Source organism: Mycolicibacterium insubricum (genome assembly GCF_010731615.1).
In the GTDB taxonomy this organism is placed as follows: domain Bacteria; phylum Actinomycetota; class Actinomycetes; order Mycobacteriales; family Mycobacteriaceae; genus Mycobacterium; species Mycobacterium insubricum.
In genome coordinates, this window is sequence record NZ_AP022618.1 from 2,967,920 (window position 1) to 3,083,262 (window position 115,343).

Genomic DNA, 115,343 nt, shown 5'->3' on the forward strand with positions numbered 1-115,343 from the left:
CGCGTGGTCGAAGTCCCGCACGGGCCGCCGGGCCGGGAAACCGGTCGGATTCCCGCGGTTCAAAACCGCGCGTGCTCGGCGGTCGGTGCGGTTCACCACCGGTGTGATTCGGGTTGAGGCTGATCGTCGCCATGTCAGCCTGCCGCGCCTGGGTGCGATCCGTACCCATGAGTCGACCCGCAAGCTCGCCCGCCGGATCGAGTTGGGCACAGCCCGGATCTTGTCGGCGACCGTGGGTCAAGACAGTGCCGGGCGCTGGTACTGCGCGTTGCAGGCCATCGTGGCCGCCAAGACCCGACCCGCGCATGCACGCCGGTCGATGCACCCGGTGGTCGGTGTCGATGTCGGGGTGAAAGCCGATGCCCTGCTGGTCGTGGCGAGTCCCGACGGGATCGAGGTCGACCGGATCCGGGCACCGAAGTCCTTGAGTGCCGCGCAGTCCCGGTTGCGGGTGTTGGGGCGCCGCGCCGCCCGCCAGCACGGCCCCTACGATCCGGTCACCAAGACCCGACAGACTCCGTCGAAGCGGTGGCGCAAAACTGCGGCCCGCATCGGGCGCACCCATGCCCGCGCGGCGGCGGTGCGCCGTGATGTCCTGCACAAGGCCACCACTCGGCTGGCCCAGCAGCACCAGATTGTGGTCGTCGAAACGCTGAACGCGGCCGGGATGCGCGCCACAGGTGGGGCCCGTAAGCGGGGTCTCAACCGCGCCCTGGCTGATGCTGCCCTGGCCGAGATCCGGCGGATGCTGGGCTACAAGTCTCGCTGGTACGGTTCCACGTTGGTGGAGGCGGACCGGTTTTTCCCGTCGTCGAAGACCTGTGTGGCGTGTGGGAGGCGAAAGCCAAACCTCACCCTCGCCGACCGGACCTTCATCTGTGACGACTGCGACGCACCCCCGATTGATCGTGATCTGGGTGCTGCGATCAACCTCGCCCGACTCGGCGAACCCCGTACCCGGGGTGAACAGAGTCCCGCCGGGAGTGGCCCGGCGGCAGGACGTGGAGCCACGCGTGAGACCGAAACCGCGCCAGCGGGTGCGGCAGCAGGCTGCGAAGCGTCAACCCCGCACCACCAGCTGGTGGATCAGACGGGGACCGCCTCACCACAAGGCGAGGCTGCCTAATGAACAAGCGGACTCACATTCGCTCACCAAAAGGCAACGGATTCTGGGTGGACGGGACACCGTTCGGGCGTTACCGGCTGATCGAGCTGCTCGGCCGCGGCGGTATGGGCGAAGTGTGGCGGGCCCATGACACCAACACCGACCGCATCGTCGCCGTCAAGGTCCTGCCCGCCCAGCTGGCCACCGACCCCAACTTCGAGCAACGCTTCCGCCGCGAAGCGCACGCCGCCGCGCGGCTGCACCACCCGCACATCGTCCCGATCCACGACTACGGCGAAATCGACGGCCGCCTCTACGTCGACATGGCGCTGATCGACGGCCACGACCTGGCCGGTGAAATCGCCGCAGGCCCCCTCGATCCCGCCCGCGCGGTCACGATCATCGAACACATCGCCGGAGCACTACAAGCCGCCCACCGCGCCGGACTCGTGCACCGCGACGTCAAACCGTCCAACATCCTGCTCGACGTCGACGACAACGCCTACCTCATCGACTTCGGCATCGCCCGCGCCGCCACCGACTCGGCGTTAACCGGCACCGGCAACACCCTGGGCACCGTCAACTACATGGCACCCGAACGCTTCACCAGCGACGACATCGACCACCGCTCCGACATCTACGCCCTGACCTGCGTCCTCTACGAAGCACTCACCGGAACCCGCACCTTCCCCGGCGACACCCTGCAACGCCAGATCGCCGGCCACATCAATACCCCGCCCCCGCAACCATCCGCCGTCGGCCTGTCCCCCGCCTTCGACACCGTCATCGCCACCGGCCTGGCCAAAGAACCGGAACAGCGATACCAAAACGCCAAAGACCTCGCCACCGCGGCCCGCAACGCGCTGGCCGCACCCGCCCAACCATCAACCCAGGCCGTGGAACAACCGGCCCCCTTGCCCGAGCAAGCCATTGCCGCAGCACCGACGACCGTGATCGCCGAACCCCCGGTCTCCGCCTGGCAAGGCCCACCCACCCAACACATCGCCAAGCCCGTGGGCGAGCCAGCACCGAGCCCGGCCGCCGCCGAGCCACCCGCACCGGCCGGACCGCAACCGCCGAAGAAATCCCGCCGAAAACTCCCGCTCCTCGGCGCAGCAGCAGCGGTAGTGCTGCTCGTCGTCGGCATCGCCACCGCCGTGAATGAGACTTCACACAAGCCGGGGTCCTACGGCGAACAAGTGGCCCTGCCCTTCACCGGCCTCCGACGTCCTTCGGGAGTGGTCGTCGACGCCGGCGGCAATGTCTTCGTCACCGATTTCGCCAACCGCCGGGTGCTCGAACTCGACGCCGTCACCAACTCCCAGATCGAAATCCCCCTCAACGAACGGTTCAGTTCCCCATTCGGAATTGCCCTCGACGCGACACGCAGCACCGCCATCATCGTCACCGACCCCGGAAACAATCGAGTTGTCGAGATCGAAGCCGACACTCACCGCCAAAGTGACCTGCCCTTCACCGGATTCGCTGATCCGGAGGGCGTCGCCGTCGACGGCAGCGGCAATATTTACGTCGTCAACGCAGGCACCAGCAAGGCAGTCAGGCTCGACCGCGGCGCGTCCATCCCCACGGAATTGGATTTCACCGGGTTGAGCGTGCCCGGCGGCGTAGCCGTCGACACCAACGGCAATGTCTAACTCAGTGAAGTACGCGGAGGCCGGGTTCTCAAACTGGCCAACCGTGGTACCGCCCCGACCGAGCTGCCGTTGACCGGCCTCCGTCACCCCTTCGGTCTGGCCGTCGACACCAACGGAAATCTCTATGTCACGGACAACTCCGACACTGGCGACGGCCGAGTCCTCAGGCTCGACCTCGGTACCGGCGCGCAAAGCGAGCTTCCCTTCACCGGCATCGGCACTGCGTTCGGCGTCGCCGTCGATGCGTCCGGGAACGTCTATGTTGCCGATTCCGACAACAACCAAGTCCTCAAGCTGCCCGTCGAATAGCAGGCTGCTCGCCGACGTCACCGCCGACGAGCAGCCCCGCCGTCAGCGGCCGAAACCGGCGTCCCGCAGGGCCTGGGCCATCGAACCGCCGGGCGCGGCCTCACTCCGGCGGCCGTCACGACCACCACCTTGCTTGCCCCGCTGGCCACCGCCGCGCTGACCACCCTGGCCGTTCTGCCCGCGCTGGCCCGGCTGACCACCCCGCTCGCCCGGCTTCTGGTCCCGGCCGGCCGGCTTGCGACCAGCCCCCGCCTCGTCTTTGAGCCGCAGGCTCAGGCTGATCCGCTGGCGGTCCACGTCGACGTCGAGCACCTTGACCCGCACCACCTGCCCGGAACGCACCACCTCGTGCGGATCGGACACGAAGCGATCGGACATCGCCGACACGTGCACCAGCCCGTCCTGGTGCACACCGACGTCGACAAACGCCCCGAACGCCGCCACGTTGGTGACCACGCCCTCGAGCACCATGCCGGGTTTGAGGTCGCCGACCTTGTGCACCCCGGCCGCGAAAGTCGCGGTGGTAAACGCCGGGCGCGGATCCCGGCCGGGTTTGGCCAGCTCGGTAAGAATGTCGACGACGGTCGGGATGCCGAACCGGTCGTCGGCGAAATCGGCGGGCTTGAGCGCACCGAGCTTGCGCTCGTCGCCGATGATCTCGGCGAGGCTGACCCCGGAGCGGTCCAGGATCCGGCGCACCACCGGGTAGGCCTCGGGATGCACACCGGAAGCGTCCAGCGGATCGTCGCCGCCGCGGATCCGCAGGAACCCCGCGCACTGCTCGAAAGCCTTGGGGCCCAGGCGCGGAACCTGCAGCAGCGCCGATCGGTTCGGGAACGCCCCGGCCGAATCCCGATGCGCGACAATCGACTCGGCCAGGCTCTCGGTGATCCCGGAAACCCGCGACAGCAGCGGCACCGAGGCGGTGTTCAGGTCCACCCCGACGGCGTTGACGGCATCCTCGACGACGGCGTCGAGGCTGCGCGCCAGGTTCGCCGGGGTGACATCGTGCTGATACTGACCCACACCAATGGATTTCGGCTCGATCTTCACCAGTTCGGCCAGCGGATCCTGAAGGCGCCGGGCGATCGACACCGCGCCGCGCAGGGTGACGTCGAGCTCGGGCAGCTCGTGGGCGGCGTACGCCGAGGCCGAGTACACCGACGCACCGGCCTCACTGACCATGGCCTTGGCCGGAACCTTCCCGCCCGCCGATGCGATGTCGGCGAGCAACTCGGTGGCCAGCGCGTCGGTCTCCCGGGAGGCGGTGCCGTTGCCGATAGCGACCAGTTCCACCCCGTGGCGCGCGATCAGCGCCGCCAGGGTCGCCTTGGCCTGATCCCACTGCTTCTGCGGCTGGTGCGGGAAGATCGCGCAGGTGTCGACGACCTTGCCGGTGCCGTCGACGACCGCCACCTTGACCCCGGTGCGGAATCCCGGGTCCAGGCCGAGGGTGGCGCGTTGCCCGGCCGGGGCGGCCAGCAGCAGGTCCTTGAGGTTGGTGGCGAACACCCCGACGGCGTCGTGCTCGGCGCGCTGGCGCAACCGGACCCGGGCGTCGACGGCCGCGGAGAACATCAGTCGGGTCCGCCAGGCGAACCCGACGGTGGCCGCCAGCCAGGCGCCCGCGGGCCCCGTCGCCGAGAGGTCCACGCCGAGGGTGGCGGCGATCATCGCCTGGTAGACCGCGTCGTCGCCGGGGTCGAAGGTGACCGTCAGGATCTTCTCCTTCTCGGCACGCAACACCGCCAAAACCCGGTGCGACGGCAGCGTCCCCAGTTCCTCGGAGAAGTCGAAGTAGTCCCGAAATTTCTGCGCCTCAGCGCTCTTGGCGACCTCTTCGGACCACGGCGCGGTGCGCAGGCGCGACTCGGCGAAGAACTTCTCCCGGATCGCGCCGACCAGCTCGGCGTCCTCGGCGGCCCGTTCGACCAGGATGTGTCGGGCTCCGTCCAGCGCCGCTGAGGCGTCGGGAATCTCGGAACCCAGATAGCCGCCCGCCTCGACACTCAGATCCACCGACGGGTCGGCCAGCAACGCATCGGCCAGGGGTTCCAGGCCGGCTTCCCGGGCGATCTGGGCCTTGGTGCGCCGCTTGGGTTTGTACGGCAGGTAGATGTCTTCGAGCCGGGCCTTGGTGTCGGCGGCCAGCAGCGCACCGCGCAGGGTGTCGGTCAGCTTGCCCTGTTCGTCGATGGACGACCAGATGGCCTGACGGCGGTCGTCGAGCTCACGCAGGTAGCGCAGCCGTTCTTCCAGGGTGCGCAATTGCCCGTCGTCGAGGCTGCCGGTGGCCTCCTTGCGGTACCGGGCGATGAACGGGACGGTCGCGCCCTCGTCGAGCAGCGCGACGGCGGCACGCGCCTGGTTTTCGGTGATCGCCAGTTCCTCGGCGATGCGGGAAGTTACGGGTTTGACGGTGGCGCTCGGATTCACGGTCAGCGACCCTACCGAACCGCACCGACGCCGACCGCTGCCACACGCGGCCGCCGCGGGAAATCCGCCGTCACATCACACCCATCTGTCACAGTAAAGACTGCCGACACGTTGATCGACGCTGGGAGTCCACATGACACACGCTGGATCGATGACCCGCACCGCACTGACCTGCGCTCTGCTGGCGACTGCGGCCCTCACCGCACCCGGAGCCCACGCCGACGACCCGTCCTGGAACGGCTGGTACAAGATCACCTTCCACACCGATCAGAAGACCGGCACCAGCATGGCCGCCGGCCAACCCGAGACGCCGTACACCGCGTCCTACCAATTCACTACCGACTGCTCCTCAGGCACCTGCGAAGCCAAATCGGTGGACGGACCGGCCCCCAAGGACAACGTCGCCCCGACGGTGTCGCTGCAGTGGACCGGCACCCAGTGGGAGAAGGCTCGGGACTGGCGTTGGGACTGCCTGATGCCGGACCGGACCATCATCTACGACCAAGCGCACACCGTGACCACCTACGTTCCCCAGCCCGACGGCTCACTGACCGGGTCCATCGCGACGACCATCGACGCCGGCGCGTGTAAGGGCACCGTCATCATCCCGGTGACCGCTCGCCCGGCCTAGCGCTCGCAGGCCGGGGGTTGCTTTCAGTCGTTCTGGACCTCGCTGGCGCGCCGTGCAACTCGGATTCCGGATCGCCGATCCGGTGGAATAGCCGCGGAGTCCGGCGGCGCTGTGCCGGGTGGCGTCCTGATGCCACCCGGCTCAGCCGCACCTACGCCTGAACGTCCGCCAGCAGCCGGTTGAACGTCTTGCTCGGCCGCATCACGGCCTCGGTCTTCCCCGGATCGGACTTGTAGTAGCCGCCGATGTCCACCGGCTTGCCCTGCACGGCCGCCAGTTCCTTGACGATCGCGTCCTCGTTCTCGGCCAGGGAGGCGGCCAGCGGCGCGAACTGCGCGGCCAGCTCGGCGTCCTCGGTCTGGGCGGCCAGCTCCTGGGCCCAGTACATCGCCAGGTAGAACTGGCTGCCGCGGTTGTCGAGCTCACCGGTCTTGCGCGACGGGCTCTTGTCGTCGTCGAGCAGCCGCCCGGTCGCCGCGTCCAGGGTTTGCGCCAGCACCTTGGCCCGGGGGTTGCCGGTTTTGATCCCGAGGTCCTCCAGGCTGACCGCCAGCGCCAGGAACTCGCCGAGGGAGTCCCACCGCAGGTGGTTCTCCTCCACCAGCTGCTTGACGTGCTTGGGAGCCGAGCCGCCGGCACCGGTCTCGTACATACCGCCGCCTGCCATTAGCGGCACGATCGACAGCATCTTGGCGCTGGTGCCCAGTTCCAGGATCGGGAACAGGTCGGTGAGGTAGTCGCGCAGGATGTTGCCGGTGGCCGAGATGGTGTCCAGGCCACGAACCAGGCGCTCCAGGGTCCAGCGCATGGCCCACACCTGCGACATGATCTTGATGTCGAGGCCCTCCGTGTCGTAATCCTTGAGGTAGGTGGTGACCTTCTTGCGCAGCTCGTTCTCGTGCGGGCGCTCGTCGTCGAGCCAGAACACCACCGGCATGCCGGATTGGCGGGCCCGGGTGACGGCCAGCTTGACCCAGTCCCGGATCGGGGCGTCCTTGACGATGCACAGGCGCCAGATGTCGCCGGCCTCGACGTTCTCCGAGAGCAGCACCTCACCGGTCTCGATGTCGACGATGTTGGCCACACCGTCCTCGGAGATCTCGAAGGTCTTGTCGTGGGAGCCGTACTCCTCGGCCTTCTGCGCCATCAGACCGACGTTGGGCACGGTGCCCATGGTGGTCGGGTCGAACTGGCCGTTGGTCTTACAGAAGTTGATCATCTCCTGGTAGATCCGGGAGAACGTCGACTCGGGGTTAACGGCCTTGGTGTCCTTGAGCTTGCCGTCGGCGCCGTACATCTTGCCGCCGGCGCGGATCATCGCCGGCATCGACGCGTCGACGATGACGTCGCTGGGCGAGTGGAAGTTGGAGATGCCGCGGGCGGAGTCGACCATGGCCAGCTCGGGGCGGTGCTCGTGGCAGGCGTGCAGGTCCTCGATGATCTCCTCGTGCAGCGACGCGGGCAGCGACTCGATCTTGCTGTACAGGTCGGACAGACCGTTGTTGACGTTGACGCCCAACTCGTCGAACAGCTTCTGGTGCTTGGCGAACGCGTCCTTGTAGAACACCTTGACCGCGTGACCGAAGACGATGGGGTGGCTCACCCGCATCATGGTCGCCTTGACGTGCAGGGAGAACATCACGCCGGTCTTGTAGGCGTCCTCCATCTGCTCCTCGTAGAACTCGCACAATGCCTTCTTGGACATGTACATGCTGTCGATGACGTCGCCCTCGTCCAGGTGCACCTTGGGCTTGAGCACGATGGTCTCGCCGCTCTTGGTGACCAGCTCCATCTTCGCGTCGACGTCGCGGTCCAGGGTCATCGACTTCTCACCGTGGTAGAAGTCGCCGTCGGTCATGTGCGCGACGTGGGTGCGCGACGCAGGAGACCACTTGCCCATGCTGTGCGGGTGCTTGCGGGCGTACTCCTTCACCGCGCGCGGCGCGCGACGATCCGAGTTGCCTTCCCGCAGAACGGGGTTCACCGCACTGCCGAGGCACTTGGTGTAGCGGCTGCGGACTTCCTTTTCCGCGTCAGTCTTGGGATCGTCGGGGAATTCCGGCAGCGCGTAGCCCTTGTCCTGCAGCTCCTTGATGGCCGCCTTGAGCTGGGGCACCGAGGCGCTGATGTTGGGCAGCTTGATGATGTTTGTGTCCGACAGCTGGGTCAGCCGGCCCAGTTCGGCGAGGTTGTCCGGGACCCGCTGCTCGTCGGTCAGGTAGTCGGGGAACTCGGCCAGGATGCGCGCGGCAACCGAAATATCGCTGGACCGCACATCGATACCGGCAGCCCCGGCGAAGGTGCGGATAACCGGCAGGAAGGCATAGGTCGCCAGCAGCGGCGCCTCGTCGGTCAGCGTGTAGATGATGGTCGGTTGCTCAGCGCTCATAGGTGTCTCCCGGCGTCTTGGTGGTCACATGCTTGTGGCATAGGTAACGGCGGCTATCAGTATTGTCCCGATCTCACAGCCGTGCGCGGCCGGGTCCGCAACACCGGGACGACGGCACCGACTCGCCGAGCAGTCCACCCCGCGCGACCACGTCGCCCCGGGTGCACCGGGCGCCGAAATTGCCGCAGGTGAGCAACTTCGGCGGGATTTAAGCTCGGATGCGTGGAACCCGATCGCCGCCCGTGGCTCGCCGTACGCAGTGGTGCCGAGTGGCATCACCTCGATCCCGACGGGCCCCTGGTCGCCGTCGGCCGCGACCCGGCCAGCCAGATCTGGCTCGGCTACGACTTCGTGTCCCGCACCCACCTGGAACTGTCCTTCGACGACGGCGACTGGGTCGCCACCGACCGAAGCAGCAAGGGCATCTTCGTCAACGGGGCCCGACGCGGTGTCGTCATCATCAACGACGGCACGGTGATCGCACTGGCACACCCGGACGGGCCGACGCTGCAGTTCGAGCTGGTCGGCGGTCCGCCGCAGGTGGTCGCTCCGGCATCACTGCCCGCCGCGCAGCCACCGCGCGAGCTGACCGAACCGGTGGCCATGCCGATCTCCGAACTCGGCCAGCTGCTGCGGCTGGCACTCAGCTCCATCGACGGACGCATCGCCACCCTGCCCGCACCGCAGAACCCGGAGTTCGCCGCGGCTGCGGCCCCGGTGCTCGCTGACCTGCGGGCGCTGCTGTCGGTGGCCGCGTCGGCGACCAAGACGACCACCGATGCCCCCGATCTGCTGGTGGCGGTCGCCGAGGCCTGGCGTCGTTACGACAAGCTGCTCGCCGGCAGCGGATAGAGGTAAGCGAAGCCGCAGCAGCGACGGCTGCGCGCTGTCGGCCAGGGATATCCCGGCGAACACAGCGCCGGGTGCAATTCACCCGAATGTCGGCGTCGGCCCGTACCCTCGGCAGCACCGCGGTCGCCAGGCCGTCGTGTGCTCCCGAGAAAGCGAGAAACACCGATGATCGATATCGACCTCGACGCCACCACCTCCGTCGTCGTCGTGCGCCCTTCCGGCCACTTCGAAAAATCGGACTTCGGGCAGCTCGCCGAGGTGGTCGACCCGCAGATCGAAGCGACCGGGGACCTGGCCGGCGTGATTATCGATGCCCCGACGTTCCCGGGCTGGGACGGGCTGGGTGCGCTGGTGAGCCATATCCGCTTCGTCCGCGACCACCAGAAGCACGTGAAGAAGATCGCCCTGGTGACCGGCTCGCCGCTCGGTGACGTCGCCGAGCACCTCGGCGCGCACTTCGTCTCCGCCGAGATCCGGCACTTCCCCGCCGGTGAGGTCGACGCCGCCCAGGCCTGGATCGCCGAAGGCACCTCCTAAGCCGTTCGGAGGCCGCGCGCTGCCGGGAATCGGGCGAACTCGGCGCGCGGGAACCGGAAAACACTGCATCAAGCACCCGGCTGCATGTGTTTGACTTTGCTGGTGCGTTATTCGATAGCCCTTCCCGCTCCCCTGGTTCCCTTCGCCGCTAGCGCCGCGGAGGTGCTGCGATGACACTGCAACCCGGATCCGTCGTCGCCGGCTACACCATCGAGCGCCAGATCGGCAGCGGTGGCATGGGCTCGGTGTTCCTGGCCCGGCATCCAACCCTGCCGCGCAGCGACGCCCTCAAGGTGCTCTCGGCGGAGTTCTCCCGCGACGAGCAGTTCCGCACCCGATTCATCCGCGAGGCGGATGTCGCGGCCACCCTGGACCACCCGAACATCGTGCGGGTCTACACGCGCGGGCAGACCGATGACGGCCAGTTGTGGATCGCCATGCAGTACGTCGAGGGCACCGACGCCGACGCCGCCCTGCGCGCCGGCACGATGACCCCGGCCCGGGCGATCCACGTCGTCACCGGGGTCGCCAAGGCGCTGGATTACGCGCACAGCCGCAATGTGCTGCACCGCGACGTCAAGCCGGCGAACTTCCTGCTGGCCGGTGAGCCCGGACCGCGCGAACGCGTGTTGCTGGCCGATTTCGGCATCGCCCGCGCGCTCGACGAGGCCAACCGCCTCACCGCCACCGGTTCGGTGATGGTGACCATCGCCTACGCCTCACCGGAGTCGATCGAGGGACGCGCCGTCGACTACCGCTCCGATCTGTACTCGCTGGGCTGCTCGCTGTACCGGCTGCTGACCGGACGTGCACCGTTCGCCACCGCGGGCTCGACCACCGAGGTGATGCTGGCCCACGTCAACACGCCTCCCCCGCGGGTCACCGAGGTGATGCCGAACCTGCCGCCGGCCATCGACGCCGTCGTCGCCCGCGCCATGGCCAAGGACCCGGCGCAGCGCTACGGCAGCGCCAGGGAACTGGCCGAGGCCGCCGCCGCCGCCTTCGGAATGACCGCCCCGACCGGGCCGACGGTATCGAGCCCGTACACCTCGGGACCCGCGCCCACCGCCGGCGCCCCGATGTCCACCCCCGTCCCGGCGTACGCCTCCAACAGCGGCCCCACCCCGGCGCCCCCCACCTCGCACAGCGCCGTGAAGAAGGCCGATCCGAAATCCGGCAAGCGCAAGTGGCTGATCGGTGCCGCACTGCTGGCGGTGATCGCACTGGTGGCCGGCGGGACCTGGTTCTGGACGGGTCGGAGGCCCGCACCGGCGCCGTATCCGTCGCAGACGTTCACCCACGCGTTCGGCAAGACGAAGGTGGCCGCGCGCCCGGACGCGGTGGCCGCCATGACTTTGCAGGACGCCGACACGGTGCTGTCCCTGGGTGTGCAGCCGGTGGCGCTGGTGGCCCCGGGCGGCACGGTGCCGAGCTGGCTCAACCCGCTGATCAAGGGATCCCCGACCGTGCTGGCCAACGCCGAGGTCAAGGGTCTGGAACCGGTGAAACCGGATCTGATCATCGACACCTCCGCCGACGAGTCCGCGTTCAAGGCGCTCTCGGAGAAGGCGCCGACGATCGCGGCGCCGAAGTCCCGCGCCCTGCAGTGGACCTCGACCGACGAGATCAGCTGGCTGGCAAAGGTTCTCGGCCAGCAGGCCGCCGGTGAAGCGCTGATCTCGAAGCTGGCGGTCAGCACGGCCAAGGCGCGCCGCGACCACGAGTTCGTCGGCAAGTCCATCTCCGTGGTGAATTTCTCTGCCGCCGGGTTGACCCTGCAACTGCCCAATTCACCGGCTGCCGGCTACCTGTCCCAACTGGGTTTCCGGTACAAGCTCGGCGGCTACCAGTTCGACAAGATTGAGGACGGCACCGACGCCAAGGTTGGCGTCACCGAGATGCCGATCCAATCCGCGGATGCCTACGGGCTCAAGAGCGACGTCGTACTCATCCTGCGTACGGACCCTGCCGCCAAGAACGGTGGCTTCGGCGGTCTGCCCAGTTCGTTCAGCTCACTGACCGGCACCTCGGTGATCGTCGATCAGCCGGACACGGTTTGGGCCTTGACGTCGGGCGGCCCAGCGGCCATCGGCTACCTGAACACCGCGCTCGTCGATCAATTGGCCAAGCAGATCAAATAAGGACAGGAATCGACGTGACGATTTCACGCACCCGCAGACTGGCAGGCTCGGTAGTCCTGCTCGGCATGCTGACCGGCTGCTCCCAGGTGTATCCGGGGTCGGCGCAGCGCGACCCCGGTCATGACGCGGATACCGTCAACCTCGCACTCTTGGACACCGGCAACTATCCGACGAAGCCGCGCGACCCGCTCGGCAACGCCGAGGACGCTGCGGCGGGTGCCGTACTTGAGGGGCACCGCCTAGCCGAGAACGTCGTCTTTCCCTTCGATGTCGACAAGACCCTGCTGAAGGTCGGGCGAATGGGCACCGGGGTGATGAGACGTCCGAAGGCCGTCGGCGCCTATCTGGAGAGCAGTGGGCTCGCCGCTGCCGTCGAACCCCACAACTACATCACCGGCTACGCGGCATCGGCCAACGACGCCCACGCGCCCGACTTCAACCAGAACCTGTACTTGCAGAACGCGGTGCTGGTATTCAAAACGGAGGCGGACGCCGCCGCCGCTGCGGCCGCAATGGCCGATGCATCCAACACCCGCACCTCGGCGATCGACAACAATGCACTGACCGTGACTGCGCTGACGATCCCGAACCACCCGGAAACGGTCGCACGTACCTGGTCACAGCACTTTGACCTGCTGAACAAGACCACCTACTCCGTCATCGCATTCACACCGCGCGGCCGGAACGTCCTTGTCCAGCGGGCCATCAGTCAGCAGGACACAGCAACCGCGACGGACCTGGCCACCAGGGCGCTCGATCAACAGCTGCCGCTGATCGACCGATTCACCCCCACCGCCCCAGATCAGCTCGTCAACCTGCCCAAGGATCCCAGCGGGCTCATCGCCCGGATGCTGCTGCCCGACGAGGACAACCGGACGGTCGAGAACGGCACTTACGGGCCGCACGGTGCGCTGGTGTTCCAGCCGGATCTCCTGGCCGCACCGGCGCTCTTCAACGAGCTCGGCATCGACCTGCTGATCGAGGAGGACGGGTTCCTTACCCGGGCCAAGGACGCCGCCAGCGCCGAGCGGTTTCTGGATTCGCTGGCCGGAACTCAAGCCAAATCCGGATGGGAAGACACCGATGGTGTCGCCGGCCTGCCTGCGGCGCGTTGCATGAGTAAGAAGCCCGATAGCGCCGATGGGGCCAGCCAGTATTGGTGTGCCATCCCTCAGGATCGTTTTGTCCTCGAAATGAACGCTGGTCAAGCGCTCGTGGCTCGACAGAAGCTGGCCGCCGGATATCTCATGCTGACTACGTCGTGAGAACCGCGCGTAGACTACGGGCCGCAGCAGTGTTGAGCGTGGTCGGGCTGGTGCTAATCGGCTGCGCCCGGGTACATTCCGGCTCTGCCGTACGCGCTGAGGGATACGATGTCGGCACCGTCTATCCGGCACTGTTGGACACCGGCAATTACCCGACGAAACCACGGGATCCGCTCGGGATCGCCGGAAACGCCGCTGCGGGCGCGCTCCTGGAGGCGCACCGCCTCGCCGACTACGTGGTCGTTCCCTTCCAAGTCGATTCGACACTGGTCCATGCGTCTGCCCCACAGGCCATCAACGACGAAAGGGCCCTGGCTCAAAACCTGGACAACCAGCACGCGCTTGAGCCGGTTCTCAATGGACATAGTTTCGTCGCCGGGTTCAATGCCCGCGCGGTCAATGGAGACGATCGCGATTGGGACCCGGAAAGCTGGAGCAATGACTGGGACGAGTCGCTCAGCAATGTCGTCGCGATCTTCGCCAGGCCCGCAGATGCCGCCGCGGCTGGCTCGGCGATCGCCGCGGCCGCCAACCCAGCCGTCAGTTTGATGAATGAACCCTACCCCACCAGTGCCATCGACATTCCGCGCTATCCCGGCACCCGCGCCTGGGTCCATGAGGAGCCGCGAGCCACCGAAGCTCCTTGGCAGGTCGTCCAAGCCTTCACCGCGCACGGGCCCTACGTGCTGGTACAACGAGCCCAGACTCCGAGCGCTGGTGCCGCGGCCGACCTGATCGCAGCCACTCTCGATCAGCAGATACCGCTCGTCGACGGCTTCACCCCCACCGCCCAGGATCAACTGGCGAACCTGCCGGTGGATCCCAGCGGACTGCAGGCACGCATGATCGCACCCAAAAAGGATGAGAGCACCACCACCAACGGGCAATACGGCAGGCACGGGGCACTGATATTCCAGACGCAACCCGTCGCCGCTCAGAAGGCCTTCGATGAACTAGGCATCGATCTCATGGTGTACCAGAACGGATTTCTGATCCGAGCCAAAGACGCCCCAAGTGCACGGGGCTATTTCGACATGGAGGTTGCCGATCAGGCTAAGCAGGGGTGGACGGCCATCGACGGCGTCCCCGGCCTACCGTCGGCCCGGTGCATGCGCAAAGACCCTCGGGGCCCGTACCAGACCGCCCAGTTCTGGTGCGCCGTCACCGTTGACCGTGTCGTGTTCGAGAATTCTTCCTCGAACGAAAACGACGTCAAACAGAAACTCGCTGCGGGCTACCTGATGCTGACCGCCCCATGACATCCGCAATCAGACTTCTACGCGTTACGTCCGAGGTGGCCGCGGTCGCCTCTTTGCTGACCGGATGTGCCCAGGTGTACTCCGGCGAGGCACAGCGCGCCGAGAACTACGACCCGGGCGTCGTGAATCCGGCACTGCTGGACACCGGCAACTACCCGACGCAGCCGCGTGGCCCGTTGGGGAAGGCCGGCAGCGCCGCCGCGGGCGCAATTCTCGAAGGACACCGGATGGCGGATCACGTCGTGATCCCCTTCCAGGTCGACCCCACTCGGATGAGTCAGGTGATTGTTAACTGCGCCGTTTTGAACACGCCCGAATCCGTCGGGCAAAGCCTGTTCACAAAGGGGCTGACGCCCGTCGTGGCCGCCCACAATTTTGTCACCGGGTTTGTGGCCGCCAACACCGGCACGCTGCAGAACGCGGTCCTGATGTTCGGGTCCGACAAGGATGCCGCGGGCGCGGCGGCCGCAATGACGACCGTGGTGAGTACCCAGACGTCATCGACCGACCATACGTCGATTGCCTTGGCTCCCACCGCTATTCCCGGCTACGCCGACACAGCCGCAGTCCGGTGGACGGTCCACTACGAATCCCTGAATTCGTCGGACACCTTGATGGTTGCCGTCACTGGACACGACCGTTACGTTCTCCTGCAGAGGCTGATCGTCGAGCAGGGCTCCGTGATCGACCCCGTGACGCTCGTCAGTAGGACATTGGACCAGCAACTCCCGCTGATCGACGGCTTCACGCCCACCTCGCCGGATCAGCTGGTGAACCTGCCGATGGACCCGAGCGGGCTGCAGACACGGATGATCACGCCCAAAAGGGATGAGCGTACGGCGTTCAACGGCAGCTTCGGGCCACACGCGGCCCTGCTGTTCCAACCGACCCGACCGGTTCCCGCACAGAAGATGTTCGACGAGGTGGGCGTCGATCTGCTGATCAACGAAGACGGCATCGCAACGCGAACGAAAGACGCGGCAAGCGCACAGAAATACCTCGACTGGGAAGCAGCCAGTCAAACGACCCATGGTTGGCAAGCCATCGACGGGGTCACGGCTCTGCCTGCGGCACGGTGCCAGCGCAAGGAACCCGAGTATTCGTCCGACACCGTCACCTTCTGGTGTGGCGTCGCCGTCGACCGCGTCGTCTTGGAAATCACTTCGTCGTATGAGAACGACGCCAAGCAGAAACTCGCAGCCGGCTATCTGATGTTGACGGCTCCATGAAACGCGCCCACCGGCTCTCCGCCATCCTGGTTTTGACGACGGTTGGGTCATTTCTGACCGGCTGCGCCCAGGTACATTCAGGCTCGGTGCAACGCGCCGACGGCTACGACGCAAACACCGTGAACCCGGCGCTGTTCGACACGGGCAACTACCCGACCAAGCCGAGGGCACCCATCGGCACGGCCGGCAGCGTCAACGTGGGACGGCTGGTCGAGGCCCACCGAGTTGCCGAAAACACCTTGCTGCCGTTCCAGGCCGATCCCACGCTCAACCACGCGGACCTCCCCTGGGTGATCGCGACCAATCGCGCACTGGCGGACTATCTCGGCAACGACGCCATTGCGACAGCGGTCGACAGCCACAATCTGATCGCGGGCTTTCAGACACGAGCGAAAGACAATGACGACAACACACAGACGACGAAGGAGTTGAGCAATACCGTCGTGATCTTCGGCTCCGCCACCGACGCAGCCGCCGCGCCCACGGCAATCACAGCCTCAGATCCCCCGATCGACAGCTACACGAAAAGCCCCTACCCCACCACCGCAATCACCATTCCCCGCCATCCCGAGAGCCGGGCGTGGGCTTACCAGGCGCGCCGCACCGATACCTCCTCGTGGCAGATCGTCGAGGCGTTCACCGCTCGGGGACCGTATCTCCTTGCGCAACAGGCGAAAGCGCAGAGCCCGGCGGCCGCTGCGGACCTGATCGCCGCCACGCTCGATCAGCAGGGCCCGTTGATCGATGGCTTCACGCCGACACCTCCGGATCAGTTGGCGAGTATCCCGCTGGATCCCAGTGGGTTGGAGGCCCGGATCCTGCTGCCTGCCAACAGGGACCGGACCGTCGAGAACGGGGTCTACGGACCGCATGGCGCGCTGGCGTTCTACTCCCGTCCCGACGAAATGCAGCGACGATTCACCGAAGCCGGGGTTGACCTCTATGGCCACGAACAGTCCAGCGTTCTGCGGACCCGTGACGCAAAGGCAGCCGGCACTTTACTCAACTTCACTGCAATGAACTATCAGCGTGCCGGCTATGAGGTGACAGCTGTCGTCAACGGGCTTCCCGGCGCACGCTGTTTGCGCCAACGGGAGGCATACCCGGGGGCATCGCGGACGATTCACTGTCTGGCACAGGCTGACCGATACGTCATCGACGTCCACGCACCCCAGGAAACCAATGCCAAGCAGATGGTCGCGGCCCAGTACCTGTTGCTGATGTCCACTTGACCTGCTGGAAACAATCGGGCCACCCAATCCAGACACTGGAATATGTTAGGGACGCCATGATACCCACCCGCGGACTTCTCACCGCCGCCATGACTTTGACTGCAACGGGTCTGCTGCTGAGCGGCTGCACCAAGGTGTACACCGGCTCGGCACAGCGCGACCCCGGGTTCGACCCGAACGCCGTCGTGCTGAACCTCCTGGACCCCGGCGACTTTTCGACCACACCGCGGGCTGCGCTAGGCGCGGCCGGCAGTTTTCAGGCGGGCCGCGAGGCGGAGGCCCGCCGCGTCGCCGACTACACCGTGCTGCCGTTTCAGGTGGACCCCACGCTGAACCACCCGAAGACCCCGTCCTCACTCAGGAACGAGAAGTCACTGGCCTTAGCGCTGGGCAACGAGGCCGTTACCACCGCCGCCGACGGCCACCGGTTCGTCTCCGGTTTCGAGGTCACCGCCACCGACAAAGACTTCGACTACACCGACGACCGCACGGAAACCTATGTCACCAACATCGTCGCCGTCTTCGCCGGCGCCGATGACGCGGCCGCGGCGGCACCCGGGATCATCGCCACCGCGCCGCTGCCGCCCATCGACGATTTCAGCCGGAAAACCTCCGCCGCCACCGCGACCACCATTCCGCGCTATCCGAACACCCGCGCCTGGGTCTACCAGGAGACTCCGACCGACAGAACGAGCACCCAGGTCGTGCAGGCGTTCACCGTGCGCGGCCCGTACCTGCTGGCCCAGATCGCCAAAACGCCGACGCCCGCGGCCTCGGCCGAGTTGGTCGCGGCCATCCTGGACCGGCAGGGCCCGCTGATCGACACCTTCGCACCCACCCCCTTCGACCAGTTGGCCGCGCTGCCCGTCGACCCGACCGGGCTGTGGGCACGCCTGCAGCTGCCCCAGGACAGCGAAAGCACGGGAATGGAGGGCGTCTACGGCGGACACGCCGCGGTGACGTTCTACGACCCGCCCGACGACTACCAGCGGATATTCACCGAGACCGGCCTGGACCTACTGGGGATCGGCGCGCCGTCAGTCCTGCGCACCAGAGACCCGGCTGCGGCCGCCGCGCTGCGCGACTTCCTGGTCGCGGACTACACGAAAAACGGGTACCAGCCGATCGAGAAGGTACCCGGGCTCCCCGGATCCCAGTGCCTGCAGGAGACCGCACCCTCGTCGTTCGGGCGGACGCACTGCCTGACGACCGTCGATCGGTACGTAATCGACGCCTGGGGTATGCAGGAGAACCGCACGAGGCAGCGGCTCGCCGCGCAGTACCTGATGCTCACCGCCCCGTGAGCCGCGGCACGCTCGGCCCAATATCCGGTCCGGCCCCCCTCGCGCAACCGCTAGGCTCAGCTCAACGCTGTTCTTGCCGACCAGGCATGTACCGATGTGCGAGGGAGTTGTGATGACCGAAAATCCGGGATTCGATCCGGCCGCGGGCCCCGTGCCTCCCGGCGCGCCGGCGGAGCCGACCGGTGACGAGCACAAGACCCAGGTCATTCCACCCCTGGCCAGCCTTGGTATCAATCCGAATCAGCTCGGTCACGCTGATCCCACCCAGGTGGCTCCGGCCGGCGCAGTTCTCCCGGAGGCGGGACATTTGACGCCGACGACGGACTACCCCGCCGCCCCGGGTGGCTATGTTCCCGGCTATCCGCCGCCCGGAACTCCGACCGGAGCCTACGTACCGAGCGTTCCGGTCCCCGGCGGTGTTCAGCTGCCGCCACCCCCGGCCCACCCTGGCCCCGCCGAGGATCCCGGTGCGGCAACGCCCAAGCGTGGGAAGGCCAAGGTTCTCGCTGTGGTGGGCACCGTTCTCGTCGTCGCCGCGGCCGCCATCGCGATCACTGGCTTCTGGAAGCCGGGCTTCTTCTGGGTCAAACAGCTCGACGTCGCCGCGGTGCAGACCGGCGTCGAGCAGGTTCTCACTGCCTCCGCCTCCGACAATGGCTACGACGCCAAGAACGTCACCGATGTGGTCTGCAACGACGGCAAGAACCCGACGTTCAAGCAACACAGCTTCGACTGCAAGGTCAAGATCAGCGGCACCGAACGCACCGTTGCCGTCACCATCCTCGACGACAACGGCAAGTTCGGCGTGGGCGCGCCGAAGTAGTGAATCCCGTCGGGTCTGTCATCGCCGGTTACCGCGTGCAGCGGGTGGTCGGCTCGGGTGGGATGGGCACCGTCTACGCGGTGCGCGATCCGCAGCTGCCCCGGACCGACGCCCTGAAGGTACTGTCCGCGGAGCTGTCGGCCGATCCGCAGTTCCGCGGGCGGTTCATGCGCGAGGCCGACATCGCGGCCATGCTGGACCACCCGAACATCGTCTCGGTCTACGACCGGGGCGAGACCGACGGCAAACTGTGGATCGCCATGCAGTTCGTCGACGGCACCGACGCCGACGCCGCGCTGCAGGCCGGCACGATGACCGCGCACCGTGCGCTGCACATCGTCTCCGCGGTGGCCGACGCCCTCGATTACGCGCACGGGCGTAATATGATTCACCGCGACGTCAAGCCGGCCAACTTCATGCTGACCGGCCCTATCGGTCCCGACGAGCGCGTGTTGCTCGGTGACTTCGGTATCGCCCGGGCCCTCGACGACGCGATGCACCACACCGCCACCGGGTCGATCGTGGCGACCATGCCGTATGCCAGCCCGGAGGCCATCAACGGCACCGCCGTCGACGGCCGGGCCGACCAGTATTCACTGGCCTGCTCGCTGGTGCGGCTGCTCACCGGCAAGCTCCCGTTCGGTGCGGCGACCGGTGTGGCCGCGGTGATGATGGCGCACCTGACCCAGCCGCCGCCGCGGGTCAGCGAGCTGGCCCCGTGGCTACCGCCGGCCCTCGACGACGTCATCGCCAAGGCGATGGCCAAGGAACCCGGGGACCGCTGGCCGAGTTGCCGGGCATTCGTCGACGCGGCGATGGCGGCGTTCACTGGCGCGGTCGATATCGGTTCGGCGCCAACCACTCTGCTGTCGCGTGCCGGTTTGGGCGCAACATCGAACAAGAGCCACCGAGTCAAGTTGTTGGCTGCACTCGGTGGCGTGGTCATCATCGTCGGTGCTACCGCGACCGTGCTGCTCAGCGGATCCGACGACCACCCCCCGGGGTCCGTGCCCCACACTGCAACGCCACAGTCATCGGCGGTGCCACTGGCAGTCGAAGCCGACCTGCCGAAGCTGCTGCTGCAAACCGACCAGTTGAACGCGATCATGGCGGATCAGTTGGTAGGCAAGGAACCGAGCACTGACGCCTACAACGACGACTCCATAACATACTTAAAATGCCCAGTCGGGGCCGTATTTCCGTTGCAGCGTAAGCAGTACGCGGACACCGGCTACAAGGCCATGTACTCGAGGGTGCTGTCCGGTCCCAACGCAGAGGTGGCGGAAGGCGTCGTCGCGTTCGACTCTGCCGACCTCGCGCAGACCTTCGTCGCCCGGCAGAGCCAGCTGTGGCAGCAGTGCAACGGAGACATCACGATCTACCCGACTGCTGACGACGCCGGCGGCAAGCGGACTTGGACACCGGGCAGAGTGCAGAGCAATGACGGCATCCTGTCGCTCAAGCGCTCGCTCAGCGAGGGAAATCGGGGGTGCGAGCATGCGCTCACTGTCAGCAACAACATTGTCATCGATGTGCTGGCGTGCCGAACGGACCTGTCCGGGACGCCGGCCAGCACCATCGCCACGCAGATCAGAACCAAGATTCCGCACGCATGAGGGGGCGCACATGTCAATCAGTTTCCGGTCTGCGCTGGCGCTGACCGCGTCGGCTGCACTGCTGCTCACCGGTTGCGCACAGATATCGGCCGGGGAGGCGCAGCGCGATCCCGGCTACAACCCGGACGAGGTCAACATTGCACTGCTCGATACGGGTAACTACCCGACCACGCCGGCTGCACCGCTGGGCAATGCCGACAATCCCCAACGGGGCCGCGTCATCGAGGCCCGCCGGATGTATGAGAACGCCATCTTCCCGTTTCAGGTCGACCCGGCGCTGGCCAACCTCCAGCCGCGGTACACCCGCCCCTTTACGAACGCCAAAAACGCCGCATTGGCTCTGGAGAACAAAGCTCTCGAAGGGCCTATAAACGACCACAACTGGGTTGCGGGTCTGTCGATCACCGGCAACGACGACAAGAAGCCGGTCTACGACCGCTACCTGCAGAACGCCGTCCTACTTTTCAACACACCCGCCGATGCCACCGCCGCGGCAACCCAGATGGCCGAAGCTTCCAACAACAAGGAAGATCCATTCAGTCGCACACCGTATTCGGTTTCCCCGCAGTCAATTCCGCGATATTCGGACGCATCCGCACGCACCTACACGGTAGCCATCACCGGGGACAACCCGACGACGAGCTATCACGTGGTCTCCTACCTAGCCCACGGACCCTATGTGCTCTCCCAGGACGTTGTCACCAAAACCAGCGTGGACGCCTCCGCCGAACTGGTTGCCAAGACGCTCGATCAGCAGATCCCTCTGATCGACGCGTACAAGCCAACTTTCGCCGACGGCCTGGCGGCTCTGCCTCGCGATCCCACCGGGCTTCTGGCCCGGATGCGATTTCCCGACGACAAGAATGCCGTCGTACAGAACGGCGCGTACGGTCCGCACGGCGCACTGATCTTCCAGACCGACCAGGCTTGGGCGCAACAGCTGTTTACCGAGACGGGCGTCGACTTCTACGCCGATCTGGATGATTCGCTGATCCGCGCACGCGACAACGCGGGCGCCACAAAGGTGCTGGACACGTACTTCTCACGGATGGGCGGAGCCGGCTGGAACGAGGTCGACGGAGTGCACGGTTTACCTCCCGCTCGCTGCATGCAGCAGACAGCCGGCGACGCCGACCAGAGAGTCAATACCTGGTGCATGCTGGTGCACGACAACATCGTGCTGCAGGCGATGTCCAACCAGGACCTCGATGCCCGCCAACGCCTATCGGCCGACTACCTGATGCTCACCGCCGAGTAGCGGCGCCGGTGTGACTACACCGGGGTGAACGTCAGGTAGAGGTCCGAGAGCCCGCGCATGATGAACGTCGGGTCGTAGGTGTAGTGCCGGTCCTCGGCGGAGCCGTGCCGGGTCTCGTCGATGCGGATATCGGCCATCCGGTCCAGGATCCGGTTCATCGAGATCCGGCCCTCGGCCCGCGCCAGCGGCGCACCGGGGCAGGAGTGTGCGCCGCGTCCGAACGCGATGTGCTCACGCACATTCGGCCGATCCATCCGGAACTCCCCGGGCTCCTCGAACTTCTCGGGGTCGCGGTTGCTGGCACCGGGCAGCAGCATGATCGTCGTTCCGGCGGCGATCGGGCATTCGCCGACGCTGGTCGTCTCGGCGGCGAACCGGAAGTGGCTCTTGACCGGGCTTTCCAGCCGCAGCGTCTCCTCCAGGAACACCGGGATCCGGCTGCGGTCGGCGCGGATGGCGGCCTGCACGTCGGGTCGCTCACCGAGCACCCGCATCGCCGCGCTGAGCAGCTTGGTGGTGGTTTCCTGGCCGGCGGCGAACAGGAACGTCGCGAGCTTGACCACCTCGTCGACCGCCGGTTCGGAGCCGTCGGGATAGCGCGCCTCAGCCAGCTCGGTCAGCACGTCACCGCGGGGCTGTTCGCGGCGCTCGGTGATGTACTCGGTGAACTTGTCGTCCAGCCACACCAGCGGGTTGTGCGCGAGCTCGGAGTCCAGCTCCCCCACCAGCTGATCGGCGAGCACCGCGCGGAACTCCTGGTGGTCGGATTCGGGAACCCCGAGCAGATCGGCGATCACCAGCATGGAGAACGGTTTTGCGTAGTCCGCCATGAACTCGCAACTGCCCTTGGCGACGAACGAGTCGAGCTGCTGATCGGCGAGGCGCCACATGAACTCCTCGTTCTCCGAAAGCCGCTTCGGGGTGATCAGCCGGGACAGCAGTCCGCGAGTGCGGGTGTGGTCGTCGCCGTCCATGGTGACGACGTGCTCGGCCATCGGAATCTGGTCGCGGTGCGCGGCGATCAGGTCGCGGACGTCGTCGCCGGTCGCGGTGAACGGCATCGGCGCGAACGGGCCGACTACGGCGTTGCACGACGAGAATGCGGAATCCTTATACGCCGACAACGCTTCCGGATACCCGGTGATCACGACGCTGCCGCCGGGCCCGTCGGGCAGCACCGGGCAACGCCGGCGCAGGGAGTCGAAATACGGGTACGGGTCCGGGATCAGGCTCGGGTCGGTGAAAAAGTCCACATCGGCGAACTCGTCCGATTTGGTTGCCTCGGTGATATCCGTCATTGCGTCTCCCGTCATACCGGCACCGCGAGCGCCACCTGCGCTCCGGTGAGATCCATTACTGCGTCGATGTTTTCGGCGATGTCCTCGGCGCTCAGATCGGGCTTGTCCAGACCGGTCGAGTGCACGATGGCGATCCGGGCCACTCCGCCCAGACCGATCCGCAGCATCTCGCCGCTGATCGAGCAGCTCGGGTGGGCCAGGTACACCGCGGCCGGTGCGCACAGCTGCGGCGGCATGCTCGCGTTGATCTGGTCCATCACCTCCTGCGGCACCCCCATGTCCGCGGCGAGCTTGTCCGAGTGCGACCCGGACATCCGGGTGTGGGCCCGTGGCACCACGGCGTTCACCGCGATCCCGTGCGGGTACCCTTCGGTGGCGAGATTGCGGGTCAGGCCCAGCACCGCGCCCTTGGCCGAGCCGTAGCTCGACAACTCCGCGATGCCGCCGAACATGGCCTCGGAGACGGTGTTGACCACCCGGCCGTAGCCGAGGTCGACGAAATGCGGCCAGACCGCGCGGGTCAGGTACAGGGTGCCGAAGTAGTGCACGTCCAGCATCGTTCGGTACTGGTCGATGGACAGTTCGGTGAACGGCCCCGGGTCGTGGATCCCGGCGTTGTTGATCACCGCGTCGATCCGGCCGAATCGGGTGAGCGCGGTCTCGATGATCCCGCCGGCCGCCGCCTCGTCGGTCACCGATGCCACGCAGGCCACCGCCGAACCGCCGGCCTCGGTGATCTCGTCGACGACCTGGCGCGCCGGGTCCGCGGACCCGCCGGAGCCATCGATACCGCTGCCGTTGTCGGCGACCACCACCGACGCCCCGCGGGCGGCCAGTTCCAGTGCGTAGCAACGGCCGATCCCCCGGCCGGCACCGGTCACCACCACGACCCGTTCGTTGAACAGGAGGGGCTCACTCATACGTCGAACCGCACCGGCAGCGTGGTCGGTGAGCGGAACACCTGGCCGCGGATGTGCGGGTCGGAGTCGCCGGGATCCAGGCGCAGGTTCGGCAGCCGGTCGAACAGCAGGTTGGCGGCGGTGCGCATCTCCAGCCGGGCCAGGTGCATGCCGAGACAGACGTGCGCGCCGTAGCCCCAGGACACCAACGCGCCCTTGGCTTCCCGGAAGATGTCGAACCGGTCCGGATCGGGATAGCGGTCCTCCTGCCGGTTGGCCGCCCCCAGCATCGGCATCACCGAGGAGCCGGCCGGGATGGGCACCCCGCCGAGTTCGGTGTCGCAGGTGGCCACCCGGGTGATGGTCAGCAGCGGCGCGTCCCACCGCACGGCCTCCTCGATGGCCTGCGCGAGCAGGGTGCGGTCGTTGCGCACCGCGTCGAGCTGCTCGGGGTTGCTCAGCAGGGCGAACATCAGGTTGCCGAAGGCCCGGTAGGTGGTTTCGATGCCGGCCGGCAGCAGCAGCCGCAGGAACGAGTAGATCTCGTCGTCGGAGAGCTTTTCGCCGTCGATCTCGGCCTCGGCCAGGCTGCTGATCAGGTCCTCGCGCGGCTCGGCGCGCCGCGCCGCCAGGATCGGGGCGAAGTACTGCTCCAGCGCCACGGACGCGGCCTTGCCCCGCTCGGGGTTCATGGTGAAGCTCAGCAGCGAGATGGACCAGCGCTGGAACTGGGGGAAGTCCTCTTCGGGCAGGCCGAGAATGCCGGAGATGATCCGGGTCGGGTACGGGAAGTTGAACTCCTTGACCAGGTCGGCAGTGCCGCGGCCGGCGAACGCGTCGATGAGGTCGTTGCCGACCCGGGCGACCAGCCCGGTTTCCCAGCGCGCCAGGGTCTTCTGACTGAATGCCTTGGCCACCAGGGCGCGGTGACGGCCGTGTTCGGGTTCGTCCATGCCGAGCATGACGTGCTGGCCCAGTACGTCACCGAAGGCGCTGATCACGATGGCCGAGGAGAACGTCTCGTTGTCCCGGAGCATGGTGGTGATGTCCTCGTGCCGGTACACGATGAAGACGGGCTTGCCTTCCTCGCCGGGCATTCCGGACATGTCGATCCGCTGGATCGGGTTCTCCCGGCGCATCCGGGCCAGTTCGGTGTACGGGTCCCGGACATTGCCCGAGACCACGTCGTCGAAGGCGCCGAAGTCCTCCAGGTCGTCGAAGAGCTGCACGAAAGTTTCCTCTCTCAATTCGCCGGGTAGGCAACCGATTTGATCTCGGTGTACTGGTCGAACCCGGCGGTTCCGTTCTGTCGGCCGACGCCGCTGGCCTTGTAGCCGCCGAACGGGGTGTCGGCGCCGTAGCCGGCGGTACCGTTGATGCCGATGAAGCCGGCGCGCAGCCGCGATGCCACCGCCAGCGCGTGTTCGACGCTGCCGGCCATCACGTTGCCCGCCAGCCCGTAGCGGCTGTCGTTGGCGATGCGGACGGCGTCGTCCTCGTCGTCGAATCCGATGACCACCAGCACCGGTCCGAAGATCTCGTCCTGGGCGATCGTCATCGAGTTGTCGACGTCGGTGAAAAGCGTGGGGCGCACATAGAATCCGGTCTCCAGGCCGTCGGGCACCTCGGGGCCCCCGACGCTCAGCGTGGCGCCCTCGGCGATGCCGGCGTTGATGTAGCCGCGGATCCGGTCGCGCTGGCGGGCGTTGATCACCGGGCCGCAGAGGGTGCCGGCGTCCTGCGGGTCGCCCGGGGCGACGCCGGAGTAGATCCCGGTCAGGATCTCCACGCCTTCGGCGTAGCGGGACCGGGGCAGCAGCAGCCGGGTGGGGTTGGCGCAGCCCTGTCCGGCGTGCATGCACGGTGCGATGCCCATCATGCAGCCGAGTGCGAAGTCGGCGTCCTCCAGAACGATGGTGGCCGATTTGCCGCCCAGTTCCAGGAACAGCCGCTTCATGGTGGCGGCGCCCTTCTCCATGATCCGCTGGCCCACCGCCGTCGAGCCGGTGAACGAGATCATGTCGACCTTGGGCGAGATCACCAGCTCCTCGCCGACCAGGTGGTCGGACGCGGTCACCACGTTGACCACACCGGCAGGGATGTCGGTCTTCTCGGCGATCAGCCGGCCGATTCGGGTGGCGTTGAACGGGGTGTCCGGGGCGGGTTTGAGCACCACGGTGTTGCCGGTCGCCAGGGCCTGGCCGAGCTTGTGGATGGTCACCTCGAACGGGAAGTTCCACGGCACGATGGCGCCCACCACGCCGACCGGCTCGCGCCAGACGCGGCGGCGGGTGTTCATCCCGGTCACCGACACCAGCGCATCGCCCAGGTCGGTGTCCCAGGCGTAGCCGTCGATGAGTTCGGCCGGATAGGTCAGGCCGTCCGACAGCGGGGCGTCGAGCTGGGGGCCGTGGGTGATCGCGCGCGGGCAGCCGGCCTCGGCGATCAGTTCCTCGCGCAGGTCCTCCTTCTCGGCTTCCAGGGCCTCCTGCAGCTGGAGCAGGCAACGCTGCCGGAACTTGCGGTCGACCGACCACCCGGTCTCGTCGAAGGCCCGTCGCGCGGCATCGATGGCCCGCTGCATATCGGCGGCCGAGGCGTCGGAAACCTCGCCGATGACGGTCTCGGTGGCCGGGTTGATGTTGGCGAACATCCCGGCCTGGCCCTCGATGAGCTTGCCGTCGATCAGCATTCGGGATTCGTGCATGGTTCAGGCCTCCGCGGGGGTACGAGGTGTGGAGCTAGTGGGAGTGGTAGGTCTCAGGGCACCCCGCCGCGGGATGCCGAGCATGGTGCGGATCATCTGGTGCATGGCGGCCGACGGCAGTACGCGGTTGATCACCAACAGCATTCGGGCGTCGGGCCCGACGGGTCGCCGTGCATACGGCGCGTCGTCGTCGAGGGCCTTGGCCAGTCCGGCTGCGAACTTCGACGCCGGACGGGCCATCTTCATGGCGAGCCGGCCGCGGCGGTCCATCCCGGAGTGCAGCCGGGCGTACGGCCCGTCGAAGTCGCGCTGGTCCTGGGTTCCGGCGTCGGTGATGATGTCGGTGTCGTAGGTGCCGGTGATCAGCACCGTCACCCCGATGCCGAACGGCGCGACCTCGGCGGCCAGGGATTCACCCCAGCGTTCCAGTGCGCCCTTGGCCGACGAATAGGCCGCCGTCGCGGGCATCCCGCGCACTCCCCCGGCGCTGGAGACCAGCACGATCCGTCCGCTGCCCGCCTCCCGCATGGCGGGCAGCAGGGCGGTGGTCAGTCGCAGCGGGCCGAACAGTGTGGTCGCAAACATCTGCTCCCACAGCTCCGGCGGGGTCTCCTCCACCATGCCGGCGGCCGAGATTCCGGCGTTGTGCACCAGGGCATCCGGGGCGCCGACGGTCTCCAGGATCTGCGCGGCGGCCGCGTCGATGGATGCCGGCTCGGTCAGGTCGAGGCTCACCGCCAGCAGCCGGGGATCCTCCGGGCCGGCGCCGGTGACCTCGCGCAACCGGGCCAGTCCGGCCTCGGTGGACCGCATGGCGGCCACCACTCGCCAGCCCTGCCGGTACAGCTCGATCGCCGACGCCAGGCCGAGACCCCGCGACGCGCCGGTGATGACGGCGGTGCGCGGTGCGCTCACTGGCCGGGTCCGCATCGCCCGGGGCCGGTCGGCAACTCGGTGCGGTCCAGGCCGCCCGGCTCGGCACTGGCCCAGGTCGACCACTTACCCACCGAGAACGGTCCCGGTTGCCCGTTGACCTGGTAGAAGCCCTGCGGGTCATAGACTTTCGCCTCGGGATAGGGCCACGGGCAGGCCACCGAGGTGGAGACCCGGCTGACCTTCAGCAGCCAGAACCCACCGCCGTAGGCGAAGTAGGCGACGTTGATGAACACGAACATCACGATGAACATGCCCAAGAACGGACGCTTCGGGAAGATGCGCGCCTTCTGGGCGAGTTTCTCCGCGACGGTCTTGCCGGTGTCGTCGCGGTAGACCAGGATGCCGGCCGGGATCATCACCCAGGTGACCATGATCGATTCCCAGATCAGCGGGAACTGGAAGGTGTCACCGGCGAAGATCGACCCCCACGGCGGCACCTGAGAGTAGATGTACATCCCGGTGCGGACCAGGGTGATCTCCAGCATGGCGTCGAAGATGAAGCCGATGACCAGGATCAGGCCGGCCATGCTCCACAGCGGGTGCCGCCAGACGAAGGAGTCGACGGGCTTGCGGGCCTGGATCTTTCGCAGAATCCAGACGGCCGGGAAGTACGGACCGAAGTAGAACAGCACGTAGCCGAAGACCAGGAACGGCTCGACCGTCGGCGATATGGACACCAGCGGCCAGTCCTCGGGCCAGTGCCACAGGTCCGGGTTGTACACCGCGAACGGTGACCAGTTCATGATCGGGTCCTGCCACACGATGAACGTCGTGATCAGGGCCATCATCAGCAGCGGGCTGCGCGGGTTTCGCCGCCAGGCGATCAGCAGCACGATGATGATGATGGTGCAGGCGATGATGGTGAAGATCTCCAGCACCGTCACCCAGTGGTCGAAGCCGAAGATCGGCTTCACCGGTCGCGGGTTGCCCTCCACGTTGGGGTTGCGGATGCGGTCGGATTGCGGGCCGGTACGGGCGTTGTGGGCGACCAGGGAGACGATCACCACCGCGAAGATCAGCCAGAAGAACGGCCACAGTGATCGTTTGGGTGCAGATTGTTTGGCGACCTCGTCGCCGGACCCGGTGGCCGGCTCGTGTTCCTGAATCGTCATCGGGCGTCCTCTCCGAAGCGGTCGACGAGATGGGAGTTGACGCCGTCGGGGTCCAGCCGCCGGGCGACCAGGTACCCGGCGCCCATCCAGGCCCGCCGGGTCCAGTTGCCGAACGAGACCCGGGTGCCGGGCGCACCGGCGGCCGCCGGGACCATCTTGACCCGCTCGAGGGCCTCCTTGAGCCCGCGGGGGCTCAGCGGGCGGGCGTCGGTGATGGCCCGCAGCAGGGTGTTGGCGACGTCGTGGTTGACCATCGGGACGCAGTACTGCGGCCGGCGGCCGAAGCGCTGCTCGAACCGGTCCAGGTAGCGCTGCCCGACGGCGTTGGCCTCGTCGTACTGGTCCACTCCGGTCCAGCCCAGGAACGCGTTCCACATGATCGGGTTGATCCAGGCGTTCTGGAATGCGGTGGAGGTGAACCGGGGCGGATCCCAGCCCAGCTCGGCCAGCACCGGGTTGACGAAGACGATGCCGAACCCGAAACCGCAGTGCACCAGCGCATCCGGAGCCGCCGCGTGCAACCGGTGCACGGCCGCGCCGACGTCCTGGGCGGTCTGGGCCACCTCGGCCTCGGCGACGATGGTGATCCCGGACCGAGCCGCGGCCGCCCGGAAGTGCTGCAGATAACTGCGGCCCACCAAGGACTGCTCGACGATCACCCCGACGGTGCGGTGCCCGCCCTTGACCAGCAGGTCGGCCCAGAAGATCGGCTCATCGGTCAGCGATCCCTGGGGGAAGGAGAAAGTCCATTCGCCCAGCCAGTCGTCGCTGCCGGTGACGCTCAGCGCCGGGACCTTGAACCGTTCCTCGATGGCCTCGCGGGTCGGCACGCAGTTGTCGGTGATGTGCGGTCCGAAGACGGCCAGGCAGCCCTCGTCGACCAGGTCGCCGTACGCATCGATCACGGCCTTCACCGACCCCTTGGGCAGTCCCTCGACCTCGCGGTAGACGATCTCCACCGGGCGGTCGATGAGCCCCTGCTCGCGGGCTTCGCCGAAGATCAGCTCGAACGGCAGGGAGAGATCGTCGCGCATGTGCTGCGGATAGGAATCCGGCAGCCGGAAGTCCATCAGGTAGCCGATTTTGATTGGTTCAGCGGCGCTTTCGTAGGACATTGAACCTTCCGTGCGGTGTCGGGCGGCGGTGCGACGCTCCGCCGAGGGTACAACCTAATATTTGTTCCATACGGTAAACCGCGGGCCGGCCGCGGTCAATCACCTGCGGGCAAATAGGTGTCGATGATTTCGACGAGACCCCGGGTGACCACGGGGTCGTCGGTCAGCGGACCGGCGACGGCGGCCCGGGCGGCCTCGCGTGGGCTCAGCCCCTCGCGGATCAGCCGGCCCGCGGTGATCAGCACCCGGGTCGAGGCCACCTCGCGCAGTCCCCCGGTCTCCAGCCGTCGGATCGCCTGACCCAGACGCACCAGGTCCGCGGCCGCGGCGCGATCCAGCCCGGTCTCCGCCACGACGATGGACTCCTCGACCTCCGGTGCCGGATAGCCGAACTCGATCGCGACCATCCGCTGGCGGGTGGAGTCCTTGAGGTCCTTGAGCACGCTCTGGTAGCCGGGGTTGTACGAGGTCACCAACCCGAATCCGGGCGCGGCGTCCAGCACGATGCCCAGCCGCTCCACCGGCAGCTGGCGGCGGTGGTCGGCCAGCGGGTGCAGCACCACGGTGGTGTCCTGGCGGGCCTCCACCACCTCGTCGAGGTAGCAGATCGCGCCCTCGCGCACCGCGCGGGTCAGCGGGCCGTCGACCCATTCGGTCTGCCCGCCGCGCAGCAGGAAGCGGCCGACCAGGTCGGCGGTGGTCAGATCGTCGTGGCAGGACACCGTGATCAGCGGCCGGCCCAGATCGTGGGCCATGGCCTCGATGAAGCGCGTCTTGCCGCACCCGGTCGGGCCCTTCAACACGATCGACAGTCCCTGGTGGTAGGCGGCCTTGAAGACCTGTTCCTCATTGCCCACCGATTGGTAGAACGGTCGTGCGGGGCTCAGCGTCGCGGTCATGGTGATCCTTTCATCGAAGGCTGAGTCGGTTGTTCGGTCGGCGCCGCGGTGGCGCCGGGAAGTCTCAGGAGACCTTGCGCCGGGTGTCCGCCGAGCGCAGCGCGGCCTTGAACAGCGGCCCGACGACGCCGGCCAGTTCTGCCGGCTTGGCGATCGCGGAGTGCGCGGCACTGCCGAACACCCGTTGCAGATCCTCGTGCTCGGTGTCGGCGCCGACGGTCAGGCACAGGCAGCCGATGCCCTGGCGGCGGGCTTCGCCGAGGGCCCGGCGCGCATCGGCGGCCCCGTAGCCCCGCTCGTAGCCGTGGTCGTAGGCCAGTCCGTCGGAGATGACGACCAGCAGCCGGTGCGAGGTGGCGCCCCGATCGGCGATGATGGCCGCGCCGTGCCGGATGGCGGCGCCAAGCCGGGAGTAGGCGCCCGGCTGCAGCGCGGCCAGCCGGCGCAGGGACAGGGTGTCCATCCGCTCGTCGAACCGCTTGACCGGGATCATGTTCACCGCCGTGCGGCCCTGCGAGTTGTAGCCGTACAGCGCCACCCGGTCGCCGAGTTCGCCGAGTGCGACGGTCAGCGTCGCCGCGGTCAAGACCTGCTGTTCGTGCACGGTCTGGCCGAGCGTGCCGGCCTCCCCGGCCGAGCCGGACACGTCCAGCAGCACCAGCACCGCGAGGTCGCGCCGACGCGGCAGGTTGTCGAGGTAGACGCGTTCGTCGGGCACCGATCCGGCGGCCAGGTCGACGCGGGCGTCGACCACGGCGTCGATGTCGATATCGTCGCCGACCGGTTGCCGGTGGCAGCGGTCGCGGGTGATGCCGAGCCTGGTCAACGGGCGGCGCAGTGCGTGCCGCTCCGGGACCACCAGGTCCTGGTCGCCGTCGGGTGGGTCGGATTCGGTGACGGTGCACCAGTCCGGCCGGTAGCGGTGTGCCTTGGCGTCCCACTCCGGGTAGACCCAGCCCTCGGCGGCCGCCTCCTGGGCGGAGTCCTCGGGCAGCGCGCCGGCGGTGGAAAACACCCCGGTGCCGGCCCGGGAGTTGCGCGACGACCGGTGGGTGGCACTGTCGGCCCCCGGGCTGCCGCCGCTGCCGAGCTGGCGGGCCGCCCCGAGCAGCTTCTGCAGCAGTTTCCCGATCGGGCCGCCGCCGCCGACCGGGCTGGAGAACGGGTCGGTGATATCGGACGGTTCCTCGTCCTCGGCGTCGAGTTCGTGCAGCTCGGAGGGTTTGTTGTGCCGCGGCCGGTGCCCGGCCGCACCGGGCTCGGCGGCCTCGGCGATGCCGCCGGCCAGCAGCTTCTTGGCCCGCAGCACACCAAAGTGCGACGGCGGGTCGGGGACGTCGGCGGAGCTTCGGGCCAGCTCGAGGGAATGCGCGGCATCGGTGGCGACCAGCCCGGAGTCGGTGCGCAGCAGCGGGTGCAGCGCGGGCGGCAGCACCTCGTTGACCCGCAGCGCCCGGTCCCCCTCGATGCTGAGGTACCGGCGGGCCAGGCCGTTGCGCCGGCCGATCCGGCGCAGCAGCTCGGGCTCCAGGCTGCCGGCGGCGATCAGGCTGGCCTGTGTAGCCACCGTGCGCAGCCGCTCCTCGGCGTCGGCGCTCGGGTCGAGGTGGATGCGGACGCCGTCGGTCCACGCCGGTTCCCCGGGTGCCAGATCGGCGATCTTGACCTCACGGCCGGCAATCGCGCACGCCAACAGCTCGAACTGATGTCCGTCGTCGGGGTCGCTCTCCGCGGTGTGCACCGGTCGGTGCCTCCTCACTCGGTCGCCGTTGACCAAATATCTGTTCCACCGTAGAGTCTGCCTTGCGGGCCGTCAATTGTTTCGCCGAACATTCGTGAAACACCAAGGGAGGAAGCATGATCGACCTCTCGGGGCAAGTCGTGGCGGTGACCGGCGCGGGCCGCGGCCTGGGCCGGCTCTACGCGCTGGATCTCGCCGGCCGGGGTGCGTCGGTGGTGGTCAACGACCTCGGCTCGGCGATGAGCGGCGACGGCGTCGACTCCGGTGTCGCGGGCGCGGTGGTCGCCGAAATCCGGGCCGCCGGCGGCGTCGCGGTGGTCTCCACCGACTCCGTGGCCTCATCCGAGGGTGCGGCCGCCATCGTGGCCACCGCGGTCGACAACTTCGGCCGGCTCGACGCGGTGATCAGCAACGCCGGCATCTTCGGCAGCGTCGCGTTCGACGAGCTGACCCCGCAGCAATGGCGGCGCATGTTGGAGGTGCACCTCGACGGTGGGTTCTACCTCAGTCAGGCCGCCTACCGGGTGATGAAGCCCCAGGGGTACGGCCGGATCGTGTTCGTCTCGTCGTCGGCCGGCCTGTTCGGGCAGCCGATGGAGGCGCACTACGCCGCCGCCAAGAGCGGGCTGGTGGGGTTGAGCAATGTCATCGCCATCGAGGGCGCCATGCACGGCATCACCGCCAACACGGTCCTGCCGTTCGGCTTCTCCCGGATGGTCACCGAGACGGTCGGCGACCCGAAGTTCCTCGAGGACAGCGGCTTCCTCAACGTGATCGCGCCGGAGCTGGTGGTGCCCATGGTGACCTACCTGGCCAGCCGGGAATGCACGGTGACCCGGCAGAACTTCTCCGCGTGCGCGGGGCGTTTCGCCCGGGTCTTCACCGGGCTGGGGTCCGGCTGGGCCGCCGAGACCGGCGTCGTTCCGACCGCCGAACAGGTGGCCGAACACTTCGGCGATATCGAGGCGACCCAGCCGTTCACCGTGCCCGGATCCATCTTCGACGAGGTGCTGGCCGTCTGCGAGCTCCGCGGCGTCGACGCGTTCGGCGCAAGCCCCCAATCCTGAGGCAGGACGGAACCCGCAAATGACCTCCTCTGGTAGCGTTCACCGAACATTGGGTCCAGTTTCCGGTGTTCGGACAAGTCGTGGAGGTGCAGTGGCGCGTCGCCAGGCCACCACCTCGCGACCGGGTGAGGGGGATCAGTCCAGCGCCGACGACAGCACCCGGCGCACCGAGATCCTGCGGACCGCCGAGCTGCTCATCGCCTCGTCGGGCCTGCGCACCTCGCTACAGGAAATCGCCGACGCCGCAGGGATTTTGCCGGGCAGCCTGTACCACCACTTCGAATCCAAGGAAGCCCTGCTCGTCGAGCTGGTGCTGCGCTACCACGCCGACCTGGACCGCATCGCGGCCGAGGGCATGCAGCGCCTCGACGAGCGGGAGCCCACCGTCGGTTTCACCGAGATCGCCGAGCTGGGTTCGGCCATCGCGGTGTGCGCGGTGACGCACCGCTCCGCGCTGCAGATGTCGTTCTACGAAAGCGCCAGTCCCAACTCCGAACTCGCCGAGGTGCTGGCCCGACGGCCCACCGCAATCCTGGAGGCGATGCTGCAGACGTTGCGCGCGGCTCGGTGGAGCGGCTATCTGCGGCCCGACGTGGACCTCCCGCACCTGGCCGACCGCACCTGCCAGACCATGCTGCAGGTCGGCCTCGACGTCATGCGCGGCGATGCCGACCCGGTTCAGGTCGCCACCCTGCTGTGCCGGATCCTGCTCGAAGGCATCGCCACCGGTGACCTGTCGGACCGGCGCCTGGATGCCTCCCCCACCTTCCAGGCCGCCGACGCGGTGGTCAAAAGTTGGGGCAACGACCGCGACGGCCTCGACGACCGGCAGGCGCACATCCGGGCGGTGGCCCGGGCGGAGTTCGGCCGGCGCGGCTACGAGGGCACCACGATCCGCGATATCGCCGCCGCGGCGGGCATGGGCACCGGCACCGTCTACCGGATGATCGGCTCCAAGGACCAGCTGCTGGCCTCGATCATGCAGGAGTTCGGCGAGAAGGTCGGCATGGGCTGGACCGAGGTGATGCGCTCCGGCGGGTCCCCGGTGGAGAAGCTGGACGCGCTGAGCTGGGTGAACACCAATGCGCTGGCCCGGTTCGGCGACGAGTTCCGCATCCAGCTGGCCTGGATGCGCCAGTCTCCCCCGGATACGCCCAACCCGGGCTGGCTGTTCGCCACCCGGCTGCGCCAGATGAAATCGCTGCTCACCACGGGAATCCGGTCCGGCCAGATCGTGATCAGTACCCCGTCGCGGGAGATGTTGGCGCGCTGCGTGATTGCCGTCGGCTGGATCCCGGAGAACATGCTGGCCGAGATGGGCCCGCGCGAATCGCTGCTGCACGTCCGCGACACCCTGCTGCGCGGTGTGGTGGCCCGGCGCTGATCAACGCCGGGTAGGTTGCATAGGCGATGACTGCTGAAGCAAATCCGGGCTGGTCCGGTCAACTCTGGGCCGGCATCGAAGCGATCTACGACGCGATCCTGGCGCACCCGTTCCTCACCGGTCTGACCGACGGGACCCTGGCGCCCGAGGCCTTCGCCCACTACGTGGCCCAGGATGTGCACTACCTGCGTGACTACGCCAAGGCGCTGTCCCTGGTGTCGGCCAAGGCCCCGTCGCTGGCGGCCACCGCGATGTTCGCCCGGCACTCGGCCGAGGTGTACGACGTGGAACTGGCCCTGCACCGCGAGCTGCTGCCCGCACTGGGGCTGGATCCGGCCGGCCTGGACGCGGTCCCTGTGGCACCCACCACCCGCGCCTACACCAGTTACCTGATCGCCACGGCCTATCAGGGGTCGTTTGCCGAGGGGCTGGCCGCCGTGCTGCCGTGTTACTGGATCTACGCGCGCGTCGGCGCGCAGCTGCTGGACCGCGGCTCCCCCGACCCGCGGTATGCGCTGTGGATCGGCAGCTACGGCGGTGACGAGTTCGCCGCGACCGTCGCCGAGGTGCTCGAACTCACCGACCGGGTCGGCGGCGGACTGTCCCCACGTGAACGCGACACGGCCGCAGAACATTTCGTCACCACGTCACGGTACGAGTGGATGTTCTGGGACGCCTCCTACCGGCTGGAGAGCTGGCCGGTAGGCTGATCGCGCCGGGTCACACCAGCGGGATGCCCCGCCGGATGCGCCGGTCCACATCGGCCAGCAGCGCGTTGAACGGGAACTCGCGGATCAGCCGCGGAGTGGCTCGCACGGTGAGGCCGACGCCGGCCATCAGGGTGTGGAACACCGCCTGCCGAACCGGGCCCCAGGACAGCTGCATCTCGTCGCGGAAGCGTTGCGGCAGGAAGCCCGTGGTGACGAGCAGGGCGATCGGCTCCAGCAGCGGGCGCAACAGCTTCGGGAATGCGGCGCGGGCGGTGGCGATCGGATAGAGGTAGTCGCGGACGGCGTCGTCGATGTTCACCTTCTCCAGCTGCGCGTTCCAGTACTCGTCGAACGCCGCGCGGTCCTCGGGCCACATCTCCAACGGCACCTGAAGGGTGGTGCCCAGCACCGCGCTCTCCCGGTAGTGCTTCTCGGCGGCCTCGTCGTCGAGGTGGCCGATGAACATGTTGTACACATCGACGTTGCCGCGGTACAGGCAGGCCGCCACCCACAGCTGCAGGTCCCGGCTGAACGCGCTGTATTGCACCGGGCTGGATTCGGTGGAGCGCACCTGCACGTGGGAGCGGTTCACCGCCGCACGGTAGGCGGCCTTCTGCCGCTCGTCGCCCCACACCGCCACCGCCAGGTAGCTGAAGGTGGTGCGCGCCCGTTTGTAGGGGTGCTTGTCGACGCGTCCGCTCTGGACCGGGCTCTCCAGCACGCCGTAGCCCACACCGGGGCGGGCCAGCTGCATGATGACGTTCGCCGGTCCGGCCAGCAGCGCCGGGCCCATCAGGTTGTCGGCGAACCGCGCGCTGCGCCGCCAGGTCAGCGGGCCGAGCCGCGGCGGCGTGGCGTCCTCCGGTGTCCGGCCGCGCTCGGCAGCTCGTTTTGTCTGGGAAACCGCGACCATGGCCCGCTCCAATCTGAATGCAACTGAACTCAGATTACCGTGCGGCGCCGGGCACCACAATGGAATCGCGAGGTGTGTCGCAAGTCGGGCGGTCTACCATCGCTGCATGTCGCCGCAGTGCCACCAGGTTCCCGGGCCGCCGTGACCGGGCAGTCCGGGCGTTCCTACAGCGGGCTGGCGGCGGCCGAGCGTGCCGAGCAGCGTCGCCGACGGCTGCTGGAAGTCGGCCTGGACCTGCTCGGTGATCCCAACGGACCGCAGGATCTGACGCTGCGCACCGTGTGCACACGCGCCGGTCTGGCGCAGCGGTACTTCTACGAAAGCTTCACCGACAAGGACGAGTTCGCCGCGGCGGTCTACGACTGGGGGTTGGCGGCACTGGTGTCCGGCACGCAGGCGGCGGTCACCGCAGCGGCCGGGGCGGGTCCGCGCGCGCGGGCCCGCGCCGGCATGGCCGGCCTGGTGCACGGCATCGCCGCCGATCAGCGGATCGGGCGGCTGCTGTTCAGCCCGAAGCAGACCAGCCCGGTGCTGGTCGGCAAACGCTTCGAGTCCACCGCGATGTTCGTCGCGCTGTTCTCCCGCCAACTGGAGTCCCGCGAGCCCGACGAGCGCGCGGACCCGGGCGCGGGGCCGTCGCTCTTGGCGCACTTCCTGGTCGGGGGCGTCGGCCAGGCCCTGGCGGCCTGGCTGAACGAGCAGCTGACGATCGGTGAGGACGAGCTGATCGACCAGCTGGTCGCCGCGCTGCTGAATCAGCCGCCGAATTCCGGTTTCAAGGACCCGGCCAGCGACGACAGCGGCACCGCCACCTGAACCGCACCGCCATCCATCGACCACACCAGCCGGTCCCGCGGACTGGGATCTCCGCGCGGCATCGGTTGATCCGGCATGTACAGCAGCAGTGAGTCCTGGGTCAGCGCGAACGCCTTGTAGTCCCCGGAGTAGCCGGCGCTGCCGGAGTCGGGCTGAAACTCCGCGACGGTGAACGGATAGGTGCCCGGCGCATGCGGCGGGGCGGCGGCGTCCAGGGCCGCCGGCAGCACCGGCGCCGCCGCGGCGGCGACCGCCTGGAACGGGTCGACGCCCGGCCGGAACAGGTCGCGCAGCAGCAGCCGGCGCCCGCCCGCGGTGTCGAAGACGAAGGCCCGAAATGCGTTGTTGGCCTGCAGACCGAAGGGCTCGTAGGTCTCGTGCACGATGACCGACTGCACCCCGCCCGGTCCGGTGAAGACGTCGTAGCCGGCGTAGGCGCTGCTGTCGCGGACGTTGGTGTTCCCCGTCGCCCGCCAACCGTTGAACAGCCGCTGGTAGTAGTCGCGCAGCACCGGACCCATCACCAGGGAGTCCAGCAGTTCGGCCGGAATCCGCAGCGACAGGAGCATTTCGGCTTCCCGGTCCGATTTGATCACCGCGGTGCAGCTGCCGCCGTCCCAGGACCCGCCCAGGTCCGCGCAGAACCCGTCGGCCGAGGCGGACGCGACGGGACCGCCCGTCAGCGCGAGGACGGCGGCGGCCGACACGGCCGCGAGACTACGACGCAGGTTTGTCATCGGCCCCTGCCAGCAGTACGTCGGCGGCCAGCCACCGGCCGTCGACCTTGCGCATCGTCATGGACACGCTGACGATGTCGGTGCGCGGCTGCGGCGCGGCCGCGCTGGTGATCACCTGTTTGACAGTCAGCAGCACGTCGACCTCGTCGCCGCGGACCGACTTGACCGCCGAGTCCACCACCGTTCCGGTGGTGTTGACCTTGTTGTCGATCAACATCTTTCGCAGCCGGGACGCGGTCTTGCCGTAGGTGTCCTTGAAGTTTCCGGTGGCGCCGTCGAGCAGGTCCTTGATGTTCTGATCGATGCTGTTCTGGTCGGTGCTGGTCAGTGCGACGGCGTAGCTGCGTGCGGCGTCCAGCGCCGCGGCCGCGGCGACGTCGCGGTCGTGCTGCCGGTAGAGCAGCCAGCCGCCGGTACCGGCCAGCCCGGTCAGGGCCACCAGCAGCGTGGCCGCCACGACGCACACCCAGAGGCGCACCCCGACGACCCGCGTGCCGAATGCGCGGGGACGCCACGGCCACCGCTGCCGCCGTTTCCCGGCAGCGGTATTGGCCTCGGCTTCGACGTCCGCGCCGGCTTCGGCGTCCGTGCCGGCTTCGACGTCGGTTTCGGGTTCGGTGTCGATCACAGGATCTCCACGTTGCTGGCCAGCCAGCGGCCGCCCACCAGGTCCATCGTCATGTCGATGCGGTTGCGGTCGATGCGCGGGCTCGGGTTGGCCGCGTTGGTGATCGACTGGTCGACGAAGAGCAGCACCTCGACCCGCGTCGGTGTGGCCGATTTGACCGCGGCGTCGACGACGATCCCGGTGCCCGAGGCGTGGTTGTCGATCAGGATCTGGCGCATCTGGCTGGACCCCTGGCTGTAGTCGTCCTTGAACTTGCCGGTGGCACCGGCCAGGGTGTCGCGGTAGTTGGCGTCGATGTTGGTGACGTCCAGCGTCGTCAGGACGACGGCATAGTCCTTGGCCGCCTGCAGCGCCTGCTCGCGGGCCGCGTCGAGCTGGTGACGGGTGTGGGCCTGCCAGACGAAGACCACCGAGGTCGCCAACGACAGCGCCAGCAGCAATCCGGTGACGACGGTGCGCAGACCGACGCGCCGGCCCCGGGCGCCCGTCGCCTGGGGAGTCGTGACGTCGGGCTCGGAAGCACTGTCGTCGGCGGCGGTGGCGCTGTTCTCGTCGTCGGCTTGCCAGTGCGACACCGGCGGCGCCGGGCGCTGCTCGTCGTCGGTATCGCACACCTGGTCGAACACGTCGGCGGTGGCCGTTCGTCTGCTCATCACTTCTCCACGCGGAACATCAGTTGGGCATCGGCACCGGCATGACCGGGCCGCCGTAGGGGGTCGGAATGGTGTAGGGCGGGATGTCGGGCGACTTGTCGGTCACCGCCAGCGGGTCCTGGCCGGGCGGCGGGCCGGCGGTGTCGTCGCCGGGCGGGCGCGGCGCGTTGCGCGCACCGCGGACCAGCAGCGCCGGATCGTCGTCGAGGCAGTAGGTGTTGCGGAACGGCTCGGGGAAATTCGCCTCGGTGGGCGCCTTGCGCGGCAGGTTGTAGTCGCACCGATAGCGCGGATAGATGTCGCCGATGCCCCAGATGGCGCCATCGCGCACGATCGAGGACACCCGGTCGATGACGGAGTCACGGTCGGGCCGCCACAGATGCTCCAGCGCCGGCAGCCGCTGGTACACCAGCTGCGAGACGGTGGTCAGATTGCCCAGCAGCGCCACCACGTTCTGCCGGTTGTCGGCGATGAGGTTGTCGACGGTCGCCAGTTGCGAGTTCCCGTTCTCCACCAGGGTGCGGAAACCGCCGTCCATCCTGCCGACGCCGCTGAGGACCTGGTCGACGTTGACCGCGGTGCGCTTGAGGCCCGGCCCGACGTCGGCCACCGTGCCGAACACCACCTTCGTGTTGCGGATCATGCTGACCGTCTCGGGCAGTACCGAATCCACTGTGCTGGCAAGCAGACTCGCGCCGTCGAAAACGGCGGCGAGTTTGCGCGGCCCGTCCTTGGTGACCCGCAGTTCGGCGAACATCGTCTGCAGCCGGTCCGGGTCGAGCTGGGCCAGCGCACCGCGGCTGTTGTCGATGATCTGCGGCAGCGTCACCGGCATGGTGACCTGCTCGGCACTGATGACCGCGCCGTCGCCCAGGAACGGACCGTCGGCGTGCTCGGGCCGGAAATCCAGGTACTGCTCGCCGGCGGCGGACAGTCCGGACACCCGCACCGGGCTGTCTGTCGGGATGTGCGCGGTCGAGTCGATGGAGATCACCGCCTCGACCCCGGTGTCCCCGAGGTTGACGGCCTCCACCCGGCCCACCGGGATACCGCGGACAGTGACGTCCTGGCGGGCCAGCAGGCCACCGGATTCGGGCATCAGGACACGCACCGAGATGCGGCTGTGCAGCGGGTTGAACCGCAGCCCGCCGACCGCGATGTAGGCCAGGGCGATCACCGCGGTGAGCACCAGACCGACGTAGGACAGCAGCACCTTGCGACTGGCGACCGCCTTGACCAGCCGGATCACCTGCGCCAGCACCGCGTTGACGAAATTCATCATGGCCGGTCCGGTCCGTAGATGCGGCCCAGCAGCATGTTCCACTCGTAGCGCAGGCCGCCGATCATCAGGTGCCAATCGGTGCCGTCGGGACCGTGGAACCCGGGGTCGCCGGGGTAGTTCTTGTCCGGCAGCACGCCGAGTGCGATCTGCGGGATGTTGGCCAGCACGCTGAACGCCGTGGAATTCGTTGCCTTGATCAGGATGCCCAGCAGTCGGTTGAACGCCGTCAGGGACAGGTTGGGGTCCACCGAGATGTCGTTGAACACCGCCGAGAGCCGGTTCAGATCGGCGACCAGGCTGCGGGTGTCGGTGCGCCGCATGGACGGGAACTTCGACAGCGCGTCGGTGCTCCGCGCCACGGTGTCGGCGAGGTCGGCGATTTTGCCGGTGTTGTCGGCGATCACCGCCAGCGCCGGGGCCCCCGCGTCCAGCGCGTGGTCCAGCGACGTGCGCCGCGCGGCCATGTCGACGGCCAGTTTCGACGTACTGCGCAGGGCGCCGTCCAGTTGCGTCGAGCGCGCCGTGGTCTTGGCCAGGAAGGCGTTGGTCTCCGAGATCAGGTCGGCGACCTTGGTGCCGCGGCCGCCCACGGCCCGTCCGGCGCCGTTGATGTCGGTGGTCAGGGCGCGGATGGTGCCGCCGTTGACCAGCATCGCCATCGAGTTCAGCAGTTCCTCGACGGTGGGCGCCGCCGCGGTCGCGGTCTTCGGGATCGTGTCGCCGTCTCGCAGCAGTGGACCCTCACCGTTACCGGGAGGCCGGATCTGGACGAAGACGTCACCGAGCGGGGTGGCGGCGCGCAGTTCCGCGGTGCTGGCCGCGGGCAGCGGCACATCCGAGCGGATGCGCATCTGCACCGCCGCGGTGAAGTCCTCGGCGTCGATCGATTCCACCTCGCCGATGTCGGCGCCGTAGAGGCGCACCTTGGCCTTCGCCGGCAGGTTCAGCGCGTTGGAGAACATCGCGGTGAGCCGGTACGTCGGGCCGCCGGCGCCGGGCGAGGGCAACGGCACCGCGTCCAGTCCGGTCGCGCAGCCGCTCAGTAGTACCACCGCACCGACCGCGGCGGCGGTCTTGATCATCCGCAACGGCCGCACCATCACCGTCCTCCCGGTACGGTCGGCCCGATGCCGTTGGCCATCAGGTCCAGCACCCCGGTCAACCCGAAGTCCGGTCCGTAGTCGGCCATCGTCCCGGTTGCGCACCCCAGCTGTTTGAGGCCCATCAGGTTGCAGATCTCCTTGGAGAACTGGCTGGCGAACACGATCTTGTCGGTGAGCAGGTGCACCCGCAGGGTGCCCGCGCCGGGGTCGATCATGTCGTAGACGTTGTCCACGGTCAGCGGCACGACGTCGATCACCTCGGCCAATCCGCGCTGGTTGTCGCTGAGTGAGGTGGTGATGGTGTTGGCGCTGGTGAACGTCCCACGCAGCTCGTCGCGGTGCCGGGTGAGCAGGCCGTTGACCTGACTGAGGATCTGGTTGAGCTTCGCGCCGGTGCTGCCGGTTCCGAGGTTCTGTTCGGCCAGCAGGTCGCTGATCTGGCGCACGTTGGAGCCGAAGCGGCGGATCTGGGCGTCGTTGGTGGCGGCGGCCTGGCTCAGATCGGCCACGCCGCGCACGATCTCCTGGATGTTCTTGCTGGTGCGGTCGCCACCGTCGGGTCCGACCCGCAGCGCATCGGAGAGCTTGTCCAGGGTGGACTTGATCTTCTCGCCGTTGCCGGAGCTGATCTGCGAACCCAGGTTGACCAGGTCCCCCAGCGGCCCGCTGCCGCGGTCATCCCCGCGCAGCGCGCTGCCCAGCTTGTTCATCATGGACAGCGTCTTGTCGAACTCGACCGGGGTGCGGGTGTGGCCGATCGGCACCAGGTCGCCGTCGAGCAACCGCGGCCCGTCCGTGTAGGGCGGGGTCAGCTCGATGTGACGGTCGGTCAGCAGCGACGCGGACACCGTGACCGCGGTGACGTCCGCCGGGATGGGGATGTCGCGGTCGAGTTTCATGGTGACCTCCACGTGGTCACCCCTGGATTCGATGCTCGAGACGCTGCCCACCTGCATGCCCAGCACCGACACCGCGTTGCCGGAGTACAGCCCGACGGCATCCTTGAAATGCGCATGCACGGTGATCTGCCGGTGTAGGTAACGGGGTACCAGCACGACCAGGGCCGCCGCGACGGCGATCACCGTCGTCACCGCCGCGGCGGTGACGAGTTGCTTTGTCCGCCGGCTCATTTGCAGTCCTTGAAGTATTCGACGAGATTGAACTGCCGGGCGCGACCGCTGATCGCGCACATCCAGGAGTCGACCAGGATCCCGGCGGGCAGGTTCAGGTCGACCGAGTTGCCGTTGCCGGTGGCGTTGGTCAGGTTGCGGATGGTAATCGGCGCGGTCTGCAGCAGGTCGCGCAGCAGCGAATCGTGGTCGGCGATCATGGTGGCGAATTCGCTCATGTTCTTCAGCAGCGCATCCAGTTCCGGTTCGTCGGCCAGGATCGTCTGCGCGCGGTCGACCAGCAGCGAGATCCCGGCGAACAGTCGGCGCACCGAGTCCTGGCGAGAGGTGGCCTCGCCGAGGATCTGGTTGCCTTGCAGCACCAGCGCCCCCAGGTCGGCCTGCTGACCGTGCAGCACCGACACCACGGTGTTGACGTTGGTGAGCAGGGTGCCGAGTTGGTCGCGGCGGGACTGGACCAGCCCGGCCAGCGAGTCGAGGTTCTCCAGCGACTTCGGCAGCGCGTCCGGCAGTCCCTGCATGGAGCCGCTGAGCACCCGGACGGACTCGGCGATCCGGTCGGCATCGACGGGGCCGAGCGTGTCGGTGGCCCCGGCCAGCGTGTTCTGCAGGTCGTACGGAACCTGGGTGTGCGTCAATTCGATGGTGTCGCCGGCGATCTCACCGGCGCCGGCCGGGGAGAGTTCCAGGTAGCGGGCGCCGAGGATGGTGGTGAGTTTGATCGCGGCGCGGGTGTCGACGCCGAGTGTGAGGTTCTTGTCGACGCTGAACCGGACGATGACGTGATCACCGGCGAGCTTGACGCCGGTGACCTCGCCGACCTGGATACCGGCGACGGTGACCTTGTTGCCGGACGCGATCTGGGCGGCCTGCGCGAAATGCGCACTGTATGCCCGTTTTCCGATGTCCAGGGCGCTGGTCAACACCACGGCGGCGACCAGCACCCCGATGATGGCCAGTCCGATGGCACCCAGCCACACCTTGTTGTAGCTCTCCAGCGGGGTTCGGCGTTTGGTGGACGCACGCTTGGTGAACATCCCGGCTACCTGCACTTCGCCGTGTGCCAGACTTCGTTGCCGTTGCCGGGTGTGGCGGCGATGACGAAGGCGCGGAACCAGTGGAACAGACCGCGCCACAGGGCGAGGTCGAGGTCGCAGGCGTACAGGTTGATGTAGGTGCCGTCCTGGGTGGTGCGGGCCAGGCCCTTGAGCACCAGCGGCAGGTTGGCGGCCATGAACGCGAAGCGTGCCCGGCCGTCGGTCAGCCCGTGCTGCAGGAATCCCGGCTCCCGGCGGACGAACTGCTGCAGATCCGGGGTGATGGCGTCGACGATCTCCGAAAGCCGGGTGACGTTGCGGGTGATCGAGCCGACCGAGGTGACCAGGCCCTCGCGGCGGGCGGCGAGTTCGGAGAGCACCGACTGCGACTGGTGCAGCATGGTCTGCAGGTTGGCGCTCTGCTCGGCCAGGCTGACCATCAGGGTGTCCAGGTCGCCGATCATCTGGCCGAGCACCTCGTCGGGGCCGGCCAGCGTCCGCGAGAGTTCGGCCGCCTGCGTGGTGAGAGTCAGCACCGATCCCTGGTCCCCCTGGAACGCCGCGATGATGGCGTTGGTCAGGTTGTCCACCTGCTGCGGGTCGAGTTCGCTGAACAGCGGTTCGAAACCGTTGAGCATGTAGGAGATGTCGAACGACGGGTTGGTGTGGGATTCGGGGATCTCGGCTCCCGGCGCGAGCTTCTCGCGTTCGCCTTCGCCCTGCGACAGCCCGAGATAACGCTGCCCGATGATGTTCTGGTAGGTCACCGAGGCCAGCGTGTTGGTGTAGAGCGTCTGGTTGCTGCGGACCCGGAAACTGACCCGTGCGCGGTCCACCCCGCGCAGTTCGATCGAGTCGACCCGGCCGACGCGGACCCCGGCGACCCGCACGTCGTCGCCCTCCACCAGCCCGGAGACGTCGGTGAAGATCGCCGAGTAGGCGGTGGTGGGCCCGGCGACGTCGCGGCGCAGCGTGGCGAACACCAGCCAGGTCACCGCCACCGAGAAGACGACGAACAGGACCAGCGGGATCCGGGCCCGGCGCACCCATTTCATCGTGGGCCTCCCGCGACCGGGGTGATCTCGACGTGGGTGCCGCGGGTCAGCGGACCCAGCAGCAAGGTGGTGGTGGAGGTGGCCGGGCCGCCGACGATCCGGCTGAGCTGATCGGATTCATAGCGGCTGCCGACCGGGCCGACGGTGCCACCGTAGGTGACCGCCGACTGCGGCCGCACATCCGCGGGATACGGCCCGGGCGCGGGAGCCTGGGCGGGCTGGGCCGGGGCCGGGTCGGGAGCCGGTGCGGGTTCTGCGGCCGGGGCCGGGTCGGCCGCCGGTGGATTCACCGAGTACCGCGGCGGCGCCAGATTGGGCCGGTTCTCGGTCACCCACGGCGGGAGCTGCATGCCCTTGGAGGCCAGGCCGGGGCGCAGATCCGGTGCGACGGGCATCTCCGGCGCGGTGGCGCAACTGGGCCCGGCCATCGCGCCGTAGCGCGGGCAGTCGGCCCGCACGTAGGTGCGAGTCGGGTTGATCGCGACGATCGCCTTGATGGTGATCATGTACGTCTCCGGGTTCCACGCCTCGTCGTACAGCTTGTTGGCGAAGGTCTGCAGTTTGGTGCTGACCGTGCCGAAGGTGCCGGAGTTGTCGGTGATGATGCCGATCGCCGGGGTCAGGCCGGTGCTGATCTCGATCATCTGGTCGCTGCGGTTGGTCAGTGCGTCGCCGACCGTGCCGGCGGTGCCGAGGCCGCCGGTGAGGAATTCGGTGAGCTGCGAACGCTTCTCGGCGAACGTGCGCATGGGCTGCACGGAACTGTCCAGGGCGTCGAAGAGATCCGGGGACGCGGTACGCAGGCTTTCGGTGGCGGCCTTGATCGCCGACAGCGTGCTGGGTCCCGACGCATCGGGTGCCATGACCGAATTCAGTTCCCGGATAACCGAATTGAGGTCACGCCCCGCATCGGTCAGCTTCTGTCCGCGACCGTGGGTGGCCTCGGCCAGCGCGGCGATGACGCCGATGTTGTTGGGGTCCGGGGCCCGGCCGACCGAGGCCAGCAGCTGGCGAAGCTTTGCCAGGACGTTCTGGAACAGCACGGTCGGCAGGGTCTGGTCCTCCTCGATGACGTCACCGCTGTGCAGGGGCCGCTGTCCCCCGGCGTTTTCCACCAGTTGGACGGCCGAGACGGCGAAGATGTTGGCGGGTACCACCCGGGCGGTCACGTTGTTGGGGATCCGTGCGGCGTAGTCGGGCTGCAGATCCACGCGTACCACGTTGGGCTGACCGTTGCGTGACGGCGTCACCCCCGACACCATTCCGACGATGACGCCGCGGAACTTGGTGTCCGACCGTTCCGGCAGACCGTCGCCGATGTTGACCAGTTTGATCTCCACGCGCACCAGATCGTCGAGTTTGCCCTGGGATTTGGCGACCATCGTCGCGGCCACGACCACGGCCACCATGGTGAAGCAGACACCGATGATGGACAGGCTTCGGTTGCTGGAGCCGCGCGGATTGCTGTCAAAGGAGTTCGACATCAGCCACCGAACCTCGCGCCGCTGATGACTCCCCACAGCGCCATGGTCAGCAGCATGTTGACGATCATCACCACGGTCACGCTGGCCCGCATGGCCCGGCCCGCGGCCACCCCGACCCCCGCCGGGCCGCCGCTGGCGAAGTAGCCGTAGTAGCACTGCAGCGTCGACGAGATGAACACGAAGACGACGGCCTTGATGGTGGCGAAGGCGATGTCGCGGGTCTCCAGGAACATCCCGAAGTAGTGCAAGTAGGAGCCTGCCGACTGGCCGGCGAACACGCTGATGATCTGGCTCGACAGGTACGACAGTGCCAGTGCCACCAGGAACAGCGGGACGACGGCGATGACCGAGGCGAGCACCCGGCTGGATACCAGATAGGCGACGGACCGGATGCCGAGGGTGTCCAGCGCGTCGATCTCCTCGTTGATCCGCATCGCGCCGAGCTGGGCGGTGAATCGGCACCCGGCCTGCGCGATGAACGCCATGGCGATCATCACCGGTGCGAGTTCCCGGGTGGTGGCAAACGACGAGACCATGCCGGTCGCCGGTCCCAGCCCGAGCAGGTTCAGCGCGTTGTAGCCCTCGATGGCGACCAGTGCGCCGGCGGTGACACCGAGGACGGCGGCCACGTTGAGGGTGCCGCCGCCGACGACGATCGATCCGTTGCCCCAGGTGATGTCCGACAGCAGCCGCGACATCTCCCGGCGGTACTTGACCCACATGACCGGCATCGCCGCCAGCACGTGCCAGAAGAACTGCACGATGTGCCCGACGCGGGCGGCACTGCGCATCAGCGCATCGCCGGTGTCCGCCAGGGCCCGGACCGGCAGCGGACTGTGCGTTGTCGGGGTGGCCATCTACAGCACCTGCTGGGGGAAGAGGACCACGTAGAGCTTGCTCATCACGACGTTGACGATCATCATCAGCAGCACCGCCTCGACGACCGCGGCGTTGACCGAGTTGGCGACGCCCGCCGGCCCGCCGCGGGTGGCAAGTCCCTTGTGGCAGCTGATCACCGCCACCAGCACCGCGAAGACGATCGCCTTGACCATCGCCAGCGTGAGATCACCCACGGTGGAGAACGACGAGAACGTGGCGATGAACGAGCCCGGGGTCCCGTTTTGGATGTAGACGTTGAACAGGTAGCTCGCCACATAGCCGACGAAGCTGGTGACTCCGGTGAGCAGCATGCCGATCAGCACCAGGGCGGCGAGCCGGGGGACGACGAGGCGTTCGATGGACGAGACCCCCATCACCTCCATCGCCTGGATCTCCTCGCGCATGGTGCGGGAGCCCAGATCGGCGCAGACCGCCGAGCCGACGGCGGTGGCCAGCAGCAGCGACGCCACCAGGGGTGCGCCCTGCCGGATCACCACCATGCCGGTCGCCGCACCCGCCAGCGAGGAGGCACCCACCTGCCCGGCCAGCAGGGCGAACTGGATCGACAGCGTGACACTGATCGGGATGGTGACCAGAATCGTTGGGGTGAAGGCGGTTCCGGACATGAACGCCATCTGGTCGAGGAATTCCTTGACGTTGAACCGGCCGCGGAAAATGCCGACGAAAAGGTACTGAATGGCACGCAGGCCCAGCACGATCTGACCGCCCACGGTCTCCAGCGAAGCGATCGGGTGGTTGTGCAGGTAGCCGCGGACCCAGCCCTGGACTTCGCCGGCCGGTGTTGGCCCGGCCGCGACACCGGTGTCGTCGATCACCGCCGCGCCCGTCCGCACGGACACGCACCCGCCGCCGCGCCGGCGCCCACCGACGGCTCCTCCAGAAGCCTCGGCGGTACCTCCATCGCCAGGCGGGCAGGTTTGCTCACGACTGGCACGCTAGTGCGAGGAATCACCGCGCGGGCCGCGAATCACAAAAGCAGAGCGCCATAAGTGCAGTGATGCAACTGCGGCACCGACCGAGGGGTCGGGCCGGCTCGGCTCGTCGGACCAGCGCCGCGCCGAACCAGTGCTCGTGCTCGGGCTGTTACGAGAAGCGGACGTTCATCGTCGCCATGCCGAAGATCTTCTTGTCGACGGACTTGGCGCCGATGATGACGACGCCACTTCGGGTGTCGGGGTCCAACGACTTGATGCGGCCGGTGTATTCGATGTCCCCGCGTCCGTCGGCCGGAACAATGGCCGGCGCCGACAGCCGCACCGTGTACTTGGTGACCGCGCCCGGGTCTCCCGTCCACGACGAGACATACCCGGCGCCCAGGCCGAGGGTGAGCATGCCGTGTGCGATGACGTCCGGGAGCCCGGCCAGCTTGGCGATGCTCTCGTCCCAGTGGATCGGGTTCACGTCGCCGGCCACACCGGCGTAGTTGACCAGGTCGCCCCGGGTCAGCCCGGTGTGGTGCACCGGCAGCTGGTCACCGACGGCGAGCTCGTCGAAACTCAGCGACCCCGGAACGCGGGTCGCACCGGCGGTGGCGATGCGTTGCGGCCCGTCCGGGCGGACCGTCTTGACGTAGTCGGCGGAGGCGGCCTCGAACGAGTCGAAGTCGACGTCGTGCATCATCACCTTCTTGACGGCGTCGTTGATGCCCGGGTCGACATCCTCGGCCGTGACGCCGACGACGGTGGTGTGCATGGTGTGCACGTTCTCGCCGTGCTGGTCGACGAAGGTGTTGGTGATGGTGATCATGTCGCGGCCGGCGACGCGGCGCACGGCGGACAGTTCGACGTCGGTCTGCAGGATGTCACCGACGACGATCGGGCGGTGCTGCTCGAAGACCTCCTCGGTCTGCACGTAGGTCTCGTACCCGACGACAACCCCTTCGAGCAGCTTGCGGTTGGCGGCCATCGCGGGGATCGCGGTGAACGTCAACGGCGCCACCAGTCCGGAATAGCCCAGCGCCGCTGCGGCGTCGTCGTCCCAGTGCGCGGGGTGGTAGTCCTGCACCGCCCGGGCGTACTCGAGGACCTTGGTGCGGTCCACCGAGTAGAGGTGATCGGCCTTGTAGTAGTGGCCGACCCGCTCCATGAGAGCGTGGGGTTCCGGTGCCGTTGTCATCGATTCTCCGCCTGTCGTTTGACGTGATCGTAGACGCCGCGGTGGCCGGTACCGTGCACCGGCCGATGCGATACCGCCGTGTGCGCCACGTCACCGCCCGGCGGGTTTGCCCGACCGGGGCAACGGGAACCCCCTCTGCCACGGGGCGAATCCGACCAGCGGGTCGCCCGCCCATGACGGCAAGGACGGAGACTCATGACGAACTTCTCTGGCAGCGCTGTGCGCAAAAATCTGACCCGGACCGCGTTCGGGACGCTGATCGCAGGTGCGGCGTTGGCGCTGGTGCCGGTGGCACATGCGGCACCCGCCGCCGGTTGCAGCGCGAGCGAGATCTCGGGCACCGTCGGGTCCGTCACGACGGCCGCGCAGGTGTACCTCGACGGCCACCCCGGGGCGAATCAGGCGGTCAGCGCCGCAATGAATCAGCCGCGGCCCGAGGCGGAGACGAACCTGCGCAACTACTTCACCGCGAACCCGGCGGAGTACCACGACCTGCGGGGCATCCTGTCACCGCTGGGTGACGTGCAGCGCAAATGCAACGTCAGCGTGCTGCCGGGTGAGTTGGCCTCGGCGTACAACACCTTCATGGCGGGCTGAGCGCCCGCACCCGGATCGACGGGGTGCGGGTCAGCGGCCGCCGGGGCGTTTGCCCACCACGCCGTCGTCGATCATCTGCTGGAAGTGTTCGGTGACGGTTTCGGACGTCGGCCGGTAGGTCAGTCCCAACTCGTCGCGGCTGCGGCTGTTGTCGAACTCCAGCGGGTAGCCGATGTTGAGGTCGACGTACTTGCGGGTGAGCCCGGCCAACGGGGCGATCGCCTTGATCACCGCCTTGGGCGCGGTCGTCCACGGGAACGGGTAGAGCGGACCGAACTTGGCGCGCAACGTCTTTCCGATTTCCAGCAGGGTCATCGAGCCGGCGTTGACGATGTAGCGGCCGTGCGCCTCGGGGGTGTATCCGGCCCGCAGGTGGGCCTCGGCGACGTCGCGCACGTCCACCACGCCGACGGTCAGCGCCGGCGCCCCGGCCAGCAGGGTGCCGTCGGTGAACTGCTTCATGGTGGACAGGCTGGCCGACTCACTGGCGGTGGTCAGCGACGGGCCCAGCACCAGCCCGGGATGGATGGTGACCAGATCCCAGCGGTCCTGTTCCTGCTGATAGCGCCAGGCCTCGCGTTCGGCGACGGTCTTCGAGTACGGGTACGGCTGATGGTCCACGCTGCTGGTGGTGTTCCAGTGATCGTCGGTGAAGACGCGGCCGGGGACGTCGAGGAGCTCCCGGGCGTCGCCGTAGATCGCGACGACGCTGCTGGTCAGTACCACGCGCCGGACGCTGTCGGCGCGGTTGACCGAGTCGAGCACGTTGCGGGTGCCCTCCAGCGCCGGCCGGACCAATTCCTCCTGAGGGTCGGTCACGCCGGAGAGCAGGAAGGGCGATGCGGTGTGCATGACCAGCTGGGCGCCGGCCATCGCCTCGTCGAAGCTGCCGTCGTCCAGCAGGTCCGCCCGGAACAGCCGCAGCCGGCCGGGATGACGGTCGGACAGGGCGTGCAGGTGTTCCAGGCCGGTAGGCTTGTCCGGGTTGCGCACGGTGGCGTGCACGGTGTGCCCGGCCTCCAGCAGAAGCCGGACGATCCAGCTGCCGATGTAGCCGCTGGCTCCGGTGACGACGACGGGGCTGTCCGGGTCGATGACGGTGCCGGAGTCGGTCATGGGGTGGTCCTCTCCCTCGGGTACGCACAGCGCCGGGGTAGGGCAGCCACCCGGGCGCGCGATTACCGCAATTAAAGCAAGCGGTGGTGATGGCGGCCGCCGGGCGGCGGATCGCAGGCAAGGCTGCGGCCTCCGCCATCTCGTTTAGCGGGCCGCCACCTCGGGTATCCCAGCACCGTCGCCCGTGGTTGACCATTGCGTTGGCCAGGGCCATCCTCGGTAGGGGGCCGAGGATTCACCTGAGGACGCACCGACGGGAGCAGAAATCATGGCCGGAAAAACCACCTTCATCATCGTCGGAGCGGGATTGGCCGGCGCCAAGGGCGCAGAAGCTCTGCGCGACAACGGTTTCGACGGCCGCATTCTGCTGCTGGGCAGCGAAGAACAACTGCCCTACGAGCGGCCGCCGCTGTCCAAGGGTTTTCTGGCCGGAAAGACGACGCTGGGCGAGTTCACCGTTCACGACGCCGCGTGGTTCCGCGATCACGACGTCGATGTCCTGCCGGGCGCCGAGGTCACCGGCGTGGACCGGCACAAGCAGGCGATCACGCTGGCCGACGGTACGGCGTTCTCCTACGACAAGTTGCTGCTGGCAACGGGGTCACGGTCCCGACGTCCCGATCTGCCCGGCGCCCAGGCCGACGGGGTGCACTACCTGCGCACCGTCGGCGAGTCCGAGGCGCTCCGCGCGGCGCTGACCGAGGGAGCGCGATTGGGCATTGTCGGCGGCGGCTGGATCGGACTGGAGGTCGCCGCGGTCGCCCGCGAGCGCGGGGTGGCGGTGACCGTGGTGGAGAGCGCCAGGCTGCCCCTGCTGGGCGCACTGGGACCGCAGATCGCGGCGGTATTCGCCGATCTGCACCGGGCCCACGGTGTGGACCTGCGCACCGATACCGGCGTCACCGAGATCACCACCCGTGACGGCCGGGCCACCGGACTGCTCCTCGACGACGGCACCACGGTGGACACCGACGCCGTGCTGGTCGCCGTCGGAGCGACGCCCAACATCGAACTCGCCGACCATGCCGGGCTGGAACTGGCCGAGGGCGGGGTGCTCGTCAATGCGTCGCTGTGTACCGACGATCCGCACATCTACGCCGCCGGGGACATCGCGGCGGCGTGGCACCCGTTGTTGGAGACCAGGATCCGCACCGAGCACTGGGCCAACGCGCTCAAACAGCCGGCCGTCGCGGCGGCCGGGATGCTGGGCCGCGATGCCGTGTACGACGATCTGCCGTACTTCTTCACCGATCAGTACGACCTGGGCATGGAGTACGTCGGGCACTCGGCCGGCTATCAGCGGGTGGTGACGCGCGGTGACACGGCGGGCCGCGAGTTCACCGCGTTCTGGCTCGACGGCGCCGACCGGGTGCTGGCCGGGATGAACGTCAACATCTGGGACGGGCTCGACGACATCAAGGCGTTGATTCGCGCCATGCGCCCCGTAGATCCGGACGAACTCGCCGACGACCACCGCCCTCTGGCCGATCTGTGATCACGGGCGCGCAAGCCAGCCGAGGAATTCGTACCGTGATTCGGCGTGGGGATAGTTCCGGCCGCCCAAGAAAAGATTGTAACCACTCACTTTCTAAGTTACCGTGGCCCCATGCCCTATGACGTCATCGTTCGCAACGGCCTGTGGTTCGACGGCACCGGCGCGGCCCCACAGCTCCGCACTCTGGGGATTCGCGACGGGATCGTCGCGGCCGTGTCGGTCGAACCGCTCGATGAGGCCGGCTGTCCCGACGTCATCGACGCCGGCGGCAAGTGGATCGTTCCCGGCTTCATCGACGTACACACGCACTACGACGCCGAAGTCCTGCTCGACCCCGGCCTCCGCGAATCGGTGCGCCACGGCGTCACCACCGTGCTGCTGGGAATGTGCTCGCTGTCGACGGTCTACGCCGACACAGAGGACGCCGCCGACCTGTTCAGCCGGGTGGAGGCCGTCCCGCGCAACTTCGTGCTCGACGCTCTCGAACAGCGCAAGACGTGGTCAGGTCCGGCCGACTACGTGCAGGCACTCGATGATCTGCCACTGGGTCCCAATATCGCCTCCATGCTGGGCCACTCCGACCTACGCGCATCGGTCCTCGGGCTCGACCGTGCCACCACCCGCGGGGTCACACCGACCGAGGCCGAACTGGAGACCATGGTCTCCCGGCTCGACGAAGCGCTGGAGGCCGGAATGCTCGGCATGTCCGGGATGGACGCGGCGATCGACAAGCTCGACGGCGACCGGTTCCGGTCTCGGGCCCTGCCCTCGACGTTCGCCACCTGGCGGGAACGCCGGAGGCTCATCGCCGTACTCCGCCGGCGAGGCCGGATGCTGCAGAGCGCCCCCAACGTCGCCAGGGCACAGGAGGCTCTCAACTTCTTCCTGGAGAGCAGCGGCATGTTCGGCCACCGGCGAGGGGTGCGGATGAGCCTGCTGGTTTCCGCCGACGCGAAGTCATCGCCGGCCGCAGTGCGTCTGCTGGGGCCCGGCACCCGATTCCTCAACCGGATCCTCAACGCCAACGTGCGGTTCCAGCATCTCCCCGTCCCGTTCGAACTGTATTCCGACGGAATCGACCTACCGGTGTTCGAGGAGTTCGGCGCCGGAACCGCCGCGCTGCATCTCAAGGACCAGATAGAGCGCAACACGCTGCTGGCCGATCCCGACTACCGACGCCGGTTCCGTAAGTCCTTCGATCGCCGCAAGCTCGGCCCGACCCTGTGGCACCGCGATTTCCACGACGCCACAATCGTGGAATGCCCGGATACGGCGCTGATCGGCAAGACCTTCGGGCAGATCGCCGACGAGCGCGACATCCACCCGCTCGACGCGTTCCTCGACGTGCTGGTCGACAACGGCGAGCGGAACGTCCGCTGGACCACCATCGTCGCCAACGCCCGGCCCAAACAGCTCGACAAGCTGGCCAAGGAGCCGTCCGTTCACATGGGCTTCTCGGACGCCGGTGCGCACCTGCGCAATATGGCCTTCTACAACTATCCGCTGCGGCTGCTCAAGAGAGTTCGTGACGCGCAGCTGGCCGGCCGTCCGTTCCTGTCGACGGCCGCGGCCGTGCACCGGCTGACCGCCGAGGTGGCCGACTGGTTCGGCGTTCCGGCCGGAACGCTGCGCCACGGCGATCGCGCGGACTTCGTGGTGATCGACCCCGCGGGGCTCAACGAGGAACTCGACGCCTACCACGAGGACCCGGTGCCGTTCTACGGTGGCCTGAGCCGGATGGTGAACCGCAACGACGACGCCGTCGTGGCGACCGCTGTCGGCGGCACCGTGGTGTTTCGCGCCGGGCGATTCCGCGACGGCTACGGCGCGACGATGAAATCCGGTCGGTATCTGCGGGCGGGCAGCACCAAGCGCGACCACGCGCCGGTCTGAGATGACCAGAACGCAGCAGCAACGGCGCGCGGAAACCGTGGCGCGGCTGATCGACGCCGGCATCGACACCATCATCGAGCTGGGTTACGCGCGCGCATCCGCCGCCGTGATCGCCAAGCGCGCCGGTGTCTCGGGCGGAGCTCTGTTCCGGCACTTCCCCACCATGAGTGACTTCATGGCGGCGACCGCACAGGAAGTGGCACGCCGCCAGCTCGACCTGGCCGCCAAGCTGGTGGCACAGATTCCGGCGGGCCAGCCGCCGCTGCCGGCGATGCTGACCATCCTGCGCGACATCGCGGGCAGCGACACCAACACGGTGTGGCATGAGCTGATGGTGGCCGCGCGCACCGACGACACACTGCGAGCCACCCTTCGGACCGTCCTCGCCGCGTACGCGGAGAACATCTTCCGCACCGCAAGAACCGCACCCGGTCTCGAGCGGGTTCCCGACGAGGAGTTGGCCGTGGCCCTGACCACCGTGCTGAACATCTTCGACGGCGCCGCCCTGGTGCGACGGGTGCTGCCGCAACCCGAACTCGAAGACGCCCGCATCGCCCTGCTGACGGATCTGCTCGGCCGCTGATACCGGCCTGCCGTGGCCAACCCCAGCACCGGTTTCGGAGTTCCACCGACCGCTGATGTATGGTTCTTGGCGTCCACCGGTTGGATTCCGGTGGGCCCGCGGGCTGTGGCGCAGCTTGGTAGCGCACTTGACTGGGGGTCAAGTGGTCGCAGGTTCAAATCCTGTCAGCCCGACAAATTTCCCGCCGACAGAGTCGGCGGGTTTTTTGTCGGTCCTGGGATGCAGGGAGCCGCGAGGAACGAACCGGACGGGCCGACGGATTCCCGCCGGCCCTACACCGTCAGCAGCCGGTACAGCCCGATCAGGCCCACCACCACGATGACGATGCGCAGGGCGTTCGGCGACAGCCGTCGTCCGTAGTGACCGCCCAGCCAGCCACCGATCAGGGACCCGACGGCGATCAGCGCGGCGGCGGTCCAGTTGATCCGGTCGAAGGCGACCAGCGTGTAGGCCGCTGCGGCGACGATGTTCACCAGCAGCGCCAGCAGGTTCTTGGCGGCGTTCATCCGCTGCATGTCCTCGGGCAGCAGCGCGCCCATCACCCCGATCAGCAGGATGCCCTGCGCGGCGGTGAAGTAGCCCCCGTAGACCCCGACGGCGAAGGTGCCCGCCACCAGGGCCGCCATCTGGCGCGGACTGACGTGGTCGGCGCCGTGCCCGGCCTGCTCGGCCCGCCGCCTGGCCCAGGCCTGGATCCGCGGACCGACGACCACCAGCACCAGCGCCAGCACCAGCAGCACCGGCACCACCTCGGTGAACACCTTCTCCGGCAGGTGCAGCAGCAGCCAGGCACCGATCCCGGCGCCGATCAGCGACGCGGGGATCTGCCACCGCAGCCGGTCGGCCTGCCCGGACAGTTCCCGCCGGTAGGCCCAGGTCCCCGAGACTCCCCCGGCTACCAGGCCGACGGCATTGGACATGGTGGCCGTCACCGGCGGTACGCCGAGGGTGACCAGGGTCGGGAAGGTGATCAGCGTGCCGGAGCCGACCAGGGAGTTGATCGCGCCGGCACCGATGCCCGCCAGCGCGATCAGGATCATGTGGGTCACCGACACGGCGGCAACCCTACTCGGGAACGCTCAGCGTCTCCTGTTACCGCTGTTGCCGCGCTTCTCCCGGACCCGCACGTTGATCCGGATCGGGCTGCCCTCGAACCCGAACGTCTCGCGCAACCGCCGCTCCAGGAAGCGCCGATAGCCGGCCTCCAGGAAGCCGCTGGTGAACAGCACGAAGGTGGGCGGCCGGGTGGCGGCCTGGGTGGCGAACAGAATCCGCGGTTGTTTCCCGCCGCGCACCGGCGGTGGCGTGGCGGCCACCACTTCCTTGAGGAAGGTGTTGAGCTGCCCGGTGGAGACCCGGGAGTCCCAGGATTGAAGTGACCGGTCCAGGGCGGGCACCAGCTTGGCCACCGCCCGACCGGTTTTCGCCGAGATGTTGACCCGCGGCGCCCAGGCGACCTGCGTCAGCTCGCGGTCGATCTCCTTGTCCAGCAGGTAGCGCCGGTCCTCGTCGACCATGTCCCACTTGTTGAACACCAGCACCAGCGCCCGGCCCGCCTCGATGACCATCGAGATCACCCGCAGATCCTGCTCGGTCAGCGGCTGGGAGGCGTCGACGAGCACCAGGCACACCTCGGCGGCGTCGATCGCTCCGCGGGTGCGCACCGACGCGTAGAACTCGTGTCCGCTGGCCTGTCCGACCTTGCGCCGCAACCCCGCGGTGTCGACGAAACGCCAAGTGCGCCCGCCCAACTCGATCAGCGAGTCTACCGGGTCGACGGTGGTGCCGGCGACGTCGTGCACCACCGAGCGTTCCTCGTCGGCCAGCCGGTTGAGCAGCGAACTCTTGCCCACGTTCGGTTTCCCGACCAGGGCGACGCGCCGGGGCCCGCCGGTGCGCGATCCCAGCTCGGACACCTCGGGCAGGTCGGCGACAACCGCGTCGAGCAGGTCGGCGACGCCGCGGCCGTGAATGGCGCTGATCGGGTGCGGCTCCCCCAGGCCCAGCGACCACAGCGCGGCGGCCTCGGGCTCCTGGCGTTCACCGTCGACCTTGTTGGCGGCCAGGAAGACCGGCTTGCCGGATCGGCGCAGGATCTTGGCGGCGGCCTCGTCCCCGGCGGTGGCGCCGACGACGGCGTCGACGACGAGAATGATCGCGTCGGCGGTGCGCATCGCCACCGCGGCCTGGTCGGCGACCAGCTGTTGCAGCCCCTTGGCGTCGGGCTCCCAACCGCCGGTGTCCTGCACGACGAATCGGTGCCCGGTCCAGCTCGCGTCGTAGGACACCCGGTCGCGGGTCACCCCGGGCAGATCCTGCACGACGGCTTCCCGGCGCCCCAGGATCCGGTTGACCAGTGTGGACTTGCCGACGTTGGGCCGCCCCACCACTGCCACCACCGGAGGCGGCCCGGAGAACGCCTCGTCGTCGGCGTCGATGAACTCCGAACCGACACTGTCCCAGTCGCTTTCATCCGACCAGGTCCCGTCACCGGGAAATTCTTCGACGTCGGTCATCGCAGCACCTCGCTCCGCTCGGCCACCAGCTCGACGAGCCGGGAGATCACCTGCTCCTGCGTCATATCGCCGCTGTCCACGATGACCGCGTCCTCGGCCGGACGCAACGGGGATACCGCGCGGGTGGAATCCAGTTCGTCACGACGGGTGACATCGGCCAGCACGCCGGGATAGTCGTCGGGCAGACCGGCGGCGACGTTCTGGTCGTTGCGCCGCTGCGCCCGTACGGCCGCCGAGGCCGTCAGGAAGATCTTCACGTCGGCGTCGGTCAGCACCACCGTGCCGATGTCGCGGCCCTCGACCACCACACTGCCCGCACCGGCGGCCAATTCACGCTGCCGGGCCACCAGCCGGGTCCGCACCGCGGGCACGGCCGAGACCGCCGACACCGCCGCGGTCACCGCGTCGCCGCGGATCTCGACCGATACGTCTTCGTCACCCAGGTAGGCGTGGGTGTCGTCGGGGTCGAAGCTCACGGTGATCGGGGCGTCCACCGCGGCGATCGCCGCCGGGTCGTCGATGTCGACGCCCGCACGCAGCACCGCGAGCGTCACGATCCGGTACATCGCCCCGGTGTCCAGGTAGCGGGCCCCCAGGGCATGCGCCAAACCTCGTGCGACGGTGGACTTTCCGGTTCCCGCCGGGCCGTCGATGGCGACAACCACACCGCGTTCGGCCCCGCCGGTCACAGGCCCACCGCCTTGGACAGTTCGCCGATCTCCTTGCGGGTCAGCGCGCGAATGCTCCCCGGTCGCTGATCTCCGAGCGACACCGCACCGATGTCGGTGCGCACCAGCGCCTCGACGGGCAGCCCGACCGAGTCCATCAACCGACGCACGATGCGTTTGCGGCCCTCGTGCAAGGTGATTCGCACCATAGCCCGTCCCGGCAGCGTGTCGACGAGCGCGAAGTCGTCCAGCTTGACCGGGCCGTCCTCGAGTTCCACGCCCTCGCGCAGCTGCTTGCCCAGTCCGCGGGGCACCTTGCCGACCACGGTGGCCACGTAGGTCTTGGGCACCTCATAGGACGGATGCATCAGCCGGTTGGCCAGTTCGCCGTCGTTGGTCAACAGGATCAGGCCCTCGGTGTCGGCGTCGAGACGACCGACGTGGAACAGGTTCTTGTTGCCGCGCACGCGGTGTTCGATCAGGTCGCCGATGCACGGGCGGCCCTGCTCGTCGGACATGGTCGACACCATGCCCAGCGGCTTGTTGAGCGCGAGGTAGACGTGGTCGTCGTCGAGGCGCACCCGGGTCCCGTCGACCCGGATCACCGAGGTCTCGGGATCGACCCGGGTGCCGAGTTCGGTGACGATGCGGCCGTCGACCTCGACGCGGCCGTCGGTGATCATCCGCTCGGCCACGCGGCGGGACGCAATCCCGGCCTGCGACAACACTTTCTGCAGGCGTATGCCCTCGTTGCTCTCGGTCATGTTTCCTGATCCAGTTCGAAGTTGGGCAGTGGCCCGGCATCAGCCTCCGCGGGCCCCGGGGAGTTCAGCTTCATGAAACGCGGCTCGGACTCCAGGTTCTCGCTCAGATCGTCGATCACGTCGACGTCGGGCAGCAGGGGTGCGATGTCGGGCAGCTCGGCCAGCGAGGTCAACCCGAGCCGTTCCAGGAACAGTTCGGTGGTGGTGAACGTCGCCGCGCCACTGTCGGGGTCCGGTCCGGCCTCAACGATCAGCCCGCGGGCGGCCAGCGTGCGGATCACCGCGTCCACGTTGACGCCGCGGACCGCGCTGACCCGGGCGCGGGTGACCGGCTGGCGATAGGCGATCACCGCCAGGGTCTCCAGCGCCGCGCGGGTCAGCTTGGAGCGGGCCCCGTCGAGCAGCAACCGCTCGACATACGGGGCGAACCGGGCGCGGGTGTACATCCGCCACCCGCCACCGGCCTCGCGCAGGTCGATGCCGCTGTCACGTTCGGCGTAGCCGGCGGCCAGCTCCGCCAGCCGCGCGGAGATCCGGTGCTCGGGTGCCTCGGTGACCGCCGCCAGTCCGGCGACGCTGATCGGGGTGTCGACCACCAGCAGCAGCGCCTCCAGCACCCGGTCCAGTTCGTCGTCCTCAAGGGGCGAGGAACGAGCCCCGCAGAGATCCGACGTATCAACACCGTCCTCAAGCTCGGGCAGTGCGGAGTCCTCGTCGGCGCCCGGCAGGATGTCGTCGTGTTCGGGGAAATGCCTGTCGTCGAGCTCGGGGGAAGCGGTGTCGTCGAGGCCTGGCGTCTCGTCGTCCTCGGCCAGGGCGCCGGTCTCGACGACGGGGCCGGCGTTTTCGGTCATGCGTTAAACCTCTTCGTCCGCGGCGAGGGCCTGTACCAGTTGTTCGGCGGTCGGGCTGTCCCCGGTCCAGGAAATCTGCAGCAGTCCCAGCGCTTCTGGCTGCTCGAATGCTACCGCCCGGGCCCGGTAGAGCTCGAGCAGCGCCAGGAAGCGCCCGACCACCTCGATGCCGGCGGTGCAGTCGGCGACCAACTCGCGGAATGACGCCCACTGCCCCACACCGCGAGTCTCCAACTGGCGCAACAGCTTCTGCGCCTGCTCGGGCACCGACACCATCACCTGATGCAGGTGACCGACGCCGACCGTCGGCACCGGACGCGGGGTGAACACGGCCGCGGCGATCTGGGCGAAGGCCGCGGCGTCGACGCCGATCATCACCTCGGGCAGCAGCCCCTCGTAGCGTTCCTCCAGCGACACCGCACGCGGATAACTGCGCAGCGCCGCGGCCTCCAGCTCGGCGAACAGCTCCGCGACGTGTTTGAACGCGCGGTACTGCAGCAGCCGGGCGAACAGCAGGTCGCGGACCTCCAGCAGCGCCAGGTCCTCGTCGTCCTCGGTCTGACCGGCCGGCAGCAACCGGGCCGCCTTCAGATCCAGCAGGGTGGCGGCGACCAGCAGGAACGCCGTCGTCTCATCGAGCTCGAGCCGGCTGCCGATCTGCTTGGTGTAGGCGATGAATTCATCGGTGACCTGGTGCAACGCCACCTCGGTCACATCCAGGCGATGCGCGAAGATCAGCTGCAGCAGCAGGTCGAACGGGCCCTCGAAGTTCTGCAGCCGAACCTGGAAACCGGTGGACGCCGGCTGTTCGCCCGGCGCGTCCTGTTCGGGTGCGGCCTGGGGCGCGCTCACGTGCCGAAACGGTCGATGACCTCGCGGGCCAACGCTCGGTAGGCCTCGGCGCCGGTGGATTTCGGCGCCCAGGTGGTGATCGGTTCGCCGGCCACGCTGGTCTCCGGGAAGCGCACGGTGCGGCTGATCACGGTGTCGAAAACCAGGTCGCCGAACCGCTCGACCACCCGGGCCATCACCTCGCGAGCGTTCACGGTACGGGCGTCGTAGCGGGTGATCAGGATGCCGCTGATCTCCAGCCGCGGATTGAGCCGGTCGTGCACCTTGTCGACGGTGTCGGTCAGCAGCGCCAGACCGCGCAGCGAGAAGTACTCGCATTCGGTGGGGATGATCACGCCGTCGGCGCAGGCCAGGCCGTTCACCGTGAGCAGGCCCAGCGACGGCTGGCAGTCGATCAGCACGTAGTCGTAGCGGTCCAGCACCGGGTGCAGCGCGCGGCCCAAGGTCTGCTCCCGGCCCACCTCGTTGACCAGCTGGATCTCCGCGGCGGACAGGTCGATGTTCGACGGCACCAGATCCAGCCCGGACACCCGGGTGGTGATCAGCACCTGGTCGATCGACACCCGGGGTTCCACCAGCAGGTTGTGCACGGTGTATTCGAGTTCGTAGTGCGGCACGCCCAGGCCCGCCGACAGCGCGCCCTGCGGGTCGAGGTCCACCAGCAGCACCCGGCGGCCGTATTCGGCCAGTGCGGCGCCCAGGTTGATCGTCGAGGTGGTCTTGCCGACGCCACCCTTCTGGTTGCACATCGCGATGACCTTTGCCGGACCGTGGCTGGTCAGCGGCTTCGGCTCGGGAATGTGACGGGGTGGTCGACCGGTCGGACCCAGCGTGACGTCGTCGGCTGAGCTGTCGGTCACGCCCGTACTCCCCCATCCATCGATCGTCTTGCGGACATTGCTGGGCAGTCTATCCCGCGGGTGGCTGCGGCCGGGACGACCCGCTGGCGAACCCGGGCGTCCTATCCTGGGCGCATGGATCTCAAGCGCAGGATTCCGCTGTTGCGGTGGTCGTTTCTGCGGATGGCACTGGGTGCCCGCAACATCACCACCACCGGTCAGATCGGCGACGGGCGCGAGGCGGCGGCGGTCGACTACGTGCTTGCCAACGCCCGCCCCGGCGACGTCGACGACGTGCTGGCCACCATCGACCGGTTCGCCTACGAGCAGTCGTTTCTGATCAACGTCGGCGACGAGAAGGGCGCGTTGCTGGATACCGCGGTCCGCCGGGCCGACCCGCGGCTGGCCCTGGAACTGGGCACCTACTGCGGCTACTCGGCGCTGCGGATCGCCCGCGCCGCGCCGAATGCTCGGGTGGTGTCGGTGGAATTGGCCGAAGCCAACGCCGCCAACGCCCGCCGGATCTGGGCGCACGCCGGGCTCGCCGATCGGATCACCTGTGTCGTCGGGACCATCGGCGACGGCGGTGCGACGCTCGACCTGCTCGCCGACGAGCATGGCTTCGCCGACGGCACCCTGGATTTTCTGTTCCTCGACCACGACAAGGACGCCTACCTGCGCGACCTGCGCAGCATCCTCGACCGCGGCTGGCTGCATCGCGGGTCGATCGCGGTCGCCGACAACGTCGGGTTGCCCGGCGCCCCGCGGTACCGCAGCTACATGGCCGAGCAGCAGGGTGCGCTGTGGGACACCGTCGAGCACAAGACCCACGCGGAGTACCAGACGCTGCTGCCCGACCTGGTGCTGGAGTCGACGTACCTGGGCTGACCGGGCGGTTCGGCGAGGCTGGCCGGCACGCAAGTGGTCGGTCAACCCAGACGCGGGGGCCGCGCGACCACTTACGTACACGAGCTGTGGACGCGACGCGACAAAACCACAGGTCGCGACCGTCACCCGCCGATAACCGTGTACCTAAGTGGAACCAAACTGCGACGGACGACAGCTGCGAACCGCCCGCAATAGCCCTGGCCGCAAGCCGCAGAGGGGCCGATGTTGCAAAGTGACCTCGCGAAGCGCGCACCCTCCGGATCCGTGTGCTCCACGCTAATCGCGCTCGACGGCCGCTCCGGACGCTTTTCCCCGAACCCGAGCTGCCTGCTCGAACTACCGGGCCCGCGGATGCGCGGTGGCCCAGACCTCGCGCAAGGCATGCACGGTGACCATGGTGTAGATCTGCGTGGTGGTCACCGAGGCGTGGCCGAGCAGTTCCTGCACCACTCGGACGTCGGCACCACCCTCCAGCAGATGGGTGGCGAACGAGTGACGCATGGTGTGCGGCGAGACCGCGGTCTCGATCCCGGCCCGCTCGGCGGCATCGGACAGCACCTGCCAGGCACTCTGGCGCGACAGCCGCCCACCCCGGGCGTTGAGGAAAAGCGCCGGGATGCCGCGGCCGCGGACAGCCAGCTCCGGCCGGCCCCGGACCAGGTAGTTGTCCACCGCGGTCACCGCCGGCCGCCCGATCGGCACCAGCCGCTGCTTTCCGCCCTTGCCGCGCAGCAGTACCGCACGCGCCTCGGTGTCGACATCGTCGATGTCGAGGCCGACGGCTTCGGAGATCCGGGCCCCGGTGGAATACAGCAGTTCCAGCAGCGCCCGGTTGCGCAGGCTCAGCGGCGTCTCGGCCGCCCCGTCGCCGCCGGCGGCCTCCAGCAGCGCCAGCACCTGATCCACGGTCAGGCTCTTGGGCAGGCGCCGGCTCGGGGTCGGAGGTTTCACTGCGCGCGCGACGTCGACGGGCGCGATGCCCTCGGCGGCGGCGAACCGGTGCAGGCCACGCACGGCGATCAGCGCGCGGGCCGCCGACACGGCCGACAGGGGCACCACACCGGCGTCGGGGTCACCGCGGCGCAGGGCCACCAGGAACTCGCTGACGTCGGTCTCGGTGGCCGCGGCCAGGTCCTCGATACCCCGGCCGCGCAGGTGCTCCTGATACCGCCGCAGGTCGCGGCGATAGGAACTCAGCGTGTTGGCGGCTACCGCCCGCTCGATCATCAGGTGATCGAGGTAACCGCGCAGCTGGGTGTCCAGCGGCGTTTCCACGGTGGTCACTGCGGCGTCTCGCGACGACGGGCGGCCAACCGCCAGGGCTTGTCGACCCACTCGGCCTCGACGGGACGGGGCTGGGCGGCTCCGGTCCGCACCGCCCAGGCCGCCAGGATGCCGGCGACGGCCAGGGCGTTGACGATGCGGCCGTCGAACACCATGGCCACCGCCTCGGCCAGCGGGAAGCGCGACACCACCAGGTCGGCCTCCTCGTCGTGACCGGGCGGGCGACCGATCTCGGTCAGTCCGGTGGCCAGGAAGATCCGCACACTTTCGTCGGTGAAGCCGGGGGTGGAGTCGGCGTCGACGAGCACCTGCCAGGTGGCTGCGCGCAGCCCGGCTTCCTCCTCCAGTTCCCGCGCGGCGGTCAGCTCGGGTGCCTCGCCGTCGAGGTCGAGCAGGCCGGCCGGCAGTTCCCACAGCCGCCGGCCGAAGGCGTGCCGGTACTGGTAGACCAGGACGATCTGATCGTCGTCGTCCAGGGCGACGATCGCGACCGCGCCGTAGTGTTCCAGGATCTCCCGGCGCGCCACCGCCCCGCCGGGCATCAACACCTGGTCGGCGCGCAGCGCAAAGATCTTCCCGACGAAAAGTGTTTCGCTGGAGAGGGTTTCGAAATCGTGCTCAGCCACGGGGGTCGGGCTCGAGAATGACGGCGTCCAGCTCGGCGCCGGCCAGCCGGTGGGTACCGAGCTCGAGATTCTCCAGCGGCAGCCGCTCGGCCGCCTTGTAGTCGATGGCCGCCGCGATGAATGCCGCGAACAGCGGGTGCGGCCGGGTGGGCCGGCTCTTGAGCTCCGGGTGCGCCTGGGTGCCGACCAGGAACGGATGCTTGTCGGCCGGGTACTCCACGAACTCCACCAGGTGCCCGTCGGGCGAGGTGCCGGAGAACACCAGGCCACTCTCGGCGATGCGGTCGCGGTAGGCGTTGTTGACCTCGTAGCGGTGCCGGTGGCGTTCGGAGACCTCGGTGGTGCCGTAGGCGCCCGCGACCACCGAATCCGGCAGCAGCACCGCCGGGTAGGCGCCCAGCCGCATGGTGCCGCCCAGATCGGCCTCGCCGGAGACGATCTCGCGCTGGTCGGCCATGGTCGAGATGACCGGGTTGGCGCCGTCGGGGTCAAACTCCTCGGATCCGGCATCGGTGATCCCGGCGGTGCGGGCGGCGTCGACGACGATGCACTGCAGGCCCAGGCACAGTCCCAGCAGCGGCACCCCGTGGGTGCGGGCGTAGCGGATGGCGCCGATCTTGCCCTCGATCCCGCGGATGCCGAACCCGCCGGGGATCAGGATTCCGTGCACGTCGCCCAGGGCGTGCAGCGCCCCGGCGTCGGTTTCGCACTCGTCGGAGGCGACCCACACCAGCTCCACCTTGGTGCGGTGTTTGAAGCCACCCGCGCGCAGCGCCTCAGCCACCGAGAGATAGGCATCCGACAGATCGATGTACTTGCCCACCAAGGCAATCCGCACGCTTTCCTGCGGATCGTGCACGCGCGACAGCAGGTCATCCCACTCCCGCCAGTCGACATCGCGGAACGGCAGATTGAGCCGGCGCACCACATAGGCGTCGAGTTCCTCGCGGTGCAGCACCTTGGGGATGTCGTAGATCGAGGGGGCGTCCGGGGTGGAGATCACGCCGTCCACGTCGACGTCGCACATCAGGGCGATCTTGTTCTTCAGCGGCTCCGGGACGTCGCGGTCGCACCGCAGGATCAGCGCGTCGGGGGTGATGCCGATGCTGCGCAGCGCGGCCACCGAATGCTGGGTCGGCTTGGTCTTCAGCTCGCCCGACGGCTTGAGGAACGGCACCAGGGAGACGTGCAGGAAGAAGCAGTTGTCCCGGCCCACCTCGTGGCGGACCTGGCGGGCCGCCTCCAGGAACGGCAGCGATTCGATGTCACCGACGGTGCCGCCGATCTCGGTGATCACCACGTCGGGCCGGCGGCCCTCGGCATCGGGTTCGGCCATCACCATGATGCGACGTTTGATCTCGTCGGTGATGTGCGGGATGACCTGCACGGTGTCGCCGTTGTAGTCGCCGCGACGTTCCTTGGCGATCACCGTCGAGTAGACCTGACCGGTGGTGACGTTCGCCGAGCCAGACAGGTCGCGGTCCAGGAAGCGTTCGTAGTGGCCGATGTCGAGATCGGTTTCCGCGCCGTCCTCGGTGACGAACACCTCGCCGTGCTGGAACGGGTTCATCGTCCCGGGGTCGACATTGAGATACGGGTCGAGCTTCTGCATGGTGACGGCCAGTCCACGAGCAGTCAGCAGCTGGCCCAGGCTGGAGGCCGTCAGGCCCTTACCCAGCGAGGACACCACCCCGCCGCTGACGAAGATGTGCTTGGTCGCCGTCTGCGAATGCTTGCGAAGCGATGGCACGAGCAAACCTCCGTGGTCCTACGATGCCGGGCAATGATTCACCTAGCCGGGCCTGCCGACCCACGGGAGTTCACCCTAACACCGTCGCGGACAACCCGGCGGCAACGCGCCGTCGCGGCTGCAGCGGGGAGGGTTACTGCGGCACGGTGACGCTGGTGGCGCCCTGGCCGACGCCGAACGCGCCGGGCTTGCCCCCGCCGATGAGTTCGGCCAGTGCCAGCACGGCGGTGATCCGGCCGGCTTCGCTGTCGATGTCGTCGACGCTGGTCACCGCCGCCGACATGCCCGGATCCGAGCGCAGCACAGCCACGGCGCCGGTCCCGGTCGCCGAACCGTCGCGGCCGGCCAGCACGGTGCCGAATCCGTGCGGCGCCATGCCCGCGGCGAACCGGGCCACCGTGGTGCCCTTGTTCCCGGCGTCGTCCCCCAGCGGCCCGCCGGTGACGATCAGCGCCGTGTCGGCGCCGCCGAAGGTCTTGCCCGGATAGCTGATGAAGCCGGTGTCGCGCAGCGCGGTGAGCACGATCTCACGCTGCGCGTCATCGACCTTCGGGGCTTCCGGGTTGCGGTCGTTGAGCAGGGCCAGGCCGAGTACATCCCCGGCCTGGGAGCCCTGGTCGACCAGGGTGGTCTGGCGCTGAGTGCCGGCCGGCAGCAGCACCGAGTTGACCACCGAGCTCAGCTTCTCGGCGGAGTTGGCGTCGACGAACTCGTCGGTGAGAGCGACCGTCGCGGACACCGTTCCGCCGGCCGTGGAGATGACCCGGCGCACGGCGTCGAGGTCGTCGTCCTTGGCATCGGGCGTGCGGAACAACACCACCGAGCGGTCCTTGAGCGCGTCTCGGACCATTCGCGGCGCCATCGCGGTGTTGAAATCATCTGCTGCGGAAAGTTTTTCGTTGATCGCGTTCTTCTGGTCGGTCAGCGTGTTGATCTGGCCGTGCAGGTCACGCTTTTCCTGGCGCATGCTCGACAGCAGCGTGTCCGACAGCAGCCCGGAACCGAGCACCACACCGACGGCGAGTGCGAGAAACACCGCCGCCAGCGAAATGGCATGCGAACGAAGCGAAATCACCAGAGAACCCCGACTCTTCCAGCGGTGTGACGAACTAGCTGACCAGGTGCTGGATCCACAGCGCGAAGCGGTTCCAATAGTCCGCGAGCCAGGTGAACACCACCGTGTCGGTGCGCGAGACCCACAGCGCCACGATGACGGCGATCAGCATCGCCAGCACCAGCATCGCCACCGCCCCGCCCGAGATCCGGCTGCGGTACAGGGTGGCCACGGCCTTGGCGTCGACCAGCTTCTCCCCCACCTTCAGCCGGGTCAGGAAGGTCGACGGGTTGCTGCGCTGGCGACTGCGGTCGAAGAATTCCTCGATGCTGGCGGTGTGGCCGGCGGTGACGATCAGCGAGGCACCGTGATGGTCGGCCAGCAGCAGCGCCAGGTCGGCGGCCGAACCGGCGGCCGGGAAGGTCATCGCCCCGACGCCGAGGTCCTGGATGCGCTCCAGGCCGGGCGCGTGCCCGTCTGCGTCGGCGGGCAGCACCACCTGGGCACCGCACTTGAGCGCCTCGGCACTGATCCGCTCGGGGTCACCGACGATCAGTTCGGGGCGGTAGCCGGCCTTGCGGAGCAGGTCGGCGCCGGCGCCGACACCGATCAGCACCGGGTGGTACTCCTTGATGAACGGCCGCAGCGCGCGCAGGTCGTCGGCCGCACCGGCCTCATCGGCAACCACCACGACGTGCCGGCGGTACAGGTCGACGTCGATGTCGGGAATCCCGATCCCGTCGATGAGCAGCGGGCTCTCACTGCGGATGAACTCGATGGTGTTTCCGGCGAACGCCTCCAGATGCTCGACCAGGCCGCTCTTGGCCTCGTGCATCTTGTCGGAAATCTCCTCGTCGTTGCGCTCGTGGCCCAGCACCAGCCGGCGGTCGCCGTGGTAGATCCCGCCGTTGTGCAGCCGGACCCGGGCCCCGTCCTTGACCTTCTTGAAGACCTCGGAACCGGTGTCGTCGATGAGGGTGATGCCGTTGGCGACGAGCACCTCCGGCCCCAGGTTCGGGTAACGACCCGAGATCGACGACGACGCGTTGACCACCGCGGCGACGTTCGCGTCGACCAGCGCGTCAGCGGTCACCCGGTCCAGGTCCAGGACGTCGATGACCACGATGTCGCCCGGTTCCACCCGGCGCAGCAGCCGGTCAACGTCACGATCGACGCGCGCCGTGCCGGTGATACCGGGGCGCGAACCTGCATTCCGGGAGAGCAGCGCAGACATCTTCATGACGCCCGATTGTGTCCGCCGTCGGCCGATTTACCACGGAGGCGCGCCGTAACACTGGCAACATGAGTCATATCCCGTCACATTTGCAACACGGTTGCGGCTTCGTGATCCCACACGTGGCTACCCGGACAGGACTCGAACCTGCGGCCTATCACGTCGGAGGCCCCAATTGGGTCAGTTCAATTCACCGCGGGCGGTGTCGAGCAGCTCGCGCGCATGCGCCCGGGCGGTGTCGGAATCCCCCAGCCCAGCCAACATCCGGGCCAGCTCGGCCACCCGCTCGTCGTCATCGAGGCTGCGCACCACGCTGGCTCCGCCGCCGGCGGCCGTCACCACCAGATGCGTATCGGCGTAGGCCGCCACCTGCGGCAGGTGGGTGACGACGATGACCTGGTGGGTGCGGGCCAGCCGGGCCAGCCGGCGGCCGATCTGTACCGCAGCGCGACCACCCACGCCGGCGTCCACCTCGTCGAACACCATGGTGGTCCCGGCCGTGGACGCGGCCAACACCACCTCCAGCGCCAGCATCACCCGCGACAGCTCACCGCCGGAGGCACTCTTGGCCAGCGGCAGCACCGCCATTCCGCGGTGCGCGGTGAAACCGAATTCGACGGCGTCGGCGCCGTCCGGCCCCGCCTGCACGGTCTCCCCCGACGGCAACCGCAGCGGCGACCGGTCGTCGGGACCGGCCGGGGTCGACGACACCGCTACCGAGAACTCGGCGTCGGCCATCGCCAGACCGCCGAGTTCGGCGGTGACGGCTTTGGCCAGGCCGGTGGCCGCCTTGGTGCGTGCCTTGGTCAGCGCGACGGCCGCCGCCGCCACCCGCGCCGCGAGTTCGTCGACCCGGTGCGCCAGGGCGGTCAGGGCGTCCTCGGAGACGTCCAGTTGGGCCAGCCGCCGTCGGGACTCCTCGGCCCAGGCCAGCACGCCGTCGACGTCGGCGGCGTATTTGCGGGTCAGGGTCCGCAGCTCGGCCTGTCGCGACAGCTTGGTCTCCAGTGCCGACGCGTCCGTCGGCAGTCCGGCCAGGTAGCCGCCGATCTCGCCGGCGGTCTCGGCGACGACGGCCAGCACGCCGCCCAGCGGCTGGGCGAGATCCCGCAGGGCGGGGTCGTCGCTGTTCTCCAGTGCGGACCGGGCCGCCGCGATCGCCGCCTGCGCGCCGGCGCCGCTCGTGGGATCGTCCGGATCGCCGGACAGCGCCGCGCGGGCTACCGCGGCCGCCTCGCGCAGGGCGTCGAGTTCGGTGAGCCGGCGGATGTCGGCGGTCAGTTCGGCGTCCTCACCGGGCTGTGGCGCGACGGCGTCGACCTCGGTCAGTGCGAACTTCAGCCGGTCGGCCTCCTGCGCGAGCTCCCGGGCGCGCCCGGTCCGTTCCAGCAGATCGCTGCGCGCGGCCCGCCACTCGGCGCGGGCCTGCCGGTAACGCTCCAGCAGATCGGCGGTGCCGGCGTAGCGGTCCAGGGCGGCGCGCTGCTCGTCGGGCCGCATCAGCCGCAACTGATCGTTCTGGCCGTGCAGGGTCAGCAACTCGGTGGTGAAACCACCCAGGGTCCGAGCCGGGACCCCGCGCCCGCCGAGCGCGGCGCGCGACGGGCCCTCCCGGTTCACCGAACGCATGGCGATGATGCTGCCGTCGTCGTCGCGGTCGGCGCCGGCGTCGACCAGCATGGCGTCCACCCGGGCGGCCAGGTCGGCGTCGATCTCCGCAGTGGTGAAGCGCCCCTCCACGACCGCCCGGGTGGCGCCCGAGCGGACCCGGTCGGCGTCGGCGCGGGCCCCGCCGAGCAGGTGCAGACCGGTCACCACCATGGTCTTGCCGGTTCCGGTCTCGCCGGTCAGCACCGTCAGGCCGCGGTCGAACTGCGCATCGGCGGCCTTGATGGCGCCGAGTGAGTCAATGCGAATTTCGACGAGCACGTGTGTTGTTCCCCTTGTCGGCGCGGCGCTACTGGGCGCGCCAGCCGGTCACCGGAAGCCGGAACTTCTCCACCAGCCGGTCGGTGAACGGCGCGCTGTCCAGGCGCACCCACAGTACCGACGTCGCACTGCGACACACCTCCAGCCGAGCACCGGCCGGCACCACCATGTCGCGGTGCCCGTCGCAGAACACCATGGCGTCGTGCCCGGGCGCCTCGACCTCGATGGCGATCATGGCCGCCGGGCTGGTGACCATCGGCCGGGCGAACAGCGCGTGCGCGTTGTTGGGCACCACCAGGATGGCCTCCAGGTCGGGCCAGAGCACCGGCCCGCCGGCGGAGAATGCGTAGGCGGTGGAACCCGTCGGGCTCGATACCAGGACCCCGTCACACCCGAAGGTGGAGACCGGGCGGCCGTCGATCTCGACGACGACGCCGAGCACGCCGAGGCGGGTGCCCTTTTCCAGGCTGGCCTCGTTCAGGGCCCAGCCGCGGTCGATGATCTCCCCGTTGTGCCGCACCGCCACATCCAGCGTCATCCGGGATTCCACCCGGTAGTCGCGCCGGATGACCCGCTGCAGCACCTCGTCGATGGCGTCGGCCTCGGCTTCGGCGAGGAAGCCGATCCGGCCGAGGTTGATGCCGAGCACCGGGATTCCGGCGTTGCGGGCGAGTTCGGCGGCGCGCAGGAAGGTGCCGTCGCCGCCGAGCACGAGAACGAGCTCGGCGCCGCCCGCCGGGTTCGGCGAGGAGTGTTGTTCTCCGAGCACGAGGCCCGGCGCAGACGAACCCGCCGGGTTCGGCGAGGAGTGTTGTTCTCCGAGCACGAGGCCCGGCGCAGACGAACCCGCCGGGTTCGGCGAGCCCTGCTCGACGGCCTCCGGTGACAGCACCCGTAATGCGATGCCGTGCTGCAGCAGGGTCTTCTCGACCCGTTCGGCGACGTCGTTGGCCACCTCGCGGCCGGTGTGCACGACGAGCAGGATGCTGCGCTCGGCGTCGGTCGGGATATCCATCGGGCGGTTCATTGCGGCCCCTCGGCGACGGCGTGTTCGATGGCGGCTGCCAGCTCCAGATCGCGAAGCGAGGACGCGCCGGCGCGCCGCAGCCAAAGGAAGTACTCGACGTTGCCCGACGGGCCGGGCAGCGGCGACGCCGTGACGCCGACGGTCCCCCACCCCAGTTCGGCGGCTCGGACGGCCACCGCGAGCACCGCGGAGGCGCGCAGCGCGGGCTCGTGCACCACGCCGCCGGCCCCGACTTGTCCCCTGCCGACCTCGAACTGCGGTTTGACCATCGGGACGATGTCGGCGTCCGGCGCGGCGCAGGACGTCAGCGCCGGCAGCACGGTGCCCAGCGAGATGAAGGACAGGTCGGCGACGATCAGGTCCACCGGCCCGCCGATCGCCTCGGGTGTCAGATCGCGGACGTTGGTGCGCTCCAGCACCACCACCCGGGGATCGGAGCGAACCGGCCAGGCCAGTTGGCCGTAGCCGACGTCGGCGGCGACCACCTCGGCGGCGTCGCGGTCCAGCAGCACTTCGGAGAAGCCGCCGGTGGAGGCTCCGGCATCCAGGCAGCGGCGACCGGCGACCTCGATTCCGAACGCGTCGAGGGCGCCGATGAGCTTGTGTGCGCCGCGGGACACCCAGGTGCGTTCCCCGTCGGCCACCGTCAGGGCAGCGGTGACCGGCACCGAGGTAGCGGGTTTGACGGCCGGCATGCCGTCGATACGGACCCGACCGGCGTCGATCAGCTCGGCAGCCTGCTGGCGGGATCGGGCCAGGCCGCGACGCACGAGTTCGGCGTCGACGCGGGCGCGCCGGGTCACCGCGGTCAACCCTTCTCGACCGATTCCAACGCCGTCACCAGCAGCTCATGGGCCTGCTCGAGGCGTCGCGCCAGCTCGTCGATATCGGCGTCGGCAGAGTCCGCCGCGTCGACGTCGGGCAGCTCGGCCAACAGGGAGTCGACGGCGGCGCGCAGCTGGTCGGGTTCTTCTGTCATGTCGGCTCTAACGCTAGCGGATCGGGTCAGGCCAGCAGCGACCAGCGGCGCAGTGCACCCGCGGCCGCCTCGTCCCCGGGACGCAGTTCGGGATCGGCTCCGATGCGCTGCGACCACAGGGCGTCGGCGGCCACCCGCACCACCGACAGGTCATCGCCGGGTTCACCCGTGGCGAAGATCGTGACAGCGCCGTCGAGCCCGATGTCGGTGTGCCAGGCCGGATGCGGGCCGATCAGCGCCTCGGAAACCGGAGCGAAGAGCCCGCGCAGGTCATGGGTCAGATAGCTGGGCCGCTCCTCGGGGATGGCGCGGACCAGCGTGGCCGGCGTGCACACCCCGGTGAGTACCACCAGGCTGGGCAGTCCGGCCGCGTTCGCACCGGCGATGTCGGTGTCGAGGCGGTCGCCCACCACCAGTGGGTGCGCAAAGTCTCCCCGCGCCAATGCGGCGTCCATCATGGTTCGGGCCGGTTTGCCGGCGACAAGCGGTTCCACACCGGTGGCGACCCGGACTGCGGCCACCAGCGATCCGTTGCCCGGCAGCAGACCGCGTTCCGATGGCAGGGTCAGGTCGAGATTGGTGGCTACCCACAGGGCCCCGGACTGAATGGCCAGTGCGGCCTCGGCCAGGTCCGCCCAGCCGATGTCGGGTGAGTAGCCCTGGATGACGGCGGCCGGCGCGTCGTCGAAGGTGCGAACCGGCTCCAGCCCGACGGCGCGGACCTCTCCGGCCAGCGAGGCGCTGCCCAGGACCAGCACCCGGGCACCGGGTGCCAGGCGATCGGCGAGCATCCGGGCGCCGGCTTGGGCGCTGGTGACGACATCGTCCGGGTCGGCGGGGAACCCCATCGAGTGCAGATGATCGGCGACTTGATCGGCGCTGCGGGAGGCGTTGTTGGTCACCCAGAAGGTGCGCGCGGGTATCTCGGCGACGGCGTCGACGGCGCCCGGCGTGGGCTCATGGCCACAGAAGACGGTTCCGTCGAGGTCCAGCAGCAGGGCGTCGAAGGTGGTGGCGAACGTGGTCAACTCAGCTCAGTTCTTCGACACGGTCCTCGGCGTCGGTGACGCCCTCCACGTCGGCGTCGGCCGCGCGCAGGAACCACTGCAACGCTTCGTCACGACGATCCAGCGCGACCAGGGTATCCGCGTAGGCGTAGGCCAGCCGGGCCGCGGTCGACCCGACGGCCTCCGGGTCCGGGGCGGGCGAGCCGAGGACTGCCAGGGCCTGCTCGAGCTGGCCGAGGTCGGCGCGGGCGCCGGCGACGACGATGCGCAGTTCGTCTGCGTCGTCACCGGTGAGCTCGGCAGCCTCGGTGGATTTGGACAGTTCGATGGCCTTCTCCGGGCGGCCGACGCCGCGTTCGCAGTCGGCGATCAGCGGGAGCAGTGCCGATTTGCTGCCCATCCGCCGCGCGGCCCGGAACTCAGCGAGTGCCTGGTTCCAGTCGCCGCAGTGGTAGGCCGCGATGCCGACGGCTTCGCGGATCGCCGCGATCCGCCCCGAGCGGGTGCGCGCGGCCTGCGCGTGGGCAAGGGCGGCTTCGGGGTCTTCGTCGAGTAGGTTGCCCGCGGCGACCAGATGCCGAGCAATGGTGTCGGCGGTGTTTTTGCTCAGGGTGCTCAGCTCCCGGCGCACTTCCGGTGCGAGCTGGGATGCTTCGACGTCGGCCGGGATGGCCGGACCCTGCTCTTCCGGGCGGTCACCGCCGTCGCGGTCCGGCCGTGCATCCTGGTCCTGGCGGGGCCGACGGTCACGGAACTGCCCGGATCCGCGCGGCCCGTCCGGGCGCCCGCCGCGGCGCTGCTGTCCTCCCGGGCCACCGGGCTTACCGCCGCGGAACGGACGACGTTCGCCACCCTGCCTGTTGTCGACCACGTCAACCCTTCGCTATGGAAAATGTCCTGTCAGGATACGTGCCGCCCGTCTCCGGCCGCGCGCGCCGGTGTCAATTTGCCTGGCGATTCCCTATTCGGAGTCTCGATGTCGGGATTACACTTCCCGAACCATTTCATCACGAATTCATAACGACACCCTGGGGGCAACATGAAAGCTCTGCACATGGTGGCCGCGGCCGCCGTATTCGCCGGCACGGCGACGGTACTCGCCGGGCCTGTGACCGCCGATGCCGATCTCAGCGGCACCTATGCCGTGACGTGGGACCTGAGTCAAGCCACGGCGTTGAAGAATCCCGAGGTAAAGAACGAGCGGTGGACCGTCACGCCCTGCGGGGCGGGCTGCGCGGATGTAAAACCGGATAAGGGCATTGCCGGCCAAATGCATCTGGTCGACGGCCGCTGGGAAATGACGCGCACCGCCACCCTGATGAACTGCAACCCAGGCCAGCCGGACCAAACGACCACCACGTCGATCGATGCGGCGACACTGGAGGGCACCCAGCGCACCGAGGTGCACTGCGCGGGGAAGAGTTATGAGGGTCCGATATCGCTGGTCAAGGCCTAACGCAATAGCGCGGATTACCCCTCGGATAACAAATTCCGAATAGGTGATCTGCCTTTCTGGGTATTACAAAACCCCCCGCTTTTGCGGGGGGTTTTGTGTGTGTTCGGCGGTGTCCTACTTTTCCACCCTGTTGGGCAGTATCATCGGCGCTGGTAGGCTTAGCTTCCGGGTTCGGGATGGGTCCGGGCGTTTCCCTGCCGCTGTGGCCGCCGTAACTCTATTTTATTGTATCTGGTGTCTTGGTGGTGGGTGGCGCGGCCCCGTTTGTGGGGGGTGCTGCCGGCCCGGTTGTCACCGTGGTCACCATTGAAGTGTGTGTTTGGTGGTGGGGTGTGGGTGGTTTGTGGTGGTTGCGAGACAGTGTGTCTATGTTTTCGTCATTGGTTTTGGCTTACATTTGTTCCCGGTCCGACCCTTTTGTGGGGGTTGGTGGGTGTTGTAAGTTTTCGGCCGGTTAGTACCAGTTCCCTGAACACCTTGCGGTGCGTGTAGGTCTGGCCTATCGATCCCGTGGTCTGCGGGGGGCCTTATCCCTCCTAGAGGGTGAGAAGCCTGGTCTTGGAGAAGGTTTCCCGCTTAGATGCTTTCAGCGGTTATCCTGTCCGAACGTAGCCATCCAGCGATGCCCCTGGTGGGACAACTGGTATACCAGAGGTTCGTCCGTCCCGGTCCTCTCGTACTAGGGACAGGTTTCCTCAAGCTTCTGACGCGCGCGGCGGATAGAGACCGAACTGTCTCACGACGTTCTAAACCCAGCTCGCGTGCCGCTTTAATGGGCGAACAGCCCAACCCTTGGGACCTGCTCCAGCCCCAGGATGCGACGAGCCGACATCGAGGTGCCAAACCATCCCGTCGATATGGACTCTTGGGGAAGATCAGCCTGTTATCCCCGGGGTACCTTTTATCCGTTGAGCGACACCCCTTCCACTCAGAGGTGCCGGATCACTAGTCCCGACTTTCGTCCCTGCTTGACGTGTAGGTCTCGCAGTCAAGCTCCCTTGTGCACTTACACTCAACACCTGATTGCCGTCCAGGTTGAGGGAACCTTTGGGCGCCTCCGTTACATTTTAGGAGGCAACCGCCCCAGTTAAACTACCCACCAGGCACTGTTCCTGAACCGGATATACGGTCCGAGGTTAGAGGTCCAATACGATCAGAGTGGTATTTCAACAATGACTCCACCCACACTGGCGTGCGAGCTTCACAGTCTCCCACCTATCCTACACAAACCGTACCGAACATCAATACCAAGTTGTAGTGAAGGTCCCGGGGTCTTTTCGTCCTGCCGCGCGTAACGAGCATCTTTACTCGTAGTGCAATTTCGCCGAGTCTATGGTTGAGACAGTTGAGAAGTCGTTACGCCATTCGTGCAGGTCGGAACTTACCCGACAAGGAATTTCGCTACCTTAGGATGGTTATAGTTACCACCGCCGTTTACTGGGGCTTAAATTCTCCGCTTCACCTTTAACAGTTAACGGGTCCTCTTAACCTTCCAGCACCGGGCAGGCGTCAGTCCGTATACATCGTCTTGCGACTTCGCACGGACCTGTGTTTTTAGTAAACAGTCGCTTCTCACTGGTTTGTGCCACCCCCCACCGCTGCCCACCGCAAGGGTGTTGACAGTAGGGGGTCCTCCTTCTCCCGAAGTTACGGAGGTATTTTGCCGAGTTCCTTAACCATAGTTCACTCGTACGCCTTAGTATTCTCTACCTGACCACCTGTGTTGGTTTGGGGTACGGGCCGTGTGTTGGCTCGCTAGAGGCTTTTCTCGGCAGCATAGGATCACCGAATTCGCCTCAATCGGCTATGCATCACCTCTCAGGATTAATGAAACCCGGATTTGCCTAGGTTTCTCCCTACAGGCTTGCCCCAGTACAACCACTGACTGGTACGGCTACCTTCCTGCGTCACCCCATCGCTTGACTACTACCCGCCTGGGTCCCGCGCAGCCGGCCGGAGCGGACTCCCGAAGGAGACCATCACCAGCCTTTTGGGCGGTTAGCAAAACGGATTCATCAGGGACGCTCACACACGGGTACGGGAATATCAACCCGTTGTCCATCGACTACGCCTGTCGGCCTCGCCTTAGGTCCCGACTCACCCTGGGCGGACTGGCCTGCCCCAGGAACCCTTGGTCTTTCGGCGGGCAAGGTTCTCACTTGCCTTATCGCTACTCATGCCTGCATTCTCACTCCCACACCCTCCACAACTCGTTCACACGGCTGCTTCACCGGATGCAGGACGCTCCCCTACCCAATACTTACGTATTGCCGCGGCTTCGGCGGTGTGCTTGAGCCCCGCTACATTATCGGCGCACAATCACTTGACCAGTGAGCTATTACGCACTCTTTCAAGGGTGGCTGCTTCTAAGCCAACCTCCTGGTTGTCTTCGCGACTGCACATCCTTTTCCACTTAGCACACTCTTAGGGGCCTTAGCCGGCGATCTGGGCTGTTTCCCTCTCGACGCACGGAGCTTATCCCCCGCCGTCTCACTGCCACACTTACACGTACCGGCATTCGGAGTTTGGCTGACGTCAGTAACCTAGTAGGGCCCATCGGCCATCCAGTAGCTCTACCTCCAGCACGCAACATGTGACGCTGCACCTAAATGCATTTCGGGGAGAACCAGCTATCACGGAGTTTGATTGGCCTTTCACCCCTACCCACAACTCATCCCCTCAGTCTTCAACCTAAGTGGGTTCGGGCCTCCACGCGGTCTTACCCGCGCTTCACCCTGGCCATGGGTAGATCACTCCGCTTCGGGTCCAGAACATGCCACTACACCCCTTACGGGGATACGCCCTATTCAGACTCGCTTTCGCTACGGCTACCCCACACGGGTTAACCTCGCGACATGCCCCTGACTCGCAGGCTCATTCTTCAAAAGGCACGCCATCACCCCACGTTAAAAACGAAGGCTCTGACGGATTGTAAGCGCACGGTTTCAGGTACTATTTCACTCCCCTCCCGGGGTACTTTTCACCATTCCCTCACGGTACTAATCCGCTATCGGTCACTGAGAAGTATTCAGGCTTACCGGGTGGTCCCGGCAGATTCACAGCAGATTCCACGGGCCCGCTGCTACTCGGGAACCAACGACAACAGAGTTCGAGTTTTCACCTACCGGGCTCTCACCGTCTACGGCAGACCATCCCAGGCCACTTCGACTAACACGAACTTTTCTCACTGCTGCCCAGATCGGCGGATCTGAGAACGCTGGCCCCACAACACCGCATGCACAACCCCCGCCGGGTATCACATACACACGGTTTAGCCATCCTCCGCTTTCGCTCGCCACTACTCACGGAATCACAATTGTTTTCTCTTCCTACGGGTACTGAGATGTTTCACTTCCCGCGTTCCCCCGACACCTATGTATTCAGTGCCGGGTGACACGACATCACTCGTGCCGGGTTTCCCCATTCGGACATCCTCGGATCACAGCTCGGTTGACAGCTCCCCGAGGCTTATCGCAGCCTCCTACGTCCTTCATCGGCTCCCAGTGCCAAGGCATCCACCATGCGCCCTTAAACACTTACAACACAAAACAAACCAAGAAAAATGAGAAAAAAGAATCACACTACAACAAACCACACCAACCAACACTGACGAAAAACCATCCCCCACAAAGAGAGACAGCCCCGCCAGAGCCGGCCACATCGTGCGGCTTGATGCTCGCAACCACTATCCACAAATCAAACACCACACCCCACCACCAAGCAGGGCGACAATCAGAACCCCCAACCAACAGTCAGGGACCAGCACCCACCACACCCAAAAAAACAGGGGGCGAGCCTGCGGGCCTGTTGCCTCAGGACCCAACAGTGTGTTCAGCGACCCCAGCCCCACGTTCCCGTAGACCAGGCGACACCCCCGAAACCGGGACGTGCCTCAATGTTTGTTGTGCACCCACCAGAATCCCACTACAGAACCCTGGCACCTCTCCCAACCACCAGATCCCACACGATTGCGGGGGCGGGGGAACCTTCACGGTATCGGTGCTCCTTAGAAAGGAGGTGATCCAGCCGCACCTTCCGGTACGGCTACCTTGTTACGACTTCGTCCCAATCGCCGATCCCACCTTCGACAGCTCCCTCCCACAAGGGGTTAGGCCACCGGCTTCGGGTGTTACCGACTTTCATGACGTGACGGGCGGTGTGTACAAGGCCCGGGAACGTATTCACCGCAGCGTTGCTGATCTGCGATTACTAGCGACTCCGACTTCACGGGGTCGAGTTGCAGACCCCGATCCGAACTGAGACCGGCTTTCAAGGATTCGCTCCACCTTACGGCATCGCAGCCCTTTGTACCGGCCATTGTAGCATGTGTGAAGCCCTGGACATAAGGGGCATGATGACTTGACGTCATCCCCACCTTCCTCCGAGTTGACCCCGGCAGTCTCTCACGAGTCCCCACCATAACGTGCTGGCAACATGAGACAAGGGTTGCGCTCGTTGCGGGACTTAACCCAACATCTCACGACACGAGCTGACGACAGCCATGCACCACCTGCACACAGGCCACAAGGGAACCGACATCTCTGCCGGCGTCCTGTGCATGTCAAACCCAGGTAAGGTTCTTCGCGTTGCATCGAATTAATCCACATGCTCCGCCGCTTGTGCGGGCCCCCGTCAATTCCTTTGAGTTTTAGCCTTGCGGCCGTACTCCCCAGGCGGGGTACTTAATGCGTTAGCTACGGCACGGATCCCAAGGAAGGAAACCCACACCTAGTACCCACCGTTTACGGCGTGGACTACCAGGGTATCTAATCCTGTTCGCTCCCCACGCTTTCGCTCCTCAGCGTCAGTTACTGCCCAGAGACCCGCCTTCGCCACCGGTGTTCCTCCTGATATCTGCGCATTCCACCGCTACACCAGGAATTCCAGTCTCCCCTGCAGTACTCTAGTCTGCCCGTATCGCCCGCACGCCCACAGTTAAGCTGTGAGTTTTCACGAACAACGCGACAAACCACCTACGAGCTCTTTACGCCCAGTAATTCCGGACAACGCTCGCACCCTACGTATTACCGCGGCTGCTGGCACGTAGTTGGCCGGTGCTTCTTCTATAGGTACCGTCACTTACGCTTCGTCCCTACTGAAAGAGGTTTACAACCCGAAGGCCGTCATCCCCCACGCGGCGTCGCTGCATCAGGCTTGCGCCCATTGTGCAATATTCCCCACTGCTGCCTCCCGTAGGAGTCTGGGCCGTATCTCAGTCCCAGTGTGGCCGGTCACCCTCTCAGGCCGGCTACCCGTCGTCGCCTTGGTAGGCCATCACCCCACCAACAAGCTGATAGGCCGCGGGCCCATCCCACACCGCAAAAGCTTTCCACCACAACCCATGCAGGCCGTAGTCCTATCCGGTATTAGACCCAGTTTCCCAGGCTTATCCCAAAGTGCAGGGCAGATCACCCACGTGTTACTCACCCGTTCGCCACTCGAGTACCCCGAAGGGCCTTTCCGTTCGACTTGCATGTGTTAAGCACGCCGCCAGCGTTCGTCCTGAGCCAGGATCAAACTCTCCAAACAAAAACCCCCACACAACAGTGCAGGCACGATTTTCAATCAGAAAAAATGATCACAAACAAAAGACACCAAAAACTGGCATCCAAAAAAACAACCACACCCTAAACGGGAAAAAGAATGCGGCCAAAAAACAACAAACAAAAACCACCAAACACACTATTGAGTTCTCAAACAACACGCCCTACCCTGCTCAGGCCGCAAGCTAACCACCGGCTTGAAAAAGCCGCTGGTTGTCGTGCGGACTGTGGGGCCATCCTGAGATTCAGGCTGCTTCCCGAGGGAGGTTGTCGCGCTTCCCGGCGGACCGTGTCGCAGCGACGTCGACTAAGTTACGTCCCGGCAAAGTAAGAGTCAAATCGCCTGGTCAGCAGCACTTTCCGGAAAGAAGGCGCTGGTCGGGCGGTCAGACCCGAGCCACTCCCGCGATGTTGCGTTTCCCGCGGCGCAGCACCAGCCAGCGTCCGTGCAGAAACTCACCCGGCTCCGGCGTCCAGTCCTCGGCGGTGATCCGGGCGTTGTTCACCGACACACCGCCCTCGGCGACCGCCCGCTTGGCCGCGCCCCGGCTGGCCGAGAGCCCGGTGGCCACCAGCAGGTCGATGATCCCATCGGGCGTACCGGCGCCCAGTTTGGCGACCTCGTTGCCGCCGGCCTCACGCAGCGCCGCCGCCAGGGTCGGCTCGTCGAGCTCGGAGAGTTCGGCGCGGCCGAACAGCGCCTGGCTGGCCAACTCGACCTGGGTGGTGGCACGCTCGCCGTGTACCAGCGTGGTCAGTTCGCGGGCCAACCGTCGTTGCGCAGCACGCTGCTGTGGACGGTCTTCGGTGGCGTCGGTCAGCGCGGTCAGCTCGTCGGCGTCGAGGAAGGTGAACCAGCGCAGGTAGCGGATGACGTCGGCGTCGGCGGTGTTCACGAAGTACTGGTACCAGGCGTACGGGCTCGTCATCTCGGGGTTCAGCCACAGGCTGCCGCCGCCGGTGGATTTGCCGAACTTGGTCCCGTCGCTCGCGGTGACCAGCGGCACGGTCAGTGCGTGCACGGTCTCGCCGAGCTTCTGGCGGACCAGGCGCACCCCGGCGATGATGTTGCCCCACTGGTCGGAGCCGCCGACCTGCAGCCGGCAGCCGTGGCGCCGGTGCAGTTCCACGTAGTCGTTGGCCTGCAGCAGCATGTAGCTGAACTCGGTGTAGGAGATGCCCTCGCCCTCCAGGCGGCGGCGGATGGTGTCGCGGTCGAGCATCACGTTCACCGAGAAGTGCTTGCCCACGTCGCGCAGGAACTCGATCGCCGACAGCGGCCCGGTCCAGGTGAGGTTGTTCTCGACGAGGGCCGAGGTCGGCGACGAGTCGAAGTCCACGAACCGCTCCAGCTGCCCGCGGATCTGATCGGACCACTGGGCGACCAGGTCCTCGGAGTGCATGCTGCGCTCCCCCACGTCGCGTGGGTCGCCGATCAACCCGGTCGCGCCGCCGGCCATCACGATCGGTCGGTGACCGGCGCGCTGGAAGCGTCGCAGCGCCAGCAGCGGCACCAGGTGCCCCGCGTGCAGACTGGGCGCCGTCGGGTCGAACCCGGCGTAGACGGTGATCGGACCGCGGGCGACCTCGGCGGACAAGGCGTCGAGGTCGGTGGACTGGGCGATCAGGCCGCGCCAGGTCAGCTCGTCGAGAATCGTGGCAGTCATGCGGTGATCTTCCCGCATTCGCCACCGGGCTAGTCGCTGAGCCCCGGCGCGGGCGCTCGGGGGCTGCGCCGAAACGCCGACACCTCGGCCCGATCGGGCAGCCAGAAACGCCAGGGCCGGTCGGCTGCCTTGCTCACCCCGACGCGGGGGCCCCCCGCCACCACGGCCGGCGCCGCGCCCGCCAGTTCCAGCCGGATCGGTGAATCGGGGTCGAAGAGATCGATGCCGTTGTCGTCCATGGTGATGCCCAGCGCCGAACACAGGTTGCCGGGTCCGCGAGCCAATACCGGCTCTGCGACGGCTCCGCGTCGGGCCCGGGCGATGTCGGTGCCGTCGGTGACCACCGCGGCGCGCAGCAGCACCGCCGCGGCGGTGCCGTCGGGGCCGCAGGCGACGTTGGCGCAAACGTGGATGCCGTGGCTGCGATACGTGTAGAGGCGACCGGCCGGCCCGAACATGACGGCGTTGCGGCCGGTGGGACCGCGATAGGAGTGTGCGGCGGGGTCCGGCCACGGTCCGTCGGGAACGCCCCCGTAGGCCTCGACCTCGACGACCCGGCCGGTGACCCCACGCCCACTCACGGTTGCGCCCAGCAGTCGGAGCGCGGCCGCCGCGGGATCGCAGGCCAGCGATTGGGCCGTCGCGCCGGGAGTCACCTTGCGCATTGTGCCCGAGGCGCCGATCGGCGGGCCGACGGTCAAGCGTTCTGCGTGATCCACGCCGCGGTGTAGAGCTGGATCTGCCGGATCTCCTCGACGATCTGGCCGACGACGAACTTCTCCAGCTGGCCGCCCAGCAGCGGAATCTTGACCTTGACCCGGCCGGTGACCGACATCCGTGATCCGCCCGGCACCTGTTCGACTCGGGCCGTGCCATCCCCGGACAGCGGCATCCCGTCGCCGGTGATGACCAGGTCGGAGACGGCCGCGCCGTCGTCGGCGAGCCGCCAGGTTTCGGCGCGGGTGACCTTCGCGCCGCCTCGAATCAGGTGGGCGAACGCGGCGGGCAGCACCGCTTCCTGCAGGTCCTGGATGGTGCTCACCGCCACCGAGCCGTCGGGCGCGACGTCGAACGCGGCCAGTGACATGCTGTCGCCGTAGGCGGTCACCCGATCCTGCCAGTACTGCTCCCGGGAGAACGCGGCGAACACATCGTCGACACTTGGTTCGGCGTCGACCGTCACCTCGAATGGCCGTGACACGATGATCCCCCCGGATTGAACGCGGTCAGTCAGTTCGCCGCGCAGAGCTTGGCGTGTTCCTCGTCGTCGACATCGCGGGCCTCGTCGACCAGCAGCACCGGGATCCCGTCGTCGATGCGGTAGGCGCGCCGCAGCCGCGGGTTGTACAACAGCGCCTCGGACTCGACGTAGAGCAGCGAGCCGCGATCAGCAGGGCAGACCAGGATGTCCAGGAGGGCGGAATCGAGCACGATCAGCGCCCCGGCATCGGGATCGCCCGATCGTAGTTGTCGTGGATGGGGTCACCCTGGTTCGGGTTCATCGGGGTCCAGGTACCGGCCTTCGGGGTGCCGATCTCCGGGGACTGCCCGAGTTGGCTCTGCCGCTTCTTCTGATGAGCGACGGTCGTCTGCAGCGCCGAGAGCAGCGGTGCCTGGTTGGGCCGCTTCGCCAGCGCGGCCTTGACTGCCTCGAGGTCCGCGGGTTTGGGGGCGAAGCCCTGAGCCCGCAGGTTGAGCGCATCGCTGAGCAGGTTGGCGACCTGCCCGGCACCCGCCCCGGTCGAGTACTGACCGGCCAGGTCATCGAGCACATCGGCGGAGGCCGAGGGGGCCAGGCCGATCGCCATGGCCGCGAGAAACCCACCGGCCAGGACCGCGAAGGAAGAGGTCGCCCGACGACGCAACATCACCGAAATCCTTCCTCGCAGGTACCCACCAGCGGACCACACCCGCTTTCGGTGAGCTTAACAGCGGCGGCCCGAGGCCACCGGTCGATCAGTTCTCGTCGACCAGGGCGGCCCGAACCGCGGCCGTCAGCCGCTCGTAGCGGCCGGTTTCGGCGTCCCGGTACCAGCTCTGCCGGCCCGGCTTGGGTACGCCGGCCGCACGCAGCGCGGCGGACTCGGGCCGGTAGACCGTCGACAGCGGCAGTTCGCGCACCACGTGAATCAGGTCGGGCGGCAATCCGACCGCAAGGTCATCGACCGCGTCACCGAGGTCGGCCGGGGTGATGGTCGCACCGGGGCGCAGGCTCACCGCGGTCACCGCCAACTGCCGACCGCGGGCCGAGACCCGATAGGTGACGGCGAGATCGACGGCGTCGATCATGCTGATCGCGTCGGTGATCGGTTCGGCGTACACCGCGCCGCGATCGGTGCGGATCACCTGATTGCGGTTTCCGACCAGCCAAAAGTCGCCGTCGGCGTCCCGGCGGAACAGCGACTCCGTCGACACCCAGGTGTCGGCGGGCGCGAACACCCCGCGTTTGACCGACGCGTTCGGGTCGATCGGGCCGCGCGGCTGCGCCAGCAGCACCCCCACCTCGTCGGGGCCCGGGATCCGGACAAAGCCGCGATCGTCCTCCAGGATCAGATCCTCGTCGGGGTCGTACGCCGCGAGCTGGACCTGGCCGCCGCCGGGCAGCGGCCGTCCCTTCGAGCCGATCTTGGCGCCGGCGACATTGGCCAGCACCGCCTGCCCGTCGGCGGTGGCGAAGAACTCCACCACCCGCGCGGGGGCGAACGCCTCGGTGACCCGCTGCCAGAGACCGGTGGGCATACCGGAGCCGATGAACAGCCGCACCGGGTGATTGCCGTGCAGCACGAACGCCGGATCGTCGATGACCTCGCCGATCATCGCCCAGGTGTAGGACACCACCGTCACGCCGTACTGGCGGACCTCGGTGACGAAGGTGTCCGGGTGCAGCCCGCGCGACAGTGCGATGCGGGCACCGCCGACGACCGCGCCGCCGAGCGCGACCAGCAGGCCGGACTGGTGGTGCAGCGGCGTCAGGCAGTACACGGTGTCGTTGCGGTCCAGGGCGGCCGTCGACGCGGTGCCGAACGCCGACAGCGCCCAGCGGAAGTTGGTGATCTCCTTGGCGACGAGTTCACCGCCGGCCGAGCTGAACGCCACGAAGGCACGGTCGCGGGCCAGACCGGGATTGGGCCGGTACCAGCCGGGCAGCGCGACCTGATCGGGGTCGATCTGCTCCATGTCGATGACGTCGGCGTCGGCCGGCAGGTGCAGGTCGCGATTCTCACCGCCGCCGAGCACCAGCACCTGCACCGGCAGCCGTCGTGCGGCGTCGAGGTGGGTGGGGTCGGTGATGAGCTCGACGATGCCACCGAGGCGGGTGGCTTCGGCCAGGTCGCCGTCCGGCGGCATGAGTACCGCCACGGCGCCCAGTCGTGACAGCGCGGCGATGGCGACCAGCGCGCTGGGCCGGGTCTCCATCAGCACCCCGACCCGGTCGCCTTGACGGACGCCGACGGCGATCAGGCCGCGGACCACGTTGTCGATACGACGGTCCACGGCCTCGTAGGTGTGCACCCGGCCGTCGAACAGCAGGAACTCGCCGTCGGGCGTGTTACGGGCCTGCTCGGACAAGATGCGGCCCAGGGAGATCCGGGTGTGGTCGTTGACCTGGCCCAGCCGGGTCAGACGCGGCAGCGTGCGGGCGGTTTCGACGGCGATCGTGCGAATCGACCGGTTGGCGGTCACCACGGCGTCGGCGGCGGTCTTGACGACGGCCAGCGCGACCTCCGAGGCTCCGCCCACGCCGGCGACCAGGCGGGCGGCCAGCGGCACCCCGCTCTCGCCGGCCCCCTCGTCGTGCGGAACCATCGGCGCGACGGTTTCCGGGCGGGGTCCCTGCCCGGACAGCCAGAGCACCCAGGCGGCGACCGTCGGCCAGGTGATGGTGGCGGCCTTGGAGCCCACCACCAGGCCGAAGTGGCCGGCGCGCAGCAGCGTCTCGTAGACCTCGGCGTCGGGAGCCGCGTCGCGGATGCCGCGGACGGCGGCGGGCTGACCGATGTCGTCGACCTCGCCGACGAACGCCAGCACCGGGCAGGTGATGTCGGCGAGGGTGACCAGCTGGCCGTTGATGGCGAAGCCGCCGGTCATCATCCGGTTGTGCGCGATGAACTGTTTGAGCAGTTCCGCGATCGCCGGGCCGGACCAGGCGATCCAGCCCTCGGAGTCCAGGAAACGGCGCTGCTGTTCGCGCGGCAGCAGGGCTTCCCGGTCGTGCAGCTGCATCAGGAAGTCCAGCCGCGCCTTGGCGGTTTTCAGCGGGTCCATCATCTGGAAACCGATGCGGGCCATCCAGCCCTGGATGTCGAGGTGGTTGAAGACGTGCTCGGCCATGAAGTCGGCGCCCACGGCGGCCAGGTTCGGCGGCAGGTTCATCGGCAGCGCGGCCAGGGTGTCCACCGGGGAGCCGAACGCGATGATGCTCGCGAGGTCCTTGCTCTTTCGGTAGGCCGCGACCTGGTAGGCCCACATGCCGCCCTGCGAATATCCGGCCAGGTGCACGTCCTTGCCGGTGGTCTTCTTCACCGTGTCGACGGCATCGGAGAGCGCGACGATGTGGTCGGTCAGGGTGCGGCGCATGCCGCCCTCGACCTTGTCCGGCTCACCGAAGTCGATCACCCAGGGATCCAGGCCCGCGGCGTGCAGGATGCCGACCGCGCCGTCCTCCTTGGTGACGTCGAACATGTTCGGCGACATCATCATCGGGTGCACCATCAGCACCGGCTCCCCCGGCTGCGCCGCCCCGGGCCGGGTGTCCGGCGGGAAATAGCGCCGCAGCCGGTACATCGGGACGCTCTCGACGATCTGGAACGGCGAGGCGACCGCGCCCGTTTCCAGGCCGCCGAGGCGCAGCACCTCGAGTCCGTTTTGTGCGGTTGCCATCAGGCGCTCGACCGGTTTGGTCAATGCCGAAAGGTGTAGGTCCACCCGCAACTCCCCTGCCTGCCGCCACGCCGCAGAACCGGTGGACAGCCGTCGTTCCTAGTTGCCCGCGATTGTGGCACAGACACCCGGGGTGATTAGGGTCAGCGACGATGGCACATCTGCTCGGCGCCGAAGCCCTTCACCTGGAATATCCCACTCGGGTCGTTTTCGACGCCGTGTCCCTCGGCGTCGACGACGGCGACCGGATCGGCATCGTCGGCCGCAACGGGGACGGCAAATCGTCGCTGATGGGCATGCTGACCGGCGCGATCAGCCCCGACGGCGGCCGGGTGACCCGCCGCGGCGGACTGCGGGTCGGAGCCCTCGACCAGGCCGACGTGCTCGACGACGAGGCCACCGTGGCCGAGGTGCTGGTCGGGGGCCGAGCCGAACACGAGTGGGCCGGTGACGCCCGGGTCCGCGATGTGGTGGCCGGGTTGGTCGCCGATATCGGCTGGCAGGCGCCGGTGGGCACGCTCTCGGGCGGGCAGCGCCGGCGCGTCCAGCTGGCGGCGCTGCTGATCGACGACTGGGACGTGCTGGCCCTGGACGAGCCGACCAACCACCTCGATGTCGAGGGCATCACCTGGCTGGCCGGGCACCTCAAGACCCGCTGGCCGCGCAACACCGGCGGGTTGCTGCTGGTCACCCACGACCGCTGGTTCCTCGACGAAGTCGCCACCGCCACCTGGGAGGTGCACTCTCGCGTGGTCGAACCGTTCGACGGCGGCTACGCGGCCTATGTGCTGCAGCGGGTCGAACGGGACCGGATCGCCGCGGCGTCGGAGGCGAAACGGCAGAACCTGATGCGCAAGGAGCTGGCCTGGCTGCGCCGGGGTGCGCCGGCCCGGACGTCGAAGCCGAAGTTCCGCATCGACGCGGCCAACGCACTGATCGCCGACGTGCCGCCGATCCGCAACGGCATCGAACTGGCAAAGCTGGCGACCGCGCGGCTCGGAAAGGACGTCGTCGACCTGCTGGACGTCGGTGTCTCGTTCCCCGGGCCGGATGGGCCGGTCACGGTACTGCGCGATGTCGAATGGCGGATCGCCCCCGGTGAGCGAACCGGGATCTTGGGTGCCAACGGCGCCGGGAAGTCGACGCTGCTGGGGCTGATCGCCGGGACGGTGACGCCGTCGTCGGGCCGGGTCAAGCGGGGCAAGACCGTGCAGCTGGGCGTGTTGGACCAGCAGTCGGGTGTGCTCGCCGATGTCGAGGACGACATGGTCCGCGAGGTGGTCGGCCGGCTGCGCACCGACTATTCGGTGGATGGCAAGGACCTGACGCCCACGCAGCTGCTGGAGCGGCTCGGCTTCGACCGTGCTCAGCTGTCCACCCGGGTCCGAGAACTCTCCGGTGGCCAGCGCCGCCGCCTGCAGCTGATGCTGACGCTGCTGGCCGAGCCCAATGTGCTGATCCTCGACGAGCCGACAAATGACGTGGACACCGACATGCTGACGGCCACCGAGGACCTGCTGGACTCCTGGCCGGGCACGCTGATCGTGGTTTCCCACGACCGGTATCTGTTGGAACGGGTTACCGATCAGCAGTACGCGGTGCTCGACGGGCATCTGCGGCATCTGCCCGGCGGGATCGACGAGTACCTGGCGCTGGCCGCCGCACGTGGTCCGTCGACGGGGTCGCCTTCGGGGGGGCCGGCAGGGTCGCCCGCTTCGGCGGCATCGGGTACGGCGACTTCGGCCGGTTCCGCGCCCAAACACGCCGGATTATCCGGGGCCGCACTGCGGGCGGCGGAGAAAGAGATCGCCGCGATCGACCGGTCGCTGGTGAAGCTGGCCGACCGGATCGCCGCCAAGCATCAGGAGCTGGCCGACCACGATCAGTCCGACCACGTCGGGCTGGGCCGGCTCACCGGCGAGCTGCGGGCGTTGGAGGATGAGGTCGCCGACGCCGAGACGCGCTGGCTGGAGTTGTCCGAGCAGCTGGGCTGAGCGGGCCCACTACCCGGCATACTGAGTCGATGTCCGAGCGCAACGTGCTGGGCGGTCCGCTGCAACCCTGCGGCACCGACCCCATGACCGGCTTCTACCGCGACGGATGCTGTTCCAGCGGAGCCGAAGACATCGGCCTGCACACCATTTGCGCGATGGTGACGGCCGAGTTCCTGGAGCACCAACGCGGCATCGGCAACGATCTGTCCACCCCGATGCCGGCCTACCGCTTCCCCGGCCTCGTCCCCGGCGACCGCTGGTGCGTCACGGCGCGCAACTGGTTGCGCGCCCATCTCGACGGGGCAGCCGCCCCGGTGGTGCTGGCGTGCACACACGAACGCACGCTCGAGGTGGTCGACTTGGAGGTGCTGCGCCGGTACGCCGTGGACGTGCCCGACGACATCGCCGACCTCTGAAGCGGTTCGGCGAGTGCGCAGCCCTCAGGGCCGCAGTCAGGTGCGAGCCGGAGATTGCCGCACGTCAGGCTCCCCGGAGTTTTCTAGGCTGTTCTGGTGGCACCACTGATTCGGCACCGCGGTAACCGGAGCTCCGATGAGCGCTGATCTCGAGATCGACAAGCTCACCGCGACGGTCGCCGACTACCCCGACGTCGTCGAGTTGCGGCTGCGGCTGATCCGGTTGCTGGCCGACCGGGGCCGGCACGCCGACGCGCTGGCCCAGGCCGCCGAGGGACTGCGGATCACACCGGACAACGCCGAGATCCGTGCCGAGGTCAACCGGCTGGCCGCCGCGCTCGGCTCCCCGGCGGCCGGCTCCCCGCCGGCAGAGCCCCCGCAGGCAGTCGAAACTCCCAGCGAGGACGGCGGATTCGACTGGGACCGCGCCGAATCCGAGGTCACCGACATCGTCGGCCCGCAGTACGTCGGCGACCCGGCACCCGAGCCGGCCCGCCCCGCCCCGCGCACCGCGACCCGGATGTCCGACGTGGCCGGGATGGACGGGGTCAAGGCCGCGATCGAGATGTCGTTCATCGGGCCGCTGCGCAATCCGGAGCTGGCCCGCGCCTACGGCACCGGGGCCGGCGGCGGGCTGCTGCTCTACGGCCCGCCCGGCTGCGGCAAGACGTTCCTGGCCTCGGCGATCACCGGGGAGCTCGGTGCCCGGTTCTACCCGGTCGGGGTGCCCGACATCGTGGACATGGTCAGCGGCACCACCGAGGCGGCGCTGCAGGATCTGTTCACCACCGCGCGCGACACCGCACCGGCGGTGATCTTCTTCGACGAGATCGACGCGATCGGCCAGAAGCGCTCCCAGCTGCGCGGCGCCAACGTGCTGCGGCAACTGGTCACCCGGTTGCTCACCGAGCTGGAAAACCCGAGCAACGACGGGGTGTTCGTCATCGGCGCCACCAATCACCCGTGGGATCTCGATCCCGCGCTGCGACGGCCGGGGCGGTTCGACCGGATGCTGTTCGTGTCGCCGCCCGACGAGCCGGCGCGTGCCGCGCTTATCCGCGCGCACCTGGCGGGCCGGCCGATCGAGGGCATCGATCTCGATGCGATGGTCGCCACCACCGCCGGCTTCTCGGGCGCCGACGTCGCACTGCTCTGCCGGGCGGCGGCCCAGCGCGCCATGGCCGACGCGGTGGCCGCCGGGGAACCACGCTGCATCACCATGGACGACGTGCGCAAGGTGCTGAAGACGCTTTCCCCCAGTACCGGCCCGTGGTTCTCGATGGCCCGCAACGTCGTCGAATTCTCCAACAGCGACGGGGCTTTCGACGAACTCGCCGCCTACCTGCAGAAGCGCCGCCGGGGCTGACGGCTCAGCCGCCCGGAGTCGGGGGGCTCGAGGGCCGCAACGACGGATCAAAGTGGAACGTCGGCACGGTGAACGTCGGGCGCGGGAAGTTCTCCGGGGACAACGGCCGGACGGTGTAGACGAAATGGGTACCGGCCACATGACCGGCGCACACCGTGAACAGCCAACCGCACCCGGCGACGAACAGCACGGTGAACCCTGAGGTAACCAGTTGGTAGCGCCGCGAGTTCGGCAGCCGCCAGATCTTGACGGCCACCTCGACACACAGCACGGCCATCACGATCGGCAGCACCATCAGCGCGAACCACAGTGCACCGGGCTGGCGGGCGAACATCGACAACGCCCACCCGATGCCGATCGGCACCCCGAGTCCCAGCAGCCAGACCGCCCAGTAACCCTCCTGGTCGGCCAGATGCGTGGCCAAGTCGGTGTCGCCGCCGCGGCGGATCCGGCCCAGCGTCAACAGGAAATGCGCCAGCCCGGCGACCAGAACCGCCACCACCAGCATCCAGTAGGCACCGCGGACCCCGTCGCTGTCCCAGGCCAGCCGCATGAACACCGGCGCAAAGGTGGCCAGCAACACCGCAAACCCCGCCAGTAGCACCCCGGCGGCCGCAAACGGATTACGCCACAACCGTTTCGACAGGTAGCCGCGCGGCAATACCCGGCGCAGCCGGATGAACAGCCGGGTCCAGTGGATCAGCAACGGCGCCGTCAGGATCGGTGTGAGGTGCCGCATCACGCCCGGCGACAGCCAGGCCGACAGCAGCATCACCGCCACCGCGTAGATCCACACGCCGCTGGCGAGTCGGCTCAGCGTCCCCCACACGACCTCCGACAGGGCGTGGCGAGCCTGCCGGTGGGTGGGATCGTCGGCCAGCACCCGGGTCAGCGCCTCGGCCTTGCCGACGGTGAAGTCCTGCAGCCGCGCGTTGGTCGTCGCCAACTCCACGTGCGCCGGGTCCACCGCCAGCCCGGCGGTCACCAGCCGTTTGGCCAGGTCCCTCTCTGTCACCCGCTCGGCGACCAATGCCGCCTGCAACAGCAGGTCCGGGTCGTCGGGGGCGAGATCGGCGACCCGCTCCAGTGCGGCGAGCGTCTCGCGCTTGTTGGCGCCGAAGGCGCTGCCCTGCGAAAGGCAGGTGGCCAGCAGGGCGTGCGCCGACGGGTCGGCAGGGTCGAGCTCGACCACCCGGCGGGCGATCTCGACGGCATCGTCGACATCGTCGATGAGCAGATTCAGCCGGGCCAGCACCCGCAGCGCAGCGCGGTCGTCCGGGTCGTTGTCCAGCGCCGCCGTCGCGCACCGGTAGGCGGTGACAGGATCGCCGGTCTGCAGCGACAGATTCGCCAGTCCGGCCAACAGGTCGGGGTCATCGGGTTCCTCGGCCAGTCCGTCGCGCAGCGCTTGGGCGGCCTCGTCGTGTCGGCCCAGATCCGCGAGCAGCTGGGCGCGCGCCAGAACCGCCCCGGTGTCCAACCCGCTCAGCGCTCCAGCCGGATGCGCAGCTCCCGGATCGCATCGAAGACGACGACCAGCTGTTCGGCGACCCGCTCGGGGGCGGTGCCTCCGCGGGCGTTGCGGGAGCGCACCGAGCCGTCGACGGTCAGCACCTCGCGCACGGCCGGCGTCAGCGCGGTGTCGATCTCGGCGAACTCGGCGTCGGTGAGCTCATCGAGCCCGACCCCGCGGCCCTCGGCGAGCTTGACGGCCGCACCGGCGGCCTCGTGCGCGACGCGGAACGGAACACCTTGGCGCACCATCCATTCGGCGATGTCGGTGGCCAACGTGTAGCCGGCCGGCGCCAGCGCCGCCATCCTCGCCTCGTCGAAACTCAGCGTGGCGACCAGCCCGGCCATTGCCGGCAGCAGCAGTTCCAGCTGGGCCACCGAGTCGAAGATCGGTTCCTTGTCCTCCTGCAGGTCCCGGTTGTAGGCCAGCGGTTGCGCCTTGAGAGTGGCCAGCAGGCCGGTGAGGTTGCCGATCAGCCGGCCGGACTTGCCGCGGGCCAGTTCGGCGATGTCGGGGTTCTTCTTCTGCGGCATGATCGAGCTGCCGGTGGACCACGAGTCGTGCAGCTTGACGTAGCCGAACTCCGTTGTGCTCCACAGGATGATGTCCTCGGCCAGCCGGGACAGGTCGACGGCGATCATCGCGAAGATGAACGCCGCCTCCGCGGCGAAATCGCGGGATGCGGTGGCGTCGATGGAGTTGTCGGCCGCCGCGGCGAAACCGAGGCTGGCGGCGATGGCGTCGGGATCCAGACCCAGCGAGGAACCGGCCAGTGCCCCGGATCCGTACGGGGACACCGCCGTCCGGTCGTCGAAGTCGGCGATGCGGTCGACGTCGCGCAGCAGCGGCTGGGCGTGGGCCAGCAGGTGATGCGCCAGCAGCACCGGCTGTGCGGACTGCAGGTGCGTTTTGCCGGGCATGACGGCGTCCGGGTGCGCGGCGGCTTGAGAAGCCAGGGCACCGACCACCTCCAGGACCCCGTCGGCGACCCGGCGGACGGCATCACGCAGCCACATCCGGAACAGGGTCGCGACCTGGTCGTTGCGGGAACGCCCCGCGCGCAGCCGGCCGCCGAGTTCCGGCCCCACCCGGTCGATCAGGCCGCGTTCCAGCGCGCCGTGCACGTCCTCGTCGGTGGACAGCGGCTCGAAGCTGCCGTCGGCGAGGTCGGAGCCGAGGCTGTCCAGGCCGGCCAGCAGCCCGTCGCGCTGGGAGTCCGACAGCAGCCCGGCGTCGTGCAGCACGACGGCGTGCGCCTTGGACGCGGCGATGTCATACGGCGCCAGCAGCCAGTCGAAGTGCGTCGACTTGCTCAGCGCGGCAAGCGCGTCCGACGGCCCCTCGGCGAACCGGCCGCCCCACAGTGAGCCTTCGTTGGTGGTCATTACAGCTGCCGCAGGTCCCGCTGGGCGGAGATCTTGGAGCTCAGCCCGTGCACGTGCACGAAGCCCTTCGCCGAGGACTGGTCGAAGCTGTCGCCCTCGTCGTAGGTGGCGAGGTTGAAGTCATACAGCGACTCGGGGCTGCGGCGACCGTTGACGGCGATGTGCCCGCCGTGCAGCACCAGCCGGATGTCACCGGTGACGTGCTGCTGGGTATCGGCGACGAACGCCTCCAGGGAGCGCTTGAGCGGGGAGAACCACAGGCCGTCGTAGACCAGCTCGGCCCACTTCTGGTCGGTGTGGCGTTTGAACCGGCCCAGCTCGCGCTCCAGGGTGACGTGCTCGAGTTCGGAGTGCGCGGTGATCAGCACCATGGCGCCGGGGGCTTCGTAGATCTCGCGGCTCTTGATGCCGACGAGGCGGTCCTCGACGACGTCGAGCCGGCCCACACCCTGTTCCCCGGCGCGCCGGTTGAGTTCGACGATGGCCTCCAGCACGCTGACCCGCCGACCGTCGATGGCCACCGGGACGCCGCGGGAGAAGCTGATGATCACCTCATCGGGGGTGTTCCAGTTCAGCGTGGGGTCCTGGGTGTAGTCGTAGACGTCCTTGGTGGGGGCGTTCCACAGGTGCTCCAGGAAGCCGGTCTCCACCGCGCGGCCCCACACGTTCTGGTCGATGGAGAACGGCGAGCGCTTGGTGACGTTGATCGGGATGGCGTTCTCCTCGGCGAACGCGATCGCCTTCTCCCGGGTCCAGGCGTAGTCGCGGACCGGGGCCAGCACGTCGAGATCCGGTGCCAGCGAGGCGAATCCGACCTCGAACCGGACCTGGTCGTTGCCCTTGCCGGTGCAGCCGTGCGCGACGATGCCGCCGTCGTGCTCGCGGGCCGCGGCGACCAGGTGCTTGACGATCAGTGGCCGGCTGATCGCCGACACCAGCGGGTAGCGGTCCATGTAGAGCGCGTTGGACAAGATGGTGGGCAGGCAGTATTCCTCGGCGAATTCGTCGCGGGCGTCGACGACGACGGCCTCCACCGCGCCGCAGTCCAGGGCGCGCTGGCGCACGACCTCCATGTCCTCACCGCCCTGGCCGAGGTCGATGGCGACGGCGACGACCTCGCGGCCGGTTTCCTTGCCGATCCAGCTGATGGCCACCGAGGTGTCCAGACCACCGGAATACGCCAGAATGACGCGCTCGGACATGTGTTCTCCTTTGTCTTCCAACCCGATTCGGGGCGAGGTCAGTATGGGGGTTATCGCAGATCTTCGATGAAGCCGGCCAGTTCGGTGCCGGTCATCGGTTCGCGGGCCACCAGCAGGATGGTGTCGTCGCCGGCGACGGTGCCGACCACCGAGGGCAGCGCTGCCCGGTCGATGGCGCTGGCCAGATAGTGTGCCGCACCGGGTGGGGTGCGCAGCACGGCGAGGTTGCCGCTGGCGTCGGTGGACACCAGCAGTTCGCCCAACAGCCGGGTCAGCCGCTCGGTGCCGCCGGACACCCCGCGCACCGGGCTGCCGTCCTCAGGCACCACGTAGGCGCCGACGCCGCCGTCGGCGCCGCGTAGTTTCACCGCGCCGAGCTCCTCCAGGTCGCGGCTCAGGGTGGCCTGGGTGACCTCGATGCCCTCGGTGGCCAGCAGGGTGGCCAGTTCGGTCTGGCTGTGCACGGGTTGCGCCGAAAGCAGCGCCACGATGCGGGCCTGGCGTCCGGCGCGGGTGGTGGCGACCTCCGGTTTGGAGGTTGTCATCGGGATTGCTCCAGCAGCCACACCAGCAGCGCCTTCTGCGCGTGCAGCCGGTTCTCCGCCTCATCGAACACCGCGCTGTGCGGGCCGTCGATCACCTCGTCGGTGATCTCGTGGCCGCGGTGCGCCGGGAGGCAGTGCAGCACAACGACGTCGGAGTCGGCGCGGTCGAGCAGTTCGCTGTTGAGCTGGAAGGGCCGGAACGGGCGGACCCGGTCCAGGCCGTCGTTCTCCTGGCCCATGGAGGTCCAGGTGTCGGTGACCAGCACGTCCGCGCCGGCCACGGCGGCCTCCGGATTGGAGCTGACGGCGACGGTTCCGCCGGTGGCCAGCGCCCGGGACTCGGCGGCGGCGACGAACCGGGGGTCGGGTTCGAATCCGGGTGGCGCGGCGACGGTGACGTGCAGGGCGGCGGTCACCCCGCCGAGCATCAGCGAATGCGCCATGTTGTTGGCGCCGTCGCCGAGGTAGGTCAGCCGCAGCCCTTTGAGGGCGCCCTTGCGTTCGGCCAGGGTCTGCAGGTCGGCCAGCACCTGGCAGGGATGGAACTCGTCGGACAGGGCGTTGACGATCGGCACGGTGGCCGACGAGGCCATCGCGGTCAGCCGGTCCTGGGTGAAGGTGCGCCAGACGATGGCGTCGACGTAGCGGCTGAGTACCGCGCCGGTGTCCTCCAGCGTCTCCTCGCGGCCCAGCTGGGTGTTGCGGCCGTCGACGACGACGGCGTGCCCGCCCAATTGCGCGATGCCCATCTCGAAGGAGAACCGGGTTCGGGTGGAGTTCTTCTCGAAGATCACCGCGACGCCGCGCGGACCCTCCAGGGGCCGACGGGAGAACGGCGCGGCCTTGAGCTCGGCTGCCAGTGCCAGCACCTCGGCCTGCTCGGCCGGGCTGAGGTCGTCGTCGCGCAGAAAGTGGCGGATGGTCATGCGGTCTCCTGCGCGGTGTCGAGGATGGTGGGCAGTGCGGTCAGGAAGACGTCGACCTGCTCGTCGGTGATGATCAGAGGCGGGGCCAGCCGCACCACCTCGGGAGCGGCGGCGTTGACCAGGAATCCGGCGTCGCGGGCGGCGGTTTCCACGTTCTTGGCGGCGGGTTCGCGCAGCACGACGCCGAGCAGCAGGCCCCGGCCGCGGACGTGGTCGACCAGCGGGTGCCCGATGGCCTCGATGCCAGAAGCCAGCGTCTTGCCGGCGACGTCGGCGCGGTGCACCAGGTCGTCGGCGGCCAGGGTCCGAACCACGGCCAGTCCGGCCGCGGTGCAGACCGGGTTGCCGCCGAAGGTGCTGCCGTGCATGCCGGGTTGCAGCAGGTCGGCGGCGTCGCCGACGGCCAGGCAGGCACCGATCGGCAGGCCGCCGCCGAGGCCCTTGGCCAGGGTGATCAGGTCGGGGGTGATGCCGTCGTGCTGGTGGGCGTAGAAGGTGCCGGTGCGGCCGATGCCGGTCTGCACCTCGTCGAGGGCCAGCAGAGTGCCGTGCGCGGCGGTGATCTCCCGGGCACGGACCAGATAGTCGGCGGGCGGGGTGACGACGCCGCCCTCCCCCATGATCGGTTCCAGGAACACCGCGGCGGTCTCGTCGGTGACCGCGGCGGCCAGGGCGTCGGCGTCGCCGTAGGGCACGAAGGTGACCTCACCGGGCAGCGGTTCGAACGGTGCCCGTTTGGCGGGCTGGCCGGTCAGCGCCAGCGAGCCCATGGTGCGCCCGTGGAACGCTCCTTCGGCGGCAACGATCTTCGTGCGCCCGGTCAGCCGGGTGATCTTGAAGGCCGCCTCGTTCGCCTCGGTGCCGGAGTTGCAGAACAGCACCCGCGCCGGGGCACCCAGCTGCCCGACGAGTACCTCGGCCAGAGCGATGCCCGGCTCGGTGGCATACAGATTCGAGGCGTGGCCCAGCGTGTTCAGCTGCGCGGTGACCGCCTCGATGACCGCCGGGTGGCGATGACCCAGGACGTTGACGGCGATGCCGGCCAGGAAGTCCACGTAGGTCTTGCCGTCGGCGTCGGTGACCACCGCACCCTCGCCGCTGACCAAAGCCAGCGGCGGTGTGCCGTAGTTGTTCATCATGACGTCGGACCAACGCTGTTGCAGCTCGGAGTTACTCATGCGCGGTGCCTTCCGGGGGCACCACTTTGGTGCCGGTTCCCTCGTCGGTGAACAGCTCGACCAGTACGCAGTGTTCGACACGGCCGTCGATGACGTGCGCGCTGGGAACCCCGCCGTTGACCGCGCGCAGGCACGCCTCGATCTTGGGTACCATGCCGGATTCCAGTCGCGGGAGCAATTGTTCCAGTGCGGCGGTGTCGATTTCGGAGACCAGCGAGCCGCGGTCGGGCCAGTCGGTGTAGAGGCCCTCGACGTCGGTGAGCATCAGCAGCTTCTCGGCGCCGAGCGCCTCGGCGACCGCGGCGGCGGCGGTGTCGGCGTTGATGTTGTGCACCACGCCGTCGACGTCCGGGGCGATGGTGGAGATGACCGGGATCCGGCCCGCCCCGATGAGGTCGAGGACGGCGGCCGGGTTGACCTGGTCGACGTCGCCGACCAGGCCGATGTCGGTGGCCACCCCGTCGACCCGGACGCTGCGGCGCACCGCGGTGAAAAGTGCGGCGTCCTCTCCGGTGATGCCGACGGCGTACGGCCCGTGCGCATTGATCAGGTTGACCAGCTCCCGGCCGACCTGGCCGAACAGCACCATCCGGGCGACGTCGAGGACCTCGGGGGTGGTAACCCGGAAGCCGCCCTTGAAGTCCCCTTCGATGCCGAGCCGTTTCAGCATGGCGGAGATCTGCGGGCCGCCGCCGTGCACCACCACCGGGTGGATGCCGCAGTTGCGCAGGAACACCATGTCGGCGGCGAAGGCGGCCTTGAGCGTCTCGTCGGTCATGGCGTTGCCGCCGTATTTGACGACGACGATCTTGTCGTGCAGCTGTTTGAGCCACGGCAGCGCGGTGGCCAGCACCTGGGCCTTGACCGGGGTGGGGAGATTGGACGAGGTCATGATGAACATCCGTCGACGATGCCGAGCGAAGCGAGGAGGAGGAGACTGATCATGAGCTATAGGCCGAGTTCTCTTCGACGTAGGCGTGCGACAGGTCGGTGGTGCGGATGGTTGCCGAACCCTCGCCGAGCTGCAGGTCGACGAGCACCGCGATGTCCGGGCCGGACAGGTCGACGTCGCGGGCACCGGGTGCTCCTGCGCCGTCGACGCATACCGGGAATCCATTGAACGACACGGTGATCCGGTCGGGCTCCAGCGGGAACGGGGACATCCCGACGGCGGCGAGCACCCGGCCCCAGTTGGGGTCGGATCCGAACAGCGCGGTCTTGACGAGGGAGTCGCGGCCGATGATCCGGGCGGCGGTCAGCGCCTCGTCGTCGCCGGGGGCTCCGGCGACGGTGATGCTGACCCGCTTGGTGACGCCCTCGGCGTCGGCCTGCATCTGCGCGCACAGGTCGTCGCACACCGCGAACACGGCGGCGTCCAGGTCGTCCTGGGTGGGGCGGATGCCGCTGGCTCCCGAGGACAGCAGCAGCACGGTGTCGTTGGTGGAGGTGGCGCCGTCGACGTCGAGCCGGTCGAAGGTCAGCGCGGCGGCCCGGCGCAGCGCGGTGTCCAGGGCGCCGGGGTCGGCGACGGCGTCGGTGGTGAGCACCACCAGCATGGTGGCCAGCGACGGTGCCAGCATGCCCGCCCCCTTGGCCATCCCGCCCACGGTCCAGTTGGCGTCCGGGGAGACCGCGTGGTGCAGCGCAACCTGTTTCGGCACGGTGTCGGTGGTCATGATGGCCCGGGCCGCGTCGTCGCCGCCGTGCAGGCCGCCGGCCATCTCGTGCACGATCTCGGTGACCCCGGCGAGCACCTTGGCAAGAGGCAGGCGGTCGCCGATCAGTCCGGTCGAGCAGACGGCGACCTCGATGGCTCCGGTTTCGGTGCCCCAGTGCGACAGGGCCGCGGCGACCGCCTCGGCGGTGGCGTGGGTGTCCTGGAATCCCCCGGGTCCGGTGCAGGCGTTGGCGCCGCCGGAATTGAGGATGACCGTGCGCAGCCGGCCGGTGCCGAGCACCTGCTGCGACCACAGCACCGGGGCGGCCTTGACCTGGTTGCGGGTGAAGACGCCGGCGGCGGCGTAATCCGGGCCCTCGTTGAACACCAGGGCCAGGTCGGGTTTGCCGCTGGCTTTGATGCCGGCGGCGATGCCGGCGGCCCGGAAGCCCTCGGGCGCGGTGACTCCCTGGCTGCGCAGCAGCCGTTGTGCGGGGTGCGCGGTGGGGGTCGAGTTCTCCAGGTTCACGGCGTTTCTGCTCCTTTCGCCCCATTCCTCCGCATCGCTTCGCTCTGCGTCGTCATGGCGCGGTTCCTACGATCGAGAGGCCTTCGGTTTCCGGCCAGCCCAGGGCCAGGTTCATCGATTGGACGGCCGCACCCGCGGTGCCCTTGACCAGGTTGTCGATCGCGCAAACGGCGACGAAGGTCTGCGCGTCGGTGTCGACGGCGATGGCCAGCTGGGCGGCATTGCAGCCGATCACCGAGCCGGTGCGAGGCAGTTGTCCGTCGGGCAGCAGATGCACGAACGGCTCGTCGGCGTAGGCCTTTTCGTAGGCGGCGCGGAATTCTTCGACGCCGGCCGTGGTGGGTGCGGTGCAGGTGGCGAGGATGCCGCGTGCGGTGGGGATCAGCACCGGGGTGAAGGACACCGTGACCGGGTCCTCGGTCAGCGCGGCGAGACCCTGGGCGATTTCCGGGGTGTGCCGGTGCACGCCGCCGATGTTGTAGGCGCGGGCCGAACCGATGACCTCGGCGGCCAGCAGGTCGACCTTGGCGGCCCGCCCGGCACCGGAGGTGCCGCTGACCGCGACGACGTTGACCGCCGGGGTGATCAGGCCGGCGGCCACCGCGGGCCACAGGGCCAGCAGCGCCGAGGTGGGATAGCAGCCGGGGACGGCGATCCGGGTGGTGCCGCGCAGGGCGTCGCGGTGCCCGGGCAGCTCGGGCAGGCCGTAGGGCCAGGTGCCGGCGTGGGCGGAGCCGTAGAAGCGCTCCCACACGCCCGGGTCGGTGAGCCGGAAATCCGCGCCGCAGTCCACGACCAGTACGTCGGGGCCGAGTTGTTCGGCGATGGCGCCCGAATGTCCGTGCGGCAGTCCGAGGAACACCACGTCGTGGCCGGCCAGCCGGTCGATCTCGGTGGGTTCGAGGACCCGGTCGGCCAGCGGCAGCAGGTGCGGATGGTGTGACCCCAGGGTGGTGCCGGCGCTGGCTGCGGCGGTCAGCGTTCCGATGGACAGGCGCCCGTCGGCGTAGGCAGGGTGGCCGAGCAGCAGCCGCAGGATCTCACCGCCGGCGTAGCCACTGGCTCCGGCGAGCGCGACAGTCGTCATTCCCAGCATTCTGCATTGTTATGCATTACGTTGCAAGTTCATTCCAGAGCGCAAAAATCCCCCAAGAAATACACAGGTAAGCAGCTCGGACTACCGTTGATAGCCATGAGCAGCAATAGCGTGGACATCTTCGGCGAGCGCGTCCCGGTCGACGACTGGTCCGGCGGGATGACCGCGGAGCCGGCGCGCGCGCCGGCGATCCGGGTCCGCGGCCGGTGGGTCAGTTCGCTGTGGTTGATCCCGCTGACCGCCGTCGGCCTGGTGCTGGCCGTCGCGATCGCCCAGCACCTGCGCAACTACGGCTGGATGACCGACTTCGTCAACCGGTATCCGGGGACCGACACCACTCCCCACCCCGACGTCGCACCCGGGATGCCCGGCTGGCTGCGCTGGCAGCACCTGTTCAACATCGTCTTCATGATGTTCATCATCCGGGCCGGCCTGCAGATCCTGGCCGATCATCCCCGGCTGTACCTGAACTCCGGCAGCACCCCGGGCACCGCCTGGCTGCGGATGCGCGGACCGGTGCCCGCCGACCGGATCAACCCGGAGGACCCGTGGCGGGTGTGGACCGCCAAAGACGATTCGGTGTCCCTGCCGCACTGGCTCGGGCTGCCCGGCCTGCGGCACTCGATCGGGCTGGCTCGCTGGTGGCACTTCAGCTTCGACGTGTTGTGGCTGATCAACGGCGCGGTGTTCTACGTGCTGTTGTTTTCCACCGGCCAGTGGCGCCGGATCGTCCCGCAGTCGTGGGACGTGCTGCCCAACGCCGCGTCGACAGCGATTCAGTATGCCTCCCTGGACTTTCCGCCCAACGAGGGCTTCGTCGCGTATAACGGACTACAGCTAATCGCCTATTTCCTGACGGTGTTCGTGTTCGCGCCGCTGGCGTTCGTCACCGGGCTGCTGCAGGCCCCGGCGATCGCGGCGCGGTTCGGCTTGGGTGCGGGGCCGACCAATCGGCAGGTCGCCCGCACGCTGCACTTCCTGGTCCTGGTGTGGATGGTGATCTTCATCGCCATGCACACCATCATGGTGTTCGCGACCGGTCTGGTCGGCAACCTCAACCACATCATCTTCGGCACCGACACCAACTCTCTGTGGGCCCTGGTGATCTACCTGATCGCGATGGCCGTCATCGTGGTGCTGTGGCTGGCCGCCAGCCCGTTCACGCTGCGCTACCCGCGGGTGATTCAGGCCGTCGGGCGTGCTTCCATCGGCTGGCTCAAGGGGCTGATGGAGTGGTTCGTGCCCAAGGGCACCTACTCGGAAAGCGATATCTCCCAGTACTTCTGGCCCAACGGCAAGATGCCGGACCGGGACGCCTTTGCGGCATTGGCGGCCGACGACTGGGCTTCCTACCGGCTGCGGGTCGGCGGCCTGGTCGCCCATCCCCGGGACTTCACTCTCGCCGATCTACGTGCGATGGACAAGCATGAGCAGATCACCCAGCACTACTGCATCCAGGGCTGGTCCGGGATCGCCAAGTGGGGCGGCGTCCTGGTGTCGGACATCATGGCGGTCGTCGAGCCGCTGCCGTTGGCCCGCTACGCGGTGTTCTATTCCTTCGCCGACAACGGGGAGCCCGGCGCCGAACCGTACTACGACAGCCACAAGATCGAGCACATGCGCAATCCGACCACCCTGCTGGCCTACGAGATGAACGACGAGCCGCTCGGTGCCGCGCACGGCGCCCCGCTGCGGCTGCGCAACGAGGTCGAACTCGGCTTCAAACACGTCAAATGGGTCGACGCCGTCGAGTTCGTGGAGTCCTTCGCGGACATCGGCAAGGGCCAGGGCGGCTCACACGAGGACTACGAGTACTTCGGCTACCGGATGCCGATCTGAGCCGGTCCCGTCAGATCAGGCCCGCTGAGCGCCGACTACTTGTCCATCGCAATCACTTCGATGGTCTCGGTCGCCGTGACCTCCTGGCCGTCCTTCGGGGTCACCGACACTGTGACGTTGTAGGTACCGACGGCGTTGAACGTCACCGAATCACCTATTTTGTACATGCTGCGGCTGCACGCATCGGAGTGCTGGACGGCCTCGAAACCACCGGGTCCCGTGACGGTGCCGACGGCGGTGCAGTCATGGCCGGAGAGTTCCTGGTCTCCCACATACGACGTCCAGCCGTACTTGATGCCCACATACGGCTTGCTCGAGGAATACACCTGCTTCAGCTGGTAGCGGCCCGGACCGACCTTACCGCTGCCGACAGCCGTCGTCTCGATCTCCAGCCTGTCGATCACCGGTACCGCTGGCGTCGCAATCGTAGTGGTCGTCGTCGTGGTCGCGCTGCTGGTCGTCGTCGCGACGGTCGCAGTGTGTTCCAAGGTTTGGGTGGCTGTCACCGTCTGGGTAGCGGCTTCCGGCGTGTGGCCACCGGAACAACCGGCCAACACCAATGCCGCCGCGATTGCGGCGTAACTTGCGCGACGGTCCATGTCTAGATTGCCCTTCCCCCAAGTTCAGGCCCGCTGAACCGCACCCAACCGGCCGGCCGCCGCGGCGACCGCGGCGTCACGCGCGGCACTGGCCTCGTCCTCGGTGAGAGTACGGTCCGGGGCCCGGAACCGCAGCGCCAGGGTCAGGGACTTGCGGCCCTCGCCGATCTGCGGGCCGGTGTAGACGTCGAACAGCTCGACCGATTCCAGCAGTTCACCGGCGCCGGAGCGGACGACATCCAGCACGTCGGCGGCTGCGACCGCGTCGTCGACGATCAGGCTGACGTCCTGGAAGACCGCCGGGAAGGGCGACACCCGCGGCGCGGGCAGCGCGTCGGCGACCGGGATGGCGTCCAGATCCAGCTCGACGGCGCAGGTGCCCTTGGGCAAGCCACAGCGCTCGACGACACCCGGGTGCAGCTGCCCCGCGTAGCCGATGCTGACCTGCTCCCCGGTCGACGGATCGGTGACCAGCACCTGCGCGCAACGGCCCGGATGCCAGGGCAGCGGGTCGGCGGCGCGCAGGGCCACCTCCACCCCCGCGGCGCGGGCGATCACCCGGACCGCCTCGAACGCGTCGGTGGCATCGGCGGGCCGGCCCGGGCCCCACGGCCCGCGGGGTTCGCGCAGCCCGGCCAGCACCGCGGCGACGTGCACCGGCTGCGCGGGCAGCGAGGCGTCCAGCGCGGCGATCTCGGCGTCGGTGGGACGACGGTCGGTCGGGATCCGGCCGATGACACCGGTCTGCTCGGTCGGCGTCACCACCTGCGCGACGGCGAACAGCGCGACATCGGTGCTACCGCGGGAAACGTTGCGGTTCAACGCCTCCAGCAGCGCCGGCAGCAGCGTGGTGGCCAGCGCGGGCTTCTCGGATTCCAGCGGGTTGAGCACCCGGGTGGTGCGCCGGCGCGGATCGTCGTCGGCCAGACCCCACTCGTCGAACACCGCGGGCGCCACGAACGGTGACGTCAGCACCTCGACGAAGCCGGTGAGCGCCAGCGACTTGCCGACCGCACGGCGCCGCCGCTGGGCGGCGGTGAGCCCGCGCCCGGCCGGAGCGGTGGGCAGCACCGAGCCGATCTTGTCCAGCCCCTCCAGCCGCAGCACCTCTTCCACCAGGTCGGCGGGCTGAACCAGGTCGGGCCGCCAGCTCGGCGGGGTGACCACCAGGTCGTCGCCGTCGCTCGCGACGGTGGCGCCAATCTGGGTCAGCCGCCGCACCGCGGTGCCGTCGGAATAGGCCAGTCCGGCGGTGCGGTCCGGCAGGGCGGTCGGCATCCGCACCGGAGGCGGGGACCAGTCGGTGCGCGGTGGGTCACCGCGCCAGTCGGTCAGCCTGTGTTCGGCTGTGCCGCCGGCGATCTCGGCCAACAGAGCAGCGCAACGGTCCAGCGCGGCCACCGAGATGGCCGGGTCGACGGCGCGTTCGTAGCGCCGGCCGGCCTCGCTGACCAGGTGCAGGCGCCGCTGGGTGCGCGACACCGCGGCCGGGTCCCAGACCGCGGCCTCCAGCAGCACGTCGGTGGAGACGCCGGGTTCGATCTCGGTGCTGCCGGCACCCATCACACCGCCGATGGCGGCTGTGCCGGCGTCGTCGACGATCAGCACGTCGCCGGCGTCCAGAATGCGCTCGACGTCGTCGAGCGTGGTGACCTTCTCCCCCGCCCGGGCGAACCGGACGGCGAAGCCGCCGTGGATCTTGGAGCGGTCGTGGGCGTGCATCGGGTGGCCGAGTTCGAGCATGACGTAGTTGGTGACGTCGACGGCCGCCGAGATGGGCCGGATGCCCGACAGCAGCAGCCGGCGCTGCAGCCACCACGGCGACACCGCGTGCGCGTCGATGCCGGTGACCGGGCGCAGGGCGAACCGGCTGACGCCGGTGGCCGGGTCGACGGTCAGCGGCCAGGCGTCGCCGTCGGCGGGCAGCGCGGGAACGTCGGCCGGGTCGGCGAAGTCGAGGTCGTAAGCGCAGGCGATCTCGCGGGCGATGCCGCGCACCGACAGGCCGTAGCCGCGGTCGGGGGTGATGGCCAGGTCGAACACCACGTCGTCGAGACCCAGCACGGCGTGACCGTCATCGCCGGGCTCTGCGGTACAAGCAGGGAACACCATGATCCCGGAATGGTCTGTGCCCAGGCCGAGTTCGGCGGCCGAGCAGATCATCCCGTCGGAGGTGCGTCCGTAGGTCTTGCGGGTGGCGATGGCGAAGTCACCTGGCAGGACCGCGCCCGGCAGCGCCACCACCACCAGGTCGCCGACGGTGAAATTGCGGGCGCCGCAGACAATCTCGCGGGGAAGCTCTTCTCCGACGTCGACCTTGCAGGCCCGGATCGGCTTCTTGAACTCGGTGAGTTCCTCGATCTCGACGACCCGGCCGATCTTCAGCGGCCCGGTGACCGGCCCCAGGGTGAGGATGTCCTCGACCTCGTGGCCGACGCGGATCAGCGCCTGTTCCAGTTCGGCGGGGGTGGCATCCCAGTCCGGCGCTCCGGCGCGGACGGTTTCGCGCAGCCAGCTGTAGGGCAGTCGCATCAGACACCAACTCCGAACGGCAGGGAGAACCGCACGTCGCCCTCGACCATGTCGCGCATGTCGGGAATGCCGTTGCGGAACTGCAGGGTTCGCTCCAGGCCCATGCCGAAGGCGAAGCCGGAGTATTCGGCCGGGTCGATGCCGGCCGCGATCAGCACGTTGGGGTTGACCATGCCGCAGCCGCCCCACTCCACCCAGCCCGGACCGCCCCTTTTGCCCTCGAACCACACGTCGAACTCCGCCGACGGTTCGGTGAACGGGAAGAAATGCGGACGGATCCGGGTGCGAGCGTTCGGGCCGAACTCTGAGCGGGCGAAGGCGTCCAGGGTGCCCTTGAGGTGCGCCATGGTCAGGCCGCGGTCCACCGCGAGTCCCTCGACCTGGTGGAACACCGGGGTGTGGGTGGAGTCGAGCTCGTCGGTACGGAAGGTCCGGCCGATCGAGACGATGTACACCGGCAGCTCGCGGGCCAGCAGCGCGCGGACCTGCACCGGCGAGGTGTGGGTACGCAGCAGTTGGCGGGAGCCCTCCGGGGCTATGTGGAAGGTGTCGGATTCGCTGCGCGCCGGGTGATCGGGGCCGAAGTTCAGCGCATCGAAGTTGAACTGTTCGGTCTCCACCTCGGGGCCCTCGGCCAGCTCCCAGCCCATCGCGACGAAGGTGTCGGCGACGTGCTCGGCGAGGATGGTGATCGGGTGCCGGGCCCCCTGGGCGGTCCGGGTCGATGGCAGGGTGACGTCGATACGTTCGGCGACCAGCACGGCGGCGTCGCGCTCGGCGCGCAGCGCGGCCAGGCGCTCGTCGTAGGCGGTGTTGGCGGTGGTACGGGCGGTGTTGACCCGCTTGCCGGCCTCGGCGCGGTCGGACTTGGGCAGCGTCGCCAGGCCCTGGCGGGCCAGCGCCAGCGGCGCACGGTCACCGAGGTGCTCGGTCTTGGCGGTGGCCAGCGCGGTCAGGTCGGCCGCCGCGCCGAAGGCCGCCACGGCGGCCTGCACGGCTGCGGCGAGCGCCTCGTCGGTCAGGTTCGCACCCGGGTCCTTGTCGGAACCCTCCACATCCTGGGCCACGCTGCTCCTTACGCCGATCGCCCGCCCGGCATGCGGGATCCAGGCGAAATCCTAGTGGTGCGGCGCGGCCGCTCCGACGAGCGGTGTGGTCCGGGGTCACGGTGGGGTTAGGTTCTCCTGAACCCGGTCGGGCCGAGACCCCGGTTTACGCTCACGCGATGAAGCGCGGCGTGCCCATCGCACTGATCTGGATTCTCGCCGTCACGGCCGGGTGGCTGGCGTTTGCCGTCAGCCCGTGGTGGGTGGCCGCCGCGGTCCCGCTGCTGCTGGTGGCCGCGGTCGGAACCCACGACCTGATCCAGCGCCGACACGCCATCCTGCGGGCCTACCCGATCCTCGGGCACGCCCGGTTCCTGATGGAAGAACTGCGCCCGGAGATCCGGCAGTACTTCATCGAATCCGACACCGAGGACACGCCGTTCCCGCGCGAGGTCCGCGACATCATCTACGAGCGGGCCAAGGGCACCAAGGGCAAGGGCGAGGAGCCGTTCGGCACCCAGCGCGACGTCTATGCACCCTGCCATGAGTTCCTGGCCCACTCGCTGCAGGCAAAGTTCGCGACCGACCTGGCCCCACGGGTGCGCCTGGGCGGCCCGGACTGCACCCAGCCGTATGACATCGCGCTGCTGAACGTGTCGGCGATGAGTTTCGGTGCGCTGTCAGCGCAGGCGATCGAGGCGCTCAACACCGGCGCGGCGCTGGGTGGCTTCGCCCACGACACCGGCGAGGGTGGGATGAGCCCGTACCACCTGAAGCCCGGCGGGGATCTGATCTGGGAGATCGCCTCGGCGTATTTCGGCTGCCGCGACGCCGACGGCGCCTTCGATCCGGACGCCTTCGCGGCCAAGGCGGCGACCCCGGCGGTCAAGGCGATCTCGATCAAGCTTTCCCAGGGCGCCAAACCCGGGCTCGGCGGGGTGCTGCCCGGCCCGAAAGTGACCGAGGAGATCGCCGTCACCCGCGGCGTGCCCGTCGGGCAGACGGTCATCTCCCCGCCCACCCACAGTGCCTTCCGCACCCCGGTGGGGCTGATGGAATTCATCGCCACCCTGCGCCGGCTCTCCGGTGGCAAGCCGGTGGGTTTCAAACTGTGCGTCGGGTCGCGCAGTGAGTTCCTGTCCATCTGCAAGGCAATGCTGGAGACCGGCATCACCCCGGACTTCATCATCGTCGACGGCGCCGAGGGCGGTACCGGCGCGGCACCGCAGGAGTTCGAGGATTTCGTCGGCATGCCGCTGACCGAGGGCCTGATCCTGGTGCACAACGCGCTGACCGGCGTCGGGCTGCGCGACCGGGTCCGGATCGGCGCCTCGGGCAAGGTGGCCACCGGGTTCGACATCGTCAGCCGGATCATCCAGGGTGCCGACTTCACCATGGCGGCGCGGGCGATGATGTTCTCCGTCGGCTGCATCCAAGCCCGCAAATGCCACACCAACCACTGCCCGACCGGCGTGGCTACCCAGGATCCGGAGCGCGCCCGGGTGCTGGTGGTCGAGGACAAGTCGATTCGGGTGCGCAATTTCCAGCAGGCCACCGTGGCCAGCGCCGCGCAACTGGTGGCATCCATGGGGATCGACCGGTTCGACGAGCTGACCCCGCGGATGCTCAACCGGCGCATCGAGGGCAGCCGCACCGCCACCTACGCGGAGCTCTACGAGTGGCTGTCCGACGGTGAGTTGCTGAACCACCCCCGGCAGTCGTGGCGAGCCGACTGGGACCGGGCCCTGGCCGACGCCTTCGCCTGAGTACCCGTCAGTTCGCGGCGAACACCGCCTCGGCGTCGCGCGCGACGTCGACGTACTTCTTGCCGCTGACGCCGACTGGTTGTCTTCGACCAGATCCGAGTACCACTGGTTGGTCTCCCCGCCCAGGAAGCCGTAGGACCGGTCGAATCCCTTCTGCAGCGGCCATTCCGACCGGCTGCCACCGGCGGCGATGTCCTCCTCGGGCACATTGGGTGTAGGTCAGCCCGCTGTCGGCCAACCGCTGCATGGTCGGCATCTCGATGCGCCCGCCGTAGGGCGGCCAGGCCGCCGAGCATGGCGCGACGGCTGAGTCGGCCCGATCCGCCGACGGGGTTTCCGCAATCCTGCGGCTGACCGTCCATGGCGACGATTATTGCGGCACCGGGGCGCCACCGGGCTGCTTCACCGGTCGCCGCCCGATTTCTCTGTGGGACAACCGATTTCCCGGCGGGATCAGTCGTCGTCTTCGTCGTCGGCGGCGCGCGCGACGTGTGGGTCGGCCAGTAGCCGATACATCGCCAGATCCGCGGGCACCCCGCTGGGCTTGGCGCCGAACAACTGGCGGCGCACCTTCTTCGGGTAGACACCGAGCTCGTCGAGGCGTTCCGGCGGGATGCGTTCCAGGGTCTCGCCGGAGATCATCACGCCGCCGCGGGTGGCGCGTTCCATCACCCGGGCGGCGATGTTGACGTCGACGCCCAGCCAGTCGCCGCCAATGCGCTGCGGGCGCCCGGTGTGCAGGCCGGCGCGCATCCGCGGGGTGTAACCGTCAACCTCGACGTCGGCCAGCGCGTCCATCGCCTCCAACACCGCGGCAACCGCTACCCCGGGCCGCCGGAACACCGCCATCAGCCCGTCGCCCATCCGTTTGACGATGTGCCCGCCGCGATCAAGCAGCGGCGGTTCGACGGCAGCGGCGACCTTGCGCAACAGCCGCAGAGTGGCCTCGTCGCCGGTCGCCAGTGACCAGTCGGAAAACCCGACCAGGTCGGTGAACACGATGGTGACCTCGGCGTTGGCGGGTTTGCCCGAGACCTTCTCGCTGATCGCCTGCCAGACCTGCAGGCCCGCCAGGCTGACCTCGCGGGAGGCGGCCTCGCGGTCGCGGATCAGGCGGTCGGTGGCACGCGCGGCGGCGCTGGGGGCGCCATCACCGGCGGTGGACAGCGGGTCGCCGAATTCCGGGTCCCCGGGCAGGATGCGGCGGGCCCGGCGAATCAGGGACACCAGGCTCGGGTTGTGGTTGGTCTCGTTCCACCACGTCACGGCCTGCGCTCGTGCCGTTGCAGCCTGTTGCCTGGCCGCGGCGGCTTGCGCCATCGCTTGCTCGGGGGTGGTTACCCGGCCGTCCTGATTCACCTCGCCAGCCTAGGTCGCGCCCGGGGGCCGGGCAATGAACGACGTCACTCGCCGCGCCGGGTACGGGCACTCACATACAGGCAGATCGCCGCGGCCGCGGCGACGTTGAGGCTCTCCGCGCCCCCGGGCATTGGGATCCGGACCCGGTGATCTGCGCCCAGGGCCAGGTCGGCAGACAATCCGTGCGCTTCGGGGCCGAACAGCCAGGCTGTCGGTGCGGCCAGCCGGCCGCCGGCGGTATCGAGATCCAGATCACCATCCAGCGTGGTGGCCAGGATCTGCACTCCGGCCGCCCGAAGGACATCCAGCACGACGTCTGGATCCGGTTCGGTGATGACCGGGATGGCGAAAATGCTGCCCGCGGAGGCGCGCAAGCATTTGCCGTTGTAGGGATCGACGCTGTTGCCGGTGAGCACGACGGCGTCGGCGCCCATCGCGTGGGCAGTACGGATCATGGTCCCGGCGTTGCCAGGTTCACCCAACCCGACCACCACCAGCACCAGGCGGGGTGCCTCCAGGTCGGCGATGCCGATCTCGGGCAGGGTGCACACCGCGACCAGCCCGGGTGGGGTGACCGTTTCCGACAGTGCCTTGGCGGCCCGCTCCGTGATCCGGTGCACGGGGACATCGGCGCGTGCCAGCAGCTGGGAGTGTTTGAGCTCGGCGTCGGCAGTGGCGAACACCTCGAGTGCCAGGCCGCGTGCCAGCGCGGCCTCTACCAGGTTGGGTCCCTCGGCCAGAAAGCGCCCGGCACGCTTTCGGCCCGGGTGCCGCAGCAGCTTGGCTGCCGCGCTCACCCGGGCCGAACGCTCGGTCAGTGCAGACGTCGGGCTCAGGCGGCCTCTCCCGACGGGGCGTTGACGTCGGCGGGCAGGGCCGCACGGGCGGCGGCGACCAGCGCGGTGAACGCGGCCGGGTCGCTCACGGCGATCTCGGCCAGGTTCTTGCGGTCCACCTCAATGCCGGCGAGCTTGAGGCCCTGGATCAGCCGGTTGTAGGTGATGTCGTTGGCGCGGGCCGCGGCGTTGATGCGGGCGATCCACAGCTTGCGGAACTCGCCCTTGCGGGCCCGGCGGTCACGGTAGGCGTAGGTCAGCGAGTGCAGCTGCTGTTCCTTGGCCTTGCGGTAGAGACGGGACCGCTGTCCGCGGTAGCCCTTCGACGCCTTGAGGACGCTGCGGCGCTTCTTCTGGGCGTTGACGGCCCTTTTCACGCGTGCCATTGAGGTCTTCCTGTTCTTTCCGGGTGTAGCTGTTCGACGGGGAGGAAACTGCGCTCGGCGTTAGCCGTTGAGCAGCTTGTTCACCCGGGCGGTGTCGTTGGCGGCAACGGTGGTGCGACCGTCGAGGCGACGGGTGCGCTTGCTCGCCTTGTGCTCGAGAAGGTGCCGACGGCCGGCCTTCTGGCGCACGATCTTGCCGGTTCCGGTGCGCCGGAACCGCTTGGAGGCGCCGCTGTGAGTCTTGGCCTTGGGCATGGAAATCCTTCGGTTGGTTGGTGATTCGGTTCTTCGGTACTACTGGGTGGGCTCGGCGTCGCCAGGCGCGTCACCGGCCGGTGCGCCGGACTGACCCCCGGCCTGCTCCGCTGCCTGGGCGCGGGTCTTCGCGCCGCGGTGCGGGGCCAGCACCATCGTCATGTTGCGGCCGTCCTGCTTCGCCGAGGTTTCGATGTAGCCGTGTTCGGCGACGTCGGCGCCCAGGCGCTGCAGCAGCCGGTAGCCCAGTTCGGGCCTGGACTGCTCGCGGCCGCGGAACATGATGGTCACCTTGACCTTCGACCCGGCTTCCAGGAAGCGCACCACGTGGCCCTTCTTGGTCTCGTAGTCGTGGTCGTCGATCTTGGGACGCAGCTTCTGTTCCTTGACGACGGTCTGCTGCTGGTTCTTGCGAGACTCGCGCTCCTTCAGAGCCGTCTCGTACTTGAACTTGCCGTAATCCATGATCTTGCAGACCGGAGGCCTGGCATTCGGGGCAACTTCGACGAGATCGAGATCGGCATCCGCGGCGACACGCAGAGCGTCGTCGATACGCACGATGCCTACCTGCTCCCCGCCGGGACCGATCAAACGGACTTCAGGTACACGTATGCGCTCGTTGACGCGGGTCTCAGTGCTGATGTGGCCTCCCTGGTTCGGTCTGTCATCTGCGACCGGGCCGGGGCCGGAAAGCCGGTGGGCGAACTCTCCACACGGCAGACTGTTCGTAGCGAACAGAGCTGTTCACTACGAACAGCAAAGCCCTGCTCGAGAGCAGGGCCCAATGCCGACCAGTCGCAGCCGAGGCTGCCTGCCCGCGGGCAGACCCGGGCATCATCGATGCCGGTGACCGGACCGCTGCACCGAAGGGGTGAGCGGTGGGAGTGGGACTCCACTTGCTGTCCTGGGGTAAGCCGGGACGGTCGCGCATGGAAGTCTAGCAGTCATGACCGATGAACCGAGAATCGACGAAGCCCCGGTCAGGGAACTCGCCGAGATACCCGCCGTCGAGGTGATCACCCGCGCCGCCGTCATGCTGATGAGCGCGGCCGCGGAGAAGATCGGCCTGTCCGACCCCGATCCGGACAACAGCCCGCACCGCGATCTCGACGAGGCCCGACGACTGATCACCGCGCTGGCCGGACTGGTCACCGCCTCGGTGGAGTACCTCGGGCCACACGCGGGGCCGTTGCGCGACGGGCTCAAGAGCCTGCAGCTGGCGTTCCGTGAGGCCAGTATCGACCCCGAGGAACCCGGCCACGGCCCCGGCGAGAAGTACACCGGCCCCATCTGGTGAGCCGGGTAGCGTGGCGTCATGCCCGCTGACGACGACGCCCCGGACCCCGTGAGCCCGGAGGCGGCCGTCGTGCCCGTCGAGGCCGAGCCCCTTGAGGCGACAATCGTGTTCGAACCCGTCGAGACCGGCGCCGCGCCGGCCGACACCGGCTACACCGCCGGCGGGGCGCCGACCTTCGAGATGGTCCGGGAGAAGATCGAGACCCGGTTCGGCACGTCCATCGGGTCGCAGGAGCTGGCCGCGCAAACCCCGGAGGGCCGCCGCGTCGAGGAGCAGTTCGAGGCCCGGCAGAAGGCCGCCGCCGAGAAGCTCGAGGAGATCCGCCGGTCGATGAAGGCCGACGGGAACGGCTGAACTTCGTCACGAGCGGCCAGCTGCTGCGCGAGCGGCCAGCGGCGTCCGCATTCCCCAGGACGGGCCGCGCGCAGGGGTACGCGGTGGAGCGCTCGCGCAGTAGCGGGCCGCTCGCTGCTCAGGGAGGGCTGCCCAGGTCGGGCGGTTCGGGGATGTTGAGCGATGGCAACGCTGGTGAATCGGCCCCGCCGAGGTGCATGACGCTGACCACGTACTCGAAATCGGAGCCATTTCCGGCAAACACGTTGGGGGCCGGGACGCCCGTCGGGCACAGCGTCACCGTGTAGGCGTCACTCTTGGTAGCGTCGCCGACGCTCTTGTCGAACGACGAGCCGTTCGCACAGTTCGAGACCGGATTGCCCTCGCTCCACTGCTTGAAACCAGCGTCGATGAGCAGCTTCTGCGCCCGCGCCTCCGCGTCGGGACCGGCGTCGGCCACGGTCAACACCCACGCATCGGTGGTGCCCTCGAGCTGGAGCCCCGACGGCCGTTTGCCGGTGATCGTCCCCTTGATCACCGGAACCGCCGACGGGAACCCGGCCGGCAGCGCGTCGGCGGAGGCTCGATCCGGCGAGGGCTGCGCAGAGGTGGCGGCAGCCGCCGAGGAACCGGGGTTCTGGTCGTTGCCTTTCTGGTCCGCGCCGCCACACCCCGCGAGCACGACGGCACCCACCGATCCGACCGCCAGCAACACTGAGATCCGATGCGTCATGGGGTTCAGTAGAACACGGTGACGACCACCCACGGCACGCTGTTTTGCCCGCCGCCGTCGAGGCAGCAACCGCACTCCCAGCCTGGCCGCATATCCTCGCTGCTCATGAAGTCCATCAGTCCCCCGCAGCAGGTCGCCCGCTCCGGGGGCAGCTTCGCCTGGGTGCCCGCCGCGGTCGGGACGTTCATCGGTGTGATCGCCACCCTGTCGCTGATCGCCAGCGTGTCGCCGCTGTTCCGGGCGCTGATCGAGGTGCCGCGCGAGTTCGTCAACGACTACATCTTCAACTTCCCCGACACCAGCTTCGCCTGGGCGTTCGTGCTGGCGCTGCTGGCCGCGGCGCTCGTCGCCCGCAAGCGGATCGCCTGGTGGATCCTGATGATCTACCTGGGAGCCTCGGTCGCCCTCAACCTCGCGGGCCTCGGCGATCCGAACGAGAGCGCGGGTCGGGAAGCCGGCGAGATCATCGGCCTGTCCGTCCACATCGTCGCGCTGATCCTGGTCGGGCTGTCCTACCGTCAGTTCTGGGCCAGGGTTCGCCGCGCCGCGCTGCTCAAAGCCGCCGCGACACTGATCGCGGGCATGGCCGTCGGGATCGGCATCGGCTGGGGTCTGGTCACACTGTTCCCCGGCACGCTCGCCCGGGCCGACCGGCTGCCGTACGTCATCAACCGGGTGGTCGCGTTCTCCGGTTTCGGCAAGGAGTCCTTCGAGGGCCACACCCACGTCTGGGTCAACGCCCTGCTAGGCCTGTTCGGGGCGCTGGCGCTGATGGTCGCGGCCATCGTGCTGTTCCGCTCCCAGCGCGCCGACAACGCACTGACCGGCGACGACGAGACCGCCATCCGGGCGCTGCTGGAGCGGTACGGCAAGGACGACTCCCTCGGTTACTTCGCCACCCGTCGGGACAAGTCGGTGGTGTTCGCACCCAACGGCCGGGCCGCCATCACCTACCGGGTCGAGGTCGGGGTGTGCCTGGCCAGCGGCGACCCGGTCGGCGACCCCCGGGCCTGGCCGGCGGCCATCGCCGAATGGCTGCGGTTGTGCCTGACCTACGGCTGGGCCCCGGGGGTGATGGGGGCCAGTGCGACCGGCGCCAAGGCGTTCGCCGACGCCGGCATCAACGCCCTGGAGCTCGGCGACGAGGCGATCCTGTATCCGGACCGGTTCAAGCTGTCCGGGCCGGACATGGCACCGGTGCGCCAGGCCGTCACCCGCGCCCGGCGCGCCGGGCTGACCGTACGGATCCGGCGACACCGCGACCTGAGCGCGGCGGAGATGGCCGAGGTGA

The 115,343-nt window shown here is 68.3% G+C and carries 101 protein-coding genes, 1 tRNA gene, 3 rRNA genes and 1 pseudogene (2 of these 106 running past the window's edge); 35 read left to right on the forward strand and 71 right to left on the reverse strand.

The genetic code is table 11. The features are described 5' to 3' along the window. The 3 genes from tnpB to G6N16_RS14100 form a co-directional block, all read left to right on the forward strand. A protein-coding gene (gene tnpB, locus G6N16_RS14090; RefSeq protein ID WP_235674074.1) for an IS607 family element RNA-guided endonuclease TnpB crosses the window boundary here: on the forward strand, window positions 1-1,126 show its 3' portion. Its footprint begins 344 nt before the window's first position; only the last 1,126 of its 1,470 coding nucleotides appear in the window; the start codon falls outside the window, past its left edge; it ends in the stop codon at window positions 1,124-1,126. After that, the gene (locus tag G6N16_RS14095; RefSeq protein ID WP_083029010.1) at window positions 1,126-2,760 is read left to right on the forward strand and encodes a serine/threonine-protein kinase; all 1,635 of its coding nucleotides are present in this window, start codon (window positions 1,126-1,128) and stop codon (window positions 2,758-2,760) included. The genes tnpB and G6N16_RS14095 overlap by 1 nt, the downstream gene beginning before the upstream one ends. A gap of 69 nt (window positions 2,761-2,829) precedes the next feature. Then, complete coding sequence (locus tag G6N16_RS14100; RefSeq protein ID WP_163787888.1) at window positions 2,830-3,069, forward strand: NHL repeat-containing protein; 240 nt, start codon at window positions 2,830-2,832, stop codon at window positions 3,067-3,069. Between the two features lie 42 nt (window positions 3,070-3,111). On the opposite strand, the gene G6N16_RS14105 is transcribed toward G6N16_RS14100, so the two are convergent. After that, window positions 3,112-5,505, reverse strand: a complete 2,394-nt coding sequence (locus G6N16_RS14105; protein WP_110810689.1) for a Tex family protein — start codon at window positions 5,503-5,505, stop codon at window positions 3,112-3,114. A 133-nt stretch (window positions 5,506-5,638) separates the two neighbouring features. Here G6N16_RS14105 and G6N16_RS14110 point away from each other — a divergent pair, with 133 nt between their 5' ends. Then, window positions 5,639-6,136 carry an Rv2253 family sensor-like surface protein gene (locus G6N16_RS14110; protein ID WP_133052855.1) on the forward strand — a complete coding sequence of 166 codons (498 nt, stop codon included), beginning with the start codon at window positions 5,639-5,641 and terminating at the stop codon, window positions 6,134-6,136. A 151-nt stretch (window positions 6,137-6,287) separates the two neighbouring features. Here G6N16_RS14110 and G6N16_RS14115 read toward each other — a convergent pair whose 3' ends face one another. Then, window positions 6,288-8,525, reverse strand: a complete 2,238-nt coding sequence (locus G6N16_RS14115; RefSeq protein ID WP_083029014.1) for an NADP-dependent isocitrate dehydrogenase — start codon at window positions 8,523-8,525, stop codon at window positions 6,288-6,290. A 222-nt stretch (window positions 8,526-8,747) separates the two neighbouring features. Here G6N16_RS14115 and G6N16_RS14120 point away from each other — a divergent pair, with 222 nt between their 5' ends. From G6N16_RS14120 to G6N16_RS14170, 11 genes are all read left to right on the forward strand, one after another. Then, window positions 8,748-9,377, forward strand: coding sequence for an FHA domain-containing protein (locus G6N16_RS14120; protein ID WP_083029015.1), 630 nt, complete (start codon window positions 8,748-8,750; stop codon window positions 9,375-9,377). Window positions 9,378-9,542: 165 nt separating this feature from the next. Beyond that, window positions 9,543-9,914, forward strand: coding sequence for a SpoIIAA family protein (locus G6N16_RS14125; protein WP_083029016.1), 372 nt, complete (start codon window positions 9,543-9,545; stop codon window positions 9,912-9,914). Between the two features lie 170 nt (window positions 9,915-10,084). After that, window positions 10,085-12,055: a serine/threonine-protein kinase gene (locus tag G6N16_RS14130; RefSeq protein WP_083029017.1), complete on the forward strand. Its 1,971-nt coding sequence runs from the start codon at window positions 10,085-10,087 to the stop codon at window positions 12,053-12,055. 14 nt (window positions 12,056-12,069) lie between these two features. Continuing rightward, the gene (locus G6N16_RS14135; RefSeq protein WP_133052856.1) at window positions 12,070-13,320 is read left to right on the forward strand and encodes a DUF7373 family lipoprotein; all 1,251 of its coding nucleotides are present in this window, start codon (window positions 12,070-12,072) and stop codon (window positions 13,318-13,320) included. A gap of 29 nt (window positions 13,321-13,349) precedes the next feature. Next, window positions 13,350-14,579 (forward strand): DUF7373 family lipoprotein, encoded by a 1,230-nt coding sequence (locus G6N16_RS14140; RefSeq protein WP_083029019.1) that lies wholly within the window; start codon window positions 13,350-13,352, stop codon window positions 14,577-14,579. A gap of 35 nt (window positions 14,580-14,614) precedes the next feature. Further along, a complete protein-coding gene (locus tag G6N16_RS14145; RefSeq protein WP_083029020.1) occupies window positions 14,615-15,808 on the forward strand; it encodes a DUF7373 family lipoprotein in 1,194 nt (397 codons plus the stop codon). Next, window positions 15,805-17,040: a DUF7373 family lipoprotein gene (locus tag G6N16_RS14150; RefSeq protein WP_133052857.1), complete on the forward strand. Its 1,236-nt coding sequence runs from the start codon at window positions 15,805-15,807 to the stop codon at window positions 17,038-17,040. Before G6N16_RS14145 ends, G6N16_RS14150 begins: the two co-directional genes overlap by 4 nt. Before the next feature lie 56 nt (window positions 17,041-17,096). Beyond that, window positions 17,097-18,344, forward strand: a complete 1,248-nt coding sequence (locus G6N16_RS14155; protein ID WP_083029022.1) for a DUF7373 family lipoprotein — start codon at window positions 17,097-17,099, stop codon at window positions 18,342-18,344. A gap of 112 nt (window positions 18,345-18,456) precedes the next feature. Beyond that, a complete protein-coding gene (locus G6N16_RS14160; protein ID WP_163787889.1) occupies window positions 18,457-19,167 on the forward strand; it encodes a DUF4333 domain-containing protein in 711 nt (236 codons plus the stop codon). Window positions 19,168-19,202: 35 nt separating this feature from the next. Further along, window positions 19,203-20,783: a serine/threonine-protein kinase PknH/PknJ gene (locus G6N16_RS14165; RefSeq protein WP_163787890.1), complete on the forward strand. Its 1,581-nt coding sequence runs from the start codon at window positions 19,203-19,205 to the stop codon at window positions 20,781-20,783. 10 nt (window positions 20,784-20,793) lie between these two features. Beyond that, the gene (locus G6N16_RS14170; protein ID WP_083029024.1) at window positions 20,794-22,041 is read left to right on the forward strand and encodes a DUF7373 family lipoprotein; all 1,248 of its coding nucleotides are present in this window, start codon (window positions 20,794-20,796) and stop codon (window positions 22,039-22,041) included. Between the two features lie 14 nt (window positions 22,042-22,055). Here the strand turns inward: G6N16_RS14170 and G6N16_RS14175 are convergent, their stop codons facing one another. The 9 genes from G6N16_RS14175 to G6N16_RS14215 form a co-directional block, all read right to left on the reverse strand. Next, window positions 22,056-23,339 carry a cytochrome P450 gene (locus tag G6N16_RS14175; RefSeq protein ID WP_110810690.1) on the reverse strand — a complete coding sequence of 428 codons (1,284 nt, stop codon included), beginning with the start codon at window positions 23,337-23,339 and terminating at the stop codon, window positions 22,056-22,058. Window positions 23,340-23,350: 11 nt separating this feature from the next. Beyond that, window positions 23,351-24,259: an SDR family NAD(P)-dependent oxidoreductase gene (locus G6N16_RS14180; protein WP_083029026.1), complete on the reverse strand. Its 909-nt coding sequence runs from the start codon at window positions 24,257-24,259 to the stop codon at window positions 23,351-23,353. Then, complete coding sequence (locus G6N16_RS14185; RefSeq protein ID WP_083029027.1) at window positions 24,256-25,467, reverse strand: cytochrome P450; 1,212 nt, start codon at window positions 25,465-25,467, stop codon at window positions 24,256-24,258. The genes G6N16_RS14180 and G6N16_RS14185 overlap by 4 nt, the downstream gene beginning before the upstream one ends. A gap of 14 nt (window positions 25,468-25,481) precedes the next feature. After that, entirely contained in the window at window positions 25,482-26,930 is a 1,449-nt protein-coding gene (locus G6N16_RS14190; protein WP_083029080.1) for an aldehyde dehydrogenase family protein, read from the reverse strand. A gap of 18 nt (window positions 26,931-26,948) precedes the next feature. Continuing rightward, complete coding sequence (locus G6N16_RS14195; RefSeq protein WP_179961206.1) at window positions 26,949-27,860, reverse strand: SDR family oxidoreductase; 912 nt, start codon at window positions 27,858-27,860, stop codon at window positions 26,949-26,951. Next, window positions 27,857-28,993, reverse strand: a complete 1,137-nt coding sequence (locus G6N16_RS14200; protein ID WP_083029029.1) for a spirocyclase AveC family protein — start codon at window positions 28,991-28,993, stop codon at window positions 27,857-27,859. The genes G6N16_RS14195 and G6N16_RS14200 overlap by 4 nt, the downstream gene beginning before the upstream one ends. Further along, the gene (locus G6N16_RS14205; protein ID WP_083029030.1) at window positions 28,990-30,108 is read right to left on the reverse strand and encodes an ABC transporter substrate-binding protein; all 1,119 of its coding nucleotides are present in this window, start codon (window positions 30,106-30,108) and stop codon (window positions 28,990-28,992) included. The genes G6N16_RS14200 and G6N16_RS14205 overlap by 4 nt, the downstream gene beginning before the upstream one ends. 95 nt (window positions 30,109-30,203) lie before the next feature. Further along, a complete protein-coding gene (locus tag G6N16_RS14210) occupies window positions 30,204-31,007 on the reverse strand; it encodes a CbbQ/NirQ/NorQ/GpvN family protein (RefSeq protein WP_083029031.1) in 804 nt (267 codons plus the stop codon). Between the two features lie 64 nt (window positions 31,008-31,071). Beyond that, window positions 31,072-32,748, reverse strand: a complete 1,677-nt coding sequence (locus G6N16_RS14215) for a nitric oxide reductase activation protein NorD (RefSeq protein WP_179961207.1) — start codon at window positions 32,746-32,748, stop codon at window positions 31,072-31,074. A gap of 116 nt (window positions 32,749-32,864) precedes the next feature. On the opposite strand from G6N16_RS14215, the gene G6N16_RS14220 reads away from it, so the two are divergent. From G6N16_RS14220 to tenA, 3 genes are all read left to right on the forward strand, one after another. Continuing rightward, complete coding sequence (locus G6N16_RS14220; RefSeq protein ID WP_083029033.1) at window positions 32,865-33,815, forward strand: SDR family NAD(P)-dependent oxidoreductase; 951 nt, start codon at window positions 32,865-32,867, stop codon at window positions 33,813-33,815. A gap of 91 nt (window positions 33,816-33,906) precedes the next feature. Then, window positions 33,907-35,199 carry a TetR/AcrR family transcriptional regulator gene (locus tag G6N16_RS14225; protein WP_234805694.1) on the forward strand — a complete coding sequence of 431 codons (1,293 nt, stop codon included), beginning with the start codon at window positions 33,907-33,909 and terminating at the stop codon, window positions 35,197-35,199. A gap of 26 nt (window positions 35,200-35,225) precedes the next feature. After that, complete coding sequence (gene tenA / locus G6N16_RS14230; protein ID WP_083029035.1) at window positions 35,226-35,909, forward strand: thiaminase II; 684 nt, start codon at window positions 35,226-35,228, stop codon at window positions 35,907-35,909. 10 nt (window positions 35,910-35,919) lie between these two features. Here the strand turns inward: tenA and G6N16_RS14235 are convergent, their stop codons facing one another. Next, window positions 35,920-36,822, reverse strand: coding sequence for an oxygenase MpaB family protein (locus G6N16_RS14235; RefSeq protein ID WP_083029036.1), 903 nt, complete (start codon window positions 36,820-36,822; stop codon window positions 35,920-35,922). Window positions 36,823-36,963: 141 nt separating this feature from the next. Between G6N16_RS14235 and G6N16_RS14240 the strand changes: the two genes are divergently transcribed. Then, the gene (locus G6N16_RS14240) at window positions 36,964-37,638 is read left to right on the forward strand and encodes a TetR/AcrR family transcriptional regulator (RefSeq protein ID WP_197913106.1); all 675 of its coding nucleotides are present in this window, start codon (window positions 36,964-36,966) and stop codon (window positions 37,636-37,638) included. On the opposite strand, the gene G6N16_RS14245 is transcribed toward G6N16_RS14240, so the two are convergent. The 12 genes from G6N16_RS14245 to G6N16_RS14300 form a co-directional block, all read right to left on the reverse strand. Then, window positions 37,578-38,345 carry a mannan-binding lectin gene (locus G6N16_RS14245; protein ID WP_234805695.1) on the reverse strand — a complete coding sequence of 256 codons (768 nt, stop codon included), beginning with the start codon at window positions 38,343-38,345 and terminating at the stop codon, window positions 37,578-37,580. The genes G6N16_RS14240 and G6N16_RS14245 overlap by 61 nt on opposite strands. Before the next feature lie 10 nt (window positions 38,346-38,355). Further along, window positions 38,356-39,003, reverse strand: a complete 648-nt coding sequence (locus G6N16_RS14250; RefSeq protein WP_083029037.1) for an Rv1363c family protein — start codon at window positions 39,001-39,003, stop codon at window positions 38,356-38,358. Next, entirely contained in the window at window positions 39,000-39,656 is a 657-nt protein-coding gene (locus G6N16_RS14255; RefSeq protein ID WP_234805696.1) for an Rv1363c family protein, read from the reverse strand. The genes G6N16_RS14250 and G6N16_RS14255 overlap by 4 nt, the downstream gene beginning before the upstream one ends. A 19-nt stretch (window positions 39,657-39,675) precedes the next feature. After that, window positions 39,676-40,938, reverse strand: coding sequence for an MlaD family protein (locus G6N16_RS14260; RefSeq protein WP_322790457.1), 1,263 nt, complete (start codon window positions 40,936-40,938; stop codon window positions 39,676-39,678). Next, window positions 40,935-42,038 carry an MlaD family protein gene (locus G6N16_RS14265; protein ID WP_083029039.1) on the reverse strand — a complete coding sequence of 368 codons (1,104 nt, stop codon included), beginning with the start codon at window positions 42,036-42,038 and terminating at the stop codon, window positions 40,935-40,937. The genes G6N16_RS14260 and G6N16_RS14265 overlap by 4 nt, the downstream gene beginning before the upstream one ends. Beyond that, window positions 42,038-43,171, reverse strand: a complete 1,134-nt coding sequence (locus G6N16_RS14270) for an MCE family protein (protein WP_083029040.1) — start codon at window positions 43,169-43,171, stop codon at window positions 42,038-42,040. Before G6N16_RS14270 ends, G6N16_RS14265 begins: the two co-directional genes overlap by 1 nt. After that, a complete protein-coding gene (locus G6N16_RS14275; RefSeq protein ID WP_083029041.1) occupies window positions 43,168-44,208 on the reverse strand; it encodes an MCE family protein in 1,041 nt (346 codons plus the stop codon). The genes G6N16_RS14270 and G6N16_RS14275 overlap by 4 nt, the downstream gene beginning before the upstream one ends. Before the next feature lie 5 nt (window positions 44,209-44,213). Continuing rightward, on the reverse strand, window positions 44,214-45,263 hold the full coding sequence (locus tag G6N16_RS14280) for an MlaD family protein (RefSeq protein WP_083029042.1): 1,050 nt from the start codon (window positions 45,261-45,263) through the stop codon (window positions 44,214-44,216). Continuing rightward, window positions 45,260-46,747: an MlaD family protein gene (locus tag G6N16_RS14285; RefSeq protein WP_083029043.1), complete on the reverse strand. Its 1,488-nt coding sequence runs from the start codon at window positions 46,745-46,747 to the stop codon at window positions 45,260-45,262. The genes G6N16_RS14280 and G6N16_RS14285 overlap by 4 nt, the downstream gene beginning before the upstream one ends. Then, entirely contained in the window at window positions 46,747-47,538 is a 792-nt protein-coding gene (locus G6N16_RS14290; protein ID WP_234805701.1) for an ABC transporter permease, read from the reverse strand. The genes G6N16_RS14285 and G6N16_RS14290 overlap by 1 nt, the downstream gene beginning before the upstream one ends. 66 nt (window positions 47,539-47,604) lie before the next feature. Next, complete coding sequence (locus tag G6N16_RS14295; protein ID WP_083029084.1) at window positions 47,605-48,462, reverse strand: MlaE family ABC transporter permease; 858 nt, start codon at window positions 48,460-48,462, stop codon at window positions 47,605-47,607. Between the two features lie 268 nt (window positions 48,463-48,730). Beyond that, on the reverse strand, window positions 48,731-49,762 hold the full coding sequence (locus G6N16_RS14300; RefSeq protein WP_083029045.1) for a fused (3R)-hydroxyacyl-ACP dehydratase subunits HadA/HadB: 1,032 nt from the start codon (window positions 49,760-49,762) through the stop codon (window positions 48,731-48,733). A gap of 195 nt (window positions 49,763-49,957) precedes the next feature. Between G6N16_RS14300 and G6N16_RS14305 the strand changes: the two genes are divergently transcribed. After that, on the forward strand, window positions 49,958-50,359 hold the full coding sequence (locus tag G6N16_RS14305; RefSeq protein WP_083029046.1) for a heme-binding protein: 402 nt from the start codon (window positions 49,958-49,960) through the stop codon (window positions 50,357-50,359). Between the two features lie 30 nt (window positions 50,360-50,389). On the opposite strand, the gene G6N16_RS14310 is transcribed toward G6N16_RS14305, so the two are convergent. Beyond that, entirely contained in the window at window positions 50,390-51,475 is a 1,086-nt protein-coding gene (locus G6N16_RS14310; protein ID WP_197913107.1) for an SDR family oxidoreductase, read from the reverse strand. 268 nt (window positions 51,476-51,743) lie between these two features. Here G6N16_RS14310 and G6N16_RS14315 point away from each other — a divergent pair, with 268 nt between their 5' ends. From G6N16_RS14315 to G6N16_RS14330, 4 genes are all read left to right on the forward strand, one after another. After that, entirely contained in the window at window positions 51,744-52,970 is a 1,227-nt protein-coding gene (locus tag G6N16_RS14315) for an NAD(P)/FAD-dependent oxidoreductase (protein WP_083029047.1), read from the forward strand. 111 nt (window positions 52,971-53,081) lie between these two features. Continuing rightward, the gene (locus G6N16_RS14320) at window positions 53,082-54,863 is read left to right on the forward strand and encodes an N-acyl-D-amino-acid deacylase family protein (RefSeq protein WP_083029048.1); all 1,782 of its coding nucleotides are present in this window, start codon (window positions 53,082-53,084) and stop codon (window positions 54,861-54,863) included. A gap of 1 nt (window position 54,864) precedes the next feature. After that, window positions 54,865-55,446: a TetR/AcrR family transcriptional regulator gene (locus G6N16_RS14325; RefSeq protein ID WP_083029049.1), complete on the forward strand. Its 582-nt coding sequence runs from the start codon at window positions 54,865-54,867 to the stop codon at window positions 55,444-55,446. Window positions 55,447-55,545: 99 nt separating this feature from the next. Then, window positions 55,546-55,619, forward strand: a tRNA-Pro gene (locus G6N16_RS14330). A 99-nt stretch (window positions 55,620-55,718) separates the two neighbouring features. Here G6N16_RS14330 and G6N16_RS14335 read toward each other — a convergent pair. From G6N16_RS14335 to G6N16_RS14365, 7 genes are read right to left on the reverse strand one after another with little or no spacing between them, the layout of a single operon-like run. Beyond that, window positions 55,719-56,501 (reverse strand): sulfite exporter TauE/SafE family protein, encoded by a 783-nt coding sequence (locus tag G6N16_RS14335; RefSeq protein WP_083029050.1) that lies wholly within the window; start codon window positions 56,499-56,501, stop codon window positions 55,719-55,721. Window positions 56,502-56,525: 24 nt separating this feature from the next. Next, entirely contained in the window at window positions 56,526-57,962 is a 1,437-nt protein-coding gene (gene der, locus G6N16_RS14340) for a ribosome biogenesis GTPase Der (RefSeq protein ID WP_083029051.1), read from the reverse strand. Next, window positions 57,959-58,651, reverse strand: coding sequence for a (d)CMP kinase (cmk, locus tag G6N16_RS14345; RefSeq protein ID WP_083029052.1), 693 nt, complete (start codon window positions 58,649-58,651; stop codon window positions 57,959-57,961). The genes der and cmk overlap by 4 nt, the downstream gene beginning before the upstream one ends. Beyond that, window positions 58,648-59,394, reverse strand: coding sequence for a pseudouridine synthase (locus G6N16_RS14350; protein WP_083029053.1), 747 nt, complete (start codon window positions 59,392-59,394; stop codon window positions 58,648-58,650). The genes cmk and G6N16_RS14350 overlap by 4 nt, the downstream gene beginning before the upstream one ends. Next, window positions 59,391-60,248: an SMC-Scp complex subunit ScpB gene (gene scpB / locus G6N16_RS14355; protein ID WP_083029054.1), complete on the reverse strand. Its 858-nt coding sequence runs from the start codon at window positions 60,246-60,248 to the stop codon at window positions 59,391-59,393. Before scpB ends, G6N16_RS14350 begins: the two co-directional genes overlap by 4 nt. Window positions 60,249-60,251: 3 nt before the next feature. Continuing rightward, the gene (locus tag G6N16_RS14360; protein WP_083029055.1) at window positions 60,252-61,100 is read right to left on the reverse strand and encodes a segregation/condensation protein A; all 849 of its coding nucleotides are present in this window, start codon (window positions 61,098-61,100) and stop codon (window positions 60,252-60,254) included. After that, a complete protein-coding gene (locus G6N16_RS14365; protein ID WP_083029056.1) occupies window positions 61,097-61,960 on the reverse strand; it encodes a ParA family protein in 864 nt (287 codons plus the stop codon). The genes G6N16_RS14360 and G6N16_RS14365 overlap by 4 nt, the downstream gene beginning before the upstream one ends. A 114-nt stretch (window positions 61,961-62,074) precedes the next feature. On the opposite strand from G6N16_RS14365, the gene G6N16_RS14370 reads away from it, so the two are divergent. After that, window positions 62,075-62,827 (forward strand): O-methyltransferase, encoded by a 753-nt coding sequence (locus G6N16_RS14370; protein ID WP_083029057.1) that lies wholly within the window; start codon window positions 62,075-62,077, stop codon window positions 62,825-62,827. A gap of 336 nt (window positions 62,828-63,163) precedes the next feature. Here the strand turns inward: G6N16_RS14370 and xerD are convergent, their stop codons facing one another. The 11 genes from xerD to G6N16_RS14420 form a co-directional block, all read right to left on the reverse strand. Beyond that, complete coding sequence (xerD, locus tag G6N16_RS14375; protein ID WP_083029058.1) at window positions 63,164-64,111, reverse strand: site-specific tyrosine recombinase XerD; 948 nt, start codon at window positions 64,109-64,111, stop codon at window positions 63,164-63,166. After that, entirely contained in the window at window positions 64,108-64,737 is a 630-nt protein-coding gene (locus tag G6N16_RS14380) for an NUDIX domain-containing protein (RefSeq protein ID WP_083029059.1), read from the reverse strand. The genes xerD and G6N16_RS14380 overlap by 4 nt, the downstream gene beginning before the upstream one ends. Then, window positions 64,730-66,487, reverse strand: a complete 1,758-nt coding sequence (locus G6N16_RS14385) for a CTP synthase (RefSeq protein ID WP_083029060.1) — start codon at window positions 66,485-66,487, stop codon at window positions 64,730-64,732. The genes G6N16_RS14380 and G6N16_RS14385 overlap by 8 nt, the downstream gene beginning before the upstream one ends. A gap of 133 nt (window positions 66,488-66,620) precedes the next feature. Continuing rightward, a complete protein-coding gene (locus tag G6N16_RS14390; RefSeq protein ID WP_083029061.1) occupies window positions 66,621-67,562 on the reverse strand; it encodes a copper transporter in 942 nt (313 codons plus the stop codon). 34 nt (window positions 67,563-67,596) lie between these two features. Beyond that, window positions 67,597-68,781 (reverse strand): putative cytokinetic ring protein SteA, encoded by a 1,185-nt coding sequence (gene steA / locus G6N16_RS14395; protein ID WP_083029062.1) that lies wholly within the window; start codon window positions 68,779-68,781, stop codon window positions 67,597-67,599. Window positions 68,782-68,955: 174 nt separating this feature from the next. Continuing rightward, window positions 68,956-70,704 (reverse strand): DNA repair protein RecN, encoded by a 1,749-nt coding sequence (recN, locus tag G6N16_RS14400; protein WP_083029063.1) that lies wholly within the window; start codon window positions 70,702-70,704, stop codon window positions 68,956-68,958. 28 nt (window positions 70,705-70,732) lie between these two features. After that, complete coding sequence (locus tag G6N16_RS14405) at window positions 70,733-71,719, reverse strand: NAD kinase (RefSeq protein WP_110810695.1); 987 nt, start codon at window positions 71,717-71,719, stop codon at window positions 70,733-70,735. Between the two features lie 8 nt (window positions 71,720-71,727). Next, a complete protein-coding gene (locus tag G6N16_RS14410; protein ID WP_083029065.1) occupies window positions 71,728-72,534 on the reverse strand; it encodes a TlyA family RNA methyltransferase in 807 nt (268 codons plus the stop codon). A gap of 5 nt (window positions 72,535-72,539) precedes the next feature. Further along, window positions 72,540-72,710, reverse strand: coding sequence for a hypothetical protein (locus G6N16_RS21550; protein ID WP_165756817.1), 171 nt, complete (start codon window positions 72,708-72,710; stop codon window positions 72,540-72,542). A gap of 26 nt (window positions 72,711-72,736) precedes the next feature. Next, window positions 72,737-73,738 carry an HAD-IIA family hydrolase gene (locus tag G6N16_RS14415; RefSeq protein ID WP_083029066.1) on the reverse strand — a complete coding sequence of 334 codons (1,002 nt, stop codon included), beginning with the start codon at window positions 73,736-73,738 and terminating at the stop codon, window positions 72,737-72,739. 1 nt (window position 73,739) lies between these two features. Continuing rightward, window positions 73,740-74,588: a tetratricopeptide repeat protein gene (locus tag G6N16_RS14420; protein WP_083029067.1), complete on the reverse strand. Its 849-nt coding sequence runs from the start codon at window positions 74,586-74,588 to the stop codon at window positions 73,740-73,742. Between the two features lie 168 nt (window positions 74,589-74,756). Here G6N16_RS14420 and G6N16_RS14425 point away from each other — a divergent pair, with 168 nt between their 5' ends. Further along, a complete protein-coding gene (locus tag G6N16_RS14425; RefSeq protein WP_133052859.1) occupies window positions 74,757-75,173 on the forward strand; it encodes a hypothetical protein in 417 nt (138 codons plus the stop codon). Window positions 75,174-75,274: 101 nt separating this feature from the next. On the opposite strand, the gene rrf is transcribed toward G6N16_RS14425, so the two are convergent. The 9 genes from rrf to G6N16_RS14470 all read right to left on the reverse strand — a co-directional run bounded on the left by rrf (window position 75,275) and on the right by G6N16_RS14470 (window position 87,264). Then, window positions 75,275-75,387 (reverse strand): 5S ribosomal RNA (gene rrf / locus G6N16_RS14430). A 220-nt stretch (window positions 75,388-75,607) separates the two neighbouring features. Then, window positions 75,608-78,715, reverse strand: a 23S ribosomal RNA gene (locus tag G6N16_RS14435). A gap of 468 nt (window positions 78,716-79,183) precedes the next feature. Then, window positions 79,184-80,702: ribosomal RNA gene (locus G6N16_RS14440) — 16S ribosomal RNA — on the reverse strand. Together the 16S, 23S and 5S rRNA genes form the textbook arrangement of a ribosomal RNA operon. Window positions 80,703-81,102: 400 nt before the next feature. Next, window positions 81,103-82,383 (reverse strand): tyrosine--tRNA ligase, encoded by a 1,281-nt coding sequence (gene tyrS, locus G6N16_RS14445; RefSeq protein WP_110810777.1) that lies wholly within the window; start codon window positions 82,381-82,383, stop codon window positions 81,103-81,105. A gap of 29 nt (window positions 82,384-82,412) precedes the next feature. Then, window positions 82,413-83,048 carry a DNA-3-methyladenine glycosylase gene (locus G6N16_RS14450; RefSeq protein WP_083029993.1) on the reverse strand — a complete coding sequence of 212 codons (636 nt, stop codon included), beginning with the start codon at window positions 83,046-83,048 and terminating at the stop codon, window positions 82,413-82,415. Window positions 83,049-83,080: 32 nt separating this feature from the next. Next, window positions 83,081-83,584 (reverse strand): DUF2505 domain-containing protein, encoded by a 504-nt coding sequence (locus G6N16_RS14455; RefSeq protein ID WP_163787891.1) that lies wholly within the window; start codon window positions 83,582-83,584, stop codon window positions 83,081-83,083. Between the two features lie 29 nt (window positions 83,585-83,613). Continuing rightward, window positions 83,614-83,814, reverse strand: a complete 201-nt coding sequence (locus G6N16_RS14460) for a Trm112 family protein (protein ID WP_083029991.1) — start codon at window positions 83,812-83,814, stop codon at window positions 83,614-83,616. Window positions 83,815-83,816: 2 nt separating this feature from the next. Further along, a complete protein-coding gene (locus tag G6N16_RS14465; protein WP_133052900.1) occupies window positions 83,817-84,251 on the reverse strand; it encodes a hypothetical protein in 435 nt (144 codons plus the stop codon). A gap of 88 nt (window positions 84,252-84,339) precedes the next feature. Beyond that, window positions 84,340-87,264, reverse strand: a complete 2,925-nt coding sequence (locus tag G6N16_RS14470) for an acyl-CoA synthetase (protein ID WP_234805770.1) — start codon at window positions 87,262-87,264, stop codon at window positions 84,340-84,342. Between the two features lie 152 nt (window positions 87,265-87,416). On the opposite strand from G6N16_RS14470, the gene G6N16_RS14475 reads away from it, so the two are divergent. From G6N16_RS14475 to G6N16_RS14485, 3 genes are all read left to right on the forward strand, one after another. Beyond that, window positions 87,417-89,258, forward strand: coding sequence for an ABC-F family ATP-binding cassette domain-containing protein (locus tag G6N16_RS14475; RefSeq protein ID WP_083029988.1), 1,842 nt, complete (start codon window positions 87,417-87,419; stop codon window positions 89,256-89,258). Between the two features lie 29 nt (window positions 89,259-89,287). Next, on the forward strand, window positions 89,288-89,674 hold the full coding sequence (locus G6N16_RS14480; RefSeq protein ID WP_083029987.1) for a DUF2237 family protein: 387 nt from the start codon (window positions 89,288-89,290) through the stop codon (window positions 89,672-89,674). A gap of 136 nt (window positions 89,675-89,810) precedes the next feature. After that, complete coding sequence (locus G6N16_RS14485; RefSeq protein ID WP_083029986.1) at window positions 89,811-91,040, forward strand: ATP-binding protein; 1,230 nt, start codon at window positions 89,811-89,813, stop codon at window positions 91,038-91,040. Between the two features lie 4 nt (window positions 91,041-91,044). On the opposite strand, the gene G6N16_RS14490 is transcribed toward G6N16_RS14485, so the two are convergent. Genes G6N16_RS14490 through argC form a run of 9 tightly spaced genes read right to left on the reverse strand, consistent with a single transcriptional unit; the run spans window position 91,045 to window position 101,062 of the window. Continuing rightward, window positions 91,045-92,520 carry a tetratricopeptide repeat protein gene (locus G6N16_RS14490; RefSeq protein ID WP_110810776.1) on the reverse strand — a complete coding sequence of 492 codons (1,476 nt, stop codon included), beginning with the start codon at window positions 92,518-92,520 and terminating at the stop codon, window positions 91,045-91,047. Window positions 92,521-92,525: 5 nt separating this feature from the next. After that, entirely contained in the window at window positions 92,526-93,938 is a 1,413-nt protein-coding gene (gene argH, locus G6N16_RS14495) for an argininosuccinate lyase (RefSeq protein ID WP_083029984.1), read from the reverse strand. Next, a complete protein-coding gene (locus G6N16_RS14500) occupies window positions 93,938-95,140 on the reverse strand; it encodes an argininosuccinate synthase (protein ID WP_083029983.1) in 1,203 nt (400 codons plus the stop codon). Before G6N16_RS14500 ends, argH begins: the two co-directional genes overlap by 1 nt. A gap of 50 nt (window positions 95,141-95,190) precedes the next feature. Next, a complete protein-coding gene (locus G6N16_RS14505) occupies window positions 95,191-95,685 on the reverse strand; it encodes an arginine repressor (RefSeq protein ID WP_083029982.1) in 495 nt (164 codons plus the stop codon). Continuing rightward, the gene (gene argF, locus G6N16_RS14510) at window positions 95,682-96,611 is read right to left on the reverse strand and encodes an ornithine carbamoyltransferase (RefSeq protein WP_083029981.1); all 930 of its coding nucleotides are present in this window, start codon (window positions 96,609-96,611) and stop codon (window positions 95,682-95,684) included. Before argF ends, G6N16_RS14505 begins: the two co-directional genes overlap by 4 nt. Continuing rightward, the gene (locus G6N16_RS14515) at window positions 96,608-97,789 is read right to left on the reverse strand and encodes an acetylornithine transaminase (RefSeq protein ID WP_083029980.1); all 1,182 of its coding nucleotides are present in this window, start codon (window positions 97,787-97,789) and stop codon (window positions 96,608-96,610) included. Before G6N16_RS14515 ends, argF begins: the two co-directional genes overlap by 4 nt. Continuing rightward, complete coding sequence (gene argB, locus G6N16_RS14520; RefSeq protein WP_083030012.1) at window positions 97,782-98,681, reverse strand: acetylglutamate kinase; 900 nt, start codon at window positions 98,679-98,681, stop codon at window positions 97,782-97,784. The genes G6N16_RS14515 and argB overlap by 8 nt, the downstream gene beginning before the upstream one ends. Window positions 98,682-98,730: 49 nt before the next feature. Next, complete coding sequence (argJ, locus tag G6N16_RS14525) at window positions 98,731-99,975, reverse strand: bifunctional glutamate N-acetyltransferase/amino-acid acetyltransferase ArgJ (RefSeq protein ID WP_234805769.1); 1,245 nt, start codon at window positions 99,973-99,975, stop codon at window positions 98,731-98,733. A gap of 52 nt (window positions 99,976-100,027) precedes the next feature. Further along, the gene (gene argC, locus G6N16_RS14530) at window positions 100,028-101,062 is read right to left on the reverse strand and encodes an N-acetyl-gamma-glutamyl-phosphate reductase (protein ID WP_083030010.1); all 1,035 of its coding nucleotides are present in this window, start codon (window positions 101,060-101,062) and stop codon (window positions 100,028-100,030) included. Window positions 101,063-101,167: 105 nt separating this feature from the next. On the opposite strand from argC, the gene G6N16_RS14535 reads away from it, so the two are divergent. After that, window positions 101,168-102,910 (forward strand): molybdopterin-dependent oxidoreductase, encoded by a 1,743-nt coding sequence (locus G6N16_RS14535; RefSeq protein ID WP_083029979.1) that lies wholly within the window; start codon window positions 101,168-101,170, stop codon window positions 102,908-102,910. 35 nt (window positions 102,911-102,945) lie between these two features. On the opposite strand, the gene G6N16_RS14540 is transcribed toward G6N16_RS14535, so the two are convergent. Then, window positions 102,946-103,314 carry a hypothetical protein gene (locus tag G6N16_RS14540; RefSeq protein WP_083029978.1) on the reverse strand — a complete coding sequence of 123 codons (369 nt, stop codon included), beginning with the start codon at window positions 103,312-103,314 and terminating at the stop codon, window positions 102,946-102,948. 25 nt (window positions 103,315-103,339) lie between these two features. Between G6N16_RS14540 and G6N16_RS14545 the strand changes: the two genes are divergently transcribed. Further along, window positions 103,340-103,492, forward strand: a complete 153-nt coding sequence (locus G6N16_RS14545) for a hypothetical protein (RefSeq protein ID WP_163787892.1) — start codon at window positions 103,340-103,342, stop codon at window positions 103,490-103,492. 41 nt (window positions 103,493-103,533) lie between these two features. On the opposite strand, the gene pheT is transcribed toward G6N16_RS14545, so the two are convergent. Further along, window positions 103,534-106,041, reverse strand: coding sequence for a phenylalanine--tRNA ligase subunit beta (gene pheT / locus G6N16_RS14550; RefSeq protein ID WP_083029977.1), 2,508 nt, complete (start codon window positions 106,039-106,041; stop codon window positions 103,534-103,536). Next, a complete protein-coding gene (gene pheS, locus G6N16_RS14555; RefSeq protein ID WP_083029976.1) occupies window positions 106,041-107,108 on the reverse strand; it encodes a phenylalanine--tRNA ligase subunit alpha in 1,068 nt (355 codons plus the stop codon). Before pheS ends, pheT begins: the two co-directional genes overlap by 1 nt. 158 nt (window positions 107,109-107,266) lie before the next feature. On the opposite strand from pheS, the gene G6N16_RS14560 reads away from it, so the two are divergent. Further along, the gene (locus G6N16_RS14560) at window positions 107,267-108,853 is read left to right on the forward strand and encodes an FMN-binding glutamate synthase family protein (protein WP_083029975.1); all 1,587 of its coding nucleotides are present in this window, start codon (window positions 107,267-107,269) and stop codon (window positions 108,851-108,853) included. A 75-nt stretch (window positions 108,854-108,928) separates the two neighbouring features. Here G6N16_RS14560 and G6N16_RS14565 read toward each other — a convergent pair. The 6 genes and pseudogenes from G6N16_RS14565 to infC form a co-directional block, all read right to left on the reverse strand. After that, a pseudogene (locus tag G6N16_RS14565) lies at window positions 108,929-109,142 on the reverse strand (hypothetical protein); the annotation flags it as partial. Between the two features lie 164 nt (window positions 109,143-109,306). Beyond that, window positions 109,307-110,173, reverse strand: coding sequence for an adenylate/guanylate cyclase domain-containing protein (locus G6N16_RS14570; protein ID WP_083030009.1), 867 nt, complete (start codon window positions 110,171-110,173; stop codon window positions 109,307-109,309). A gap of 83 nt (window positions 110,174-110,256) precedes the next feature. Then, window positions 110,257-111,048, reverse strand: coding sequence for a TrmH family RNA methyltransferase (locus G6N16_RS14575; protein WP_083029974.1), 792 nt, complete (start codon window positions 111,046-111,048; stop codon window positions 110,257-110,259). Continuing rightward, window positions 111,045-111,434 (reverse strand): 50S ribosomal protein L20, encoded by a 390-nt coding sequence (rplT, locus tag G6N16_RS14580; protein ID WP_083029973.1) that lies wholly within the window; start codon window positions 111,432-111,434, stop codon window positions 111,045-111,047. Before rplT ends, G6N16_RS14575 begins: the two co-directional genes overlap by 4 nt. Window positions 111,435-111,494: 60 nt before the next feature. Next, window positions 111,495-111,689: a 50S ribosomal protein L35 gene (gene rpmI, locus G6N16_RS14585; RefSeq protein WP_083029972.1), complete on the reverse strand. Its 195-nt coding sequence runs from the start codon at window positions 111,687-111,689 to the stop codon at window positions 111,495-111,497. Window positions 111,690-111,728: 39 nt separating this feature from the next. Next, a complete protein-coding gene (gene infC / locus G6N16_RS14590) occupies window positions 111,729-112,331 on the reverse strand; it encodes a translation initiation factor IF-3 (RefSeq protein ID WP_083029971.1) in 603 nt (200 codons plus the stop codon). A 304-nt stretch (window positions 112,332-112,635) separates the two neighbouring features. Between infC and G6N16_RS14595 the strand changes: the two genes are divergently transcribed. Further along, the gene (locus G6N16_RS14595) at window positions 112,636-112,986 is read left to right on the forward strand and encodes a DUF1844 domain-containing protein (protein WP_083029970.1); all 351 of its coding nucleotides are present in this window, start codon (window positions 112,636-112,638) and stop codon (window positions 112,984-112,986) included. A gap of 18 nt (window positions 112,987-113,004) precedes the next feature. After that, a complete protein-coding gene (locus tag G6N16_RS22140; RefSeq protein ID WP_234805768.1) occupies window positions 113,005-113,340 on the forward strand; it encodes a hypothetical protein in 336 nt (111 codons plus the stop codon). 118 nt (window positions 113,341-113,458) lie between these two features. Here the strand turns inward: G6N16_RS22140 and G6N16_RS14605 are convergent, their stop codons facing one another. Further along, window positions 113,459-114,052, reverse strand: coding sequence for a hypothetical protein (locus tag G6N16_RS14605; RefSeq protein ID WP_083029969.1), 594 nt, complete (start codon window positions 114,050-114,052; stop codon window positions 113,459-113,461). 105 nt (window positions 114,053-114,157) lie between these two features. Here G6N16_RS14605 and lysX point away from each other — a divergent pair, with 105 nt between their 5' ends. Beyond that, window positions 114,158-115,343: the start of a bifunctional lysylphosphatidylglycerol synthetase/lysine--tRNA ligase LysX gene (gene lysX / locus G6N16_RS14610; protein WP_083029968.1), read on the forward strand. Its footprint extends 2,084 nt past the window's final position; the window shows 1,186 of its 3,270 coding nt (coding positions 1-1,186); its start codon is at window positions 114,158-114,160; its stop codon lies off the right edge, out of view.

Coding starts and splice junctions, on each gene's coding strand:
- G6N16_RS14095 (WP_083029010.1), top strand. CDS start 1,126: ATGAACAAGCGGACTCACATTCGCTCACCAAAAGGCAACGGATTCTGG.
- G6N16_RS14110 (WP_133052855.1), top strand. CDS start 5,639: ATGACACACGCTGGATCGATGACCCGCACCGCACTGACCTGCGCTCTG.
- G6N16_RS14115 (WP_083029014.1), bottom strand. CDS start 8,525: ATGAGCGCTGAGCAACCGACCATCATCTACACGCTGACCGACGAGGCG.
- G6N16_RS14125 (WP_083029016.1), top strand. CDS start 9,543: ATGATCGATATCGACCTCGACGCCACCACCTCCGTCGTCGTCGTGCGC.
- G6N16_RS14130 (WP_083029017.1), top strand. CDS start 10,085: ATGACACTGCAACCCGGATCCGTCGTCGCCGGCTACACCATCGAGCGC.
- G6N16_RS14150 (WP_133052857.1), top strand. CDS start 15,805: ATGAAACGCGCCCACCGGCTCTCCGCCATCCTGGTTTTGACGACGGTT.
- G6N16_RS14155 (WP_083029022.1), top strand. CDS start 17,097: ATGATACCCACCCGCGGACTTCTCACCGCCGCCATGACTTTGACTGCA.
- G6N16_RS14160 (WP_163787889.1), top strand. CDS start 18,457: ATGACCGAAAATCCGGGATTCGATCCGGCCGCGGGCCCCGTGCCTCCC.
- G6N16_RS14170 (WP_083029024.1), top strand. CDS start 20,794: ATGTCAATCAGTTTCCGGTCTGCGCTGGCGCTGACCGCGTCGGCTGCA.
- G6N16_RS14175 (WP_110810690.1), bottom strand. CDS start 23,339: ATGACGGATATCACCGAGGCAACCAAATCGGACGAGTTCGCCGATGTG.
- G6N16_RS14180 (WP_083029026.1), bottom strand. CDS start 24,259: ATGAGTGAGCCCCTCCTGTTCAACGAACGGGTCGTGGTGGTGACCGGT.
- G6N16_RS14190 (WP_083029080.1), bottom strand. CDS start 26,930: ATGCTGATCGACGGCAAGCTCATCGAGGGCCAGGCCGGGATGTTCGCC.
- G6N16_RS14200 (WP_083029029.1), bottom strand. CDS start 28,993: ATGACGATTCAGGAACACGAGCCGGCCACCGGGTCCGGCGACGAGGTC.
- G6N16_RS14205 (WP_083029030.1), bottom strand. CDS start 30,108: ATGTCCTACGAAAGCGCCGCTGAACCAATCAAAATCGGCTACCTGATG.
- G6N16_RS14210 (WP_083029031.1), bottom strand. CDS start 31,007: ATGACCGCGACGCTGAGCCCCGCACGACCGTTCTACCAATCGGTGGGC.
- G6N16_RS14220 (WP_083029033.1), top strand. CDS start 32,865: ATGATCGACCTCTCGGGGCAAGTCGTGGCGGTGACCGGCGCGGGCCGC.
- tenA (WP_083029035.1), top strand. CDS start 35,226: ATGACTGCTGAAGCAAATCCGGGCTGGTCCGGTCAACTCTGGGCCGGC.
- G6N16_RS14235 (WP_083029036.1), bottom strand. CDS start 36,822: ATGGTCGCGGTTTCCCAGACAAAACGAGCTGCCGAGCGCGGCCGGACA.
- G6N16_RS14255 (WP_234805696.1), bottom strand. CDS start 39,656: ATGAGCAGACGAACGGCCACCGCCGACGTGTTCGACCAGGTGTGCGAT.
- G6N16_RS14260 (WP_322790457.1), bottom strand. CDS start 40,938: ATGATGAATTTCGTCAACGCGGTGCTGGCGCAGGTGATCCGGCTGGTC.
- G6N16_RS14265 (WP_083029039.1), bottom strand. CDS start 42,038: ATGGTGCGGCCGTTGCGGATGATCAAGACCGCCGCCGCGGTCGGTGCG.
- G6N16_RS14270 (WP_083029040.1), bottom strand. CDS start 43,171: ATGAGCCGGCGGACAAAGCAACTCGTCACCGCCGCGGCGGTGACGACG.
- G6N16_RS14275 (WP_083029041.1), bottom strand. CDS start 44,208: ATGTTCACCAAGCGTGCGTCCACCAAACGCCGAACCCCGCTGGAGAGC.
- G6N16_RS14280 (WP_083029042.1), bottom strand. CDS start 45,263: ATGAAATGGGTGCGCCGGGCCCGGATCCCGCTGGTCCTGTTCGTCGTC.
- G6N16_RS14285 (WP_083029043.1), bottom strand. CDS start 46,747: ATGTCGAACTCCTTTGACAGCAATCCGCGCGGCTCCAGCAACCGAAGC.
- G6N16_RS14290 (WP_234805701.1), bottom strand. CDS start 47,538: ATGCGCAGTGCCGCCCGCGTCGGGCACATCGTGCAGTTCTTCTGGCAC.
- G6N16_RS14300 (WP_083029045.1), bottom strand. CDS start 49,762: ATGACAACGGCACCGGAACCCCACGCTCTCATGGAGCGGGTCGGCCAC.
- G6N16_RS14305 (WP_083029046.1), top strand. CDS start 49,958: ATGACGAACTTCTCTGGCAGCGCTGTGCGCAAAAATCTGACCCGGACC.
- G6N16_RS14310 (WP_197913107.1), bottom strand. CDS start 51,475: ATGACCGACTCCGGCACCGTCATCGACCCGGACAGCCCCGTCGTCGTC.
- G6N16_RS14315 (WP_083029047.1), top strand. CDS start 51,744: ATGGCCGGAAAAACCACCTTCATCATCGTCGGAGCGGGATTGGCCGGC.
- G6N16_RS14320 (WP_083029048.1), top strand. CDS start 53,082: ATGCCCTATGACGTCATCGTTCGCAACGGCCTGTGGTTCGACGGCACC.
- G6N16_RS14325 (WP_083029049.1), top strand. CDS start 54,865: ATGACCAGAACGCAGCAGCAACGGCGCGCGGAAACCGTGGCGCGGCTG.
- der (WP_083029051.1), bottom strand. CDS start 57,962: ATGACCGACGTCGAAGAATTTCCCGGTGACGGGACCTGGTCGGATGAA.
- G6N16_RS14350 (WP_083029053.1), bottom strand. CDS start 59,394: ATGACCGAGAGCAACGAGGGCATACGCCTGCAGAAAGTGTTGTCGCAG.
- scpB (WP_083029054.1), bottom strand. CDS start 60,248: ATGACCGAAAACGCCGGCCCCGTCGTCGAGACCGGCGCCCTGGCCGAG.
- G6N16_RS14370 (WP_083029057.1), top strand. CDS start 62,075: ATGGATCTCAAGCGCAGGATTCCGCTGTTGCGGTGGTCGTTTCTGCGG.
- steA (WP_083029062.1), bottom strand. CDS start 68,781: ATGAAGATGTCTGCGCTGCTCTCCCGGAATGCAGGTTCGCGCCCCGGT.
- G6N16_RS14405 (WP_110810695.1), bottom strand. CDS start 71,719: ATGGATATCCCGACCGACGCCGAGCGCAGCATCCTGCTCGTCGTGCAC.
- G6N16_RS21550 (WP_165756817.1), bottom strand. CDS start 72,710: ATGACAGAAGAACCCGACCAGCTGCGCGCCGCCGTCGACTCCCTGTTG.
- G6N16_RS14425 (WP_133052859.1), top strand. CDS start 74,757: ATGAAAGCTCTGCACATGGTGGCCGCGGCCGCCGTATTCGCCGGCACG.
- tyrS (WP_110810777.1), bottom strand. CDS start 82,383: ATGACTGCCACGATTCTCGACGAGCTGACCTGGCGCGGCCTGATCGCC.
- G6N16_RS14450 (WP_083029993.1), bottom strand. CDS start 83,048: ATGCGCAAGGTGACTCCCGGCGCGACGGCCCAATCGCTGGCCTGCGAT.
- G6N16_RS14465 (WP_133052900.1), bottom strand. CDS start 84,251: ATGTTGCGTCGTCGGGCGACCTCTTCCTTCGCGGTCCTGGCCGGTGGG.
- G6N16_RS14470 (WP_234805770.1), bottom strand. CDS start 87,264: ATGGCAACCGCACAAAACGGACTCGAGGTGCTGCGCCTCGGCGGCCTG.
- G6N16_RS14475 (WP_083029988.1), top strand. CDS start 87,417: ATGGCACATCTGCTCGGCGCCGAAGCCCTTCACCTGGAATATCCCACT.
- G6N16_RS14480 (WP_083029987.1), top strand. CDS start 89,288: ATGTCCGAGCGCAACGTGCTGGGCGGTCCGCTGCAACCCTGCGGCACC.
- G6N16_RS14485 (WP_083029986.1), top strand. CDS start 89,811: ATGAGCGCTGATCTCGAGATCGACAAGCTCACCGCGACGGTCGCCGAC.
- argH (WP_083029984.1), bottom strand. CDS start 93,938: ATGACCACCAACGAAGGCTCACTGTGGGGCGGCCGGTTCGCCGAGGGG.
- G6N16_RS14500 (WP_083029983.1), bottom strand. CDS start 95,140: ATGTCCGAGCGCGTCATTCTGGCGTATTCCGGTGGTCTGGACACCTCG.
- G6N16_RS14505 (WP_083029982.1), bottom strand. CDS start 95,685: ATGACAACCTCCAAACCGGAGGTCGCCACCACCCGCGCCGGACGCCAG.
- argF (WP_083029981.1), bottom strand. CDS start 96,611: ATGACCATCCGCCACTTTCTGCGCGACGACGACCTCAGCCCGGCCGAG.
- G6N16_RS14515 (WP_083029980.1), bottom strand. CDS start 97,789: ATGAGTAACTCCGAGCTGCAACAGCGTTGGTCCGACGTCATGATGAAC.
- argB (WP_083030012.1), bottom strand. CDS start 98,681: ATGACCTCGTCCAATCTCCCCACCCCGGTCAAGGCCCAGGTGCTGGCC.
- argC (WP_083030010.1), bottom strand. CDS start 101,062: ATGACGACTGTCGCGCTCGCCGGAGCCAGTGGCTACGCCGGCGGTGAG.
- G6N16_RS14535 (WP_083029979.1), top strand. CDS start 101,168: ATGAGCAGCAATAGCGTGGACATCTTCGGCGAGCGCGTCCCGGTCGAC.
- pheT (WP_083029977.1), bottom strand. CDS start 106,041: ATGCGACTGCCCTACAGCTGGCTGCGCGAAACCGTCCGCGCCGGAGCG.
- G6N16_RS14560 (WP_083029975.1), top strand. CDS start 107,267: ATGAAGCGCGGCGTGCCCATCGCACTGATCTGGATTCTCGCCGTCACG.
- G6N16_RS14570 (WP_083030009.1), bottom strand. CDS start 110,173: ATGGCGCAAGCCGCCGCGGCCAGGCAACAGGCTGCAACGGCACGAGCG.
- rplT (WP_083029973.1), bottom strand. CDS start 111,434: ATGGCACGCGTGAAAAGGGCCGTCAACGCCCAGAAGAAGCGCCGCAGC.
- rpmI (WP_083029972.1), bottom strand. CDS start 111,689: ATGCCCAAGGCCAAGACTCACAGCGGCGCCTCCAAGCGGTTCCGGCGC.
- G6N16_RS14595 (WP_083029970.1), top strand. CDS start 112,636: ATGACCGATGAACCGAGAATCGACGAAGCCCCGGTCAGGGAACTCGCC.
- G6N16_RS22140 (WP_234805768.1), top strand. CDS start 113,005: ATGCCCGCTGACGACGACGCCCCGGACCCCGTGAGCCCGGAGGCGGCC.
- G6N16_RS14605 (WP_083029969.1), bottom strand. CDS start 114,052: ATGACGCATCGGATCTCAGTGTTGCTGGCGGTCGGATCGGTGGGTGCC.